The organism is Pararhodonellum marinum (genome assembly GCF_015354735.1).
Taxonomy (GTDB): Bacteria; Bacteroidota; Bacteroidia; order Cytophagales; family Cyclobacteriaceae; genus Pararhodonellum; species Pararhodonellum marinum.
In genome coordinates this window covers 346,029-461,371 of the sequence record NZ_JACEFJ010000001.1, presented here as the reverse complement: position 1 = coordinate 461,371, position 115,343 = coordinate 346,029, and the positions used below count along the sequence as shown (strand labels likewise).

Annotated in this window: 88 protein-coding genes, 1 tRNA gene, 1 pseudogene and 1 riboswitch (1 of these 91 only partly in view); of the genes and pseudogenes, 45 read left to right on the top strand and 45 right to left on the bottom strand. The window is 42.1% G+C overall.

Translation table 11 applies throughout. The features are described 5' to 3' along the window. Nucleotides 1–284: 284 nt before the first annotated feature. Genes H1A14_RS01940 through H1A14_RS01925 form a run of 4 tightly spaced genes read right to left on the bottom strand, consistent with a single transcriptional unit; the run spans nucleotide 285 to nucleotide 6,865 of the window. Nucleotides 285–3,692 carry an efflux RND transporter permease subunit gene (locus tag H1A14_RS01940; protein ID WP_194774510.1) on the bottom strand — a complete coding sequence of 1,136 codons (3,408 nt, stop codon included), beginning with the start codon at nucleotides 3,690–3,692 and terminating at the stop codon, nucleotides 285–287. Nucleotides 3,693–3,698: 6 nt separating this feature from the next. Next, a complete protein-coding gene (locus H1A14_RS01935; RefSeq protein WP_194774509.1) occupies nucleotides 3,699–4,826 on the bottom strand; it encodes an efflux RND transporter periplasmic adaptor subunit in 1,128 nt (375 codons plus the stop codon). A 36-nt stretch (nucleotides 4,827–4,862) separates the two neighbouring features. Further along, complete coding sequence (locus H1A14_RS01930; protein WP_194774508.1) at nucleotides 4,863–6,245, bottom strand: TolC family protein; 1,383 nt, start codon at nucleotides 6,243–6,245, stop codon at nucleotides 4,863–4,865. Nucleotides 6,246–6,253: 8 nt separating this feature from the next. Next, nucleotides 6,254–6,865 (bottom strand): TetR/AcrR family transcriptional regulator, encoded by a 612-nt coding sequence (locus H1A14_RS01925; RefSeq protein ID WP_194774507.1) that lies wholly within the window; start codon nucleotides 6,863–6,865, stop codon nucleotides 6,254–6,256. Nucleotides 6,866–7,097: 232 nt separating this feature from the next. Here H1A14_RS01925 and H1A14_RS01920 point away from each other — a divergent pair, with 232 nt between their 5' ends. The 4 genes from H1A14_RS01920 to H1A14_RS01905 all read left to right on the top strand — a co-directional run bounded on the left by H1A14_RS01920 (nucleotide 7,098) and on the right by H1A14_RS01905 (nucleotide 14,912). Next, nucleotides 7,098–7,895, top strand: a complete 798-nt coding sequence (locus tag H1A14_RS01920) for an alpha/beta fold hydrolase (RefSeq protein ID WP_194774506.1) — start codon at nucleotides 7,098–7,100, stop codon at nucleotides 7,893–7,895. Nucleotides 7,896–7,977: 82 nt separating this feature from the next. Continuing rightward, nucleotides 7,978–11,664 (top strand): phosphoribosylformylglycinamidine synthase, encoded by a 3,687-nt coding sequence (purL, locus tag H1A14_RS01915; RefSeq protein WP_194774505.1) that lies wholly within the window; start codon nucleotides 7,978–7,980, stop codon nucleotides 11,662–11,664. 141 nt (nucleotides 11,665–11,805) lie between these two features. Continuing rightward, nucleotides 11,806–11,878: transfer RNA gene (locus tag H1A14_RS01910), tRNA-Gln, on the top strand. Nucleotides 11,879–12,392: 514 nt separating this feature from the next. Further along, the gene (locus H1A14_RS01905; protein ID WP_228527497.1) at nucleotides 12,393–14,912 is read left to right on the top strand and encodes a mechanosensitive ion channel domain-containing protein; all 2,520 of its coding nucleotides are present in this window, start codon (nucleotides 12,393–12,395) and stop codon (nucleotides 14,910–14,912) included. Between the two features lie 16 nt (nucleotides 14,913–14,928). Here H1A14_RS01905 and H1A14_RS01900 read toward each other — a convergent pair whose 3' ends face one another. Then, a complete protein-coding gene (locus H1A14_RS01900) occupies nucleotides 14,929–15,864 on the bottom strand; it encodes a DUF481 domain-containing protein (RefSeq protein WP_228527495.1) in 936 nt (311 codons plus the stop codon). A 406-nt stretch (nucleotides 15,865–16,270) separates the two neighbouring features. Between H1A14_RS01900 and H1A14_RS01895 the strand changes: the two genes are divergently transcribed. The 4 genes from H1A14_RS01895 (at nucleotide 16,271) to H1A14_RS01880 (ending at nucleotide 18,806) form a co-directional block, all read left to right on the top strand. Next, complete coding sequence (locus tag H1A14_RS01895; protein WP_194774502.1) at nucleotides 16,271–17,200, top strand: ribose-phosphate pyrophosphokinase; 930 nt, start codon at nucleotides 16,271–16,273, stop codon at nucleotides 17,198–17,200. Between the two features lie 39 nt (nucleotides 17,201–17,239). Further along, nucleotides 17,240–17,821: a 50S ribosomal protein L25/general stress protein Ctc gene (locus tag H1A14_RS01890; protein WP_194774501.1), complete on the top strand. Its 582-nt coding sequence runs from the start codon at nucleotides 17,240–17,242 to the stop codon at nucleotides 17,819–17,821. Nucleotides 17,822–17,899: 78 nt separating this feature from the next. Beyond that, nucleotides 17,900–18,460, top strand: coding sequence for an aminoacyl-tRNA hydrolase (gene pth, locus H1A14_RS01885; RefSeq protein ID WP_194774500.1), 561 nt, complete (start codon nucleotides 17,900–17,902; stop codon nucleotides 18,458–18,460). Nucleotides 18,461–18,512: 52 nt separating this feature from the next. After that, nucleotides 18,513–18,806: a thiamine-binding protein gene (locus H1A14_RS01880; protein WP_194774499.1), complete on the top strand. Its 294-nt coding sequence runs from the start codon at nucleotides 18,513–18,515 to the stop codon at nucleotides 18,804–18,806. Here H1A14_RS01880 and H1A14_RS01875 read toward each other — a convergent pair whose 3' ends face one another. The 5 genes from H1A14_RS01875 to H1A14_RS01855 form a co-directional block, all read right to left on the bottom strand. Beyond that, nucleotides 18,807–20,252 (bottom strand): hypothetical protein, encoded by a 1,446-nt coding sequence (locus H1A14_RS01875; protein WP_194774498.1) that lies wholly within the window; start codon nucleotides 20,250–20,252, stop codon nucleotides 18,807–18,809. Between the two features lie 212 nt (nucleotides 20,253–20,464). Next, nucleotides 20,465–21,379: a glutaminase gene (locus H1A14_RS01870; protein ID WP_194774860.1), complete on the bottom strand. Its 915-nt coding sequence runs from the start codon at nucleotides 21,377–21,379 to the stop codon at nucleotides 20,465–20,467. 138 nt (nucleotides 21,380–21,517) lie between these two features. Beyond that, the gene (locus H1A14_RS01865) at nucleotides 21,518–21,898 is read right to left on the bottom strand and encodes a DUF983 domain-containing protein (RefSeq protein ID WP_194774497.1); all 381 of its coding nucleotides are present in this window, start codon (nucleotides 21,896–21,898) and stop codon (nucleotides 21,518–21,520) included. Between the two features lie 85 nt (nucleotides 21,899–21,983). Beyond that, a complete protein-coding gene (locus tag H1A14_RS01860; protein ID WP_194774496.1) occupies nucleotides 21,984–22,193 on the bottom strand; it encodes a hypothetical protein in 210 nt (69 codons plus the stop codon). A 12-nt stretch (nucleotides 22,194–22,205) separates the two neighbouring features. Further along, complete coding sequence (locus H1A14_RS01855; protein WP_194774495.1) at nucleotides 22,206–22,700, bottom strand: DUF4920 domain-containing protein; 495 nt, start codon at nucleotides 22,698–22,700, stop codon at nucleotides 22,206–22,208. 230 nt (nucleotides 22,701–22,930) lie between these two features. Here H1A14_RS01855 and serA point away from each other — a divergent pair, with 230 nt between their 5' ends. Then, complete coding sequence (gene serA, locus H1A14_RS01850) at nucleotides 22,931–24,823, top strand: phosphoglycerate dehydrogenase (RefSeq protein ID WP_194774494.1); 1,893 nt, start codon at nucleotides 22,931–22,933, stop codon at nucleotides 24,821–24,823. A 455-nt stretch (nucleotides 24,824–25,278) separates the two neighbouring features. Here serA and H1A14_RS01845 read toward each other — a convergent pair whose 3' ends face one another. Together H1A14_RS01845 and H1A14_RS01840 are read right to left on the bottom strand one after the other, a co-directional pair. Then, complete coding sequence (locus H1A14_RS01845; RefSeq protein ID WP_194774493.1) at nucleotides 25,279–28,428, bottom strand: AsmA family protein; 3,150 nt, start codon at nucleotides 28,426–28,428, stop codon at nucleotides 25,279–25,281. Nucleotides 28,429–28,917: 489 nt separating this feature from the next. Beyond that, nucleotides 28,918–29,376 carry a hypothetical protein gene (locus H1A14_RS01840; protein ID WP_194774492.1) on the bottom strand — a complete coding sequence of 153 codons (459 nt, stop codon included), beginning with the start codon at nucleotides 29,374–29,376 and terminating at the stop codon, nucleotides 28,918–28,920. A gap of 513 nt (nucleotides 29,377–29,889) precedes the next feature. On the opposite strand from H1A14_RS01840, the gene H1A14_RS01835 reads away from it, so the two are divergent. Further along, on the top strand, nucleotides 29,890–30,708 hold the full coding sequence (locus H1A14_RS01835; RefSeq protein ID WP_194774491.1) for a hypothetical protein: 819 nt from the start codon (nucleotides 29,890–29,892) through the stop codon (nucleotides 30,706–30,708). A 928-nt stretch (nucleotides 30,709–31,636) separates the two neighbouring features. On the opposite strand, the gene H1A14_RS01830 is transcribed toward H1A14_RS01835, so the two are convergent. Continuing rightward, nucleotides 31,637–35,053: a HEAT repeat domain-containing protein gene (locus H1A14_RS01830; RefSeq protein ID WP_194774490.1), complete on the bottom strand. Its 3,417-nt coding sequence runs from the start codon at nucleotides 35,051–35,053 to the stop codon at nucleotides 31,637–31,639. Nucleotides 35,054–35,334: 281 nt separating this feature from the next. Here H1A14_RS01830 and H1A14_RS01825 point away from each other — a divergent pair, with 281 nt between their 5' ends. After that, nucleotides 35,335–36,453, top strand: a complete 1,119-nt coding sequence (locus tag H1A14_RS01825; protein ID WP_194774489.1) for an alanine racemase — start codon at nucleotides 35,335–35,337, stop codon at nucleotides 36,451–36,453. Nucleotides 36,454–36,469: 16 nt separating this feature from the next. Here H1A14_RS01825 and H1A14_RS01820 read toward each other — a convergent pair whose 3' ends face one another. From H1A14_RS01820 to H1A14_RS01760, 13 genes are all read right to left on the bottom strand, one after another. Then, nucleotides 36,470–36,958 carry a hypothetical protein gene (locus tag H1A14_RS01820; RefSeq protein ID WP_194774488.1) on the bottom strand — a complete coding sequence of 163 codons (489 nt, stop codon included), beginning with the start codon at nucleotides 36,956–36,958 and terminating at the stop codon, nucleotides 36,470–36,472. 10 nt (nucleotides 36,959–36,968) lie between these two features. Beyond that, nucleotides 36,969–37,727, bottom strand: coding sequence for a DUF2490 domain-containing protein (locus H1A14_RS01815; RefSeq protein WP_228527493.1), 759 nt, complete (start codon nucleotides 37,725–37,727; stop codon nucleotides 36,969–36,971). An 85-nt stretch (nucleotides 37,728–37,812) separates the two neighbouring features. Next, complete coding sequence (locus tag H1A14_RS01810) at nucleotides 37,813–39,762, bottom strand: hypothetical protein (RefSeq protein WP_194774486.1); 1,950 nt, start codon at nucleotides 39,760–39,762, stop codon at nucleotides 37,813–37,815. A gap of 260 nt (nucleotides 39,763–40,022) precedes the next feature. Beyond that, on the bottom strand, nucleotides 40,023–40,826 hold the full coding sequence (locus H1A14_RS01805) for a DUF2490 domain-containing protein (protein ID WP_228527491.1): 804 nt from the start codon (nucleotides 40,824–40,826) through the stop codon (nucleotides 40,023–40,025). Between the two features lie 2 nt (nucleotides 40,827–40,828). Further along, nucleotides 40,829–42,820 carry a hypothetical protein gene (locus H1A14_RS01800; protein WP_194774485.1) on the bottom strand — a complete coding sequence of 664 codons (1,992 nt, stop codon included), beginning with the start codon at nucleotides 42,818–42,820 and terminating at the stop codon, nucleotides 40,829–40,831. Between the two features lie 3 nt (nucleotides 42,821–42,823). Continuing rightward, nucleotides 42,824–43,495, bottom strand: coding sequence for an outer membrane beta-barrel protein (locus tag H1A14_RS01795; RefSeq protein WP_194774484.1), 672 nt, complete (start codon nucleotides 43,493–43,495; stop codon nucleotides 42,824–42,826). An 81-nt stretch (nucleotides 43,496–43,576) separates the two neighbouring features. Beyond that, nucleotides 43,577–44,965, bottom strand: coding sequence for an arginine decarboxylase (locus H1A14_RS01790; RefSeq protein WP_194774483.1), 1,389 nt, complete (start codon nucleotides 44,963–44,965; stop codon nucleotides 43,577–43,579). A 129-nt stretch (nucleotides 44,966–45,094) separates the two neighbouring features. Further along, nucleotides 45,095–45,577 (bottom strand): hypothetical protein, encoded by a 483-nt coding sequence (locus H1A14_RS01785; RefSeq protein ID WP_194774482.1) that lies wholly within the window; start codon nucleotides 45,575–45,577, stop codon nucleotides 45,095–45,097. 107 nt (nucleotides 45,578–45,684) lie between these two features. Continuing rightward, nucleotides 45,685–45,794: riboswitch (SAM riboswitch) on the bottom strand. Between the two features lie 130 nt (nucleotides 45,795–45,924). Next, nucleotides 45,925–46,338 carry an RrF2 family transcriptional regulator gene (locus H1A14_RS01780; RefSeq protein ID WP_194774481.1) on the bottom strand — a complete coding sequence of 138 codons (414 nt, stop codon included), beginning with the start codon at nucleotides 46,336–46,338 and terminating at the stop codon, nucleotides 45,925–45,927. A gap of 72 nt (nucleotides 46,339–46,410) precedes the next feature. Then, complete coding sequence (locus tag H1A14_RS01775; RefSeq protein ID WP_194774480.1) at nucleotides 46,411–47,280, bottom strand: sulfite exporter TauE/SafE family protein; 870 nt, start codon at nucleotides 47,278–47,280, stop codon at nucleotides 46,411–46,413. A gap of 216 nt (nucleotides 47,281–47,496) precedes the next feature. Then, nucleotides 47,497–50,052, bottom strand: a complete 2,556-nt coding sequence (locus H1A14_RS01770) for a TonB-dependent receptor (RefSeq protein WP_194774479.1) — start codon at nucleotides 50,050–50,052, stop codon at nucleotides 47,497–47,499. A gap of 381 nt (nucleotides 50,053–50,433) precedes the next feature. Then, nucleotides 50,434–51,861 (bottom strand): phytoene desaturase family protein, encoded by a 1,428-nt coding sequence (locus H1A14_RS01765; protein ID WP_194774478.1) that lies wholly within the window; start codon nucleotides 51,859–51,861, stop codon nucleotides 50,434–50,436. A gap of 154 nt (nucleotides 51,862–52,015) precedes the next feature. Continuing rightward, the gene (locus H1A14_RS01760; RefSeq protein ID WP_194774477.1) at nucleotides 52,016–53,164 is read right to left on the bottom strand and encodes a methionine aminotransferase; all 1,149 of its coding nucleotides are present in this window, start codon (nucleotides 53,162–53,164) and stop codon (nucleotides 52,016–52,018) included. Nucleotides 53,165–53,357: 193 nt separating this feature from the next. Between H1A14_RS01760 and H1A14_RS01755 the strand changes: the two genes are divergently transcribed. The 6 genes from H1A14_RS01755 (at nucleotide 53,358) to H1A14_RS01730 (ending at nucleotide 59,030) form a co-directional block, all read left to right on the top strand. Next, complete coding sequence (locus H1A14_RS01755) at nucleotides 53,358–54,311, top strand: arginase (RefSeq protein WP_194774476.1); 954 nt, start codon at nucleotides 53,358–53,360, stop codon at nucleotides 54,309–54,311. Between the two features lie 57 nt (nucleotides 54,312–54,368). Next, entirely contained in the window at nucleotides 54,369–56,159 is a 1,791-nt protein-coding gene (argS, locus tag H1A14_RS01750) for an arginine--tRNA ligase (RefSeq protein WP_194774475.1), read from the top strand. Between the two features lie 19 nt (nucleotides 56,160–56,178). Continuing rightward, a complete protein-coding gene (locus H1A14_RS01745) occupies nucleotides 56,179–56,757 on the top strand; it encodes a glutathione peroxidase (RefSeq protein WP_194774858.1) in 579 nt (192 codons plus the stop codon). Nucleotides 56,758–56,829: 72 nt separating this feature from the next. Further along, nucleotides 56,830–57,741 (top strand): 1,4-dihydroxy-2-naphthoate polyprenyltransferase, encoded by a 912-nt coding sequence (locus H1A14_RS01740; protein WP_194774857.1) that lies wholly within the window; start codon nucleotides 56,830–56,832, stop codon nucleotides 57,739–57,741. A 78-nt stretch (nucleotides 57,742–57,819) separates the two neighbouring features. Continuing rightward, nucleotides 57,820–58,668: a universal stress protein gene (locus tag H1A14_RS01735; protein WP_194774474.1), complete on the top strand. Its 849-nt coding sequence runs from the start codon at nucleotides 57,820–57,822 to the stop codon at nucleotides 58,666–58,668. A gap of 5 nt (nucleotides 58,669–58,673) precedes the next feature. After that, nucleotides 58,674–59,030: a translation initiation factor gene (locus H1A14_RS01730; protein ID WP_194774473.1), complete on the top strand. Its 357-nt coding sequence runs from the start codon at nucleotides 58,674–58,676 to the stop codon at nucleotides 59,028–59,030. 1 nt (nucleotide 59,031) lies between these two features. Here the strand turns inward: H1A14_RS01730 and H1A14_RS01725 are convergent, their stop codons facing one another. Next, the gene (locus tag H1A14_RS01725; protein WP_194774472.1) at nucleotides 59,032–59,535 is read right to left on the bottom strand and encodes a hypothetical protein; all 504 of its coding nucleotides are present in this window, start codon (nucleotides 59,533–59,535) and stop codon (nucleotides 59,032–59,034) included. Nucleotides 59,536–59,984: 449 nt separating this feature from the next. Here H1A14_RS01725 and hisG point away from each other — a divergent pair, with 449 nt between their 5' ends. The 7 genes from hisG to H1A14_RS01690 all read left to right on the top strand — a co-directional run bounded on the left by hisG (nucleotide 59,985) and on the right by H1A14_RS01690 (nucleotide 67,230). Continuing rightward, the gene (gene hisG, locus H1A14_RS01720; RefSeq protein ID WP_194774471.1) at nucleotides 59,985–60,845 is read left to right on the top strand and encodes an ATP phosphoribosyltransferase; all 861 of its coding nucleotides are present in this window, start codon (nucleotides 59,985–59,987) and stop codon (nucleotides 60,843–60,845) included. Between the two features lie 48 nt (nucleotides 60,846–60,893). Continuing rightward, nucleotides 60,894–62,186: a histidinol dehydrogenase gene (gene hisD / locus H1A14_RS01715; RefSeq protein ID WP_194774470.1), complete on the top strand. Its 1,293-nt coding sequence runs from the start codon at nucleotides 60,894–60,896 to the stop codon at nucleotides 62,184–62,186. Next, nucleotides 62,186–63,253: a histidinol-phosphate transaminase gene (gene hisC, locus H1A14_RS01710; RefSeq protein WP_194774469.1), complete on the top strand. Its 1,068-nt coding sequence runs from the start codon at nucleotides 62,186–62,188 to the stop codon at nucleotides 63,251–63,253. Before hisD ends, hisC begins: the two co-directional genes overlap by 1 nt. 16 nt (nucleotides 63,254–63,269) lie before the next feature. Beyond that, on the top strand, nucleotides 63,270–64,364 hold the full coding sequence (hisB, locus tag H1A14_RS01705) for a bifunctional histidinol-phosphatase/imidazoleglycerol-phosphate dehydratase HisB (protein WP_194774468.1): 1,095 nt from the start codon (nucleotides 63,270–63,272) through the stop codon (nucleotides 64,362–64,364). A 27-nt stretch (nucleotides 64,365–64,391) separates the two neighbouring features. Next, entirely contained in the window at nucleotides 64,392–65,579 is a 1,188-nt protein-coding gene (locus H1A14_RS01700) for a hypothetical protein (RefSeq protein WP_194774467.1), read from the top strand. Between the two features lie 168 nt (nucleotides 65,580–65,747). Further along, nucleotides 65,748–66,539, top strand: coding sequence for a tetratricopeptide repeat protein (locus H1A14_RS01695; RefSeq protein ID WP_194774466.1), 792 nt, complete (start codon nucleotides 65,748–65,750; stop codon nucleotides 66,537–66,539). A 184-nt stretch (nucleotides 66,540–66,723) separates the two neighbouring features. Continuing rightward, entirely contained in the window at nucleotides 66,724–67,230 is a 507-nt protein-coding gene (locus tag H1A14_RS01690) for a PEGA domain-containing protein (protein ID WP_194774465.1), read from the top strand. Nucleotides 67,231–68,029: 799 nt separating this feature from the next. Here the strand turns inward: H1A14_RS01690 and H1A14_RS01685 are convergent. Beyond that, complete coding sequence (locus H1A14_RS01685; RefSeq protein ID WP_194774464.1) at nucleotides 68,030–69,397, bottom strand: flavin monoamine oxidase family protein; 1,368 nt, start codon at nucleotides 69,395–69,397, stop codon at nucleotides 68,030–68,032. Between the two features lie 93 nt (nucleotides 69,398–69,490). Beyond that, nucleotides 69,491–70,609, bottom strand: coding sequence for a Gfo/Idh/MocA family protein (locus tag H1A14_RS01680; protein ID WP_194774463.1), 1,119 nt, complete (start codon nucleotides 70,607–70,609; stop codon nucleotides 69,491–69,493). A gap of 222 nt (nucleotides 70,610–70,831) precedes the next feature. Here H1A14_RS01680 and H1A14_RS01675 point away from each other — a divergent pair, with 222 nt between their 5' ends. Next, the gene (locus H1A14_RS01675; protein ID WP_194774462.1) at nucleotides 70,832–71,260 is read left to right on the top strand and encodes a DUF2141 domain-containing protein; all 429 of its coding nucleotides are present in this window, start codon (nucleotides 70,832–70,834) and stop codon (nucleotides 71,258–71,260) included. A 29-nt stretch (nucleotides 71,261–71,289) separates the two neighbouring features. Here H1A14_RS01675 and H1A14_RS01670 read toward each other — a convergent pair whose 3' ends face one another. Continuing rightward, the gene (locus H1A14_RS01670; protein ID WP_194774461.1) at nucleotides 71,290–71,721 is read right to left on the bottom strand and encodes a hypothetical protein; all 432 of its coding nucleotides are present in this window, start codon (nucleotides 71,719–71,721) and stop codon (nucleotides 71,290–71,292) included. 243 nt (nucleotides 71,722–71,964) lie between these two features. Between H1A14_RS01670 and rluF the strand changes: the two genes are divergently transcribed. Then, on the top strand, nucleotides 71,965–72,705 hold the full coding sequence (gene rluF, locus H1A14_RS01665; RefSeq protein ID WP_194774856.1) for a 23S rRNA pseudouridine(2604) synthase RluF: 741 nt from the start codon (nucleotides 71,965–71,967) through the stop codon (nucleotides 72,703–72,705). Between the two features lie 37 nt (nucleotides 72,706–72,742). Here rluF and H1A14_RS01660 read toward each other — a convergent pair whose 3' ends face one another. Continuing rightward, the gene (locus H1A14_RS01660) at nucleotides 72,743–73,822 is read right to left on the bottom strand and encodes a fatty acid desaturase family protein (protein WP_194774460.1); all 1,080 of its coding nucleotides are present in this window, start codon (nucleotides 73,820–73,822) and stop codon (nucleotides 72,743–72,745) included. Nucleotides 73,823–74,398: 576 nt separating this feature from the next. Here H1A14_RS01660 and H1A14_RS01655 point away from each other — a divergent pair. After that, nucleotides 74,399–75,142 carry a polyprenol monophosphomannose synthase gene (locus H1A14_RS01655; protein WP_194774459.1) on the top strand — a complete coding sequence of 248 codons (744 nt, stop codon included), beginning with the start codon at nucleotides 74,399–74,401 and terminating at the stop codon, nucleotides 75,140–75,142. On the opposite strand, the gene H1A14_RS01650 is transcribed toward H1A14_RS01655, so the two are convergent. Continuing rightward, nucleotides 75,129–76,346, bottom strand: coding sequence for an ABC transporter permease (locus H1A14_RS01650; protein WP_194774458.1), 1,218 nt, complete (start codon nucleotides 76,344–76,346; stop codon nucleotides 75,129–75,131). The two genes, H1A14_RS01655 and H1A14_RS01650, sit on opposite strands and share 14 nt — an antisense overlap. Nucleotides 76,347–76,386: 40 nt before the next feature. Here H1A14_RS01650 and H1A14_RS01645 point away from each other — a divergent pair, with 40 nt between their 5' ends. The 7 genes from H1A14_RS01645 to H1A14_RS01615 all read left to right on the top strand — a co-directional run bounded on the left by H1A14_RS01645 (nucleotide 76,387) and on the right by H1A14_RS01615 (nucleotide 83,943). Then, complete coding sequence (locus H1A14_RS01645) at nucleotides 76,387–77,577, top strand: exo-beta-N-acetylmuramidase NamZ family protein (protein ID WP_194774457.1); 1,191 nt, start codon at nucleotides 76,387–76,389, stop codon at nucleotides 77,575–77,577. Nucleotides 77,578–77,617: 40 nt separating this feature from the next. Continuing rightward, nucleotides 77,618–78,541: a methionyl-tRNA formyltransferase gene (fmt, locus tag H1A14_RS01640; protein ID WP_194774456.1), complete on the top strand. Its 924-nt coding sequence runs from the start codon at nucleotides 77,618–77,620 to the stop codon at nucleotides 78,539–78,541. 222 nt (nucleotides 78,542–78,763) lie between these two features. Then, complete coding sequence (locus tag H1A14_RS01635; RefSeq protein WP_194774455.1) at nucleotides 78,764–79,723, top strand: hypothetical protein; 960 nt, start codon at nucleotides 78,764–78,766, stop codon at nucleotides 79,721–79,723. A 164-nt stretch (nucleotides 79,724–79,887) separates the two neighbouring features. Further along, complete coding sequence (locus H1A14_RS01630; protein ID WP_228527490.1) at nucleotides 79,888–80,412, top strand: dihydrofolate reductase; 525 nt, start codon at nucleotides 79,888–79,890, stop codon at nucleotides 80,410–80,412. Further along, entirely contained in the window at nucleotides 80,409–81,206 is a 798-nt protein-coding gene (locus H1A14_RS01625) for an SDR family oxidoreductase (protein WP_194774454.1), read from the top strand. Before H1A14_RS01630 ends, H1A14_RS01625 begins: the two co-directional genes overlap by 4 nt. A 94-nt stretch (nucleotides 81,207–81,300) precedes the next feature. Next, a complete protein-coding gene (locus H1A14_RS01620) occupies nucleotides 81,301–82,548 on the top strand; it encodes a competence/damage-inducible protein A (RefSeq protein ID WP_194774453.1) in 1,248 nt (415 codons plus the stop codon). Between the two features lie 93 nt (nucleotides 82,549–82,641). After that, nucleotides 82,642–83,943, top strand: a complete 1,302-nt coding sequence (locus tag H1A14_RS01615; RefSeq protein WP_194774452.1) for a dihydrolipoamide acetyltransferase family protein — start codon at nucleotides 82,642–82,644, stop codon at nucleotides 83,941–83,943. A gap of 48 nt (nucleotides 83,944–83,991) precedes the next feature. Here H1A14_RS01615 and H1A14_RS01610 read toward each other — a convergent pair whose 3' ends face one another. From H1A14_RS01610 to H1A14_RS01590, 5 genes are read right to left on the bottom strand one after another with little or no spacing between them, the layout of a single operon-like run. After that, nucleotides 83,992–86,892, bottom strand: coding sequence for a PAS domain-containing hybrid sensor histidine kinase/response regulator (locus H1A14_RS01610; RefSeq protein ID WP_194774451.1), 2,901 nt, complete (start codon nucleotides 86,890–86,892; stop codon nucleotides 83,992–83,994). Next, a complete protein-coding gene (locus H1A14_RS01605) occupies nucleotides 86,889–87,890 on the bottom strand; it encodes a Cache sensor protein (RefSeq protein WP_228527489.1) in 1,002 nt (333 codons plus the stop codon). Before H1A14_RS01605 ends, H1A14_RS01610 begins: the two co-directional genes overlap by 4 nt. 24 nt (nucleotides 87,891–87,914) lie before the next feature. Beyond that, nucleotides 87,915–88,154: a hypothetical protein gene (locus H1A14_RS01600; protein ID WP_194774450.1), complete on the bottom strand. Its 240-nt coding sequence runs from the start codon at nucleotides 88,152–88,154 to the stop codon at nucleotides 87,915–87,917. Beyond that, nucleotides 88,151–88,567 carry an OsmC family protein gene (locus H1A14_RS01595; protein ID WP_194774449.1) on the bottom strand — a complete coding sequence of 139 codons (417 nt, stop codon included), beginning with the start codon at nucleotides 88,565–88,567 and terminating at the stop codon, nucleotides 88,151–88,153. The genes H1A14_RS01600 and H1A14_RS01595 overlap by 4 nt, the downstream gene beginning before the upstream one ends. Nucleotides 88,568–88,623: 56 nt before the next feature. Next, nucleotides 88,624–92,004: a methylmalonyl-CoA mutase family protein gene (locus H1A14_RS01590; RefSeq protein WP_194774448.1), complete on the bottom strand. Its 3,381-nt coding sequence runs from the start codon at nucleotides 92,002–92,004 to the stop codon at nucleotides 88,624–88,626. A gap of 515 nt (nucleotides 92,005–92,519) precedes the next feature. Here H1A14_RS01590 and H1A14_RS01585 point away from each other — a divergent pair. The 3 genes from H1A14_RS01585 to H1A14_RS01575 all read left to right on the top strand — a co-directional run bounded on the left by H1A14_RS01585 (nucleotide 92,520) and on the right by H1A14_RS01575 (nucleotide 97,209). Beyond that, nucleotides 92,520–93,599 (top strand): site-2 protease family protein, encoded by a 1,080-nt coding sequence (locus H1A14_RS01585; protein ID WP_194774447.1) that lies wholly within the window; start codon nucleotides 92,520–92,522, stop codon nucleotides 93,597–93,599. Further along, a complete protein-coding gene (locus tag H1A14_RS01580; protein ID WP_194774446.1) occupies nucleotides 93,596–96,241 on the top strand; it encodes a cation-translocating P-type ATPase in 2,646 nt (881 codons plus the stop codon). The genes H1A14_RS01585 and H1A14_RS01580 overlap by 4 nt, the downstream gene beginning before the upstream one ends. Nucleotides 96,242–96,582: 341 nt before the next feature. Next, a complete protein-coding gene (locus H1A14_RS01575) occupies nucleotides 96,583–97,209 on the top strand; it encodes a nitrogen regulation protein NR(II) (protein WP_194774445.1) in 627 nt (208 codons plus the stop codon). Nucleotides 97,210–97,282: 73 nt separating this feature from the next. Here H1A14_RS01575 and H1A14_RS01570 read toward each other — a convergent pair whose 3' ends face one another. From H1A14_RS01570 to H1A14_RS01550, 5 genes are all read right to left on the bottom strand, one after another. After that, nucleotides 97,283–99,037: an efflux RND transporter periplasmic adaptor subunit gene (locus H1A14_RS01570; RefSeq protein WP_194774444.1), complete on the bottom strand. Its 1,755-nt coding sequence runs from the start codon at nucleotides 99,035–99,037 to the stop codon at nucleotides 97,283–97,285. A 170-nt stretch (nucleotides 99,038–99,207) separates the two neighbouring features. After that, nucleotides 99,208–100,704: a TolC family protein gene (locus H1A14_RS01565; protein WP_194774443.1), complete on the bottom strand. Its 1,497-nt coding sequence runs from the start codon at nucleotides 100,702–100,704 to the stop codon at nucleotides 99,208–99,210. Then, nucleotides 100,691–101,095: a four helix bundle protein gene (locus H1A14_RS01560; RefSeq protein WP_194774442.1), complete on the bottom strand. Its 405-nt coding sequence runs from the start codon at nucleotides 101,093–101,095 to the stop codon at nucleotides 100,691–100,693. Before H1A14_RS01560 ends, H1A14_RS01565 begins: the two co-directional genes overlap by 14 nt. A gap of 139 nt (nucleotides 101,096–101,234) precedes the next feature. Next, nucleotides 101,235–105,110 carry an efflux RND transporter permease subunit gene (locus H1A14_RS01555; protein ID WP_194774441.1) on the bottom strand — a complete coding sequence of 1,292 codons (3,876 nt, stop codon included), beginning with the start codon at nucleotides 105,108–105,110 and terminating at the stop codon, nucleotides 101,235–101,237. 276 nt (nucleotides 105,111–105,386) lie between these two features. Beyond that, nucleotides 105,387–105,767, bottom strand: coding sequence for a hypothetical protein (locus H1A14_RS01550; protein ID WP_194774440.1), 381 nt, complete (start codon nucleotides 105,765–105,767; stop codon nucleotides 105,387–105,389). A 405-nt stretch (nucleotides 105,768–106,172) separates the two neighbouring features. On the opposite strand from H1A14_RS01550, the pseudogene H1A14_RS01545 reads away from it, so the two are divergent. The 4 genes and pseudogenes from H1A14_RS01545 (at nucleotide 106,173) to H1A14_RS01535 (ending at nucleotide 108,332) form a co-directional block, all read left to right on the top strand. Then, nucleotides 106,173–107,026: pseudogene (locus tag H1A14_RS01545) on the top strand (ATP-binding protein). A 33-nt stretch (nucleotides 107,027–107,059) separates the two neighbouring features. After that, nucleotides 107,060–107,365: a hypothetical protein gene (locus H1A14_RS23120; RefSeq protein ID WP_228527488.1), complete on the top strand. Its 306-nt coding sequence runs from the start codon at nucleotides 107,060–107,062 to the stop codon at nucleotides 107,363–107,365. A gap of 121 nt (nucleotides 107,366–107,486) precedes the next feature. Then, entirely contained in the window at nucleotides 107,487–107,714 is a 228-nt protein-coding gene (locus H1A14_RS01540) for a DUF2905 domain-containing protein (RefSeq protein ID WP_194774439.1), read from the top strand. Between the two features lie 99 nt (nucleotides 107,715–107,813). Then, on the top strand, nucleotides 107,814–108,332 hold the full coding sequence (locus tag H1A14_RS01535; protein ID WP_194774438.1) for a hypothetical protein: 519 nt from the start codon (nucleotides 107,814–107,816) through the stop codon (nucleotides 108,330–108,332). Nucleotides 108,333–108,390: 58 nt separating this feature from the next. On the opposite strand, the gene H1A14_RS01530 is transcribed toward H1A14_RS01535, so the two are convergent. From H1A14_RS01530 to H1A14_RS01520, 3 genes are all read right to left on the bottom strand, one after another. Then, on the bottom strand, nucleotides 108,391–109,263 hold the full coding sequence (locus H1A14_RS01530) for an SDR family oxidoreductase (RefSeq protein ID WP_194774437.1): 873 nt from the start codon (nucleotides 109,261–109,263) through the stop codon (nucleotides 108,391–108,393). 84 nt (nucleotides 109,264–109,347) lie between these two features. Next, nucleotides 109,348–110,667 carry an adenosylhomocysteinase gene (gene ahcY, locus H1A14_RS01525; protein WP_194774436.1) on the bottom strand — a complete coding sequence of 440 codons (1,320 nt, stop codon included), beginning with the start codon at nucleotides 110,665–110,667 and terminating at the stop codon, nucleotides 109,348–109,350. Between the two features lie 65 nt (nucleotides 110,668–110,732). Continuing rightward, nucleotides 110,733–111,488 (bottom strand): biotin--[acetyl-CoA-carboxylase] ligase, encoded by a 756-nt coding sequence (locus H1A14_RS01520; RefSeq protein ID WP_194774435.1) that lies wholly within the window; start codon nucleotides 111,486–111,488, stop codon nucleotides 110,733–110,735. An 87-nt stretch (nucleotides 111,489–111,575) separates the two neighbouring features. Between H1A14_RS01520 and rsfS the strand changes: the two genes are divergently transcribed. The 4 genes from rsfS to H1A14_RS01500 form a co-directional block, all read left to right on the top strand. Then, nucleotides 111,576–111,923, top strand: coding sequence for a ribosome silencing factor (gene rsfS, locus H1A14_RS01515; RefSeq protein ID WP_194774434.1), 348 nt, complete (start codon nucleotides 111,576–111,578; stop codon nucleotides 111,921–111,923). A gap of 64 nt (nucleotides 111,924–111,987) precedes the next feature. Next, nucleotides 111,988–114,030, top strand: a complete 2,043-nt coding sequence (gene ftsH, locus H1A14_RS01510) for an ATP-dependent zinc metalloprotease FtsH (RefSeq protein WP_194774433.1) — start codon at nucleotides 111,988–111,990, stop codon at nucleotides 114,028–114,030. A 110-nt stretch (nucleotides 114,031–114,140) separates the two neighbouring features. After that, nucleotides 114,141–114,905 carry a UDP-2,3-diacylglucosamine diphosphatase gene (locus H1A14_RS01505; protein WP_194774432.1) on the top strand — a complete coding sequence of 255 codons (765 nt, stop codon included), beginning with the start codon at nucleotides 114,141–114,143 and terminating at the stop codon, nucleotides 114,903–114,905. Continuing rightward, nucleotides 114,902–115,343, top strand: partial view of a hypothetical protein gene (locus H1A14_RS01500; RefSeq protein WP_194774431.1) — the 5' portion only. Its footprint extends 389 nt past the window's final position; the window shows 442 of its 831 coding nt (coding positions 1–442); the start codon lies at nucleotides 114,902–114,904; its stop codon lies off the right edge, out of view. Before H1A14_RS01505 ends, H1A14_RS01500 begins: the two co-directional genes overlap by 4 nt.

The window sequence follows — 115,343 nt, the reverse complement described above, 5'->3', positions numbered from 1 at the left end:
AAAGCTTCGTAAATCGTAACTCGAAATTCGACATTCGACGTTCATCATTCAAAATTCTTAATTTTTTAACTTGATGAAAGTCTCAGATAGCAAATTTTAAGGAAAATCCGAAATCCGGTCTGAAGGACTTGTAGACTGCGAAATCAATATGCCCAAAGCCGAAAACTTCGTAAATCGAAATTCTCCATTTCTTAATGGTGAATTTTAACAAAAAAAAACCTCCGGAGCAAGACTCCGGAGGTTTGAACACTTAAAAAACCACCAACCTTTAATTAAAATCTATATCAGCTGATTCTTCGAACAGCCATATTGACTTTGTCTGCCAATAAATACATGACAGGTACAATTACTAACGTCAAAAAGGTAGCAAAGGTTAACCCAAATATTACAGTCCAAGCCATTGGACCCCAGAAATCTGCATTGTCCCCTCCAACAAAAAACTGCGGGTCAAAAGAGGAAAGCAAAGTTCCAAAATTGATGTTCATCCCTATGGCCAAAGGAATCAATCCAAGTACGGTAGTAATGGCCGTAAGCAACACCGGACGTAACCTGACCTTGCCCCCTTGGATGATGCTGTTCAAAAGATCATCATAGGACAGAAATTCATCTTCACCGATCCCCAGCTCTTTTCGTTTTCTTTCCCTTACTAAATTCGTATAATCAATCAATACAATGGCGTTGTTCACCACTACCCCAGCTAAAGAAATGATACCAATACCGGTCATGATGATCACAAATTCCATGTTGAAGATGGTCAAACCAAGAAACACACCTATCGTACTCAAGACCACGGAAGCCATGATGATAAAAGGCGTAGTGACTGAATTGAACTGCGCCACAATCACCAGAAAGATTACTGAAATGGCAATCATCAAAGCCTGCATCAGAAAAGCTGCTGATTTTTCCTGCTCTTCCTGTTCCCCGGTAAACTTAACAGAAATGCCTTCAGGCAATTCATAATTATTAAGCAAATCCTTGATTTGATCATTGATGGCAGTTGCATTGAAGCCATCGTTGACATTGGAAGAAATGGTGATGACCCTTTCCATGTCTTTTCGCTTTACCGACCCGTAGGTAGAACCATATTGCAGATCAGCGACAGCTGAAATTGGGACTTCCTTTTTATTTCCCAGTTTATCTCTGAAACTGATTTTTTTATTGATCAAAGATCCTACATCATAGCGATATTCATCCGCTAATCTAAGCTGAATGGGATAGTCATCCTCTCCTTCCTTGAATTTTGACACTTCAAGACCAAAGAGTGCGGTCCTCAATTCATTGGCAATGGTAGAAGTGGATAAACCGAACCTTCTGGCACTTTCACGGTCGATATTGACCATCAACTCAGGATTACCCAATACAAGGTCTGTCTTCAGTTCTTCAATGCCTTCGATATTGGACTCAGCAATAAATTCACGGATCCTGTTGACTTCTGTAATAAGATCTTCGAACACTTCCCCGGCTACCTCTATATTGATCGGCTTTCCAACCGGAGGCCCATTGGTTTGTTTATCCACTGTGATAACCACCCCAGGATATTGTTCAGCCATTTGGCGGATTTCCTCCATGATTTCATTGGTATTGATTCCCTGTCTGTATTGATATTCTACAAACCCAATCGTAACCTTGGCCTTATGGGGTGTACTTTCCTGAGAAGGTCCTTCCATAGGGTCTCCTGTGCCTTCACCTATCTGAGTGATGACAGATTCTATAATATCAGAATAAGGATCCAAAACAGCACTGATATCATCTTCCATTCTACTCAAGAAAGTATTGGACGCTTCAATGTCTGTACCTATGGGATTTTCCACAAAGATATTGACCAAACTAGGTTGGTTATCCGGAAAGAACACAATTTGAGGGGAACGAACAAAAAGAAGTGAAATTGAAAGAATCAATAGCAAAACAGTCCCAAAGAAAAAGAAATAGGGATTTTTCCCTTTCAGGGCAAAGCCCAATGTCCCTTCGTAGAGATTTTCAAGTTTGACCAAAAAAACATTTTGGAACCACCTGATTGCCCTTCTTATGAAGAACACATTGATCAAAGTAAAGATGGCGGCTATCATAAGGATGTTGCCAAAGGCAATCCATCCAACCAGATAAGATATAATGGCCATGGAAGAAAACACCAAAGCTACCATAAGAGGTTTTCTTTTTGGTTTATTTGGATTGACTTCTTGTACTTTCATAAACATGGCTGTGAGTACCGGATTGACCACAAGGGCTACAAATAGGGATGAGGACAGCACAATGATCAAAGTGATGGGTAGGTATTTCATGAACTCCCCAATGATACCATCCCAAAAGGCAAGGGGAAGAAACGCCGCTAAGGTAGTGGCCGTGGAGGTGATGATAGGCCAAGCTACCTCTCCCACCCCTTCTTTGGCTGCTCTGACAGAGCTTTTTCCTTCCTGCATCAATCGGTAGATGTTTTCTACCACCACAATCCCGTTGTCCACCAACATCCCCAAAGCCAAGATCAGGGAAAACAAAACCATCAGATTGAGCGTCACCCCAAAGGCATTGAGAATCAAAAAGGAGATGAACATGGAAAGCGGTATAGCAATCCCCACAAACAATGCATTTCTAAAGCCCAGGAAAAACATCAAAACCAAAATCACCAAAATCACACCTGAAATAATGGAATTTTCAAGGTCATTGACCTGAGTCCGGGTTTCTTTGGATTGGTCATTGGTGATGCTGATTTCCAGATCTTGGGGAAAACGGTTGGCTTTGGCATCATCAATCAATGCTTTGATTTTATCAGAGGCGTCAAGCAGGTTTTCCCCACTTCTTTTGACCACATTAATTGTGACTACAGGTAACTTATTGCTTCTGGCATAACTTTCCCGCTCCTTGTAGGTATCATTGACACTGGCCACATCCCTAAGATAAACGATCTTGTTTTCTTCAGTATTGACGATGATGTCTTCCAATTCTCTGGGATCCTTGAATTCTCCTGAGATCCGTAGCGTCCTCCTAAAATCCCCGCTGAGCAGGTTCCCTCCTGAAATGGCCACGTTTTCAGATTGGACAGCTTCGGAAATATCCGAAAAACTTACACCCAAGGCTTCCATTTTATAGATATCCGCATCGATCCGAATTTCTCTCTCCAGGATTCCTCTGAGTTCTGCTTTGGAAATTTCAGGCAATTTTTCAATCTCGTCTTCCAGATATTCTCCAAATTTTTTCAGCTCTTCAGGGGTATAATTGCCCGAAATGTTGACGTTCATGATCGGAATATCGGAGGTGTTGATCTCAAGGACGTCAGGATCTCTGTCCAAGTCAGAAGGCAATTCGCTTTTCGACTTGTCCACAGCATCCTTTACTTCCTGTACCGCCTTTGAAATCTCTACATTGGGGTTGAACTCAATCACAATGGATGAAAAATCCTGTATGGAGGTAGACTTGATGTTTTTGACGTTGTTTAGGGATTTCAGTTCTTTTTCTATGGGCCTGGTAATCAGGTTTTCCATATCAAGCGGTGAATTCCCCGGGTAAGTGGTACCGACATAAACGGTAGGAATGACGATCTCAGGAAAACTTTCTTTGGGCATCGTGCGGTAAGCAAAAATTCCCAAAAAAGTGATGATGAGTGACAAAATGACTACAGAAGTTCTATTGTCCACGGACAAAGAGGACAAACCAAACTCCCTAATGACTTCCTTATTGGATTCTTTTATCTGTGACATATCAAATTATCCAGCAATGTTGACTTTAAAGTTTTCTCCAACTTCTCTGAAACCTTTGTCAACCAAGGTTTCATTTCCTTCTAAGCCTTCCAGTACTTCTGTATTTTCCTGGTAGGTTTTGCCTCTTTTGATGTATTTTCTTTTGGCGACATTGTCCTCTACTACATATAGGTAATCCCCCTTATTGTCTTGAAGGATCAGGTAGTTGGGAACAATGACCGATTTTTCCCGCTCATAATCCTTGATCCGCATCACAGCGATCATATTGGGTTTGACATCAGCCATAGCAGGTAATGCCACTTCAGCTTTAAATGTTCTGTTATTGGGATTGATCACAGCACCTATTGCCGTTACCTTGGTTGTAATGCGCTTATCAAGAGAAGGGAAGTACACTTCCACGGAATCCCCCTTTTTTAAAATCCCAACATATCGTTCGGATACATCACCTTCGATAAAGAGGTCTCTTTCGCCTATAAATTGAAACATGGGTAAACCTGGCTGCACCAGTTCGCCCAATCGAACCATGACTTGTTCTACCGTTCCATCGAAAGGTGCCCTTATCGTGGTTCTATCCGATTGCGTTTTCAAAGAGGCCAGATTTTTTTCCAAAATTTCCTTTCGGTTTTTGGCTTCCAGGAATTGGATCTCTGTACCGATTTGTTGGTCCCAGAGGCGTTCTTGCTTTTCAAAGACAATGGTCGCGAGTTCAAGCTGTTTTTCCAGTTCTTCTCTGTTCCTGTCAAGGGTTTCTGCATCTACACGAGCCAGAATTTCCCCTTTTCTTACCCTCATTCCTTCGATTGCAGCTACCTGCTGTACCCTGCCGGATACCTCTGCACTGATGTTGACATTCTTTTTGGACACCACGGAACCGGTGACCTCTACGAAATGTCTGAAATCATCCACCTTGGAATCTACAGTTGTGATAAGAATCGACTTTCTCTGTTCCTGTCCAAATTGGGGATCGAGGGCAGTGATTTCCTTTTCCAAAGCATCAATTTCTGATTTCAGTTGGGAATACTCCTTTTTCTTGGATTCCAGTTCTGCTTTTTTGATATCCACCTCCTCTTTCTTGGCGCAGGATGCAGCTAGGAGGATCATGATCAGGGCTAAAAATCGGCTGTATGTTTTCATATTGTTTTTTGTAGGATCTTTTTTTACTTAAGAAAATTATAGAATTCCCAAAGCCTTTTCAAGGTCAACTTTGGCAATCAGGGCATCATACAATGCCGAAAAGAAATTGATTTCAGCTTCTTTCAATGCCGTATCGGCTTCCACAACCTCAAGGTTGGAGCCCACTCCTTCTGAATACTTGATTTGTGTCATTTGAAACACTTCAAGTGCCAATTCCCTGTTTTCCTGCTGCACCCTCAAGGCACTTAGGTTATTCCTAAGGTTGGTCTTCGCCTGAAAGATTTCGCTTTCTATATTGTCCTGCAGGAAGACTTTCTGGTTTTCCAGCTGTTGGATCTGCACCCTATTCTGCTGGATTCGTGAGCTTTTGGTGAGTCCATCAAAAATCGGAATTGCCATCCTAACACCTACAAAAGAGGTAGAGAACCATCTGTCTGCACTAAAAAAATCGCCGAATCTTTGAGAACCGGTTAACCTTTGGTAGGAAGCGACTGCATTGATAGTTGGGATGTACTGCACTTGGTTGTTTTTAAGATCCAAAGTGGCTAGTTTGAGATTGGTCGTCAACTGATCCATTTCTACCCTTCTATATCCTGGATTTTGAAGAAGCTGTTCCAATTCTTCGTCGGTATTGAGATCAGCAAGTTTTTCGGTAGCTACCAATCTATAATTCAAAGGCATACCCATTTGTAGCTTAAGCAATTCCATGCTGACTTCAGAGGCGGCTTCGATCCTATCAAGCTCAGCTTTGATGTTGTTTCGCTGAACCTTTACCCTGGAAACCTCCAGTTTCTCGGCAAAACCCGCTTCGAAGAGCGCTTCTGTTTCTCTCAGTAGGACATCAATTCTTTCTAAGTTGGCAGTTGCCAAGGTTTTGCGTTCCTTGTTTACCAAAACTGTAAAATAGGCCTTTTTAACACTTTCAATGACATCATTCTCTGTCTTTTCTTTATCAAATTCCGTTAAGGATTTGAGGGTCTTTGCTGCCCGAAGACCTACAAAGTAGGAGCCATTGAAAATCATCTGTTCCAGATTGATTCCAGCGGTTCCTTGGTAGTTTACCGCAAAAGGAATCAATTGCACATCACCTAAATTAGTGCCAGGCGGCGGACCGTCACCACCTCCTCCAGGTAAGTTTTCACCGGCTTCAGCTGGAATGATAAAAAAAGGTGGCTGCAGGTTCTTGGTCCATTCCAAAATCCCATTGATTTGAGGAAGTCCTGTTGCCAGGTTCTCATTGATAATGCCCTTGGATGCAAGGATTTCCAACTGAGCATTTTTGGCATCCACATTGTTCTCCAAAGCGTATTTGATACTTTCATCCAGGGTGACATAGATCACTTCCTGGGAAAATGCATTTCCTATTCCTAAACCCATTAGAAATAAGGTGGTAAAAATGGCTTTTTTTATGCTATTCATGACCAAAATTATAATTCCTGATTGATTAGTTTTTTATCATATGCCTTCCGGCCTTTATCGGTAAGGATACCATGCAGAAAGTGGTTGAATATCTGCAGCTGAACTTCCATCATGTTGTATTCGCCTGGAGGGAAAACCCTTGAATCCATGCTCATGGTAATTTGTTGTAGTCGCATTTGCGCCAAAATCCGGGTATCGATCTCAGGTCGGAAAAGCCCATCCTCTTTTCCCTTATTTAGCACCATCATGATGTCGTTGATCATGTGGTTGGTCTTGAAATCCTCAATTCTCTGCCAGCACTGAGGATAGTACCTTTGAATTTCATGCAAAAGCATGGGATTCATTTGTGCAAAACGCTTCCTCAAATATTTGGTCATGGCAAAAAAATGGTTGATGATCCCGTCCTCTTCTTCAAACAAAGCCTTAAGCTGACACTCATCTTTTTCCATTTCGTTGGCAAAAACTTCATTGACCAATTGATTTTTGTCCTCAAACTCCTGATAAATTGTTTTTTTGGATATGCCTGCCATCCTGGCAATATCATCCATCGTCACTGCACGCACGCCGTAACGCATAAACTGTTCCACAGCTACTTCTATGATTTTTTCTTTGGTACTCAATTTGAAACGGAGGTTAATTTTTTACAAAACTCAGGAAACTTTTGGAATATTAAAAGTTTCTAACGTTTTTTATTTTCAGATTGTTTTGAAAAAAGGCCGATTAATTACAATTCAAAAAATATTATTGACTTTATTTTAAAAAAAATGCCATAAATTGATCACATCTCCACTTTCCCTCAAATATTAAAATCCCATTGCTTCTTTCACATAAATTAAATTTTTATTATTGAACATGCAGTATTTGGAGACTGATTTTGGGAAACTTGCTTATAAGAAGTACGGAAACGGACAGTGCGTACACCTGTTGTTTCACGGATTCGGACAATCCATGAAATCCATGTCCGAATTTTTAAAGTTAAAAAGACCGGGTGACAGTTTTTATTTTTTTGACATATACTTTCATGGCAATAGCAATTGGAAGAATTCCAAAGGCAAACTGGATAAAAACAAATGGAAGTCAGTCATTGAAGCCTTAAAGGAAAAGGAGGCCTTTGACCAGTTCCATCTGATTGGGTATAGTATGGGTGGAAAATTTTCCTTGATTACTTTCGAGTTGTATCCAGAACATGTCCTTTCCTTAACCCTTATGGCTCCTGACGGCATCAGGACGGGATTATGGTACAGTTTGGCTACTTATCCTGGCATATTCAACCGCTTGTTCAAATACATAATCTTCCATCCAAAGATTTTTTTCAAATGGATAGGTAGGCTTAAAAAAATGGGACTCATAGAAAAAAGCCTTGAAAAATTTGTGCAACAGCAAATGGCCACCCGAACCATGCGGGCACAGATTTACTTTACCTGGAATGCCTTTAAACCCTTTCAGCCAGACCTGAAACATATCATAAACGAATGGAACAGACTTGAAACTCCGGGCAGGCTTTTCCTCGGCACATACGACCAAATGGTAACCACCCAAAACCTGTCCTCTTTTTACCAAAAAATAAGGCCCCTTAAAATGGTGGAACTGCCCTGTGGACACAATGCACTCATTGGAGCCACCGTCCAATACCTTCAAAAAAATAGCTAAGCAATGGGGCATTTCATTTATTCTTTTGAGGCAATTGCTTACCTTTGCTCCTTCTTAAAAAAGTCATAGCCAATCCCCAGACATGATTCGATTTTTCCAATCCCCTCAAGATAAAATCTACGCTTTATCGACCTCAAGCCCCTTGACTTCCGAAGACCTATCCAAGCTTTCATGGCTTTTCGGCGAAGCCACCATTTTGTCGGATACAGTCATCAAAGGGGTTTTTGCCGGACCCAGGAAGGAAATGATCACGCCATGGTCTACCAATGCGGTGGAGATTACCGTGAATATGGGCATCGAGGGCATCGTGAGGATCGAGGAGTTTTTTCCGATTACAGAAAAATCCGTAATAGATCCCATGTTACAGGCCCGGTATGAAGGTTTGGATCAGGATATTTTCTATGTGGCCGTAACACCTGAGACCATTCAGGAAATTACAGACATCCATGCTTACAACCAAAAAGAGGGATTGGCGCTGAGCGAAGAAGAGGTGCATTACCTGGAAAAGGTAAGCCATCAACTGGAAAGACCCCTAACCGACAGTGAGGTGTTTGGATTCAGCCAAGTAAATTCCGAGCATTGCAGACACAAAATCTTCAACGGGACCTTTATCCTTGATGGTGTGGAACAGGAAGAAACGCTGTTTCAATTGATCAAAAAAACCGCCAAAAGGCATCCCAATAAAATTGTATCTGCCTACAAAGACAACGTGGCCTTTGTCCTAGGCCCTAAAGCACAACAGTTTGCCCCAAAAACACAGGATAAGCCTGATTTCTTTGATTTTGAGGTCATCGACACTGTAATCTCACTCAAGGCAGAAACCCATAATTTCCCTACCACGGTAGAACCCTTCAATGGGGCCGCCACCGGTTCGGGAGGAGAAATAAGAGATCGGTTGGCCGGAGGCACGGCTTCCATACCCTTAGCAGGCACCGCAGTCTACATGACCTCCTACCCACGCAGTGAGGCGGGTAGAAGCTGGGAAAAAGACTTAGCAGAAAGAAAATGGCTCTATCAAACCCCCATGGATATCCTGATCAAGGCTTCCAATGGTGCCAGTGACTTTGGAAACAAGTTTGGTCAGCCCCTTATTTCCGGAAGTGTTCTCACCTTCGAACATGAGGAGGGAGACAAACATTATGGGTTTGACAAGGTCATCATGCTGGCAGGAGGCATTGGGTTTACCAAAGAAAAATACAGTCTGAAAAATACCCCTCAAAAAGGGGATAAGGTCATCATTATGGGCGGTGACAATTACCGCATTGGCATGGGTGGTGGAGCGGTTTCGTCCGTCAATACCGGGGAGTTCAGTAATGCCATCGAGTTGAATGCCATCCAAAGATCCAATCCAGAGATGCAGAAAAGGGTGGCCAATGTCATCCGAGCCATGGCTGAAAGTCATGAAAATCCAATTGTATCCATTCATGATCACGGTGCAGGAGGTCACCTGAACTGCCTTTCCGAATTGGTGGAAGAGACCGGGGGTGTGATCCACATTGACCAATTGCCGGTGGGTGACCCTACCCTATCGGCCAAGGAAATCATAGGCAACGAATCCCAGGAAAGAATGGGGTTGGTCATTAAGGAAAAAGACGTGGCCAAGTTGAGGAAGATTTCTGAAAGGGAAAGAGCTCCTTTCTATGTGGTAGGAGAAACCACGGGAGACATGCGCTTTACCTTTGAAAACAGGAAAAACGGAGAAAAACCCATCGATTGGGAATTGGCCCACATGTTTGGCAGCTCACCAAAAACAATACTGGAAGACAAGGGAGAGCTAAAGAAAATGGCGCCCTTTTCCCACGACAAGGGTCAGCTGATCCCCTACCTTAAAGCGGTACTCCAATTGGAAGCCGTGGCCTGCAAGGATTGGCTGACCAACAAAGTGGACCGCTCGGTAACCGGAAGGGTGGCCAAACAACAAAGTACCGGAGAAATCCAACTGCCCCTCAACAATGTGGCGGTCATGGCTCTGGATTATACCGGAACAAAGGGTATAGCCACTTCTATCGGCCATGCTCCTGTAGCGGCTTTGACTGATCCCGTGGCTGGATCCCGCCTAGCCATAGCAGAGGCCCTGACCAACTTGGTATGGGCACCTATAGAAGATGGACTACAAGGCATTTCCTTGAGTGCCAACTGGATGTGGCCTGCCAAAAACAAAGGAGAAAATGCCAGACTATACAAAGCAGTGAAAGCGGTCAGTGATTTTGCCATTGAATTGGGGATCAATATTCCTACAGGAAAAGATTCCTTATCCATGACCCAAAAATATCCGGATGGTAAGGTGGTCTACTCTCCTGGCACTGTTATTATTTCCAGTGTAGGAGGGTGCGGTGACATCCAAAAGGTGGTGTCTCCTGATTTGAAACCCATAGCTGGTAGCAAACTCTTCTACATTGATTTTTCAAAAGACCAACCTCAATTGGGTGGAAGTAGCTTGGCCCAAGTGCTCAATAAAGTCGGAGATCAAGCACCTACTGTGCGGGATGGGGCCTATTTTGCCAAGGCCTTTATGGTCATCCAAAAATTGATTGAAAGAAATGAGGTATTGGCGGGTCATGATATTTCTTCAGGGGGATTGATCACCACCCTCTTGGAAATGACTTTCCCGACCACTCTATGTGGTCTGAAAATCAAATCTGAAAGGCTAAAAGGTGGTGACTTGATTCAAAATCTTTTTGCTGAAAACCCGGGGGTTGTCATTCAGGTTAGGCATCCGGACAAAACCAGGGCTCTGCTGGAGAATTACGGCATCAGCTACATTTCCCTTGCTGAGGTCACCTTGGATGGAAATATCTCCTTTTCTGATATGGACCATCAGCTGTCTGTAGCCGAATACCGGGACATCTGGTTCAAGTCCTCCTACCTTTTGGACAAAAAGCAAAGTGGAGAAAAACTGGCTTTGGCCCGATTTGAAAATTACAAAAACCAGGCTTTGTCTTTCAGCTTTTCGGATCAGTGGGAAGGAAATTTTGATGCCTTTAACCTTGACCCTTATCGCAAAAACAAAAGTGGACTCACTGCCGCAATCATCAGGGAAAAAGGGGTCAATGGAGACCGAGAAATGGCTTATGCGCTTTGGTTGGCAGGATTTGACGTGAAGGATGTCCACATGACAGACTTGGTATCCGGGAGAGAAACCCTCGAAGAGGTGCAGATGATTGTCTTTGTAGGTGGTTTTTCCAATTCAGATGTGTTGGGTTCTGCCAAAGGTTGGGCTGGCGCATTTCTATACAATGAAAAAGCCAAAACAGCCCTAGACAAGTTCTATGCCCGCAAAGATACCTTGAGTTTAGGTGTTTGTAACGGTTGCCAGCTGATGGTCGAACTGGGATTGCTTACACCGGAACACAGTCAAAAGCCGAAAATGCTTCACAATGAAAGCCATAAATTCGAATCGGCTTTTGTCAACGTGAACCTTCCCGAAAACAACACGGTCATGTTCAAAAGTCTCGCTGGCCAGCGACTTGGAGTTTGGATAGCCCATGGAGAAGGTAAATTCCAACTGCCTATGGCCAAAAGTGACTACCACATCGGAATGACTTACAGTTATGAAGCCTACCCCGGTAATCCGAACGGTTCAGACCATGCTGTCGCTGGAATCGCATCCACCGATGGCCGTCATCTCGCCATCATGCCCCACATCGAACGTTCTCTCAAACCTTGGAACTGGCCCTGTTACCCCAGTGATCATCAGGAAAATGAAATCACCCCTTGGGTGGAAGCTTTTGTCAATGCAGCAAAATGGGTGAACAAACAGAAGGGATAACCAAAGAACCTTTTATTTGGTACTGAATGTTAATCCATTAGAAAATCAGATGAAAATTCTTCGAATTAGTATTTGCATAAAAAAGAAAGTACCCCTACATTTGTGACACCTTTCGAGAAGGGGTACTTTATTTTGAAATTTTGACCCATGGTGTAACTGGCAACACGTCTGATTTTGGTTCAGAAGAGTCTAGGTTCGAGCCCTAGTGGGTCAACAAATACCTTTATATATTGCAGAAAGTGGTGTCGAACACCACTTTCTGCATTTATACTCCTTACTGCTGAGAAGTGAAAATAAAGAGCGGTTTATAGCACCAAAGTAGGTTGGATCAACGCTTTTTTTTGCATTAAAGGATTTCGGGAAAAAAATTAATTCCTAAGCCAGCGTTTTCTTTACGGGTAAAAAGTTTTAAACCCAGCCTCCCATCACTTTTCCTCAAACCGAAATCATTGACCAATCCAAACTTGAATTTTCACATCAATAAAACTAATCTAAAGTAATCATTGTCAAAAGATTATATCTATTCTATTCGAGCAATAAATAGCCTTGGATATAGTAAATCTCCCAGGTAATTTAGAGCATGGGCAAGTACCAGTTTTATTCCGATTGATTTCAGGCTTTACGAAGTAAAGGTAAACGCAACAGCTTTTGGTAATTAGAAATTACAAATCAGCTTTTAAAGGCCAAAGTTGATATTACACCTCAATTTGCCTACTTTTAAAATGCCTATGAAAACAATATTTTTAAAATATATTTTAGTCCTTTTGATAGTTTCAGGGATATTTCCAAGTGCCTTTGGACAGACTTCTGAAGTTATTGGAAATATAGATAGTCTTTTCCATTCCATAGAGGAAGAACAGGTAGAGGAGACTCAAGTTACCAAACCATCTCTTGAAGGAAGCATCAGTAAAGTCCAGGAATACAACATCAACCTGAACCGTGTCCAACAAAAACTCCGGGTAGAATTGGACAGTACTGAAATCATGGAGGTGTTGCCTCGCGCGGAGACTTTTTTGACCGATATAGAAAGTCGATTGGATAATGCAAGCAATGCCATCAACCTCCGCTATTTGAGTGCCCTTGAAAACATTATTTCTTATGCTGCTTACCGGGTTTCCAGGGTAGAAGCACAGGTAGATGACAGACTAGAACAATTGTTGCAATTCAGAAATGTAGTGGACTCCATCCGCCGTGATGACTTGATGCGGTACTATTTAAGGGATACCACGATATTACCTGAATACCAGCAAAGTTTACTTCAATTACATCAAAACGTCAATTATACCGACAGCACATTGAACAGTCAGCGGATGCGGGTTATTGGCTACAAATCAAGAATTGCGCAGGTCAATACCCGTCAGACGGAAATGTTGGACCGGCTGGCCCAACAAAAAAATGTATTGGAGAATGCTTTGTTTCGAAAGGAAAACAATTTCATTTGGGAAAAAAGCGACTTTCCCAAAACAGAAAATTTAATTCAGGTCCTGCGTGAATCATTAAAATTCAACCTCACCATATTCTTTTTTTATTTTAACCGATACCTTAATCTTTCTTTGATGTTGGTAGGTTTTGCTTTTGTGTTTTACTATTTCCTGAAGAGGAGCCTAAAAAAAATTAGAGATGAAAAGGAATTTTCGGATATTATTTTTAGTCGGTCCAATTATGTGGTAAAACACCCTTTGCTTTCTTCCTTTTTGGCTGTTCTGGCCATCGCTCCATTTTTTTTCCCTAGCCCACCTGTTTCATTTTTTACTTTCATCATGGTCAGTATGGTGACTATTTCAGGGTTCTTATTGAAAACCCGATTTGATTCAAAAATTTTTAGGGTTTGGATGGCATTGTATGTCCTATTTCTATTTAATGCTATAAGCAACTTGTACTGGGAAGTGGCTTTCCAGGAAAGGTGGCACCTTCTTGGGTTTGGCTTATTGGCCATTTACCTGGTGTATACCATATACCGGAAAAGCCATGAAAGGGGTAGTCTTTTACCGCAATATGCAGGAACAATAGCTCTGGCGTTTATTGGTATTCAAGTACTATCCTTTTTTGCCAATTTTCTTGGCAGGTTTAGCCTGAGCAAATTGATATCCATAGCCGCCACCATTGGTCTTATGCATGCCATCAGTTTGATTATTTTTGTTCTGATTATCAAGGAATTTATTTATTTACAAATCGAGGTAAGCCGAAAGTCAGGGAGTGAATTTACATCGTACATTGATTTTGACAAAATCCAGAGTCGCATTACCCGGACCATTTCCTTTTTAGCTATTTTTATTTGGGCCTATAATTTCCTGGACAATATCTCCGCTTTGGAACCTGTACAAAACTATATTTCTGATTTTTTGGAGAAACCTAGAAATATACTTAATGCTTCTTTTACCTTTTCCCAGATTGCGGTATTCTTTGTGGTCATTTATATCGCCAACCTATTGGCCAATACCCTGGCCTATGCTGCTACTATCCGGGATGAGCAACATGCCGCTGTGAGAGGCAAAAAATTGGGCTCATCTATCCTATTGATAAGATTGGGGATTTTCACCGCTGGGTTTCTTTTTGCCATGGCGGCATCAGGAATCCCTCTCGACAAGGTGGCCATTGTTCTGGGAGCCTTATCGGTGGGCATAGGTTTCGGATTGCAGACTATAGTGAACAATTTGGTATCTGGGATTATATTGGCTTTTGAACGACCCGTTCAAATCGGCGACACCATTCAAGTGGGTACCATAGAAGGGATTGTAAAAGAAATAGGAATTCGGGCAAGTAAAATCAGAAACTGGGATGGTGCTGAAATCATCATCCCCAATGGAGATTTATTGGCCAATCATCTGACCAATTGGACACTTTCAGACAAAAACAGACGGGTCGAACTCATCATTGGGGTGGCCTACAAGTCTGACACCGAATTGGTTACCAATCTGATTTTTGGACAGCTCAAAGTAGAAGGCATCATTGATGTTCCCCCGCCTAGGGTATTTTTACAGGCTTTTGGTGACAATTCTGTCAATTTTAGGGTATTGTTCTGGGTGGCAGATGTAGATACGTGGGTGATGATACGGGACAAGGTCATGCGTGGGATTTTCAAAGCCTTCCATGAAAATGAAATTGAAATTCCGTTTCCACAGCGCGATCTATATGTCAAATCCTTCCCCGGTGTGATCAAGGAAAATGTGCAAACCGGTTTGGAAGTGGCACAAAGTGAGGAAGGAAAAACCGGAACAACTAAAAAATCAACCGAAAAGGAAAACTAAACGCTCAAAAAAATACCTACCAACTCCATCCAAAGGTAGTCTGCCAGACGTAATCCAATCGGCTAGCTGTCTGAAAAGGTTGGTTGTCAAAGTTGAGGGTCAGTCCGGTTTTGATGTAAAAATCCAGGGGAAGATCATATTTCAAATCCAACCGATAATCAATCCTGACCCGGTCTTTTTCCGTAATGCTGGGGAATACAAATATGTTTGTCAACAGACTGATGTCCCCCACATCAAACAAATTTAATTCAGAGGCCACCCAAGCTTCCGCACTTTGCCTGTCCATGTTTTCTCCAGAAAAATTCTCTTGGTTAAATGCCATTCCTCCAAAAACGCGCCAGTAATGGGCGTTGGTCCTTGAAAGGAATTTGCCAGCTCCCAACATGGTATTGAGCCGGAGGTCTAGCAATTGCTCGGTGTTGTACAGATACTCCATTCTGGCAAGTGTAAACCAATCTTTTTGCAAAAAGTGTATGGCAGTCAAGTTCCCGTCCCCTCTCACAATGTCTTCAATTTCATTTTGGGATGTTACCAACTTATTGAAGGCCGCATCAAAAGACCAGTGTTCCGCAATGTAACCAATCCTGCTTCTTGTAGTCAATTGTCGCTGATTTCTAGCCCTGGTAAAGGTGAAGCCAAAGTCAATCCCAGCGTTAAGCCTATCTAAAAAACCCTTATCGACTGATTTGATGTAAAGGATATCATTGACGGAATAAATGGCTTCATCTCCTTGGCTGGAGGTAATTTTCAACTGAGCTGTTTCAGGACTGCTGATCTTACCATAATACCTAATCCCATCATTGGTGGAGATCAGGAACAGTGATTCTGAATAAATGGCCCTGATCTCATTCCATTTGATCCTGAAATCTTCTTTGCTGTAGGCGGTTTTGATGACCAACACACCCTTTTCCATGGATTTTATCTCACCTAAAAGGTAGTGTGTGTTTTTCAAATTTAAGGAATCGGTTTGGCCATGCACTAAAATGGGAAATGAAAATAGGAGAATTACAAGAATGGTTTTTTGGTAAATACTCATTGGAAGGGGATTGTGGGGAAGACTTTGGTTTTAGGATCCAAAAGGATTGGAATCAATCAAGCTGTACAAAACAGCATTAAATTTCAATTTTAAAAGAAAAATACAAATAAATGTCAGTTCTTTCAAAGAAAATAGAAGGATTATCTCGCCCATTCCCTCCAAATGCCTTATCGTAAATCCATGGCTTTGGGAATTTGGGAAGAACAAACATTTAAATTACTATTTCATTAAAAGGAGGAGGGAAAATCCGGTATAAATCCATTTTTTGTTACCTTTGCAATTCATTCTAATCCTGAACCAACCCTACAAAAAACCATCCTTCATGACCGAGGTCAAAATTTTCTCCGGAACCAATTCCTTAAAGTTAGCCAAATCCATTGCCAGAAATTACGGAAAAGAACTAGGCAAACTCACCATTTCAAAATTCAGTGACGGAGAACTTTCTCCCAGTTTTGATGAATCAGTACGGGGTTGTACAGTATTTCTTATCCAATCCACCAATCCATCCGCGGATTACCTCATGGAGCTCTGTCTGATGATCGATGCAGCCAAGAGGGCAAGTGCTTACAAAGTAGTGGCGGTGGTTCCCTATTACGGTTATGCCAGGCAGGATAGGAAAGATAAACCCAGGGTTTCTATCGCTGCCAAACTCGTGGCCAATATCCTCACCTCCGCCGGAGCAGATCGTATCATGACCTGTGACTTACATGCGGGACAGATCCAAGGATTTTTTGACATTCCTTTGGATCATTTAAACGGTTCCGCTATCTTTGTGCCCTATTTGCAAAACCTCGAACTAAAGGATTTGATCTTTGCTTCCCCGGATGTGGGAGGTGTGACCAGAGCCAGGTCTTATGCCAAATATTTTGAGGTGGATATGGTGGTCTGTGATAAGTACAGAAAAAGAGCGAATGAAATCGCTTCCATGCAGGTAATCGGAGATGTGGAAGGAAAAGATGTGGTCTTGGTAGATGACTTGATCGATACGGCAGGCACCATGTGCAAAGCCGCTCAGATCATCATGGAAAAAGGCGCCAAATCTGTCAGAGCTGTGGTCACTCATGGGGTGCTTTCGGGCAATGCCTATGAAAATATTGAAAACTCGGTATTGACCGAGCTGGTGATCACGGATACCATCACCCCTTCCCAAAAATCCTCCAAAATCAAGGTGCTTACCGTGGCCGATCTCTTCGCCAAAGCGATCCATGCGGTGACGGGAAATACTTCCATCAGCTCCTTGTTTGTTCAGTAAAGCATTATCAATCAATTATCATACACTTAATAAACAATTATGAAATCGTTAGAGATTATAGGGTTTAAAAGAGCAAATCTCGACAAAAGAGAATTGGATCAGATCCGTGATGAAGGCAATGTACCCTGTGTGGTTTACGGCCCCGGTATCAAAGAGCAAATCCATTTTCATGCTCCTGCCATTTTGTTCAGAGACCTGATCTATACGCCTGAAGTCCACATGGTGGACCTCAACGTAGAGGGCACCAAAATCAAAGCCATCCTGAGAGATGCGCATTACCATCCAGTCAGTGAGGTGTTGCTACATGCTGATTTCTTAGCCTACAAAGAGGACAAAGCCATTAAGATGGATATTCCTGTTCATTTCGTTGGCTCAGCTCCAGGTATCATCAAAGGGGGTAGATTGGAAGTTAAGTCCAGAACATTGTCTGTGAAGGGCCTAGCAAACGATCTTCCTGACTCCATAGAGGTAAATATCTCTAAATTGGACCTGGGTAAATCCATCAAGGTGAATGAAATCAAAGTGAAAGGATTTGAGATCCTGACCAACCCTAATGTTTCTATCGCCACCATCGGCATCCCAAGAGCACTAAGAGGTAAAAAAGGAGAAGAGGAAGCTTAAAATATTCCTTCAATTACAACCTAAATCCTGCCAGCTTTGGCAGGATTTTTTATTTTTGTTCATTCAAACCCACCAAGAATGAAATATTTGATTGTAGGTCTGGGCAATATCGGGCCTGAATATGAATTGACCCGGCACAATGTGGGCTTCCTCACTTTGGACCGCTTGGCGGATCAAGTAGGCTGTACCTGGTCCAGCAACCGCCTGGCCTTTACCGCGGATTTTAAACTGAAAGGCAGGTCCATGTATTTGATCAAGCCCACCACCTACATGAACCTCAGTGGCAAAGCAGTCAATTATTGGATGAAAGAATTGCAGGTTAGCAAGGAAAACACCTTGGTCATAGTAGATGATGTGGCCTTGCCCTTTGGAACCCTCAGGATGCGGGCCAAAGGTTCCGCTGCCGGACACAATGGGTTAAAAAACATTGAGGATACGCTTGGTGGCCAAGACTATCCCCGTCTTAAATTCGGGATCGGCAATGACTTCCCAAAAGGAAGGCAAGTGGATTATGTACTTGGCAGGTGGAGCCAAAAAGAACTTGATGGTTTGCCCGCCTTTATGGACAAAGCCACAGAGATGATCAAAAGCTTCTGTTCCATAGGCATAGAACGGACGATGAACCAATTCAACGACTGACTGAAAGAATCCAAGGTTTATGGATTCGAAATTAAAACCAAAAAAAATAGTCATGAACACCATCAACCTGGGCCTACAGATCGTACCCAAAAGCAAAACCCTAGACACTTATGGCTTAGTAGACAAGGCCATCGCGGTCATACAGGCATCTGGAATCAAACATGTGGTCACCCCCTTTGAAACAGTCATGGAAGGTCCTCAGGATCAATTGATGCAAATCGCTTTGAAAGCTCAGGAAGCGGTCTTGGAAGCAGGGGCTGATGAGGTCTTGGTTTATTACCGTCTTCACATCAAGAACCAAAAAGATGTCAGCATGGCTGAAAAAACCGATAAATTCAAAAAATGATTAAGGCTGTTTTTTGAGGACTTTTAAAGGCAGGCGGTAAGCCATCTCAAATATAAAACCATCCAAACTGGATTCAGCCAAAAGCCTTCTCCTTACCCCATTGATGCTGTATTCACCGAATCTTCTTCCGGTGACTGGACTTCCAAAGTTTCGCGCCACCTGTAGGTTAAGGAAACTGGAATTGAAAATCGGTAATTCTAAAAACAGACCTGTTTTGTAAAATACCCCATCGAATCCTACATTGGGATCCGACACAAAAATGCCGTTGTAGTTGTACCGGTTGCCGTTGATGGTGGTGCTACCGTTAAACCTGGACACCAAAGACCTGGAAGTCGTATTGTCTACGATAAAATGGGCACCCAGTGATACCCCCATCCTTTTGGTTTGCTTTTCTCCTATGGGAAGATCATATTTTAAGGTGAGTGGGATATGATTGACTTGGTATGCATCTCTGTCCATGATCAAGGCAGTTACATCTTCAAAATCAATCTGGATATCATTGTTGGCATACATCACCCCATATCCCGTCTCCAAGGAGAATCCCCCAAATTTGTATCCCAAGGCACCCGCAAACGTCCCGGAGAGGTTGGTATAAAAATCAGGATTGGGCCGGGCATTGCTTTTGAGCCTTAGACCAGCGTACCCAATGACATAAAGCCCATTTTCTAAGGCAGCTTTTCTTTTGTTTTCTTTTTCCTCACTGTAGTAACGGGTTACAGTCTCCCGATTTTTTTTGGAGAGGTTGTCAAGGTTAAATCCATAGCCTACCACCATGCCGGAATGTGTCCCTCTGCTGACAGCGGTCATGTTGAAAGTCTGCTCATTTCCATCCGTGGTTTCGAAATTGATTTTATCCAAATCGGTAAATCCTTGGGTATGTTTAAAGGCCAACAAAAAATAATTTCTTTTTTCCGTATAAAGCTTAACCCCGATTTCTCCTCTTGCCACTATCCCCCATTCACTCAAGGACTGGAAAGTTCTGTTTTGGACGGGAATGGTATCACTTTGGTCTTGAAAACCCGAGCCTAGGCTACTTTTTACCAATCCAAATCCGGGTTGAAAATATAGGTCATAGTTTTGTTTCTGGATAATGTATCGGTACCCCAGTGAAAAATGGCTAAGCGTCTGGAAAGCACCACCCCTGGATTCCCTTGAAAAATTGGGACCAATTTCTGTGATTTGTACACCTAGCGGCCTTCTATGAAAATCTGCCTGGGCAGAGAGAAAGCCCCTTTCTGATATTTTGGTGAGCAAGTTGACCCCTCCCTGAAGATTGATGGGATTCCAAGGATTAATATTCCCTGTTGAAGGATTCTTGGTGGTTTGCAGGTAACTGTTGGAAAATCCCCCATACAACTCCAAATGAAACAATCCTTGTCCAAAAGTAGGGGGAAGCCAACCAAAGCCGATCAAAAATAGCAGAACAAATTTAACGCGGGGCGTCATCTATAGGTCATAAAAGTTATTTGGTCTATACTTTTTTTTTGGACCAAGTTTTCATGGGTGATCTGCTCTGTCCAAAAATCAATGCATTATAGAAAATAAATCCCGAATGGCCAACAAGTTAGGCTTCATTTAATTTGGCAAGAAAACCAGAATCAGCAGGTTCATTAAGGGGTTACCCCCTCGATGACAGCATATTCAAGGCATCGATCGGATCAAAACAATGAAAAATGCAATTTATCGGTTAAAAGCTCTAAAGCTTTGATGGATTTCAAAGAGTTTCCTTTTTCATTGAGTTGAGGGGACCAGACGGCAATACTGAATTTATTGGGCATGACGGCTGCCACCCCACCTCCCACGCCACTTTTGCCTGGCAAGCCTACCCGGAAGGCAAATTCACCCGACTCATCATAAAACCCACAGGTCAACATCAGGGCATTCATTCTTTTGTTGTGGCTTTCGTTAAGTATTTCCCTATCGGCGAAGATGGAATAGCCATTGTTGGCAAAAAAGGAGAATGACTTGGCCAAATCCACACAACACATTTCCATGGCACAATGGTAAACGTAGGTTTCCAAAACCTCCTGTATGGAATTTTCAATGTTGCCGTAGGCTTTTAGAAAATAGGCCATGGCGGTATTCCTTTCGGAATGATCCAATTCTGACTGATAAACACTTTCATTTACCTTGACGCATTGATGGCCTACCAGCTCATTGATAAAATCAATGATCTCCTCCTTGGGGTTCTCGAATTTTGAAATCAAAGCATCAGAGATGACCAATGCACCTGCATTGATAAAAGGGTTTCTGGGAATACCTTTTTCATATTCCAATTGGGCAATGGAATTGAAGGGATTTCCGCTGGGTTCCACATTGACCCTGGACCAAAGCTTGCTTTTGAATTTATGGAAAACCATAGCCAAAGTATGGACTTTGGAAATACTCTGAATCGAAAAAGCTTCCTCATAATCCCCTACCCCATACACGTTACCTTCCAGATCCACCAAGGCAATCCCGAACTTGTCTCCATCCACTTCTGCCAATTCAGGGATGTAATCGGCCACTTTTCCTTTTAAATTCAGGTCATTGACTTCCTTGTAGACTTCTTCAATAAGCGCTTGATAATCCATAAATTTCATGATTTAACTTAGAAAGTCATGAAGATACGAATTTGAAATTTTCATTCAGGTAAAAGATCTGATTTCTTAAAAATCAAAATGTCAAACACTTTGTAATAAATCCTTTGCTTCTATGATTTACCCATCGGGCTACTCTTCCTGAGGCTCATATTTGATTCTACCTACGGCATACAGGTAGAAAACCTTGGAGTACCTTAACATAAGCGGTAGCAACAATAAGTTGGCGATTATCACAGTAATCAAATAAACCATCAGGTCGGGGTCATTGAAGAAAAAATTGAGGACAATCATCACATTGATAAACAAGGCAACAGACAGGGCGTAGCTGATAAACATGGCCCCGTAATAAAAGTCAGGTTCCGGAACCAACTCTTTTTGGCAAACCGGACATTTGGATTGGATTTGGGTGAGTTTGGAATAACTGTAAACAGGAACAGAAAACAGATCACCCTTTCTACATTTTGGGCACTTGGCTTGAATGATGGCTTTTGCCAAACCGGTTCTTTCCATGGGTATGTTGCTTGAATTGATGGACCCAAAATTAGGTCAAACATATTGCTTCGTAGGTAACTTTTATCACCGGGATGGGAAACGGCTATTCGTCTCGTAGCTCATCCAGGTCATAATCTTTACCTATTCCCCATCTCAACAGTTCCTCCAGTTCATAAGTTTCGAGGGTATCCAAGTCTTTCACCTGAAAATTCTCTTTGCTGATCCTTTGGAGCACCTTGATTTTCCGGATCTCTCCGTAATTTACCAGCAAATAGGCCCTACCCACTCTCAAATTGTCCAATGCTAGAGGCATATGTATTAAAAATTAAGCCTTCTCCTTGATGATCACACCCCTGGCCTCAAAAACCATTTCTTCCTTAGCTTCTGTAATGGCAGCTACTTCTTCGGCAGATTTTCCTTCATCCTCTGCAAAATGCCTCAAAGTTTCCACATCGGTTACTTTTTTGGTGGCCACTCCTTCTATGATCACTGGGTAGCCTGCAGATTGCTTGGGTACAAAAAAACCATAATCCTTAAATGTAACTCGCATGGATTGGCCATTTGGCAATTCCATGGTCATCCAGCAGCCTTTTTTGGCACAGACTTCCTTGATTTCACCCACGATCTGTCCTTCAAATTGGTCATTCTCTTTCAAGTGGTCATACACTTGGTCTAGGCTGACCAATTGGTTTTCCTTTACCTCTTCTCCAAAAGTACCTGTTATAGTTTCTTCATTGTTGCTGTTTTCATCCTGTACAGACTTCTGACAGGCCACAATGGCAAAGGTCAACATGAGCAAAAGAAATCCTAATTTTTTCATCTTCTTGAGTTTTTATATGCTGCATTAAATATCGACGCAAAATTAACCCATTCTTAGCATCAATTTCAATGAATCGCTGAAATTTTAAAATCAAGTTTGTCACATGGAATACTCGCAAACGTTTTAATGGCAATATTTATCGATTTGAAAAGTAATTTCTTCAATAAAACTGAATACTTTTTGATAAACCATTAATTTTACATTCAGATTATTAAAATATTCCCATCAGAATGACCGACAAGAAAAAATTCATCATCGATTTTGACAGTACTTTCACCCAAGTAGAAGCCCTCGATATCCTCGGCGAGATCAGTTTGAAAAATGATCCTGAAAGAGACAGGAAACTTCAAGCCATCAAAGACATCACAGACCAAGGAATGGAAGGCAGCCTGACCTTCAGAGAAAGTCTGGAAAAAAGAGTGGAGCTTTTAGGTGCCAACAAAGCCCAGATCACTGATTTAATAGATGCGCTCAAACACAAGGTGTCCAAGTCTTTTCAACAAAACCGGGAGTTCCTACTGGAAAATGCCGAAGACATCTTTATCATTTCCAATGGTTTCAAGGACTTCATCACCCCTATCGTGTCAGATTACGGTGTCAAAGAAGAGAATGTCTTTGCCAATGAATTTGTCTATGACGAGGAGGGAAATATTGTGGATTTCAATCGGGAAAACCTGCTTTCCAAAAACAACGGTAAGGCAGAAACCATAAAATCCTTAAATTTGGATGGGAATATCTATGTGATCGGGGACGGCTATACAGATTATGAAATCAAGGCCTCGGGCCTGGCCAATAAGTTTTATGCCTTCACAGAAAACGTTTCCCGCCCAAAAGTAACTGCCAACGCGGATCACATCGCTCCCAGTCTGGATGAAATCTTATATGTCAACAAAATGAACAAAAAATTCTCTTATCCCAAAAGCAGGATCAATGTGCTTTTGCTGGAAAATGTCCACCCCATCGGTGTAGACCTGATGAAGCAGGAAGGCTATAATGTAGAAGTGGTCAGTTCTGCCCTTTCTGAGGAAGAGCTTGCCGAAAAAATCAAAAAGGTATCTATTTTGGGCATTCGGTCCAAAACCCAAGTGACTGCCAAAGTCCTGGAAAACGCCAACCGGCTCATTGCCATAGGCGCTTTCTGTATCGGTACCAACCAAATTGACTTGATTAAATGTCAGGAAAAAGGAATAGCCGTCTTCAATGCCCCTTTCAGCAATACCCGTTCAGTCGTTGAATTGGCCATAGCCGAAATCATCTTTCTGATGCGGAATATGTTTGACAAATCCGTCAGCATGCACAAAGGTATCTGGGATAAATCTGCTTCAGGAAGTTATGAAATCAGAGGCAAAAAGCTTGGCATCATCGGCTATGGCAATATAGGCGCACAATTGTCGGTATTGGCGGAAAACATGGGGATGGATGTGTATTATTTTGATGTGATCGAAAAGCTTGCCCTCGGCAATGCCACCAAGCTGGAATCTTTGGATGAACTGCTCAGCACATGCGATGTGGTCACCCTCCACGTGGATGGCAGGCCGGAAAATGAAAACATGCTGGACAAGAAGAAAATTGGCCTCATGAAAAAAGGAGGCATCCTGATCAACCTGAGCAGGGGACATGTGGTGGATGTAGCTGCGCTGAAGGAGGCTTTGGAGTCCAAACACCTCAGCGGAGCTGCAGTAGATGTGTTTCCCCATGAGCCCAAAAACAATTCAGAGCCTTTCGAATCAGAATTGATCGGCATGCCCAACACCATCCTGTCTCCCCATATAGGGGGCAGCACATCTGAAGCGCAGGTCAATATTGCACGTTTTGTTCCCGGAAAAATCATGGATTACATCAATACCGGAAACACCTACAACAGTGTCAATTTCCCCAACATCCAATTGCCCTTCCTACAGAATGCCCACAGGCTGATCCACATTCACCAAAATGAACCTGGGGTGCTGGCCAAAATCAATCAGATCCTGGCAGGCTATAAAATCAATATCGTGGGTCAGTATCTGAAGACCAATGAAAAAATCGGTTATGTGATCACAGACATTGACAAGGCTTATTCACCGGAGTTGATTGATGAAATGAAGAACATCGCAGGCACCATCCGGTTTAGGGTGTTGTATTGAAGTTGACAAGGCATTCCCCGTTGTCAGGTTGTCAAGGTTCTCAAGGCCCGCCCGCAGGGGCCTGTTGTCGGGGTTGCCGTGCCTTTATTTTCCGCCCAGGTTTTTTTTTCACCTACCGACTTCCAGCTTCCCTTGGTTGTACTGGGGTCTAGGCCCGCCTGCGGAGGCCTGTTGTCGGGGCTAATGCCCACCGGGTTGTCAACCGGGGCTAATAATCTTACGGTATTTAATCTCCACCTAGTCGGCCTCTGGGATTTTTTGATTTGAGGATATTCTCTGCCACCGGTTAAAACCGGTGGTTATTAAATCGGCCGTGCCTCTGGCACTTTGACTGTCACCGCTTACTTTCCACTTTTTACCTCCTACAATTTCCCTCTACTTTGAGCTTCAAGCTTTTCTTCTGTTCTCAGAAATCCTGTTTTTCCATTCTCTGATATCCTGGCTTGCAAACAACCTCAATTCTTCTTCCCCAGACTGATGTCATAATCATCCGGGGTACCCCGCATGTTGATGTTGACAAATCTGACCCTGCGGTTGCCATCCCGGTACACGATGGCATCTTCCTGGTCAGGATCCACTTCCCCTTGGTTTTTGCCTCCAAAAAGTGACCGGAAACCAACCTGTGTCACCAAGCCAAGGGGCACACGGATAAAGTAATCCATCTTCAGATCCAAGCCTTGCTTCCCGGACATCTCAATAAAACCAAGGCTGGAATTGATGGTCATGGTGGGAATAAATAGCGTACCATCTTTCAGGTTCAATGTGTTTTCCAAGGTATCAAATCGAACCCGATTGAGATTTCTGTCCTTAAAATAGGCCGACATGGCCTGCATGGGAGCAAAATTAACCAGGCTGCCCTCATAGATCCTGAGGTTCATCTGGGCCTCACTTTTTTCCAGAATGGGGGTAAAATCTGGATGCACCAGGAATTTGCTGGTGATGGTCCCACTGACCTTACCATGAAGGTTGTCATTGATCAATACATCCTGACCGAAATTATCAAACTTGATCAGCAGCTGATCGATGTCCAGTTGATTGGCTTTTAAGGTGCTGTGAAAATAGATATTGTCAGGATCTGAGCCGTTGAAATAGCCATTGATGCCCAAATCCCCATCAGCCACCCGAAGACCCAGGGTATCCAGATAAAGGTAATGGTCTTCTGTGATACGTCCTTTGGCCTTAAAATCCCGCAACACATGCTGGTGGTATTTCAAAGCCTTGATCTCTGCCTGAAAATTCATTTGGGTAAAGGGCACTTCAAAAATATTGAAAGCTGCTTCATGGTCCTTTTCCTCCTCCGGACCTTCATAATTCATTAAGGCATCCAGGTCAAGCAGGTTGGATACCATGCTAAAGCTGTTTGCTTTGGCCTTAAGTGCAGGATCATCCCCTAGGTAATGACTGAGATTGACCAAAAAATCACTTTCACCCATGCTCCCTGAGAAATTTTCAACCAATAGCTGATCATCCTCAAAATGAACCCGGCCCTTAAAATTCTCTAATTTCAGGGGGTGTACATTCAACTTCCCATCCAGGTCATCGATATAGAGATCAGCAGACCGGAAAGTGGTATCATAATGCAGGTCAATCCTTCCATTCAGATTCAAATCCCTCAATGCTTCATTCCGGTAATCTTCAGGAAGGTAATTTTCTCCCTTATAGGTCAATAGGTCATTGATTTTCAATTGGTTGGATACCATGTCAAATTCAAACCGGGTATCCCCCTTTTTGACATCCTGAAACCATTTTGGATAATTATACAGCTTTCCGGAAAAGTGAAAATCACTGCCGTCTATTTCACCTGTAAAATCACGGAGCTGTATGTCATTGGCTTCAATGTGCAGATCCGCATGGAAATCATGAAAGACATGGTGATAATGTTTCAGCTTGGCATATAGGTCTTCAATGTAGAAATTCCCAAGAGGCAGGTATTCAAACCCGGTCAGCTGATCTGCCTGGGTTTCAAATTTCAGTTTGATTTCAAAATTTTCTATCTCTTCGTCAGTTGCCTGCATCAGGGCACTGTCATAGGACAAGAGTTGGGGCAGGTTGATCTTTTTAGACTTGGCCAGTAAGCTGGCATGGATGGGGACCTTAAGGCCATGGAATATGGCCGGAAAATCATTGACTTCGCCCGAAAATTCAAAATCGGAATCCTCCACCCTGAATCTGAGATGATCCAAAACCAGGCGCCCATCCCGCATCACCGCACTGGCAAATGTCTGCGTAATGGGATGCGGATAATCAGGCAGCGTAAAACTCAGGTCACGTACCTTAAGTTCGCTGTCCACTCCTTCCTTCAGTCGGGCCACACCGGTACCATCTCCTGTCATGTCGACCAGTTCGTCAAAATCCATGTCCAGAATTACCTGTCCTTTCAAACCCTGTAAGCCTTCCACTTCAAAAAACTTCCCCAGAAACTCCAGATCAAGATCAGCATTCAGGTTCACCTTGATATAGGGGTCTTCGAAATTCTGAATGACCAGCCTTCCCTGAAAAATCCCTTCTTCAGGTCTGGCATAAAAATTCTGCAACTGAAGTTCAGAGGTTCTCAGATTCCGTTCTTTGCCGTTGGTGAAAAAACCGGTAAACCTCAGGTCATCCACTTTCTTGTCCATATTGGTGTTGAGAAAGTAGGCATTTTCACATCCAAACTCCACTGCCACGGAGGGTGTTTCCCCGCTCCCCGCTTTGCCTTTGATGCTGCCATTAAAAAACACCTTGCCGGCGTTTTGGTACCGCTTCAGTGCTTCTGCCACTTCCGCAGGTGCAAAGGCGGCGAAAATGTTAAAATCCGGTTTTTCTCCGGTCAGTTTCAGGTCCAGCTCGGGAATATCCAGGAATTTGACATCCCCGGAAAGACCAAACAAAGCTTCTTCCAATTGGACCTGGGAGCGCTGAATATCCAGCAGCCCGGTGTTTTCATCATAATCCATCAGCAGGTCCAGCTTGACCTGCTTGTCTGAAAAAAAGGATTTCTGTCCCTGGGTTTCCAGATCAAACACCAAATCTCCCAAAACCTTGGAGGCAATTTGGCCATCCTGGATCTGCAGGGATGCACTCAGTTTTCCAAGATGGAATTTGAGATTCTGGAATTTGGCCAGATCGGCATAATTGACCAATATATTTTCAAGCTGGATCACATTCAGATTCAAGGCGACGCCCATTTCCTCTTCATCCTCCACATCCGTTTGATTTTCTCCCAGGGCATTCATCAGGTTGATCTCCCCGTTTACAAAGCGGATGATGTCAAGATGACCATGGGATACTTTGATTTTTTTGACTTCATAATTGCCTTTGAGCAGGTTGAAGACATCAAATCCCAGGTATATGTCATCACTTTCAAATAGCGGCTTAAAATCCTTGTTCTTGGTTTCAAACACCCGTACCCGCTGCAGATCCACGGAGATATAGGGAAAATTGGCAAAGGGGGAAATGTGTGATTCTCCTATTTCCACTTCCCCGGCCAATTGTTCGTTCATTTCCGAAATCAACTTTTGGGTAATGGCATCCTGGTTTTGATACATCAAAAAAACCCCGCCCGCAAAAAGCAAAACAGGGATCAGAACAATTGATGCCAAAACAATAAGCGTACGTCTCTTCATCTGCTTTTTAAAACCACTCTAAAAGAAACGTGAAAATATGCAAAGTGATTGGATGTTTATCTTAAAAATTGATAAAAAACGCATGTTCCGGCTTCTCTGCCCCGTCTGCACCTTTTTGTCGGGCCTGTCTACCTTAGGTAGATTCTCAAGGTCCACCTTCGGGGATCTGATGTCTAGCCTCTCTACCTCAGGTAGGTTGTCGGAGCTACTGTGCCATGTGGTTTCGACTTGCTTGCCGGTTGTATTTGAGATTACCACCTCAGTTTGCTGTTCTCCATTTCCAGTTGTCGGGCCTGTCTACCTTAGGTAGATTTTCAAGGTCCACCTTCGGGGACCTGTTATCCAGCATACCTACCTTAGGAAGGTTGTCTGGCAATCCTTGGGTAGGTTGCGGTATTATACGCCCCTCCTTTTTTTGGTTCTAAAATGTTATCAGTTTTGGCTTACCATGTATTTCCTAGTGAGTGATTCTGGGAGCTATGTTAGGCTTTATATAAATTCAATTTTGATGTCATTATTCAGCAGTTCAATTGGAATGACTCCAAAACAGTAAACCGCGGATATCGCCGGGAAATCAGTAATCTCAACCTCAATCTCAAAAGTGAATTCATGAGAACCTATCTGAACCAATCTTTGGTTTCTTACTGCTGGAACATTTGTGGATTCATACCAGGTAACCAAAAGGAAAAAGTCATCAAAATTGATATCTGGAACCTCGTCGTATATAAAACATGGAATAATTTGCTCAAAGTCTTCATAATCGGTGATTCTGGTGGTTTCACCCATGGATAAACCCTGGAAAAAATCCTGAAAACACCCGTTTTCGTAAGCCCAAAAAGTATCTACTTCAATTTCGGTTTTTGGAAGCTCCTCTTCAGTCACCCTACAAGAGAACAACAGCATGAACAGTAAGTCTAAGCAGCAACAATTGATTGATCTGGTTTTCATTCAATGTAATTTATTATCCTTCACTAGTGCCTGAGTAAGTAAAGGTTGAACCGGAATATACATTGGCTCTTTTAGACTGCCACCCACAAGTTTTGCGAGCTTAAACTGAAGATCCCTGATTCCATTGATTAATGGTAAAACCCTTTAAATTCAAAACTGACACAAATCCCAATATGCAGTAATTTAAAAAATAGTTTTAGTTTAATCAAGATTTAGTTTTAAAACCTCAGTCCTTTTCCCATACAGGAATGGAAAACCTGTAGAACGGAAAACAGATAACACCAAACAGGTTTTGTATCGCCCGAAGCTTTAAAAGAAATGAAATTATACCAATAAAAATCAGGGCATGGCAGTTTTTAGCTCTCAGTTACTCTGTCCACCGATTCCTATTTCTAAATGTTGACGGGTCTGCCTACCTTTTTAGGTTGTCCAGCCCACTTGCAAGAGGCTGTTGCCGGATTTCCAGCTTGTAATTTAAAACTAAAAACCTTATTTTAGTTAAAACTTCTGCTGATGAAATTGCAAATAAAAATTTTGATTTTCTGTTTGGCTATTTTTACAATAGGTTGTTCGCTTGACAATGAATCCGACCAAAACATTGATTCGGACCAATTTAGTGTCTTCATTCAAAATGAATTAATGGAAGTATTGGCTTTACCGACCCATACGCCAATCGGTAAACTCCATATGGCAATTACCTATGGGGGTAGTTCGGATATGATGGTATCTTCCCGAGAAATTTTTTATCCGATCAATGGCCTTTCTACCTATCATATTTTCAGAAATGGTACTGGGGATACCACTGGTTTGGCCCTTAATTTATTAGAAGATGATGAAATTATCTCTTCTTCCTATTTTGCTTTTCGAGAGGGTAAAGTGGATTGGGAATTTACCCGGGAAATGGAATATAATAGTGACGGATTGATCGACAGAATGTATACTTCAAACTATTCAAGGAATAGGGAATTGGTTTCGATCTACCATTATGATTCGCAAAACAGGCTTTTGGAGATTGAATATCCTTATGAACAAGGCGCAGAGTTGCTTGTTTATGCTTACGATGAGGAGGGCAAAGTAATCAGTGAATGGAAAACTGCAAGAGGACAGGAAGATTATAAGTTGGAATATTTTATCTACAGATACGACAACGACCTTCTTGAGGCAAAGGAGACAGGTCACGGTGGCGTTTTCAGTGAGGAAAGAAAAGACGCTTTGCGTTATTTTTACGATCCAAGCGACAGGTTGATTTTGGAAAAAAGATTTGATCCTAACTTTGGTTTCCAGCAAATTGGAAGAGTTGAATATACCTACTTTGATTCTTTTAATAATTGAAATAAAGCGACAGTTTCTTGGATGAAATGTTTCATCATTCATAATTCAAACTCCATAAATCCTAAATCGTAAATCCAGATCTTCCCATTTTCTTCCCCCTAAATCCCACATATATCCGCTTTCAGCTTTTATCTGTTCATCTGTTCTTCTATTCCCCGACTTTCAGCTTTCAGCTTAAGGCTTCGAGCTTTACTTTCTTTCCTCTGATACCCTGTTTTCCAGTTCTCTGTTTATCTATTCCTCAACTTTCAGCTTTGAGCTTAAAGCTTTGAGCTCATCTACCTCTCCTCTGATATCCTGTTTTCCAGTTCTCCGTTTATCTATTCCCCAACTTTCAGCTTTGAGCTTCAGGCTTTGAGCTCTTTCTCCTTTCCTCTGATATCCTGTTTTCAGTTCTCTGTTTATCTATTCCCCAACTTTCAGCTTTGAGCTTCAGGCTTCGAGCTCTTTCTCCTTTCCTCTGATACCCTGTTTTCCAGTTCTCCGTTTATCTATTCCTCAACTTTCAGCTTTGAGCTTCAGGCTTTGAGCTCTTTCTCCTTTCTTCTGATACCCTGTTTTCCAGTTCTCAGTTTATCTATTCCTCAAATTTCAGCTTTGAGCTTCAGGCTTCGGGCTCTTTCTCCTTTCCTCTGATACCCTGTTTTCCAGTTCTCTGTTTATCTATCCCCCAACTTTCAGCTTTGAGCTTCAGGCTTCGAGCTTTTCTTCCTTTCCTCAAATATCCTGTTTTCCAGTTCTCCGTTTATCTATTCCTCAACTTTCAGCTTTGAGCTTCAGGCTTCGAGCTTTTCCTCCTTTCCTCTGATATCCTGTTTTTCAGTTCTCTGTTTATCTATTCCCCGGCTTTCAGCTTTCAGCTTAAGGCTTTGAGCTTTATTCAAAATCCGTAAATCCTAAATCGTAAGTCGTAAGTCGTAAGTTACTTTCACTCCTCCTTCAATGTCGCCAAAAAACTGACCAGGTCCCTGATTTCTCTTTTGGTAAGCAGTGGCTTCATGTCGGGCATACTGGAAGCGGCCATTTTTTGGGAGCTGATGTCCTTTTTGTGAACCAAAGTATCCGGTTGATTGCCCATTTTGATCAGCAGGGCATCCGCAGTCTCTTTCTCCAGGATGCCATTCAGATTTTTGCCGTTTTGCAGCTCCAGCATCACCATCCCGTACCCGGGGGCAATCCGCTTACTAGGAGCGATCAGGGACTCCAGTAATTCCTGTCTGCTCAGTTCAGCAGCAATGCCATTGAGTCTCGGCCCTGCATTGCCTCCCATGTCGTCATAGGCATGGCAGCGGATACACTGTCCTACCTGGGATTGAAAAAAGAGCGTGCGGCCTTTGATCACATTCCCCCCTTCCAGACTGGTCTGGTAAGCAGCCAATTCATCATCGCCAAAAAGTGTTTGCTCGGCCTGATTCAGTGTTGCCATCAGCAGGGTATCTCCGGTCGCCTCCACCGCCTCGGAAAGCTCCAGCAAAACCGGGGTGGGCATTTGGCCCGCGGCCATTTTATGGAGTAGGCCCGTCAAAGTCTCCTTGATGTCTTCTCTGGGAAGTTGGCCCAAGGTAACCAAGGCAGCTTGTTTTTCTTCCAAAGTGCGCTTTTCAATCACATCAGTCAATAAGGACACTTTGAGATCCGTGGCAATATCCAATTGCTGCAAAAGATCCAAACCAGCTACTCTGACTGCTTTTTCCCGGTCATTTAAGGCAATCTGAATGGCTTCAGAGGTGTTTTCAGCCTGCATCTGGGCTAGGGAACGGATGACTTCTGAACGCACTTCAGCTTCCCGGTCCATTTTCAGTAATGTCAATAAATCTTTTTCCCCTGTTTTCAGGTTCAACTCACCCATGGCCTTTACGGCACTGACCCGGATGGCAGGATCATTTTCTTTCAGAAGCTGAAGCATCGGGGCAAGTGCCGCCTCTCCGATCAGTGCACCCGGTCTGCTGACTTCCCCCCGGTATCGGCCATCCACTCGGTCCAATACGGAAGGCTGGGTCCAGGTACTCAGGGCGGCGATCGCTTCGTTTCTCAAATCAGCTGAAACACCCTTTTGCAACAGGTATTGGATCAGGTTGTTCATCGACTTTTCCGTTCCCAGGCGGAGGTTGGCACTGATGCTCCTTCTGATCAGGGCTTCATTCGTAAATGGCGTGGTCAACAGGACATCGGCTAGGGCTGGTAGCGCACCTTCGATGGAGAAATCATCATGGATGGCCCTTGCGGCTTCGGTGACAATGTACTCATTGGGATCCTGAAGGAAGGCAGAGATGCCCGCATGCTCCATTCTCCTCAGCGCCAAAACCGCTCCCATCCTGACCGCATCACTCGGATGATTGGCCAATGCCAATACGGGCTGGGCCTGACCGATCCTGGCCAAGGCAAGGCTTGCCGCATGCCGGACATAGGCATCTTCATCATTGTTGCGCTCCAAAAGCTGAATCAATGGCGCAACGGCAGGTGCATGGCTGATCCTGCCCAATGCCTCTGCCCCGAAAAAAGCGGTTCTCATATTGGCATCCTCCAGCAAGGGCAGCAAGGCATCCCCGGCAGGTGTATACCGGATATCCCCCAACCACTTGGCAGCCTGTGCCCTGATTTCGGGATCCTGATCTTTCAACAAAGGTACCAATGCCTCCGCATAATCTGATTTTTCCATTCTGGCCATTTGGCTGATGCCTACAATGGCATGGATTCGGGCAAGTTGGTTTTCCTGTTGATGGATCGTTTTTTCAAAAATCTCAAAGCCTTTTTCTTTTCTTTCGGCCAATTCAAACTGGCCTTTTCTTCTGACCCGCTGATCTTCATGGTATAGGAATTCTGAAAGTTTATTTTCATCTAATTTGCTTAGATTCTGGGTGAGCATCATCTGGGTGGACTTTCTCACCTCACTGTTTTTTCCATCGCGGTCATCAAGTTTCCATATCCTGCCATAATCCTTGGTCCTCCAGCCATTGATCCAGTCAGCCACATAAAGGGATCCGTCGGGACCAAAATCAAGGCCGGTAGGCAGCACACCTCCCAGAATTTTTTCTGTTGAAGCCAATTCAAAGCTTGCTCCTTTGGGTTCAAGTTTAAAGGCATGGATACCTGACTGTGCGGGATTGCCTACAAATTCCACCACAAAAAAATGGTCTTTCCACCTGGGGCTGAGGGCTGTTCCGGGGTTGTAAACCATGCCTGTGGGCCCGTTGACATAATTTTGGATGCAGGGGGTGATGTAAGCCGCCTGCCCCTCAAATCTCGGCAAATGCAAGCCTTCGTCCATCCATACTTTGTAGGTGTTGTTCAAAGGGTCCCGGTATTTGCCAAACTGCCAGTTGATCCGCCAGCCTGAATCAGATCCGTTGACCAAGTAGACCAGCCTTTCCCTTTCCCCGGCATGGTCGCCGTCATTGTCCACAGAGATGAGGTTATGGTAATCATCAAAGGTGAACTCATGGGTGTTTCTGACCCCCATGGCAAATACCTCAAAATCGCTTCCATCGGGATTGGCCCGCACCACGACACCCCGGTTGGGGTATTTCCATTCACGGCCGTCCGGCCCTACGCCATTGAAGCCTACGTCACCCACAGCCCAATAGATTCTGCCATCCGGACCTGTTTTCAAGCCTGACATACCATGGGCGCCAAAACCGATATGGATGACATAGCCATGGGAGATGGACGTCTTTTCATCCATCAGGCCGTCGCCGTTTTTATCTTTCAGGCGCCAAAGATCCGGTCCTACACCCACAAATAAGTCGTCTCCATGCTTCAACACCGCACCGGCCACATCGGTGACCTCCTCATGAAAGTCCTCCACCATGATCTGGGCAAAATCCGCCAAGCCGTCCCCATCTGTATCTTTGATGCGGTAAATCTGCTCCTTTTGTACCAGCAGATCCCTCCAGTCATGGGAACCGTCCTGATTGAGGTCTTTGAGCCATTGGTTTTGGTCACTTCTTTCCGGGGAAAGGGTTTCCCTTAAAAAAGCCCGCTTGTCTGCTATGGACTGTAGCTTGATGGAAGGGATCTCCCAATCCTGATGGCCACGGATGTCAAACTCCGAATTTTTCTGTCTATGTGTCCGGGAATAATATAAAATGCCCTCATCATCCACCTGAATGGAAATGGGGTCAAAAACCAGGGAATCCACAGCCCAAATGTCCAGCGTAAGCCCATCAGCCAACTCCGGATTGACCTGGGCCTGTATCTGTTGGGCTAAAGCCGAGACCTCTTCTCGGTCCATTTGTTTGATGCGGAGGTCCACAGGATCCTTTGGCGCACAGGCATTGAGCATAAAAATAAAAACGAGCGCCTTGAAAAAAGCCCTTCCAAGAGGAAACTTGTAAATATGATCCATTCTGTTAGGTATTTTAGGTTTGATCAATTAAACTGAAATATACTAAAAAATCGAAAGGAGGTAGATAAAATTTTGAAAGAGACCCAAATGGAGAAATCCTTCAGGAAGGATGCTGTTTGAGCCCACAAATTAAAATCAAGTGCCAAAAGAAAAAAACAATTAACTTAACCGGGTTTCTTTCCCTTAAACACCAAAAATTTACCCTCGCTCACTTTAAATACATTTTCCTTTTTAAATTGAGCTTAAAATAAAAATGACAACTAATTATTGCCCTCAAAACCATGAACCTGCCTTTTCCCATCACCAGCCCCACCTTATTGATCGATGAACAAATCTGCAGGGCCAATCTGAAAAGAATGGCGGACAAAGCCAAAAGAAACGGCCTAAGGCTGGTCCCTCACTTCAAGACCCCCCAATCCATCCAAATAGGGGAATGGGTCAAAGATTATGGGGTAAAGGAAATTACGGTTTCTTCTTTGAAAATGGCGGCTTACTTTGCAGAAAAAGGTTGGGAAAAGATCCATATCGCTTTTCCTTTCAATCCTTTGGAAATTCCTTCTCTACATGAACTGGCTAAAAAACAGCCCCTATCCATCCAATTGGTCAATGAGGAAACTACCTTGATGCTGGTAGAAAAGCTGGAGTACCCAATATCTTTTTTCATAGAAATAGATGCAGGATATGGACGTACAGGAGTCAAGGTTTCGGATTTTGGGAAAATTGAAGCCATGCTACGCCTAGCAAATTCATCCGACAAACTCAGATTCAGAGGTTTTTATATCCATGCCGGTCACAGTTACCATGCAGCTGTAGAAGGCTTACGAGTCATTCATGAGCAAAACAAAGCTGCTTTACAAATGCTCAAAGACAAATACCGGACAGAATTTCCGGAATTGATCACAAGGACCGGCGATACGCCAACTTGCTCCATGTTTGATGAATTCGGGGATATTGATGAAATCGGGCCCGGGAATTTTATGTTTTATGACCTCACTCAAGCACGCATCGGAAGCTGCCGGAAAAAGGACATTGCCATTGCCTTGGCCGTGCCGGTGGTAGACATACAGAAGGAAAGGGGAGAAATCCTGGTTCATGGCGGTGGGGTGCATCTCTCCAAAGACGTGCTGATAGGTCCCGATGGGGGGAGGTGTTATGGAGAAGTGGTCCATTTGGCCGAAAAAGGATGGGAAATAGCAGGGGATCCCTCTTTTCTGAAAAGCATATCCCAAGAACATGGCATCATCAAGGCCAATGATGAATTGATGAAAAAAGTCAAGGTGGGAGATGTGCTTGGAATTTTACCCATACATAGCTGCATGACCGCGGATTGTATGGGAGAATATTTTGATTTATCAGGTAATTCCTTGGATCATTTGAAAGGTAGGTATTTCCAATATTGACCGACTTCAATTGTTATTAATTGATAAAGTAAAGCAGGCCAATTTTAATCAAAAACTCACCGTTGTTTTGGGGTTGAAATTTGAATTCAGGGTTCAATCCCAATTCATCAATCAAGCGGATGATGACCCCGGTACCCACATTCACAGAACTTACTCTTAGCAGTGGATTCTCCGGATTGAACTCAAACCTTCTTCGGAAATATCCATAACCAACCAAACCATACCATTGAATATTTTCCTCAGTGAAATAGTACTTGGCATCAAGGTGCAGCATACTGGCTTTGCCGGTGGCAGGTGTGTATATGGAGAAATTGGGAGAGAAAGAGATTTTATCAAGCGGAAAATATTCTCCTGTCAGGTTATTGCCAAACAAAACATTATTCACTGTTGTAAATTCAGCAGCGTATTGTAACCTAAACTGACCCTGGTACTGGGCTTGAGCAGCGTTAAAGCCCAAGAACATCATGAAAAGTATGGAAACTAGTTTTAAATTTTTGGTTTTCATTTTCTTCAGTTTATAGGGATGGTAAACTTCTTGTAACCGGCAAACGCTTGTTTCTGAAATCAATGGTGTACATCACATTGAGTCTGATGATGTGTCTGTTTCTATAAGTGCCGGGTATAGCAGTTGGGCCATAAGTCCACATATGCCCGCCAAAAAACATAAAGTTATTGTACGTATAACCTATGGCTGTATATACCCTGTTTTCCTCCAGAATATTTACGATGTGTTTTCCGGTTTCAAAAAATATCTCATTGGATGGGGCCAGGAAAAAGGTTTTGTTTTCCATCCTAGGCTTGTTGATAGGGATGTATGCAGTGATTTTATACCGATAACGATCAGTATATAGGTATTCCGCACCAATTAAATTGTCTCTTTTCCATCTGTGCTCAAACCTGAACTGATGGAGTATTTTGACACTTCCAATACCTTGAGTCAAAAGCCATTGGTGCCATATCCTAGGTTCCAGAGTTGAATTAACATAATCAGGGTTGTCAGGATTTGGAGTAAAATTCCAAACCAAGGTAGGTCCTACAGTTACCTCAAATTGGTCCGTGAAAAGAAAGGTAAATCCAAATCGATTGTAAATCTGACTCATTCTTCCGACGAAATCACTCCGGTTATTTATTCCATTTCTCCTCCTGTAATGATTCTCCTGGTACCAGAATACCCTGTCTGAAAGTCTTAATTTTAGATAAAGACCATTCCAGGATTCTGTAGTTGGGGCAAGGTTAGTTCTTTCAGTCGGAATAAAGGGTTCTTCTTGAGCCATTGCGTTCCAAATCGATACTATGAAAAAGAACAGTAATATACCTGCTCTTTTTATTAATTTACACAAATTCATAAATCTAAATACTTTACAAATCAAAAAGCGACTCTACCTTATCCGGAGAAACCCTTCCTCTAAGCCTTCTTTCTAAACGTCTTGTATCTTCTGTTCTTAATTCGATCATCCTTTCATCCAGTTTTTCAAGTTTCCTAACCCATTCTTTGATTTGGGTATAGTCGTTTTCATTTCTCAATTGATCTACATAGTAGCCAAATAATACTTCAGCTCCATTAATATAAATCCGTTCTTTGGTCCTCTGATCGTAACGGGTATAAGTGAATGGATTAAAGGTCTCTTCTTGATATAAATCATCCAGATCTTCATTGTTTGGATAAATGGCACCTATTCTTTCATGTAATCTTTCCATCTCATTGAGCAAATCCAACATCTTTTCAGCAGCAGGTAACCTATCAGCATACCCTTCTTTTTGCGCATAGTTTTCACTCAATCGATTAAATTCATTGTTAAGGATATTTTGGTAAAGGCTCCTCATCATCGCCACTTCCTCTGTCCTATTGGATTGATAATTTACGTACAAGGAATCAACACTGGCTTTTTTGCCGGCAATTCCGGCTTCAAGTTCCTGCAATTGTTCATCCTGTTCTATCAAAGAAACCTGAGATTCCACGTAGGTTCCTATTTGATCGACATAGGCCTTGTTCATCTGAAGATAAGCATACACTATTTCAAAGAGTCCTTTTTCGTCACCCATTTCATAGGTTAGAATTCTTTCCAACTCCTCCCCACCATACTCATATTGTATGGCATCGGTAGGTGTGATGAATTCCAGACCTTCTCTGATATAGTATTCTGTATCGATGTATTCTGCTTCTCCTGTTTTGAAAATATCCAACAACTCCTCCAATTGGTCGAGTTTTTCATCATAGTACTGAAAAAACTGATAGGCAAAAGCCAAAGAATCAGTTTTGCCGCGGTTTAGGTACAGCGCATTTTTTGTGGCATAAAACTCTACTTTATCTTCAAGTTCCCCGAAGAAATCAGGAAGTTCAGCAACTATTCTTTCTTCTTCTTTGGTGAGGTCATGTTTAAACCTTTTGGTATTGAAAGGATATTTGATAATTTCTCCATCGGAATTGATGTAATCATTTTCAAATCGGAGGATTTTTTTGGTGAATTCGACCATCATTTCATTACCGTCCACTTGGGCTTGGTATTCTTGAAAGCTTTGTTTGAACCCATCATTGAAAACAAAACTGAAGGTCTTGTCAGCAACCTCAAAACCTTCATTTTGGTTGTTGTTGATCAAGTTCAACTTATCTATCGTTGGAAAATAAACCAACTCCTCAATCAAATCGCCATTGCCAAGGTCTCTTTTCACCAATCCCAAAAGGTAACCCATTTCATAGTTCCGAACCTCACTGATTAGTTTATCATCCTTTTCATACACGAAAGTCCATTCCCCTACCATGATCCCGTCCTCATCCACCTCTCCTATGATGTAATGGGTGTTGGCCTCTTCATAGGTTTTGTACTGGAATTTGCCTATGATTTTCCCCTCGTCGAACTGAACCTCTGTTGCACTAGCTTTTGCCTCAAGCCTTTTCCTAGTAAATACATTTTCTTTGTAATCCCATAATCCGTGCGGCAATCCTCGTTCATAATGTGCCGTCAGGTTGGCTTCTTCACTTTCCAAATCAGTGACCACTTCAAAATCGACTACATCTTCCAAAAAAACTTTATGTTTTTCGACATCATATACCCATCTGCCTGTTTTAATGTCATTGGAATACCTACCCTTGATCTCAGTTCTGTAGATGGTGGTTTGGTCTACCGAATCAACATACTTTCTAAAAAATTCAAAAAATCCATCTTTAATCAATTTGTCATCCTGTCCTCTTCTAAACTGAAATTCAGCATCCCCCTCTTCCCCATTGAACACGTATTTTCCCTTATATGTTGTTTGGCTAATACATACTAATGGGAGAAAAAAAACAATTACAAAGTATAATTTTTTCATACTTAAGCAGAAAATTTTTAGGAGATTTTATAGATAAAGCAAATTTAAAATTACTTATTGGTTTTGACACCACTAATCCCGCTTTTTTGAAAAAATGACTTAATTTTCTTAGAAAAATTTAAATTAAATAAACGTTTTAAAAGAATAATCCCAAAAAAATTGAATTAATTAAACTAATAATACTATAGTATAATTTTATAATGTTATTTATGAAGGAGGATAAGGCATTTTATTTTACAAATTAACCTTTGTGTTTTAAATTAAAAACTATAATTATACCTTCTTTTGTTCCGACTTAAAATATCCATAAACAAATAGAACATTGGCCCTCGGGATAAATCTATTTCCCTGTTGTTGCCTCTGGTATTGAATTGGACAATGTAACCCAATTCAATCCTTGTCCATTCCCAGAACCGGTAACCTAATCCGATATAATTTCTGTTTTGGGAAAAATAATTGGTTCCATAATCTCTACCAAACTCAATATGGGCTTCAGAATATTGAGAGATGTAATAGGTATTATTGGTGTAAAAATAGTCTGTATTAATAGGTATCCGAGTTCTGATCCTGTACCTAAAACGAAAATTATGGTTGGGACCATTTTCATTGTCGATGCCCCTCCATCGGGATTCAAACCTAAGCCTGTGCGTAAAATTAACTCTGCCATAATAGACATAATTATTGATTTGGAGCGTAGTTCTTACCTCTCTTTCAAATGGCCGATCGAGATCTGTTTCCAAGGGATATCTGGGTGCCGAATAAAACACCCCTATCGGATTCAAACTTACCCTTGTTAATTTGGTAAACTGATAAGCAATCCATGGTCTGATACTCACTCTTAATGGTGCATCCCAAATATCATTTTCTCCCAATTGACTCTGTCTTCGATACACAACATCTGCTTCCCATGCCCATTTGGTCGTATCATTGAAAAAATCGGAAATATAGTATTTGGTATACATGATACGGTTATCCAAAAACTCCCTATCACTTTGAGCATGGAGTTCTTCAAAACAACAAATCATTATGCTTGACAAAATAAAAATGAAAATGAATGCTTTCATGTTTACAGGTTCAATAATCTTGCAATTCTAGTTGGGACATTTTCTCTTCTTAAGGCCCGATCGAGCCGTTGAACTTCTTGTTCATCACTTCTTGAAGAAAGATCTAACAATCTCGAATTCAAAATTCCAAACCTATTAAATCTTCTTTTTATTTCCTCGCAGCTTCTGGATCCGAACATTCTATCCAAATAATGTTCATACAATCTTACGGCACCCTTTTGGTAAATAGCTGGAAGAATTTTAGTTTCTATATCCCGTTCAAAGAAAGGGTTGGGACTATACCTCGTGAATTTTCTATCCAGTTCATCCGGCATATTTTCAATTTCTTTGATATTGTTCAAATTGTCCTCAAAAAACTCCAATACACATACTATCTCTTCGCCTAAGCTGACTTTAGTGTCAAAATTTTCCTCATCCAAATATTCAGCCTGTAGATCCTGAATCAGATTATTGGTGATGATCCTATACAATCGATAATCCAAAGGCATGTCCTCAATTTTTTTTCCCTCAGGAATGATACTGAAATAAGAGTAAAGTGCATCTGTTTTGGCTTTCTTTTGAACAATTTGTAAATCCAAGGTATCAATGGTAGCCTGTTGGTCAAATATTCTGATTTCTTTACTGAGGTAGGACAACATGTCGTCAGTTTTAGCCTGAAGGGTTTTGGTGTAGACCACCATCTGTTCCAATAAGGCATCAGGAGAATCTATAAAGACACCTATGTCAAAAGGTGCTTCAACTTCTCCTCCATTGCTTTCATAGATAAAGTTTCTCTGCCTATTTAAACCGGGGATCCCATTTGGAAAATAATTCGGTCTGTAAAGAAAATCAAAATAGCCCTCCTTCATCAAATCCACCACGTCGATCAGCCTATCTACATTTCTTCTGGATTGGTCGATAAAACCGAAAATGTAATCCAAGGAATCTATCCTTTGCCTGTTCAGTATGATCCTTGGATTGGATAAAAAATCATTGTATTCCTCTACCATGGAATTCAAGACCGGCTGCAATACATTGGTCAGACTATCGTCAGTTTCTGGATAGACGAATTTGAACCTTCTGGTAAAGTTGTAGATGGGTGGTTTACTCTCTAAGGTATCGGTTCTATCCGAATACCGCTCAAATCTGCTGATCAAATCAAACAAAATCGAATTCCCGTTTTTTTGTGTAGTCAATTTTGGGTCTTCTTCATTGTATCCATTTTGAAACAGTATGCCAAACCCCTCCTCACTAATTGTAAAGTCAATACCCTCAAATTTTCCGTTTTTCTTTTCCAACTGATCCATCACATCATCATAAATCAGCTCTTCAAGCAACACATTGTCCTCTTGGGAATACTTAATGATTTTCAGCAAAAACCCATCGCTATATTCTCTGATTTCTTTAATTGCATGGCCATCCTCGATATATTCGAAGGTAATCTGCCCCTCTAAAAATCCTTCCTCATTCAAATCTCCAGTAACCTTGCCTGTGCCTGAAAAACTATCAAAACCAAAATTTCCGACAGCAAGACCCTGATCAAAAGAAAGAAAGCATTCTCTTTGTTCATTTAACCTTCTATTGCTTTCTATTTTCCTATTTTCAACGAACCATAAACCATTCGCTAAACCTTCGTTAAAATTGAACTTGGTGGAACTTTCAAAACCATTGATTTCGTAAGAAAGAGTTACATTTCTCAATAAATTCAATTTTTCAATTTCCAGTTGAAGTTCCAGCAGCTTATAATCCCAAACGCCATCGAATTTACCGTTTCTGAAACGGCCATCTACGCTCAGTTGGTTTATTTCACCTGTAAATGCCTCTGTGATTAATCTAGATTCAAAAGTGTAAAAGCCATTTTTTATTTTAACGGTATCATCAAAAACAAATTCATAGTGTTCGTCACCTATATATTTTCCCAAATACACGGTACTTCCTTGGTATACTTCTGTAGCTTGGCCAAGAACAGCAGTACTTGTGATAATTAATCCCCATATGGAAAACCAAAATTTCATTGTTCAATATTTTCTATATCTTCTAAATATAAAATAACCCATTTCTATGGAAAATGCACTGTAAGCACCCTGCTCTTGACTGTAAAAATTGTTAGCACCTACATATCCTCGGAGCCTACCATAAAAATCCCCAACTTCTCCACTCAAACCGAAGGTCATTCCAAAATCAAAATTTTTAAACTGAGAGGGAATGTAATAGAACATTTCAGGATCATTGAGAACATAAGGTTTAGATTGTCTTGTTCCAAGCCGGGAACTAAATTGTGCACCCAATAAAAGCCTCAAATCAATAGACCTTAACTCAGGTAAACTAAAAGAAACGTAAATGGGTAAATCCAAGAAATAACTTTCAAACAATATATCTTGTGGATTATGAATAAAATTTCTATTTGAGAAATGAATCCCGTAATCAAAAAATGTAATATTTCCCAGTGGTAGAAATCCTTCAACACCAATTTGGTAGCCTGATGCAAAACTAAGGTCTTTAAATTCATTGCTGAAATGAATTCCTCCCCTATTTAACCCCACTATTAACATCAGGTCATCCATAAAGTAAGGAAGATTATTCCAATTCTTTACTTTTATTTCATCCTTTACAGTTAATGTATCCGTTTGAGAAAAAGCATTTTGTACAATAATCAGGAATGAAAATATTGTTAGAAAATAATTTTTCACCTTAAGCAAATTAATTTTACAAAAGAATACTGTTCACATTAAAGTAAATCTATTGATTGATATATATAAAGTATCAAATTTTCAATACCCCAAAGTCTTCATCATACTTTCACTGCTTTGCTCCGGTGCAAAGAGCCAGTGCTTGATCGAGCCGTCGGTTTCCCGGTCTATGATGACATGTTTGGGTGCAGGGATCAGACAGTGCTGAATGCCTCCATAGCCCCCTAGCGACTCCTGATAGGCTCCAGTGTGGAAAAATCCCACATATTGGGTACGCCCTTTTTCAATTTTGGGGAGATAGATGTTGAATTGATGGGCTTCAGAATTGTAATAATCCATGCTGTCACAGGTAAGCCCTCCCAGCGATATGTTATGGTATTCTTCATCCCAGCGGTTGATTGCCAGCATGATATACTTTTGATTCAGACCCCAGCTGTCGGGCAATTGGGTGATAAAACTCCCATCTATCATGTACCATAGTTCTTTATCATTCTGCAATTTCTCGTCCAAAATGGAATAAAGGACCGCACCGCTTTCACCTACGGTATAACTGCCAAATTCGGTAAAGATATGGGGCTCATCGGTATGGTTCTTGGCACACATCCATTTGATGTTCTTCACGATCTGATCCGCCATGTACTGATAGTCATAATCGAAGAATACATTGGTCTTGATGGGCCAACCACCGCCGATATCCATGGTATCCAATTCGGGACAGACTTTTTTCAGGTCCACATACTTTTGGATAAATCGGGTCAGTTCTGACCAATAATATGCCGTATCTCTAATGCCTGAATTGATAAAAAAATGCAGCATTTTTAGGCTCACCTTGGGGTTGCCTTTGATTTTTTCTTCATAAAGCTTGATGATGTCATTGTACCGCACGCCCAGTCTTGAGGTATAAAAACCAAACTTGGGCTCTTCGTCTGCCGCGATCCTGATGCCTACCTGAAAGGGCACCTTGACATGCTCTAGGTAATAATCGATTTCGGCCAGGTTGTCCAAAATCGGAATGCAATTGACAAATCCGTCATTGAGCAGTTCTGTAATGTAGCGTTTGTAGAGTTCCCGTTTGAAACCATTGCAGACGATGTAGGTTTCTTTGCTGATTTTACCTTTTTCATACAAGCTTCTCACCAGAGGAATGTCAAAGGTGGAAGAGGTCTCAATATGGATGTCATTTTTCAATGCTTCATCCAAGACAAAGCTGAAATGGGAGGACTTGGTACAATAGCAATAGGTATACTTGCCCTTGTAATCATGGGTCTGCATCGCATTGTTGAAATAAGTCTTGGCATTTTGGATGCTTTCCGAAATTTTGGGTAGATAGGTCAGCTTTAGCGGTGTGCCATAAGTCTTGATGATCTCCATTAGATTCACCCCGTTAAAAAACAGCTCATTCTTTTCGACATGAAATTCTTTGGTCGGAAAATCAAACGTCTGTTGGATCAGATCCTGGTATTTGTTCATTGCGATGCCTGCATTAGAAATGGAAAAACCAATGCAAAAATTGCTTTTATTATTGGGAAATCAAATGAAAGAGGGATAAAATCCCCATAGACTCTATCCCTCTCGACATGCGAATTAAACGCAAAACTTTTAGCTGGCAAGCAGTTCTTTTTGCAATAAAGCCTCTTCGTTTCGGAATTTCTCCTGATTGATGATGATTTTTTTCAGCAAGGACTTGAACCTTTGTTCTCCCTCCACCAATGAAAAAATTCCAGATAAATATGTTCTTACTACTTGGGCATCTGACTCATAGTATTTTACCACAAATTGATCCTTCTCTTTGATTTCTTCCAATATGACTCCCTTGGGTTTTCCAAGACTAAACAAGCCGCGGAACAACCCTTTCAATTCCTTGGAAGCATCGCTCAGCTCAAAATAAATGACTTTGAAGATTTTATTGGATTCCGGGAAATTCGGGAAATCAAATGCTGTGTTTTCTATGACTGTAACTTGGGCACTTTCCAACAAATAATCCAGAACTACAGGCTGAGGATTTTCGCTGGTTTTTCTGCTGACTTTCTGAAATGAAAAAATTCGCTCAGATGATGAAGGGTAACTTGATAATGATGACATGGCATTGAAATTTAAATGTTTAAAATTGGTTTAAAAATCCCTGTATTTCTCTGAATTACAACAAGGTAGGTTTCGGATGGAGGTTCGATTTTGAATCATTTTAGCCGTATTTATAGTTCCTTTATAGATTTAGGCGGGATGTAGCACCGTACTGTAACTTTTCAGTGGGTTGCTATAGGTTCGTGGAGCCCGTTCTCTCCCCTATTCTTTATAAACCGGTTATTTTCCATTGGACCATAACCAATTATGCTTCAAATGTAAGGAGTGGATTTTTATTATCCTAATTTCCCTATAATATTTATAGGGTTTTCTGAAAAAAAATTCTTGTTGCCCAAAAAAACGATCTTCTACTTCATTTCAGCGAGGTCTACGACAGACTTTTCCAATATGGGGAGCATTTCGTTGCGCAAGCCAGCAAAAAATTTTCGAATCCTACAGGTTTCTTCATCTGTACATTCTTGACAAGACTCATAGAACCGCTCTGAAACACAGGGAATCAAGGCAATGGGGCCATCTATGACCCGCATGATGTGGGCGATGGAGATATCATGCGGATCTTTGCCCAGAGAATAGCCCCCTTCTGCTCCCCTAAGACTTTTGACGATTTGATGGGTTTTCAATTCTCGAAGGATATTTTCCAGAAACTTATAAGGTATGTTTTCCTTTTCGGAAATGATTTTAGCAGAAATCGGCTTGCCTTGATAGTTCTCATACAGGTACAGAATGGTCTTGATGGCGTACTTTGTTCTTTTGGATAACATACAGATCTTTAAATTTCATTTCGAAAGTACAAAAACCTAGCATGCCAACCAGCTATTTCTAAAATTTTACACCTAAAGTGTAAGATAAAATGTCCGAATACTCAAGCCTATAATCAAAAGACCAACCATCACCAGAAGAATTCTTGGGTTTAGTTTTTTGCAGATGATGGCTGCAAAAGGGGCCGCTACAATCCCTCCCAAAATCAAACCCATAACCGGAGCCAAACTCAATTCCTTAATAAAAAACAAAAAAGTGGAAGCACTGGCCAAAGAAACAAAGATTTCTACAAAATTTCCAGTACCTATGGCAAACCTAGGGATTTGCCCTCTGCCCATCAACGTGGAATTGACGATGGGACCCCAGCCTCCTCCGCCGATGGCATCAGCAAAACCCCCGACTCCCGCAAGGTAGGGAAGCGATTTGGCTTCACTGTCAAACTCTCTTTCATTCTTTTTGAAAACCTTACTCAATATGATCAACCCCATGACAAAAAGGTAGGCAGCAATAAACGGTTTGATGACATTGCCATCAATGTTTGACAAAAAATACGCGCCAGTTACCGCCCCTATAACACCAGGAATCATTAACCGTTTGGCCAAGTCCCACTTTACATTACCCAGCTTTAAATGAGAAAAGCCTGAAGCCAAGCTGGTAAAAACCTGAGCAAAATGAACCCATGCACTGGCCATTGCAGGTGGAATACCTATGCCCAAAAGTATAGAATTGGAGCTCACTCCGTAGGCCATACCTAAAGCCCCATCGATGGTCTGCGCCACAAAGCCTACCAGTAAAAACCAAAAAAACATTTCATAATCCAAGTTTTCAAAGGAAACAATGTTTGAAAAAGATTTGATGGTAATCAGCACCAAAAGAATCGTGCTCACCCCAAAAAATACCAACCAAAATGGTTCCTCTTTAAGCCTCAACATCGTTTTTTCCATGTTTTCGATTCTTCTTGAACTTAGATTTTTTCAAAAGTATGGTCAAAAAACTTAATATCCAACAAATCCTATTGATATTGTAGGATATTTACGTATCCTTATGGTCAGCTTCCCAAATAAATGTTCCATTCTATAAAAATCAAAAAGGGCCTACTTTCTTTTAAATAAACCCCTTTTGATAAATGAAAGAAATACTCCTCTTTTGATTGTCAGACATTAAGGATTTGATTGGAAATTGATCCTTAAGGTGATCCCTATAGTCCTCGGATCTCCAAGTACCCCTGCATAATGACCTGAATTGCCGGCACCTGGAAGAAGCAGTTCATAATAATCTTTATTCAGGATATTTCTACCCCAAATGAATACCGAAAAACCCGCATCCGTTCTGAAACCCAATCTGGCATTGGCCAAGCCATATCCATCGATATTCAAAAATTGAGAAGGAGAGGGACTGGAAGAAAACTCTGACCTGAAGAATGAATCGATGGCCAAGAAGGTTTTTCCTGATTTGCCCAAGAAATTGGCGTTTTTGGAATATTCCGCACTAAATGAACCCGCCCATTTGGAAATACCCGGAAGTCTTCCCCCTGAAATGTCCTTGAAGGATTCTCCGCCCACTTCTTCCAGAGGTACTGGGGCATTGGTGAAAGAAACATAAATCCCTTCTGTATAGGCCAATGCACTGGAAATCGAAAAGTTTCTGCTAAGCTTGTAATTAAGGTCGACCTCCACTCCCTGAACACGAACCTGTTCAGCATTCGCCAAGTAGCCTCTGTTTACCCCCAGGTCTGGGGTTTGGACCAATGTCTGGAAATTATTGATGTTGGTATGGTGGTAGACTAGGTTCAGGGTAGATCTGGTATTGGGATTGGTTTTCACACCTAACTCATAATGGGTCACATATTCCGGTTCTACCCTGGCCAGTTCAATCATGGTTTCTCCCTGTTCTCTGGGTAAACCTCCCAGATTGATACCTACTGGCTTGAAGCTGGCAGAATAGGTAGCAAACGTATTGATCTTTTCGTTGATTTGGTAAGCCAGGGTCAATTGACCGGAAAAATTGGATTCATCCACCTCAGCATCAAATGCCTGATTGTTATAAACTGAATTTTTCAAAGCAATCAGTTCAGGATCATCGGTTTCCAAGCCTCCATAGGTTTCTCTGTCAAAATTCACCTTTTTGGTGTCATAATTATATCGAAGTCCTGGTAAGATTCTGAATTTCTCAGTCACCGCCCAGTCCAATTGGCCAAAAACAGCGCCACTGAAGCTTTGGAGTCTATTGGTGGTGCGTATTCCATAACCTTCCAATAACCCAGGGGTCTGCCACAATGGATTTTGGTTGTTTTGTGCAAAACGCCATTGGTGAATCCCGGATTCCTCTGTGTGGTAAGGGGTGGATTTCAAATCCTGTCCAAGTATAAATACCCCAACTACCCCATTCAGCTTGGAGGAAAAATCACCGGCATATCGGAATTCCTGCGACCATTGATCGTGTCGGGATGGGGCTTGGGAAAGTGAAAGCACCTGAAGTCCAGTAAAATCCCTGTCGTTGGACGGTCCCCATTTCCAATATCGCCAAGCTGATGTGGAAGTAAAAGTTCCTTGCCCTACTTGCGCATCCACATTGACTGACAAGCCTCCTAAGTCATTGTCGGATCTCCATGGTGTATCATGGTCAATCAGCCGATCAAACGCATTATTGGATGGCAAGGTATAATCAAGGTCAGCAATGATCTGATTGAATTGTCTAAATGGCGCCCTTCTGGTTTCCACCACCCCGGCAACTACCTGCGCGAAACCTGTCGGCCTTTGCTGAGAAATATCTCCTGCCACAAGCACCTCTACCTTATCGCTGGGCAAATAAAGAAGCTGACCTCTGAAACCAATGTTATTCAGATCGTTTTCTCCTCTTTGGGTGACCACGTTCGTCAACACACCATCCCTTTGGGTTCCGGAAAAAGACAACCTTGCGGCAAGTTTATTATTTAAGGGACCTGTGATTGAGCCTTTGGCTTGGATAAATCCAAAATTGCCATAGCTGTTTTCAAACGCCACGCCTGGTGTGAATTGGGGTCTTCTCGTGGTAATGTTAAAGGCTCCTGCAGTGGTGTTCTTTCCAAACAGGGTTCCTTGTGGTCCCCTTAATACCTCCACTTGGTCAATATCGATAAAGTCCAAAGTAGTAGCCGCAGGTCGAGCAAAATAGACCCCATCCACATAAAAGCCCACACCTGGGTCAATGCCATCATTGGTCAAGCCAAAAGTAGAACCCAAGCCTCTGATATTCAGGGTGGTATTTCGAGGATTGGATGAATACAGCTGTACAGTTGGCACTAATTCCTTGAGCCTGTTGACATTGAATGCCCCAGCATCCTCAATTTTTGCCCCACTGACCACAGAGATAGGGATGGGTACCGATTGAATCTCTTCCTGTCTCCTTCGGGCAGTAATGACCACCTCCACCAGCAGATCTTCTTCTTTAAGAGAAACCTCCACTGGCTGTGCAGGAATTTGGTCAAATTTCAATTCCTTGGATTCTAAGCCAACAAAACTAATGGCAAGTGTTAATGGGGGTTGCTTTATTACCTGCAAAGAAAAATTGCCGTCTCCATCAGAAATGGCGTAGGCGTTGGTTCCCTTGATAACAACCGTGGCACCTGATACAGGTAAACCCAGGTTATCCTTTACAGAACCTCTGATTGTTTCTTGGGAAAAGCCCCGGCTGGTGAAAATCAAAGCCAGAATGATGGTCACATAGAAGTTTTTCATAAGATTTTTTTAATAATTGGTGGTTTGTATTTCCCGAAATTATAATTGATCATTCTATTCCTACCAGTTTAATATGATTTAATCGGAAAAAAAATCCAATTCACTGAAAAACCGGTTTTGTTGGAGTAAATTTAAAAACAAATTACTTATTTCCTATATTTCCTATGTTTTTGATAGGATTTATTTTTCGTTAAAATATTCAATGTTTAAAACGTCTTTCAAAGTAAAGTTTTTCCAGAGATGGTAAGGTGATTTTTTCCTGAATTTGTCAGGGGGTCTCAAAAGGAAATGTGACTATATGCAGACACTTTCCCATGTAAACACAGAAGGGAACTTTCAGAAGCCATGTTAAATATTTTGTATGGGATAGCATGCCTAAGTTTAAATAAAAAAATCCTTGATTACCCTTTCCGCAGCATAGAACCCACACATGCCATGCACACCGCCCCCGGGAGGAGTTGAGGAAGAACAGAGGTAAATGCCTTTGGCGGAAGTTCGGTAAGGAGACATTCGCAGGGCAGGCCTTGTATATAGCTGCCCAAGATCCAATACTCCCCCATTGATGTCCCCGCCAATATAGTTGGGATTGTAGGCTTGCATCTCCTGGGCATTGAAGGTACTTTTGGCCAGAATCAAATCCTTGAAGCCCGGCGCATACCTTTCCACCTGATTTTCGATGGCCTCCGTCATGTCTCGGGTGGAGCCATTGGGTACATGGCAATAGGCCCAGGCAGTATGCTGGCCTTTCGGGGCGCGAGTAGGATCGAAAAGGCTTTGCTGGGCCAATAAAACATAGGGTTTTTCGGGATGCTTTCCCTGCCAGGTTTGGGCTTCGGCATCGGCAATATCCTGCAATTTTCCACCCAAGTGAACCGTTCCGGCTTTTCTGGTTTCCATATTGAGAAATGGAATCGGCGCCTTCAAAGCCCAATCCATTTTAAAAACACCCATGCCATAGCGGTATCTGTTGAGCTGCCACTTGTAAAGTCGCGAGAATTGATCCCCGGCTATGTCCATCAGCTGCCTGGGAGTAAGGTCGAAAACCACTGCTTTATGGGTCGGTAGCTGATCCATTTTGCTGATAAATTGACCGGTTTGAACTTCCCCTCCCAAATTTTTGAAATGATCCAACAAGGCATTGGCCAGGGATTGGGAACCGCCTTTGGGAATGGGCCAACCTTTGTGGTGGCCTGACGACATCAAGACGAGGGCAATGGCAGCAGTGGTCATTTTATTCAAGGGCATCATGCCATGGGCCGCCATTCCTGCCCATAATCCCTTGGCTTTTTCAGTTTGAAAGACCGATTTTCCCAGTCCTTCTGCAGACCTCAGGGCTTTCAGGCCAAATTTTGCCAACAAGATGGGGTGATTGGGGATTTTAAGCGGGGCCAAAAAATCCCCCAACAACTTTTCCCAATCCTCCACCATAGGTCCAAATGTATTCAGGTATGCTTCCTTGTCCTTACCCAATCTGTTGGCGGTATCTTGGAGTGATGTCAGTAAAAGCGCAGCTTCTCCCTCCTCCAATGGGTGTGAAGCCAAAATCGGTGGGTGTATCCATTCAAGCCCTAATTTTTCCAAGGGAAGCTTTTTAAAAAACGGAGAAGATACCGCCAAGGGATGGATGGCCGAGCAAATGTCATGGGCAAAACCCGGTAAGGTAAGTTCAAGGGTCCTCATGCCCCCTCCTATGGTCGGCTTACCTTCCATCAAAAGCACCCCAAGCCCCTGCTGCTGCAGCCGGATGGCTGCTGCCAGGCCATTGGGCCCCGAACCCACTACTACCGCGTCATACTTTTTATTGGCCAAGGTTTTCTTTATTTAATCTTTCAAACTGAGAATATATCCAGGACGTGCAAAATATCCAGAAATATCTACGAGCGTTTGCCGGGAAATATCCAGCAATATCAGTTATTAATATCCACAAGTATCGTCCAAATCTTCATCGAAAGATGGTATTTCATTATTCAAATTTTAGTCTCCTCAACCGCTCCAAAGCCTGTTCAAGTTCGTCCTCTTCCTTTGCAAAACAAAACCGGATCAATTTATGGTCGGTTTTTTCCTTGTAAAATACCGAAACCGGGATGCAGGCCACACCAAGTTGCTGCGTCATCCTGACCGCCAAGTCAAAATCACTTTCATCGCTCAGGTGCCCGTAGCCCACGGTTTGGAAAAAACTCCCCTGAGCAGGTGTAAACTTAAAAGGCGTGGATTGAAGTCCCGCACAGAAAAAATCCCGCTTTATCTGATAAAACTTAGGTAAATCCAAGTAATGTGCCGGCTCTTTCAGGTACTCTGCCAAAGCATATTGCAATGGAGTAGCCGAGCTGAAGGTGATGAACTGATGGACTTTTCTAAATTCCCGAGTCAACTCTTTTGGGGCAAGACAGTAACCGATCTTCCAGCCTGTCACATGGTAGGTTTTGCCAAAAGAACCACAAACAAAGGTCCTGGCCTTCAGCACCGGATGGGTCATGAGCGAGTGGTGCTGATTTCCGTCAAATACAATGTGTTCGTACACTTCATCACTGATGACAAAAATCTCCTCGTCCTGAATTAAAGCTGCCAAATTATCCAAATCCGCCTTGGTCCAAACATACCCTCCGGGATTGTGCGGGGTATTGACCATGATGGCTTTGGTCCTTTCGGTGATGGCCTCCTCTACTTTATTCCAGTCTATGGAAAAATCAGGCAGGTTTAAGGACACATAAATCGGCATACCTCCATTCAATTCCACTGCCGGGGCGTAACTGTCGTAGTTGGGTTCCAATAAAATGACCTCATCCCCAGGCCTGACCACCGCCGTAACAGCCGCATACAAAGCCTCTGTAGCACCTGACACAATGGTCACTTCCTCCTCCGGGTCATACTGAACTCCGTAAACCGAACTGGTTTTTTCAGCCAATATCTCCCGGAAAACCGGAACTCCGCTCATAGGCGCATATTGGTTGTGGCCCGTTTTCATGTATTTATTGACAAGTGCAACCAAATGCGGATCGCAGTCAAAGCCAGGGAACCCCTGAGAGAGATTGATGGCTCCATAATCAGAAGCCATTTTGGACATGACAGTGAAAATGGTGGTGCCTACCTGTGGCAGCTTGGACTCAATCATGGTGTAAGTATCTGATTTTAACAAAAAGATAAGAACTAAAGATAACAAAAGTCTTCGGTCTTAAGTCTTCCAACCACAACACAAAAGAAAACCTTTTCCTAATTCCATCCTGAAAATGGACTTTTGAGTTAAATTAGCTACTTTTGCGAACTCAAAACCCCTAGCATTTAACCAGGGAAAACCCAAACATGACATGACAAGAGACATTGTACTCGTAGAAGTGAGGTCGGAGATCGCCGCCGGAACCAGAGGCGCCAGTTTAGGCATAGATGCCCTTAAAATCGCCAGTCTGGACAAGAAGTCAAATTTCTTCACCAAATTCGATCCCATCAATGTTCCAGATGCCAACAATTACCTATGGAAAGGCAACCGTTTTAGACATGCCAAATACATAGATGGCGTTTACCAGGTACTCAAAAACGTTTACAGCACCATAGAATCACAACGGCTTGAAAAAAAATTCCTTATTGTGTTGGCTGGAGACCACTCCACTGCGGCGGGAACCATTATGGGCATTAAGGCTGCCCAGCCAGATCAAAGGCTAGGCGTCATCTGGATAGATGCCCATGCGGATCTTCACACACCCTTCACGACGCCCTCCGGAAACATGCACGGAATGCCCTTGGCCATGTGTCTTCAGGAGGATAACTTAGCCTGTCAGATCAATGAACCTGATGAAGATACCCAGGCTTATTGGAACAAAATCAAGAAAATCGGCGGGGATTTTCCGAAAATAAATCCCGAAGATATTGTCTTCATCTCTGTAAGGGATACAGAAGAACCGGAAAACCACCTGATGCAAAAACATGGCATCCGTAATTTTACCACGGATGAAGTGCGGGAAAAAGGCATTTCAGCCATTGCCAAGGCGGCTTTGGATACGCTGAAATCATGCGATCAGATTTACATCTCCTTTGATGTGGACAGCTTAGACAGCTCTATTTCTGTTGGCACGGGCACACCCGTGGCCCATGGTCTTACCGTAGAAGAAGCCATCGCCTTAAATACGGAATTGATCAAAGACAAGAGGGTGTGTTGTTGGGAGATTGTGGAAGTTAACCCTACCTTGGATACAGAGAACTTTATGGCTGAAAATGCCTTTGAAGTGCTTGAAGCCACTACTGCCTCTTTGGTGGAGAATTTCTAATCCAACCCGTTTAAATTCCTGCCAATTGAAGTTATCGCACGGATTACCCTCTTAAACATGAATATAGAAAACCAGATATTAGTTGATATACAAAAGGCCTTTGAGGTACTTTTTAACCATCCCGTTTCCCTGGATGAACTGGCCTTGCAACCTACCCGGAAAGAATTTGAGGGAAACTATACTTTTGTGATGTTTCCTTATTCCAAGATGACCAAGAAAGCCCCGGAAGCAGGCGCCGAGGCTTTGGGAGCCTACCTTTTGACTCATTCGGACATCATTTCAGGGTACAACGTGGTCAAAGGTTTTCTAAACTTAAGCGTCTCCGATTCCCAATGGCTGGATATCTTCAGGTCCTTGCTGGAAAATACAGATCCGCTAAAGCTTCCCTCCAATGGACAACGGGTAATGGTGGAATACAGCTCTCCAAACACCAACAAACCCCTTCACCTGGGTCACATGCGCAATATCTTTTTGGGATATGCGCTGGCTGAAATCATGAAAGCCGCCGGCTATGAAGTCATCAAAGCCAATCTGATCAACGACCGAGGCATCCACATCTGTAAATCCATGGTGGCCTACCTCCATCATGGCCAAGAGGAAACTCCAGAGACTGCCGGTATCAAAGGAGATCATTTGGTTGGGAAGTATTATGTGATCTTTGATAAGGCTTACAAAAAGGAAATCCAGCAACTGATGGATCAGGGAATCTCCGAGGAACAAGCCAAGAAAGAGGCCCCTTTAATCCTGGAAGCACAGCAAATGCTCCGAAAATGGGAAGCCAACGATGCCGAAACGGTCTCTTTATGGAAAACCATGAACGGTTGGGTATATGCAGGTTTTGAATCTACCTATAGAAAAATGGGGGTGGACTTTGACCGGTATTATTATGAATCTGACACCTACCTACTCGGCAAAGACATCGTAGAAGAAGGCCTTCAGAAAGGCGTGTTTTTCAAGAAAGAAAACGGATCTGTGTGGGTGGACTTGAGTGATGAAGGACTGGACGAAAAACTGGTTTTGCGCGGTGATGGCACATCGGTATACATCACCCAGGACATGGGAACCTGCGACCTCAAATACGCTGACTATAAAATCAACAAATCGGTTTATGTGGTAGGCAATGAGCAGGATTACCACTTTGATGTGCTCTTTAAGATCATGCGGAAACTGGGCAGACCTTATGGAGACGGCCTCTTTCACCTCTCTTACGGGATGGTGGATTTGCCGAGTGGCAAGATGAAATCCAGGGAAGGCACTGTGGTGGATGCCGATGAACTTATGGCTGAAATGGTAGCTACTGCTGAAGCGCACACCAAAGAATTGGGCAAAATAGATGGCTTTTCCGAAAAAGAAGCTCACCTACTTTATGAGCAACTGGGCATGGGGGCACTCAAGTATTTCCTGTTAAAGGTAGACCCTAAAAAGCGCATGTTGTTTAACCCACAGGAATCCATCGAATTCCAGGGAAACACGGGGCCATTTATCCAATATTCCCATGCAAGAATTTCAGCTATCCTCAGAAAAGCGGATCAGATCGGAGTAGATTATACCCAATCGGGATTCGGGCAGTTGACAGGCATGGCAGATGTAGAACAGAGCTTGGTGAAAATGCTCTTTGAATACGAAAAGAAAATTGTACAGGCTGCGGATGAAATGACACCTTCGATCTTGGCCCAGTACCTTTACGATGTGGCAAAAGAATACAACCGCTTTTATGCGGAATTACCCATATTCTCAGAAAAAGACAGCTCCCAACAGGCATTTAGGGTAGCGCTTTCCTTCCAGGTGGCCAAAACAATCCGCTGGGGAATGCAGTTACTTGGCATAGATGTCCCAGAGCGGATGTAACCCTAACTCCCTACTTATGATGAAAACCTCAATCCTTGTTTTTGCTTTTATTGCTTTGGCCTGTGGACAGTCCAAAAGCTCGGAACCTGAATCAAATTTTAACCCTGACGAAATGCAATTGGAAAAATCATTTTACGATTTCAAAGTAAACGATATTGATGGCAATGAGGTAGACCTCAGCCAATTCAAAGGTAAAAAAGTCCTGGTAGTAAACGTGGCATCAAAATGCGGGTATACCCCACAGTATGCTGACCTACAGGAGTTGAATGAAAAACATGGAGATAAAGTGGCGATTTTGGGCTTTCCTGCCAATAATTTTGGCGGGCAGGAACCCGGCACCAATGAGAACATCAAACAGTTTTGTACGGAAAACTATGGAGTCACTTTCCAGATGTTTGACAAGATCTCTGTCAAAGGGGTGGACAAGCATCCGCTTTACAGATGGTTGTCTGACAAAAACATGAATGGATGGAATGATAAGGAACCCACTTGGAATTTCTGCAAATATTTGATCGATGAAAATGGTAACCTGAAGAAATTTTTCCCTTCTGCCATCAACCCCATGGATGAAGAAATCATTTCGGCCATCAATGCCTAAAATAAAAAACAGTCAAAAGACCTGTTTTCTGTGAGAAAACAGGTCTTTTTGTTAGGTTTGGAAAAAATTCAAGTGGACGCAGTACTCAACGGAAAAAAGCAAGCCTGGATACATGCCATTAGACCCAGGACTTTGCCGCTGGCCCTATCCAGCATATTGATGGCCAGTTTTATTGCCGCTTACAATGGTATTTTTCGTTGGGAAATTTTTCTCCTTTCTGCTTTGACCACCATTCTTTTACAGATCCTGTCCAATTTGTCCAATGATTATGGGGACAGTGTGCACGGTGCCGACAGTGCTTCACGAAAAGGTCCAATCAGAGCCGTACAATCAGGCATCATCAGTCCAACTGAGATGAAGCAAGCCATGTATTTGTTGGGTGGAATGGCATTTGTCAGTGGTCTAACTTTACTTTATTTGGCCTTGCAGGATTTTTGGGTTTTTATGCTTTTTCTATTTTTAGGACTGCTTGCCATCTATGCTGCAATAACCTACACTTCGGGTACCAAACCCTATGGATACCTAGGTTTTGGAGATGTTTCTGTGTTTGCGTTTTTTGGGTTATTGGGGGTTTTGGGAACATATTATCTGCACGGACTGAGTTTTTCCAATCTGCTCTTGCTGCCTGCGGTTTCTCTGGGCTGTTTCAGTACCAGTGTGTTGAATATCAACAACATCCGAGACATTGATTCCGATCGGGAAGCCGGAAAAAAATCCATCCCGGTAAGGATAGGAAGAAAAGCTGCTGTCAGATACAATTGGGCATTGGTGCTCGTTGGAAACTTAGCGCTTTTGGTATTTGTACTGTATACCCAATCGTACGGTGCTTTATTGGCTTTGCTGGCAACCCTGCTTATGGTAAAAACTGGTCAGGCTGTACAAAACCTGAAAGACCCAATTGCGCTCGATCCCTACCTGAAAAAAATGGCCATTGCCACTTTGGTTTGGGTCTTACTTTTCGGAACAGGGCTGCTTTATTTCTAAATAAGCAATTTGCTAGGCCAAAATTCGTTTATTTTTTTGTATTTTACTGCCTGATATTTTAACCTAAAAACCCCCGTTATGAAAACCATTTTAGTACCCTTTGATTTTTCCGAAGAAGCTCAAAATGCCCTCGAATTTGCTGAAGGCCTCGCCTCCAAAATAAATGCACACTTACAATTGGTCCATGTGATAGAACTCCCGGGTTCCCAAAGTTTCAATACCATGGGAGAAGCTAGTCTAGGAGGAGATCAGATCAATCAAATCTACATGATCGAGTTGATGGATAAGCGAAAAAAACAAATGGCCGAATTGAGGGAAAATTATGCTGACCGACCATTTAAATTCAGTACCAAGTTGCTTTTCGGCAATCCCTACGCAGGTATCTCCAAAGAAATTGCAGAAGAGAAAGCCGACATAGTGGTCATGGGTTCCAAAGGATCAAGTGGGCTCGAAGAGTTTTTGATAGGCTCCAATACAGAAAAAGTAGTTCGGTATGCTGATTGTCCGGTCATTACGATAAAAAAGGCCATCACGGTGGATAAAATCAGTAAAATAGTCTTTGCCAGTGATTTTAAGGAAAAAAGCAACTCTGTCATGAAACAGCTGAAAAAAATTCAGGAAATGTTGGACGCAGACCTATATCTGGTAAAAATCAACACACCCAGTCTCTTTGAAAGCAGCCGTACGTCCAAAAAAACCATCGCTGAATTCGCCAAAAAACATAATTTGGATAATACGCATGTGGAAATTTACAACAGCTCCTCCGAAGAAGAAGGCATCATAGAGTATGCGGAAGACATCGATGCGGATATGATTGCCATGGCAACCCACGGTCGTACCGGGTTTTTACACCTTCTGAGCGGAAGCATAGCAGAAGACGTCGTCAATCATGCCAAAAGGCCTGTTTGGACGATGAAAGTCAAATAAAAGTAATGAGTAAGCAGAAGAAAAACGATTGGAAAAACCGGGAAGGAATGGTCTATTCCACACGAAATGATTTTGAATTTGATTCAGGGGAAGGTTTCAACGAAGAAACCCTCCCTCCTTCCAAACAAATACTCAAAATCCTGCTGGACAGAAAGTCGCGCGGTGGTAAACAAGTCACTTTAATCGAAGGGTTTGTAGGATCCGATGATGATTTGAAGGACCTCGCCAAATCCCTGAAAAACAAATGTGGGGTAGGCGGAAGTGCCAAGGAAGGGGAAATCCTCATACAAGGTGATCATCGGGATAAAATCCTGGTTTATCTTCAGGAAATGGGTTACAAAGCCAAAAAGTCAGGAGGTTAAATCAATCAATTAAATCCGCCTTGAAGGTAATCAAAGGTTGGGTGTACAACACCTTGTTTGGCAACACCTGACTTGTAATTTCGGTAGATAAAATGAGCACTTTGGCCAGTTTGCCTTCGTTGGTCACCAAAGTATAAATCTGATTAGGGGCTACACCTGGAGCATATGCTTCAAGCTGACTTTCTTTTTTGTTTTTCAGACCTTTAAAATATGCCAAGGCTTCCTCCTGATTCTCGAAACTTTGGTGCAACTGAAATACTTCTTTGAAGTCCGGTTGGTACAACATGATGCTTTTTGGATCTCCATTTGGGTCCGTTTCCAACATCACCGCAAAATCAGCTTGCGCTTCTTCGCTGAAAATGGATACGTTTTTCATGGATTTAAAGGAAAATCCTTCATCGCTCAAGGCATCAAGGGAATGAATCTGCTGTGCGTTGACAAAGCAGACAAAAATTACCAAAAAAGGCAAATAGAGGAGGTTTTTTTTACTTTTTATCAATCTCATTTGCTAACACAATTTAGGTGAAACATGGGGTTAAGCATGCAGGAAGGCATTTGAAAAATATATGATCCAACCTGTTTTGTTGTCATTGTTGTGTATAACGACCAAATATAACATTAATATATATTAAAATGAATCTTATATATATATTTTTGTGTTTAGATCAACTTTCTTGCCAACATTTCATAAATTATGAATTTGCACTAGGGGCACCAAAAACAATGTGGTATTTTTGGATGTTATAAATTCTGACTTAAATTTGTCAACTGTGATGAACAAGGCTGTTTTAAATACTTCCAACCATTCTTTTTTTAAGACCTATCCGGTCATGCATCATCATTTCCATCATTCCTGATCAATCATTTACATTGATCATTCTCTACTTCGGGACCCTTCAATCGGTCCTTAGCAAAAATCAAATCGTTATCTTTTCATATTTGTATATTTAACCCATGAAAAACATCATTCGCATCGCAGTTCAGAAAAGCGGCCGATTAAGTGAGGATTCGCTTTCGCTGATCAAGGAATGTGGTATCAAATTTTACAACGGGACTGGCAAATTAAAATCCACCTCCACCAACTTCCCCATCGAATTCCTATTTCTGAGAGATGATGATATTCCGGGATATGTGGCTGATGGGGTAGCTGATCTGGGCATCGTGGGCGAAAACGAGCTGGTAGAAAAGGACAAAACAGTTGAGGTGCTCAAAAAACTCGGTTTTTCCAAGTGCCGACTTTCCCTGGCCATTCCAAAAGGCGAAAACTATCCGGGCCTGTCATATTTTGAAGGCAAAAACATCGCCACCTCCTACCCCAAAATCCTAAGTGATTTTCTACAGGCCAACCAGATAAAAGCAGCGATCCATGAAATCAGTGGTTCAGTGGAGATTGCCCCCAGCATCGGACTCGCGGAAGGCATCTGCGATATCGTAAGTTCCGGATCCACCTTGATGATGAATGGTCTCAAAGAAGTGGAGACCATTTTCAAATCAGAAGCTGTACTGATCAGCCACCTGAATCTTTCCGATGAAAAAAAGGAAATCGTAGACAAGCTGCTTTTCCGGATGAATGCAGTTCAAAAAGGAAAAAGCAACAAATATGTCCTGATGAATGCGCCAAACGAATCCCTGGACAAAATCGCCAAGCTAATTCCGGGCATGAGAAGCCCAACCATCCTTCCCCTTGCCCAAAAAGGCTGGTCCTCGGTTCATTCTGTGATCAGTGAGGATCAATTTTGGGAAAACATTGAAGGATTACGGGCAGCAGGGGCTGAGGGAATCCTTGTAGTACCCATAGAGAAAATGATCCTATAAACCAGAAGCTTCTCTACCATCAGTATTGATCTTAGACACAACCACCGCATGAAAATCATTTTAAACCCCACCCCTTCCGAATGGAAAAAAGCACTGGACAGACCTGTGCATAAAATGAAGGACATCAAAAAAATCATCAAGCCAATCATGGCCAAAGTCAAAAGGCAAGGTGATAAGGCGTTGAAAAAATTTGCCTTGGAATACGACCATGTGGAAATCAAAAAACTCTTGGTCACCAGGGAAGAAATCCAAGAGGCCAAAGACCACTTGGATGCTGAGTTGAAAGCCGCAATCCATGTCGCTAAAGAAAACATTGAGAAATTTCATTTGGCTCAGGAAAGCCCAACCCTTGAGGTTGAGGTGATGGAAGGGGTCACCTGCATGCGAAAAAGCATTCCCATCCAAAAGGTTGGATTGTACATCCCCGGAGGGACCGCCCCATTGTTCTCTACGGTTTTGATGCTGGGCATACCGGCCAACCTTGCCGGATGTGAGGAGATTGTACTTTGCACCCCACCCAACAAGGAGGGTAAAATTCATCCGGCAATCCTTTACACCGCAGATTTGATAGGGATAGACAAAATTGTCAAAGCAGGTGGTGCGCAAGCCGTCGCAGCCATGACTTATGGGACAGAATCAGTGCCTAAAGTGGATAAGATTTTTGGTCCGGGGAACCAGTATGTCACAGCAGCCAAGCAGTTGGCTACCAACTTAGGCGTGGCCATAGACATGCCTGCAGGTCCATCGGAGGTTTTGGTCTATGCCGATGACACCGCCATCCCTGAATTTGTGGCTTCGGATTTACTTTCCCAAGCTGAACATGGTGCTGACAGTCAGGTAGTCTTGGTGGCATCTACAGAAAAAGTGGCCAAAAAAGTCCTGAAGTCCGTTGATGAACAACTGGAAAAATTACCGCGAAAGGAAATGGCCCGCAAGGCCCTCTCCCATAGCGTGGCCATAGTCATGTCCAATGAAACCAAGGCACTGGAATTGATCAACTATTACGCTCCTGAACACCTCATCATCGCAGTGGCCAATGAGGAAGAAGTGGTAAATGGTATTGTCAATGCAGGATCTGTATTTATAGGGAATTTTACCCCAGAAGCGGCTGGAGATTATGCCTCCGGAACCAACCATACCCTTCCGACCAATGGATATGCACGCAATTACAGTGGGGTTTCTTTGGACAGCTTTGTCAAAAAAATAACCTATCAGAAAATTACTGCCAAAGGATTGCAGCAATTGGGTCCAACCGTCGAAATCATGGCAAAAAATGAGCTTTTGGAAGCCCATAAGCAGGCTGTAAGTATCCGTTTGGCCTATATAAAAAATCACCATTAATGGCTTTCCAATTAGACAAATTACTTAGGCCCCATATCCTTAAATTGAAGCCTTATTCCTCTGCCAGAGACGAATACAGTGGCAAAGAAGGGGTCTTTCTGGATGCCAATGAAAACCCATTTGGGTCTATCACCGCTGCCGCATACAACCGATATCCCGACCCTTATCAACGGGACTTGAAGGTCAAAATAGGCTTGGTCAAAAACATCGATTCGGAACAGATTTTCGTTGGAAACGGAAGCGATGAAGCCATTGACTTGCTTTTCAGGGCTTTTTGTCAGCCAGGAAAAGACAATGTGATTCTGCTGCCTCCCACTTATGGAATGTATGAGGTGAGTGCAGGAATCAATGATGTGGCCACCAAAAAAGTCAATTTGAGCCCCGATTTTCAAATGGATCCTAATGCCGTATTGTCTGCCGTGGATGCTGAGACGAAGATGATATTCATTTGTTCTCCGAACAATCCCAGTGGCAATAAGCTGGAAAGGTCAGCCATCAGACAAGTGGTGGAAGGATTTGAGGGTTTGGTGGTCATAGATGAAGCCTACATTGACTTCAGTGATGAGCCTAGCTTTATTGAAGAGTTGAACCGATATCCCAATCTGGTCATTATGCAAACTTTCTCCAAAGCCTGGGGTTTGGCAGGTTTGAGATTGGGATTGGCCTTCGCAAGTCCTGAATTGATTCATATTCTGAACCTGATCAAACCCCCTTACAACATCAATCAGCTGAGTCAGGAATTGGTGGCTGAAGCCTTGCAGGACGTTGCCAAAAAAGAAAAGATGGTCAAGGATATTCTCGAGGAAAGGGACTATCTTTTGAAAGCGCTAACCAAATTGCCACTTGTGCAAAAAATTTATCCCAGCCATGCCAATTTCTTATTGGTTAAACTGCCTGAGCCCAAAGCCATGTATGCGTATTTGATTTCAAAAAAAGTAATCGTAAGGGACCGGTCCAAGGTAGTACATGGTGAAGGTTGCTTGAGAATTTCCGTAGGCACCCGATCAGAAAATGAGCTGCTTCTACAGGCCATGGCTGCTTTTCCAAACCCTATTGCAAACAAATAGACTTTAATCCAATACCATGAAAAAAGTGCTTTTTATAGACAGGGATGGTACCATCATCAAAGAACCTCCAGTGGATTTTCAGGTAGATAGCCTTGAAAAACTGGAGTTTCTGCCCAAGGCCATATCAAACCTAAGAAAAATCGCTGAGGAAACAGATTTTGAATTGGTTCTGGTCACCAATCAGGATGGTTTGGGTACGGATTCCTTCCCCGAAAAGGATTTTTGGCCCGCTCAATATAAAATGCTGAAAACTTTGGAGCAAGAGGGGGTCATTTTTACCGCCATACACATAGACAAATCCTTTGAGCATGAAAACGCCCCAACAAGGAAGCCCCGGACAGGCATGCTTACGGCTTACTTAAACGGGGATTATGATTTGAAGAATTCTTTTGTCATTGGAGACCGGGCCACAGATATTCAATTGGCCCAAAACATGGGTGCCCAATCAATATTCATTGGTGAGCCTCATCCCGATGCGAGCTTTTCTACCTGGGATTGGGATGAAATATTTACTTACCTGAAATTGCCTGCCAGGTCTGCTACCATCAGTAGGAAAACATCAGAAACAGACATTCAGATCTCATTGAACCTTGACGGAAGCGGGAAATGTGACATTTCCACCGGACTGCCCTTTTTTGATCACATGCTGGAACAGTTGGGTAAACATGGCAGCACGGATTTGACCATTAAAGTCAAAGGCGACCTTCATATTGACGAACACCATACCATTGAAGATACCGCTTTGGCTCTGGGTGAAGCTTACCTGAAAGCCCTTGGGGACAAAAAAGGCATTTATCGGTATGGATTTCTCCTACCAATGGATGATGTGTTGGCACAGGTAGCCATCGATTTTGGGGGGCGCCCGTGGATGGTGTGGGACGCCGAATTCAAACGAGAAAAGATTGGAGACATGCCGACCGAAATGTTTTTTCATTTCTTTAAATCATTCAGCGATACCGCCAAATGCAACCTGAACATCAAGGCAGAAGGTCAGAACGAGCACCATAAAATCGAGGCCATTTTCAAAGGTCTGGCAAGAGCCATCAAAATGGCGGTCAAGAGAGACCTCCAGAATATCCACCAATTGCCGAGCACGAAGGGTGTTTTATAGGTATCACCCGTTAGTTACCGCCAATGAATGAAACAGGTCATATTCTTTTTTATCCTTTCATTATTTTCCTATTCAGGAAACAGTCAAACAATCTCAAAGCTCTATAAAACATGGATGCCGATTGGAAGTATTAACGAAAATGGGGAAACATCAATCACCGACTTTCAGCAGATTATAACCTTTAAGAAGGATTCTATTGAAGCAATACTCTTTGGATGGGAAAAGGACACACTAGTTTCTTATTCAATAAAGGGGGACAGTATGTTTTATTCCGGAGTCGAGACAAAGTATTCTTTACAAAATGATTCAATATTAAAAATTGATATATACGGAGAAACCGTAATTTTTAAAACTTTTAATGAAGGCAATAACCGCTATTCGGCACAACAACTGTTCTCAGCTTTGAAAGGCACGGAATGGGAATTTAAAGACGATAGTAGCGGGGAAAGATATTTCTCATTTGATTCTATTGACAGAGAGGCTTACACAATGAGAGAATATATGGAAAACGTTTATTCTTTTGATAGATTCGACATGTATAATGAGAAAATTTTTCAGGAATTGGGATTTTGGACCGTAAAGGCTGTCAATGGACAAATTCTTTTAAACCTAAATGTATCGTATGGAAGAAATGATTACATAATACTTCAGTTAGAAGAAATAAAAAACAATGAGATTATATTTAAGGGTTGGATTCGTGGAATCGAGAAAAAAGTCAGATTCATAAAAGTGCCAAAGTTAGGTGAGGACGAGATTGAAATTTTTAATTCTAAACTTACAGGGTCAGAGTGGTTATTGAAAAGGATAAAAGTGGTTCCAAATGAATTTAGCGCTTTTTCGTTCTCAACTGAAAGTTATTTCCAATCGATTGATACTACCTTGTTAATAAAAAAAGAGGACCTTAAATTAAACCGAGTATCCTATCAATTTGATCAAGATTTAACATTCTCTATTTTCATAGACAATAGAAAAGCTTATTCAGGCACTTGGAGTATCTTGCTAGGTGGTAAAATTCTAAAGTTAGAGGAAAAATGGCATGGAGAGGAAAATTGGTACCCTCAAATTGAATCAAATATCAGAATTTATGAGAGATTTTTGAAAATTAAAAGCCTAAAAGATGAAGAATTTATTTTCATCCGAGAAGAAAATCTTTATTCGGGTTTCGGTTCCTATGAGATGGAATATATAGAGCAAAAATATAAAAAAAGGCGGTAACGCTGTTTATAGCTTACACCTGGTGAAGCGTTAAATGTAAATTCAGTACACATAAATATATATGGTATCAAGTGGTTAATACACAAATTTTTAACCACTTATAAAAAAAAGAGCTGAAAATTTTCATTTAAAAAACTAATCTGATAGTTTTATGGTTTCGTTACAGGCATGAATAAGAACAGACTATTTTACATCCTACCCTTTTTGCTTTTAAGTTCTTGTTTCGGGACTTTCAGTGAAGGTGAGCGTCTTTTTAGAAATCAGGAATATCAAAAAGCCATTTCGGAATTCAGCAAAGTGCTGTTTATCAGTTCCACTGACCTGAAATCGTTGCATCTAAGGGCTAGGGCCCATGAGGAACTTGAGGAATACGATGAAGCCATAGCGGATTATAAAACGATCACCAAGCTCAAACCGAATTATGCACAGGCTTACGCTGGCATCGGGAAAATCAGGTGGAAACAGGAGAACTACGTGGAAGCGGAAAAATTTCTTCTGATCGCTGCCATGCATGACAGCGAAGATTATGAAATTCTTTTTTTATTGGGCAGGGCCATGATCATGAATAAAAATTATCGCTCAGCGGATGAGTTTCTTGAGATCGCCAAGAAAATCAAGCCCAAAGAAGCCAACCTTCATTTCTACCAAGGCATCGCAAGAGCGCATTCCGGGGATCCCTTGGGTTGTGCGGCATCATTCAATACCTACCTTAAGTATGCATCCGACAACCTCACCGCAAGATACAACCGAGGTTGGGCATTGATGCGGATCGGTTACCTAGAGTGGGCCATTGAAGATTTTGATGAAGTATTAAAAGCCAAACCCAAGCACTATGAAGCCATGGCCAGAAGGGCATATTGCTATATGGAACAAGATCAGGCCAAAGCTTGCCGTGAACTTCAAACCGCAGCCCAGGGAGGTAGCCAATTTGCGTTGAAGCACCTGGCTGACTGTAATTGATTACTTTTCAATACATTAAAAAATATGTTTGAACTATTTCAACATATTTATCACTAATCCACTTTTTTTTATTGTATAACAGAAACTTAAACTTAGTTTTGCGTTGAATTTGGGTCACTAAGTTATATTTGAAAATCAAATTGTACCCATATTTATCATTCAAAACCTAAGATTAAAAGTGATTATGATTAAGAAAAAAATGATACAGGTCATCTCTGTATTTTGCATCGGTTTGATCCTGTTTTCAAGCTGTTCCAGTACCACAATGATTAATTCTAGACCTGATGGAGCCAAGCTATACCTTAACGGGGAATATGTGGGTGAAACTCCATATCGGCACAGTGACACCAAAATTGTAGGTTCTTCAACCGACGTAAAATTAGAAAAAGAAGGTTACGAAACTTTTTTTGGGGGATTTTCAAGAGATGAAAAAGCAGATGCTGGAGCCATCATTGGCGGACTTTTTTTGTTGTTCCCCTTTCTTTGGACCATGAAGTACAAAGAGTCGAGGACCTATGAAATGATTCCATTGAGTGGATATACAAGCCCTATCAAAGAGGATAATACTAAAAACCTTTCCCAATCCAAAACAGAAAAATTGAGAGAATTGAAGCAGCTTTTGGATGATGGCATCATTACCCAAGAGGAGTTTGAAAGAGAAAAGAAAAAAGTACTGGAACAGGAAGATTGAGTTAACTTTTACGTTGTTCCTATAAAACACGCCTAGAACTTATCTTTGATATAAACAAAAAGAAAGCGTCATGCTGAAATAGGATGACGCTTTCCTCTTGTTTTAGTTATTTTGAACCTGCCGAAGCTCACCGAGAATACTAAGATTGTTCATTCTGCTTATAAACTTGTTCTACAACGTCATGCTGAGCCTGCCGAAGCCCGCCTGACTTTCGGGAAGGCCCGCTTGACTTTCGGGCAGGCCAGCCTGACTTTCGGGCAGGCCCGCCTGACTTTCGGGCAGGCCCGCCTGACTTTCGGGCAGGCATCTCTCCGGAATTTCGAAGACTCTTCCTTCCGCTCAGAGTGAGGGTAAAATGAACTGCAATTTTTTCAAATCAGGATCAATACTAATCGGATCAATCACCGGATTTTTAATAGCTTGGTTAAGTTGGTTTCTGATACCCTATTTCCTCCTACTTTTTTGCCCCGTGGTCACGGGAAAGGCTTTGACCAAAAAAGTCAAGCCGGGATAAAACCTTCAGCCTCCAAAGCCCAACTTACCCTCGGTTTTCCGGCACCCCCCGCGCAATCTATGGATCGTTTTGACCTCTTTGAGAATCCAGTTTTTCATTAAAGCTTATCATGACGCAGTTTTACAGTTTATCATAAATATTTTCCAAAGGTTTTCGTTATTTGGAATTGAATGATCTCCTTTTTTGCGGAGCATTACCTGCCTTTCGAAAAGAGGTCTATGATGGGTCCGAAATAAATAGAAAAAAGGCTGAAGGACGAACAAAAAAAATACTAGATTCACTTTTTCACCCTCTCACTACCGCATCTGCCGCCTCTTCCCCGGAATTGATCGCTCCTTCCATAAAACCCTGCCAATCTGCCAAATGCTCCCCTGCGAAGTGTACCCTGCCGTGGTTTTTCTTCAAGATGGGCATGACATCAAACCACTGTCCCACCCCATACTTGGCATAGGCACCCATAGAATAAGGGTCTTTGCCCCAATAATACTTGGTGTCTCCTTTGACATAGGCACTGACATCGCCAAAGGCAGGTTTCAGCGAATCAAGAATCAATTGAAGTCGGCGTTCCGGTGTTTGGGCATTCAGCACATCCGCCTTATCCCCTGTTGCATAGGAAATCAAAACCCCCTCTTTACCGGGCTGATCTTTGGTCCCATGGTAAAAATAGTGGGCCGGTCCATCTGTAACGCAATCAAAGTTTTCAACTCCCCAGAAACGTTCCGTGAAGGTAACCGGAAACTTCCCTATCCTCGCATATTGAAGGGCATGGAGGGCTTCCAGGCTTGAATTGGGCAATGCAGGCTGCCAATCAATCTTTAACAAAGAGGCGGTCGGGGTGGTACAGATCAACTTATCAGCAGAAAAAGACTGCCCATCCTCACAGGTCAAGGTCACCCCTTTTTTGTTTTGCTCTACACGAGCTACTTTGTGACTGAGATGGATGTTATTTCTCCCGACGGCATCTGCCAGCTTTTCGGCCAATGTGCTGTTTCCTCCTTTGATTTTGAAATCCATCTCATTTTTTTCGCTGCTTTCGGCATATTCTGCCAAAGCTGAAAAAGCAGAAACGTTTCGAATGGATTCCCCAAAATCAGTGCTGTCAAGGAGTTCCCTAAGATCCATATCCCTTTCTCCAAATCCCTTTAGTGACAGGTACCGCCACCAATCCATCTTATCCAGCCTGATTTTTTCTTTGTCTGACACCTTGGCCCACCAATCCGGAAGCTGCTTCCAAAAAGCATCCATATCCTCAGAGAAATCCCATGAACCAGCTTTTTGGTATTGGCCACCATAGATCATGTGGGAATCAAACTGATTGTTGAAGAGTTCGAGGTTAAATTCTTCACAGAGTGCGATCACCCTTTCGTGTGAGGCCCCCACCCACTCGGCACCCAGCTCAATGACCAGGTCCTCGGTGTCTTTTGGGTGATGAGAAAAGACTCGTCCACCCACTCTGTTTCTGGCTTCCAATAAGGTCACTTGGACTCCTTTTTGTCGAAGTTGATAGGCAGCAGCCAATCCTGACAATCCGGCACCAATGACCAATACACTTTTTGTTTTTGCGCCCGGTAAGACCGCAGCAAGGGAGTCTGTAGGCAGGGCCAATGCACTTCCAGCCAACACAGTGGCTTGAAGAAAATCTCTTCTATTCATAGGGTTGAAAATTAAGGATAAAAGCCTTTTCCTTTCCCCACAAGCCCAAAGGGTAATCAGGCTGATCTTACCCCCGTTGTACTGATGTTTTGTTTATAAAGACAATCCGATTTTTCCTCCAGTTTTGACAGCTTCAAAAATGGCATCGATGATGACCATATCTTTGACCCCATCAGCCCCACCTACTGGCATGACGGGCTCCTTTCCTTCCAAAATTATACCTGCCATCTCATCCATTTGTACAGTTTGGTGCGTCACATGTGGTAATTCCAATGTACCCTTGTGGGTACGTCCTTTTATGGGGCCATACCCCGTGGCAGGTTGGAGTTCTGCAAAGCCTTTGTCTCCATTGAGAAAAAACCTATCTAGGTTATTCATGGTGTAGGTTGAAAGACAGGAAGCTACAGCTCCACTGGGAAAGCCTAATTGAAACTGAATGGTTTCATCTACTCCTTCCTTGAATTTGATAGGATCCGTTTTGGTTTCCTGTGCAGTTACCCAAATGGGTTCCTCTCCTACCATATACCTGGCTCCATTAATGGCGTAGATGCCAATATCCATCATGGCTCCCCCACCCGCCAAATCTTTGTCCAATCTCCACTGATTGGGATCACCTATCCTAAATCCACTCAATCCTTGAAAAAAAAGCACCTTACCCAACTCTCCTTCTTTCCTCATCCGAATGATTTCCAATGTATTGGCTTCAAAGCGCATGCGGTATCCAATCAGTAACTTAACATTGGCTGCTCGGCAAGCATCTACCATTTCCCGGCCTTCTTTGGCATTGATGGCCATGGGTTTCTCGCAGATGACATGTTTGCCGGCTTTGGCTACCCTTAAAGTCTGTCCGTGGTGTAAGGCATTGGGAGTGATGATGTACACGGCATCAATGTCAGGGTTGTCTTTGATTTGATCAAAATTTTCGTAATTGTAACAGTTTTTGTCCGGTATGTTGTATTTGGCTTGCCAGGTTTTGATTTTGGAAGGGGTACCACTGATCACACCGGTAATTTTTGCTTTCTTGCAATCCTGCATGGCTTCTGCCACTCTATTGCCATAACTTCCCAGACCCATAATGGCCACTTTCAGCATAGGACCTTGGTAAGGTGGGTTATGCATATAAACCGTTTTCGAAAAAACATCATTGGCGACCAAGGGAAGTACCATGGTGGAGAGGGTAATTTTGTGGAGAAAGTTTCGTCTGGAACTCATAGTATCGTAGGTTTGATGAATGTTCAATTTATTATATTTTGCTGGGTTTCTTATTCCTAAAATCGTTTATTTCATATTCTTAATTAGCATTCCATCAGTTTTGAAACGATGGTTTGATTTAATTTTGAACCAATACCACCTGTACAAAGCAACATTTCCCACCACAAATCAGTTGGAATGGTTTATGTATAGGTTCTACTCAATAAACTAACCACCATATCCATGAAAAATATATTGATCATCTTTTTGCCCTTGCTTATGGTTTTGACAAACTTACCCTTAGCTGATGGAGAGCTGACATTGACCGTTGCTGATGTAAAAAGCAGTGATGGTGTAATCAGAGTCCTGCTATTTAAGAGTTCGGACGGTTTTCCTGATGAACCTGACAAAGCCGTAAAATCGGCTTCAGTCAAAATAGAGGGAAACAAGGCCGTCGTCACTTTTAAAGACCTACCGCAGGGCACCTATGCATTGTCTGTTTTCCATGACAGCCGCAATGTGGGGAAATTAAGAACAAATGCCCTCGGAATTCCACGGGATGGTTACGGATTTTCAAATAATGCCTCAGGTACCTTCGGGCCTCCTTCGTTTGAAAAAGCTGCTTTCCAAGTCAAGGCTGGCCAAAACAAGCATGAGATTAATTTGAAGTAAAAAGAAAATTCCTTTTGTAGTAAATCTTCCTATTGCTGGTAAAAGTTTCTTACAAAAGCCAGCAGTTGATTGTCGGTCATTTTATCACTGTTCTGAACCGATAACCATTTTCCATCGAAGGATTTGTTTCCCCTCAACCTGTTTCTGAGTTTTTCTTTTGCCGTACTGGGCCCAAAGAGCATGATGTCTTCAAATCTGTTCAGTTTGCCTTCGAGCATTTTAAAATATTCATTCAACTCATTTTGGGCTATTTGGTGTTTTCGATGTTCGTTGTTTGATGCATGTTCCGGATTAGGAGAAAAACGGGTCTTGTCATTGGTTTCCCCTTCTTCCCTTTTGATTTTCTCATATGGGGAGTCAATGGTCTCTATCAGGCAAGCTTTACCTTTTTCATGACCGATCAATAATGCCTTGGAATGATCAATCCAGACACCGACTTGTTTAAATGAATTGTTGCTCATGATACTTTGGGGGTTATTGTTTTAAAGGATAACAAATCTTTTCAAAAATGCGGAAGTTTAATTTAGCTTTTTTAGGCCAATCTCCCATAAAATTTCGGGCCTTTTACATCAACGGATTTTTGCCTGTTCATAAAATGTCATCTGTTTCAGGTTATATTTTGATTCTAAATGCCCTTAAGCACACTTTTATTCATTTTACCCAAAAAGGATTTAACTTGCGACTGGATGCCATTGTCACTTTGTATGGAAGAAAAAACTTCAATTAGAATCAATAAATACCTCAGTGAAGTAGGATTTTGTTCCCGCAGAGCTGCGGATAAATTGATAGCGGAAGGGAGAGTTACGATCAATGGACTAGTACCCGAAGTAGGAACCAAAATCAATCCTGGAGATGTGGTCAGGGTGAATGGCAAATTGATATCACCACCAAAAACGGAACACATTTACATTGCCTTTTACAAGCCAGTGGGTATCGTAAGTACCACAGACACCAAGGCTGAAAAAAACAACATCATAGATTACATCAAACATCCCAAGCGGATATTTCCCATCGGTAGGCTAGATAAAGCCAGCGAAGGATTGATATTTCTGACCAGTGATGGAGACATTGTCAATAAAATCCTCCGAGCCAGAAACAACCATGAAAAGGAATATGTAGTAAAAGTCAACAAGCCCATTACTCGGGAATTTGTTCGTAAAATGAGTGATGGGGTACCCATTTTAGATACGATAACCCGAAAATGTGAGGTGAAAGCCCTGGACAGATATACCTTCAACATAATCCTGACGCAGGGACTAAACCGTCAGATCAGAAGAATGTGCGAATACCTTGGCTACGAGGTGACCCGGTTGAAAAGAGTCCGGATCATGAACGTGAAACTGGACCTGGATACGGGAAAATGGCGGGATTTAACCGATCAGGAACTGGCCGAAATCAACCGCCTCATAGCGGATTCTGCCAAAACCCATGATGAGGACTTCTAGATTAAATCCAACCATTAGAAATGGCAGTTTGATCGATTCAAACTGCAGTTCCGGCTTTTTTCAAAAACATGTAATGGGATTTTAAGGCAGTGAAGAATGTCGCGTTTTCATGATAAGGCAGATCAAATTCCTCTGCGGTTTCCTTCACGATTTCCGAGATAGCAGGATAATGGATGTGACAGATTTTTGGGAAAAGGTGGTGCTCCACCTGATAATTCAATCCACCACATAAAAAAGTAGCCAATCTGCTGTTTCTGGAAAAATTGGCAGTGGTCCTCATTTGATGTTGCGCCCAGGCCTCTTCAATGTTTTCATGGGGTTCTGGCTCTGGAAGAACCGGACCCTCCACCAAATGGGCCAATTGGAACACCAATCCCAAGACCAAACCTTCCGCAAGATTCATAGCCAAAAACCCAATCAAAAATTGCCACCATGTAATGTCCATCAACACCAGAGGCAATACAATATAGAGCACATAATAAAGGATTTTATAGAAGAACAGGTTGAAATATTCAATTTTAGGATGATTGTTCTCGTGCTGTCCGATTTTTTTCTGGAAGAATTTCATGTAATCTTTTCTAAAAAACCAAGAAATGGAAGCCAGAGAATAAAGAAAAAAAGCATAGATCTGCTGGTACTTATGGAAACTCCTTTTGGGTTGGTCACTGGTAATCCTAACCAAACCCGGAGCAACTTCTAAATCCCCATCATGACCGACTATGTTGGTATAAGTATGGTGGATTTTATTATGGGTGATGTTCCATACATAGACATTGGCCCCAATGAAATTGAAAAGAAACCCCAATGTCTTATTGACCCATGCCCGGGAAGAATAGGCCCCATGCAATGCATCGTGACATATGTTAAACCCTATAAACGCCATGGTCATCCCAAGAGCAATTGCAAGGAAAAGACTAACCATCAATGGAAACACTTCCAGGATGATCAAAGCGTACAAGCCTACGAATGAAGTAAGATAGACCACGGTTTTGGTCACCATGGACAAATTGGCTTTCTTTGATAATTCATTGGTCCGAAAATATTCATCTACGCGCTTTCTGGCAGTAGAAAAAAACTGAGAATTTTGATTGTCAACAAATTTGAGGGATTGATTCATTTTTTTTGGGTGATTGATAACTAGGCTGTTTCAAAGGTAGTCATTGAAGAAACAAATATTCTTTCATTTAAATTTAAAAAATTTATACAAATCATTGTTTTCAGAATATAAATGGGTAATAAATGGGAGAAAATATTAAACAAATCCCATTGACTTTCAATAACATACCCCGGGAAAAGGGTCAAAACGTCCGACTTAACCATTGATTTTATTTTACCATGAATGCGCCTTTGCATTTTTAGGTTTGCAAAAGTTTGAATTTGAAACTTTGGATGATAAGCTAAAGAAATGTGTGCTGCAGTCGATTTTCAATTGAAAATTTCCCGAACACCACTTCGAATTTCTTAATACAGTGGCAATTTAATTCTATTTTGGATCGATAACACCAAGTTCGAAAGGAATGTTTTGATCTTTTTCCCTTAAAAATGAATTACAAAGCTGTTTTATGCCTACTGAAACAGAATTTCCCCATTACGTTTAGGCCAATAATTGGTTTAATTACCAGTAAATATGTCGGGATTTTGAATTTTCGACCATAAAATTCCCTAATTCCTTCTAATTTTGGGTTTCGATCCTATGAAAAAAGAAAAATTAGTCATTGTACCGACCTACAATGAAAAAGAAAATATTCCAGAACTGATCACAGCCATCATGGATTTACCGGGAGCATTTGAGCTTTTAGTGGTAGATGATGGATCCCCGGATGGTACGGGGCATTTGGTCAAAGAGGCTCAAACAAACTTTCCTGAAAGGTTACATTTAATTGAACGCCAAGAAAAGTCCGGTTTGGGAACTGCCTACTTGGAGGGATTTAAATATGCCTTGGAAAATGGGTATGGTTTTGTTTTTGAAATGGATGCTGATTTTTCCCATGATCCCAAGGACCTCATACGGCTTTACGAAGCCTGTGCTGTAGAGGGATATGACTTGGCAATAGGTTCTCGGTATGTCAAAGGGGTCAATGTAGTCAACTGGCCCATGGGACGGGTGCTGATGTCTTATTTTGCCAGTATATATGTGCAATTCATTACCGGTATGCCATTCAAAGACAGTACTGCCGGTTTTAAGTGTTACAAACGACAGGTTCTGGAAGGGATAGGGTTAGATAAGATCACCTTTATCGGATATGCTTTCCAGATTGAAATGAAATTCAAAGCTTGGAAGCAAGGGTATAAAATTGTAGAAATCCCGATCATATTTACAGACCGCACCAAAGGCACCTCCAAAATGTCAACCAATATTTTTAAAGAAGCCGTATTTGGAGTTCTCAGCATGAAATTAAAAAGTTTTTTCACACGCTATCCCGTCAGTCAAACCTAATGGATTTGATGGGGTGGATGTTGCTGATTACCACTGCTGGTATGAACAATACCAATGTAGTGGCCAACAGAATCAAAACATTCATTCCCAAAATAGCCTCCCAATTCCAATAGACAGGGACATAATCCATATAATAATTTTCGGGACTCAGCCGAATAAGCTTAAATTGATCTTGAAGCCATCCCAAACCAATTCCAATTAGGTTTCCGATCAAAAGCCCCCTTCCTATTATCCTCAAACCATTCCAGAAAAATATCTTTCTAATCTGCTTGTTGCTGGCGCCTAAAGCTTTCAAAATCCCGATCATCTGCGTCCTTTCCATGATCAGGATAAAGAGGATTGAAACCATGTTAAAACCTGCAACAAATAAGATCAATCCCATAAAAACATACACATTGTTGTTCAATAGGTGCAGCCAATCAAAGATCTGTATGTATTTGTCTGTTACTTTTACCAATTTCAGATCATAATCCAACGCATCATACAGAAATCCCTGATAGCTGTCTATGTCTTTGCTATCCGTCAAAAACACTTCAAAACCTCCTACCTGATCCTGCTCCCATCCATTGAGGTTTCTGATGGTTTGAATGTCTCCCAAAATAACCTTATCATCAAAATCCTCCAAATAGGTCTCATAAATACCGACAATTTCAAAACGCCGATACCTAGGCGGATCCTGGACAAAATACATGAGTACCCTATCACCCAAATTCAACAGCAATTTATCTGCAATTTTTTTGCTGAGTAGGATTTCATTGGAGGCTTGGTCTTTCTGGAATTGAATGAATCGGCCTTCCACGATATGGGGAAGGAAAAACAAAGAATCGAATCTTGGTCCGATGCCTTTCATGATCACCCCCTCTACTTCCTCCTCTCCTTTCAGCAAGCCTGGTTTATGTGCGTATTCCTGAATGTGCCGAATGAGTTCGTGATCTTGAAATATCTGAAAAAAATTGGAATTGAATGAGGTGGGAGATTCTTCAAAGGCATTACTGGAAGTAAAGCGCTGCACCTGATAATGTCCAGTGAAAGAAAATACTTTATCGGAAATCACCCTCTGGAAACCTCCCAAAATAATAAAAGCAATGATCATCACTGCAAGACCAATGGATACACTTGCCACCGCTATTCGATGGATGGTTCCGGTAAAGCCGCCGGAACGTTTGAAGCTTATTCTTTTGGCAATGAAATAGGAAAGGTTCAAGGAAATATATTATTTTGGAGTAAATCTAGCATAAATAAATATGAAGCCCCTAAAATTAATACTTCTATTGGTCTTTTTTAGTATCCACATGGCCCACTGCCAGCAGAAACCTGTAGAATCACCTCAAATTTCCTCATCCCCCATCCTGCCTGGAGCGGATCAACCTGAAATTTATCTACCACTTCTTACCGGCAAAAAAGTAGGACTGGTAGTCAATCAGACCAGTATCCTTACGCAACAGGACAACCTTCATTTGGTGGATTATCTAATGAAAGAAGGCGTAAAGGTCCAAAAGGTATTTGTACCCGAACATGGATTTAGGGGAGATGCCGATGCGGGTGAAGTCATAAAAAACGACACAGACAAAAGAACTGGCCTGCCAGTAATTTCCTTATATGGGGACAATAAAAAACCCACTGCTACTTCATTGGCCGATGTGGATTTGATCATCTACGATTTGCAGGATGTGGGCGTTCGTTTTTACACCTACATCAGTACCTTACATTATGTGATGGAAGCCTGTGCTGAAATCGGAAAACCCATCCTGCTATTGGATCGGCCTAATCCAAATGGGGATTACATTGATGGCCCTGTCTTGGATCCCAAATTCACCAGTTTTGTAGGAATGCATCCTATACCTGTGGTGCATGGGCTAACAGTGGCAGAATTGGCACAAATGATCAATGGGGAAGGTTGGCTAAAAAACAAAGTCAAAGCGGATGTACAAATCATCAAAATCCAAAACTGGGACCATGGCATGCCGTATTCCTTGCCCGTCAAGCCTTCTCCTAATTTGCCTAACGACCTATCCATTAGGCTTTATCCAAGCCTCTGTTATTTTGAAGGCACAGATGTGAGCTTGGGAAGGGGCACCTATTACCCTTTTCAGGTATATGGTTATCCGGATCCTAAGTTTGGAAGTTTCAGCTTCACCCCCGTCAGCATACAGGGCATGTCAAAAAACCCACCTCAAATGGACAAAAAGTGTTATGGAGAGGACCTCAGAAATGAACCCCTTGACCATCAGTTTACTTTAAAATACTTGCTGAAGGCTTATGAACTTTCTGGCAAAAAAGAAGCTTTCTTTAATAACTTCTTTGATAAACTTGCCGGTACAGATCAACTCAGAAAAGACATCTTGTCTGGAAAAACAGAGTCGGAAATCCAAGCAAAGTGGAAACCTTCACTTGAAGCCTACAAGCAAATGAGAGCCAAATACGTGCTTTATTGAGGTTGAAACCTATATTTTGAAAACCTCGTTTCTGAGAAAAATGGACAAAAATCTACGTATTGTTTACTTGGGCACCCCCGAATTTGCGGTGCCCTCCTTGGAAATGTTGATCAATCATGGCTGGAATGTCGTTGCGGTAATTACTGCACCGGACCGGCCTAAAGGAAGAGGGCTGAAACTCATCCCCTCTCCTGTAAAAGAAGCAGCGTTACGTCATCAGATTCCTGTCATTCAGCCTACCAACCTGAAAGACCCCATTTTCTTGAAAGAACTCGAAAGTTTGAAAGCAGATCTTCAGATTGTGGTTGCTTTCAGGATGCTGCCTGAGGCAGTATGGAACATGCCTCCCAAGGGTACCTTTAATTTACACGCATCTTTATTGCCTAACTACCGTGGTGCAGCCCCAATCAATTGGGCCATTATCAATGGGGAAAAGGAAACCGGTATCACTACTTTTTTCCTCAAGCACGCCATAGATACCGGAAACGTCATTTACCAGGAAAAAGAACCAATTTACCCTGAAGACAATGTAGGGACACTATACCATAGGCTGATGGAAAAAGGCGCAAAATTGGTATTGAAAACAGTGGAAGCCATTGCCAAGGACGAGGTAGTACCAAAGTCACAGGATGAAGGACTTTTTACCCACCATGCACCTAAAATCTTCAAAGAAACGACAGAGATCAATTGGGTTAAAACCGCTGAAGAGGTCCATAACCTGGTTCGAGGCCTTTCCCCGTACCCTGCCGCATGGACCAAAATCGGGGGAAAAATCTGTAAAATTTTTAAAACAGCGCTATTCCAGGAAGAATTGGCTGATCTCCAGCCTGGAGAATTTAAAACAGACAACAAAACATTCCTGCATTTTAAATGCGCAGATTCTGGAATTGCAGTTTTGGAACTTCAGTTGGAAGGGAAAAAGCGAATGAAAATTGATGAAGTTTTGAGGGGACATTCTTTTTAATAATGAAGAAATCATTCTTTGAATAATACTACACTTTTAATTTTGTTTAAAGACCTGTTTATGAGCTCCTTCAAAATTAGATTTGGGCCTTAAGAGATTTTTGAATCTTTATTGTGATTTATAAATGTATTTTAAATTGTATTTCACATTGTCATTTTTGTATTTTAACTTTAGGAATTGAATTCAATTTTGTAATCCTTTTCTTTAAAAAAATCCAAAGCCATGAAAAAAAACCCACTACTTTTATTAATGTCATGTTTGTTGCTTGCCCCTATCATCACAGAAGGGCAGATTCTCAGGCAAATCAGAAGAGCTGCCGAACAAGGTGCCAGCAGAGCAGTTGAACGCCAAGTCAGCAAAGAGGTTGAAAAGGCCACCCAAAGGCAACTGGAAAAAATGTTTAAAGGCTTACCAGGCCCCGAAGGATCAATGGAAGGTGGCGTTAACTGGGGGAAAGTTTTCGGAAGCATGGAATTTGATGCACCTACGGAAGATTCCTACTCTTTTGATGGATATACCATTCTGGAGATCACTGGGAAAGAAGCCAATGGAAAAGATACAGATCCATCCACTATGAAAAGTTTTCTCTCCACCAATCCTAATTTCACAGGATTGGAGTTCTCAGAAACCAAGGAAAAAAGAAAGAGCTCTAAGGAAGAGAATCTGATCATGATCTATGACCTCAAAAACAATGCATGGGTCATGCTTACAAACAATGATGGTGAAAAATCGAGCATTGCCATGAAAATCGATATGGATAAACTGATGGAGGTGGCCGAAGACATGGACATTGATGATGGGGATACAGAGGAATACGACCTCAGCCAATACTCCTATAAGAAAACCGGAAATACCAGAACCATTCACGGTCTCTCCTGCGAAGAATACCAGGCAGATGGTCCGGATTTTTCTGCCAATTACTGGATCACCCAAAAACCCATCAATGCTTGGGGGAGCTTTTATGGCCAAAACAGTCCTTTCATTACAGATAAAATGAGAAAAAAGAACAACATGGAATTTGATGAACTTCCTCTCGGGAATGTCATGGAAATGGTCTATCGAAGTAAAACCGACCAGACTGTAATGGAGATGAAAGTGATAGAGATCAATGAATCCGCACCCATCACATTCAACATGTCGGAATACCCCAACATGATGGCTGGGGCACAGGCTCAGAAATAATTTAACCTTCATTAACGGACCACTGAAAAGTTTTTTTCAGTGGTTTTTTTTATTCAAACCTTGGCCATGGATTTATTTGGATCAATGGGTTAGGAACCTGCTATTTCTTTGGATCCTCATTTTTCTCATTTCTTGATTTTTTCTGTCAAAAAATCATTGGTATCTTGTCCATTGGTAAAAAAAAAGAATTGAAAGTATCCATCATCGTAGCAAAAGCCAAAAACAATGTAATTGGTAAAGACAACCAGTTAATTTGGAGGCTCCCGGCAGATCTGCAACATTTTAAACAAACCACCTTAGGGCATCATATTCTGATGGGAAGAAAAACCTTCGAATCCATGGGAAAACCGCTGCCAAAAAGGACGTCGATCGTAATTTCAAGAAATCCTGACTATCCTGTTCCCGATGGCCATCATTTGGTACATGGCATGGAAGAGGCTTTGGATTTGGCTCGGCAAAAAGGGCTGGAAAAAATCTTTGTCATTGGAGGTGCGCAAATTTACAAGCAGGCTTTGCCCCTTACTGATGAATTGATAGTGACAGAGGTGGAGGCAAGTCCCGAAGGTGATGTGTTTTTTCCTGAGATGGATCCAGAGGAATGGAAGGTCAACGAAAGGGTAATCCATAGCAAAGATGAAAAGAATGAATTTGATTTCACCATTGTAACCTATTTGAGAAAAACAACATGAACGGCCCTGACCATAACAAAGTCATGTGGATCACGGGAGCGTCTTCTGGTATTGGGGCAGCGCTAAGTATTCATTGTTCCAGATTAGGTTACCGTTTGATCCTTTCTTCCAGAGATGAACCCAAGCTAGAAGAAGTCAAAGACAAATGCCTTCATCCTGATAAGGTCAGGGTATTGCCTTTGGACCTTGCCGAGGCTGAAACCCTTCAGGAGAAAGTGTCGAAGGCTGTAGATTTTTTTGGAATCGTGGATATTTTGGTCAACAACGGAGGAATTAGTCAGCGCTCTTTAGTCAAACACACCCAGCTTTCCGTAGACCGTAGGCTTATGGAAATCAATTATTTTGGAACCGTAGCCTTAACGAAAGCTTTGCTGCCACATTTTATCCAACAAAAATCAGGTCACTTTGCCGTTGTAAGCAGTTTGGTGGGAAAATTCGGTTCTCCATACCGTAGCTCCTATGCCGCTTCTAAGCATGCCCTGCACGGATTTTTTGACAGTCTTCGGGCTGAACACCATCAAGATGCCATCTTGGTCACCATGATCTGCCCCGGTTTTGTCAAAACAGATGTATCTGTAAACGCGCTCACAGGAGATGGGAGCCCACTGAATCAAATGGATGATGCACAAGCCAAAGGCTTGCCTCCTGAAGAATGTGCTAAGGCCATGGAGAAGGCGATTCGTTTGAAAAGGCAAGAGGTGTATATCGGAAGGAAGGAAGTTTTTGGGGTATACCTCAAAAGATTTTTCCCAAGTGCATTCTCCAATTTTATCAAAAAAGCCAAGGTGCGGTAAGGACAGCCTATGGCTTAACCATGTCAGTTTGAACAATTGGCTCTCAGTTTTCATTATTTAGGGCAATAGCAACACAAACCTATCTCAAATTTGTATGAATCCAGTAACAGCAGAAATTCTAGCCATAGGAGATGAGCTTCTTTACGGTCAAACCATAGACACCAACAGCCATTGGATCAGCCAGGAACTGGATAAAATCGGGGTGAGGGTGGTTAGGAGAACTACCATAGGAGACAACAGGCTTGATATGCTCAAGGCATTTAAGGATGCTGAGACAAGGGCTGATATCGTCCTGATCACGGGAGGACTAGGGCCTACCCAAGACGACCTGACCAAACCTTTGTTGGCAGAGTACTTTGGATGTGAAGTAGCCATGGTTCCTGAGGCACTGGAAGCGGTGAGAACATTTTTTGAAAAAAGAGGTAGAGAATTGACCCCATTGAATGTGCTACAGGCACATTTGCCTACCAAATGTACCTATGTACCCAACGAAGTGGGCACTGCTCCAGGAATGTGGTTTGAGGAAAACGATACGGTATGGATGTCTATGCCAGGAGTACCTCATGAAATGAAAAAATTAATGCAGGATTTTGTAATCCCTAAAATCAAAAGTATTTTTCCTTTGCCAAAGATCTACCACAAATTGATCAAAACGGTGGGCATAGGAGAAAGTTGGTTGGCGGATTTGGTCAAAGATTGGGAAAATAACTTACCAGATCACATCAAATTGGCTTATCTTCCTTCTTTGGGACAGGTAAAGCTAAGGCTGACGGCCTTTGGAGAAGACATTTCCGAACTCATCAATGAGGTAGACCGAGAAATAGATAAAGTCAAGCCACTGATACAAAAATACATTTACGGCTATGATGGAGACGAATTGGAAGATGTCATTGGAAGACTTTTGACCGATAAAAAGAAAACAGTAGCTTTGGCGGAAAGCTGTTCCGGAGGCTACATTTCCCATCTCATTACCAGCAAGCCGGGAAGCAGTCAATACTACAATGGTTCCATCATTCCCTACCACAATCAATTTAAATCCCAACTTCTCGGGGTAAATATGGAAACCTTGGAAAAGTATGGGGCAGTAAGTGAAGAAACCGTTTTCGAAATGGCGTCAAAAGTCCGAAAGATGTTCGGGGCGGATTTTGGTCTGGCCATCAGCGGAATAGCGGGCCCTTCCGGAGGCACTGACCATAAACCCGTTGGGACAGTTTGGTTAGCCTGCGCTTTTGGTGAGGAGGTTCAGACCAAAAAACTTCAGCTGACTCAAGATAGGATGATCAATATCCAGCTGACGGGGGTGGCTACCTTGAGTATGCTCTACAAATGTATTTTGAAATAAAACGAATCAAAATTTTATCAGAAGGATTTTGTATCCATTAAAATAAAATTTAATTTTAAATCTCAGAAATAAACCCAATTAAATAATTATCACATGGCAACTATAGAAATGGTAATGCCCAAGATGGGTGAAAGCATAATTGAAGGTACGATACTGACTTGGTTAAAAAAGGAAGGGGATCCGATTGAGCAGGATGAGTCTGTTTTGGAAGTGGCCACAGACAAAGTGGATACTGAGGTGCCTTCCACCCATGCCGGTACCCTTCAAAAAATATTAGCCAAGGAGGGGGACGTTGTACCCGTGGGAACGCCAATTGCCATCATAGAGATAGTAGGAGAATCCAATGGACAAGAACCTACCTCCACCTCTGCCCAGACTTCCACTAAAAAAGAAGAGCTAATTTCAGCCTCTCCAGCACTTACCCAAACTTTGATTCAAGATGCAAAGGCGGCAGAAGTTGAAAGTTCAGACGAACGTTTTTATTCCCCTTTGGTATTGAGCATATCTAAAGAGGAAGGTATCAGCAGATCAGAACTTTCCTTGATCAAGGGTAGTGGCAAAGAAGGAAGGGTAACAAAAAATGACATGTTGGCCTACCTTAAGGAAAAGAAAGAAAAATCCAGTCAGGCTTTACATACTACTCCACCTGCTTATGCATCCCAAAAAGTGGAAGTAAGTATCTCTGCAGCGGATGAGATCATCGAAATGGATCGCATGCGGAAAATGATTGCACAGCGGATGGTTGATTCCAAGAGGATATCTGCCCACGTAACTTCATTTGTTGAGGCTGATGTTACCAATATTGTGCTTTGGCGCAATAAAGTCAAGGATGATTTCAAGAAGAAAGAGGGAGAACCCATTACATTTACGCCTTTTTTTATCCATGCAGTTGCTAGAGCCATCAAAGATTTCCCCATGATCAATATTTCAGTGGATGGAGAAAAAATCATTGTGAAAAAGGATATCAACATTGGGGTTGCCGTGGCTTTGCCAAGCGGAAACCTGATTGTCCCAGTGATCAGAAATGCTGACCGTTTGAATTTGGTGGGATTGTCCAAAAAAATCAATGATTTAGCCAACAGGGCTAGAAACAACAAACTTTCACCTGATGAACTTGCGGGTGGTACCTACACGGTTTCCAATGTAGGATCCTTCGGCAATGTGATGGGTACGCCCATCATTCCTCAACCTCAGGTGGCCATCCTGGCTGTGGGTGCCATTACCAAAAAACCAGCTGTAGTTGAAACTCCCACAGGAGATGTGATTGCCATCCGTCACAAAATGTTCCTTTCCCATTCCTATGACCATAGAGTAGTGGACGGTTCTTTAGGAGGACAATTTGTAAGAAGGGTTGCTGATTACCTGGAGGCATTTGATCTGGAAAGTGTCATCTGAGCCAAATCGTAGTACACACTAAGGGCCTTTACAGAGATGTTAAGGCCTTTATTTTTTAGCCAAAGCCTCAGCACAGGTTTTGATTTGATGGATGATAGAGGTGATTTGAACTGGCTTGGTAAGATAATCATCCATGCCAGCAATTTTTGCCCTTTCAATATCTTCTTTGAAAACGCTTGCCGAAAGCCCTACGATTTTGGGAATATGACCGTTAGGAAGGTCTCTAATCATCTCTACTGCTTTGATCCCATCAAGCTTGGGCATGTGGTAATCCATGAAAATCAGATCAAAATGTTGCTTTTTTACCATTTTTACGGCTTCTTCTCCATCCTTGGCGATGGATGGGACATAGCCCAATTGATGAAACAACATTTCCATAAACTGAAGGTTGATGTCATTGTCCTCAACCAACAAAATATCGATAGGATAAAGCCCATTGAGCTTATTCAAGTCTTCTTGAACTTCCCCATTTTCCTGATCAACCCTCGAAGAGGAGTATTCCTCATGAAACGCTACGTTTTCAAAACCTGAGAATATATTGAAAGCAAAAGTTGACCCTTTTCCTAATTCGCTCTCTATTTGCATACTGCCTCCCATCAATTCTATAAGTCTATGGGCAATAGCCAAACCAAGCCCTGTACCGGTGTGTTCTCTGGTATTGGTGCTGTCCACTTGGGTAAAGGGATCTGTCAAAATGGAAATTTTTTCTTTGGGTATGCCAATCCCATAATCTTTGATTTTAAAGTTCAGCATAAAGCTGTTGTCCATGATAGATTCTCCTGAAATATCAATGTCTATTTCACTGTTGTTTTTACTGAATTTGACAGCATTGCCCATAACATTGAATAAAATCTGACCTATTTTATCTTTGTCAGAAATGATCATTTCAGGGATTTTCGAATGGATACTGAGGTTTAATTTAAGGTTCTTCTGAGCCAATAGACCTGAAAAAATACTGATAATTTTCTTGATTTCTTTTCTGAAATGGAAAGATTCCCATTTGAGTTCAAATTTTCCAGCCTCAATTTTTGAATAATCAAGGATATCATTGATGATTCCCAAAAGGGATTCTCCTGAGTCTTTGGTAATCTGAATGTATTTCTTTTGTCGTTCATTTAAGGGCGTATTTTCCAACAGGCTGATCATGCCAAGCAAACCATTCATCGGTGTTCTGATTTCGTGGCTCATGTTGGCCAAAAACTCCGATTTAGCTTTATTGGCTGATTCTGCAGCCTCTTTGGCTTCTTGCAATCCATTTTCCCAAAGCTTTTGACTGGTCACCTCCCTGGCGATGGAAATGACCTTTGCCTCGTCGAGTTTAAAAAACCGAACCTCATAAAAGTGACTTCCACTGGCAAGCTTGAGTTCCAACTCATAAGTCTGAATCTTCCCTGTTTTTACGGCTTTTTTCAAGGTATCAAAAGCCTCTTCATTGGCCGGTGAAGGTAGAACTTCCAAAATATTTTTCCCAAGAGAATCATTGGGTGGCATCAACAATAAACTGATATCCTGCACATAGTAATCCAGGAACACACCCGAATGATCATAAATGAAAATTATGTCTGGCAAACTTTTCAATACAGCCCGTAATCTATTTTCACTTTTGATAATTTCCTGCTGGGCCAAATAATGCTCATTGATATCCGTACAAATACCTACATTCCCCATAAAAATACCAAGGTCATCATACAGCAATTTTTCGAAAAATTTAACTCTGATGTACTCTCCGTTTGATTGCTGAAAGCGGAATTCATGGGATATGACCTCCTTCTTGTCTGCTTTGGCTTGGTCAAGTAAAGATTTGACGGAATCCATGTCCTCAGGATGAATGTATTTCTTGAAATTTTTGGAAAAATCTTCCCGAGAAAAACCCAATACCTCTTCCACTTCCTTTCCGACGCTGGACATACTCCCATCGGCCTCTTGAAAATAAATGAATCCCTTGGTTTCATGCAACAAAAGTGCCTGCCTCCTGAACAACTCATTGATTTCATCAGAATTCTTAGCCAAGATGGCATTTGACAAATGGACGTTTTTGAGGAATTTATACAAGATGAGCAATACGATAACCAATAAAAGCAAAAGTCCCATCAACAAATAAAAGTAGGTTTCAAAAATTCCGGAGGAAATACTCTTTTTGTCCTGAAGGTAAACGATAGCAAAGGTTTGATCTAAAGGGTATAGATTAAAAGGGTATTGGTGAATGATGGCCTGATGATTTTTCTGCTGAACAGAGTCTGCGAAATAACCTTCATATCCACCTCTAAGGCCAATTTTAACATCTTCTGCAAGTACTTTTAAGGTCCTTTCATCCAAATGGTCTCCCTTTGAAAAAGCATACTCAGAGAGTTTGAAGAGCGTTTCGTTCTGATAGAAAAACTTCTCAGAGGAACTTCCCAAATAATGGTTGTTCAATTCATCTGCAAAAAACTTTTTGATGTCAATAAAAAAACCCAGTGCCACCTGTTTATTGTTGTTCTCTAACCACAAAAATCCAGGATGTTCTATCTTTGATCCATCCCATTCCGGATAAGTTTTTTTTATGAAGTTGTTTTGCTCATCAAAATAAAAGGAAACTGCCAAATTCGGAAATCTAACAAATACGGTATCCAATACATTCCTGTGGTTATTAAAAATCCTTCTTGCTCTTTTTTCAAATGCAAGCTGTTCGTTTCCAGTTCTTTCATAGGTCCACGGCTCCAGGTTATTGATGAAAAAGACCATGTCCTCGTACGTTTTGGCAAAGTTCATTTGAATGTCTTTTGCGGTTTGCTCAGTCTGTTTTGCTAAAAACTGCTTTCTGGTATTTATCTGATTATCAGAAAGGGCGACGAAGAAACTGTAAGCCAAAAATAAAATCAATAAAACCACAATGATTCCTAATACCACAAACCACCTGTGTGATTCCCTGATTTTGGAATAGAGGTTGTTGTTGATTTCCTGATTCATAAGTCCAAGTCAAGAATATACCAATTAAATTTGTTCATCTTTCTGCCAGTGATGTGGATTTTCTCTGTGCCCTCATCAAGCAAATAATATTTTCCTTTAGATAAAATAAAATGGGAGGCCATTTTCCGTACCTCCTGACTTTTACTTTTAAACAAGTTGAAATCTTCAATTCTAAAACTGTCAGCGGTGATGGTTTGAAGGTAGGTATGGTTTTTTAAAGGAGGAAGGGACAAAGCTTCAATGGCTTTAGACTTACCTGCCACCAAGGTACCTTCACCATCTATAATGACCAGTTGCTCGGTGGTTTTGTCCAGATAAAACTGAATGATATCATTGACTGTAATGTCAAAACCTAAGACCATTTCAAGTTTGTCCTCTACATAAACAGGATGAAGAAGTGACATCATCCAGCCTTTGCCCACAGGATCTATATAGATCTCATCTACCCAAACTGATCCTCTGCCAGGATTGTTTTTTTCATCAGCTTGATAAAAAAAATTGAAGGAGGTCAAATCAAGGTCAGGCTCAAGCATAGCAGCGACATCATACGGAGGATAGAGCCGATTGACCTGCAATACGCTGTTGTAATACACCTGGGTGACCACGTCATGGTCATTTACAATCGCTTTAAATTTTTCGTCGAGTGGATGGGTGAATTTCACCAGTTCCCTGATCGCTTTAGGATTGGTGCTTAAAGTGGAGATGTATATTGAACTGAATTCCGGATCCTGATTAGGTGCCGTATTGGCCATGTTGTTCTCGATCAAAAACCGATCAGGATCGGCTTTGGCAAGCCACTTCTCTTTCTCTTTGAATAATGATTCAGTAAAGACGGCAAGTTCTTGAATCTCCTCTTCCAGAGATTCAAGATCATATTCCAGAAGTGAAACAAAGGCATTGACCTGTATGGGATCAGTTATTGCCTTTTCTTTGCCGGGCGATTGACAACAAAATAAAAAACAACAGAATGAACACAAAGTCCAACTATATCTGCTCATAATCAATCAGCTATTTTTCTAAAGCTAAAGATTTTCCAGATGTTTTTGAAGGTTTTGCCCCATTTCTTTAAATCTTTTCTTTACATTATTCAAAAAATCCCCGGAAAAAAAAGTTTCGAGATCAACTTCATCCAATATGTCAATTTCTGAGACCTTGTAGGTTTGTTCCAACGGACCAGTTTCAAATTTGATCAAATACTTATTGTTCCAGGCAAAAATGCTTACCCGGATATCTTCCACAAAAATTTCTTTGACTACTCTCATGACGGTCTTCTCACCTCCGATTTGAATGTGATGGTTGATTTGATGGAAGAGGCTACAGAGCAATACTTTTCTACGGAAAGGGCGACTACTTTAGCAAACTCCTCTTCTTTGGCATCAGGTGAAACCAAAACGAATTTCAGGTCAATGTGAACATAGTAAGCGGGGATGCCATCGTTTCGAGTACCCTCAAGCTCCACAAAAAAGTCATCGATCTGGCGCCTTTTTTTCCTCATCATCAAGACTGCATCTACAGAGGCGCATCCGCCCAAAGCGGACAAAAGCAAATCCATGGGAGATTGAGCCCTCTTCTGTGGGGCGTCATACATATCAATCGCCACAGTATTTCCCTGAAGGTTTTTTGCCTCGTATTCGTAATCTCCCTGCATGCGGACGGTTACATTTCTTTTGGACATGATTTTAAGGTTTTGGATTCAAGAAAATTTTTATTGATAAATTCATTTTCACTTTCTTACATATTTCTACGGTATTGACCCCCTACTTCATACAAGGCATGGGTAATTTGCCCGAGCGAACATGCTTTTGAAGCATCCATCAATTTCTCAAATATATTTTGGTTTTGAACAGCCGCTTCCTGAAGTTCGTTCAGCAACAGCCTGGCTTTCTCTTCGTTTCTCCTGTGCAATTGATTTAGGGTTTGTATCTGCACCTCTTTTTCTTCAGGTCTTGCTCTAATTACTTCTCCAGGTGTCACCGTAGGCGATCCTTCCGATGATAAAAAGGTATTTACGCCAACAATAGGGTACTCTCCACTGTGCTTGAGCATTTCATAATGCAAGCTTTCTTCTTGGATTTTCCCTCTTTGATACATGGTCTCCATGGCACCTAAGACCCCACCCCGCTCAGTAATGCGATCAAATTCCAGGTAAACAGCCTCTTCCACAAGATCTGTCAGTTCCTCTATGATAAAGGCCCCTTGGGTGGGGTTTTCGTTTTTGGCCAGCCCCAGTTCTTTGTTGATGATCAGCTGAATGGCCATTGCCCTTCTCACAGAAGCTTCAGTGGGCGTAGTGATGGCCTCATCATAGGCATTGGTGTGGAGAGAATTGCAATTGTCATAAATCGCATACAAAGCCTGCAGTGTAGTCCGGATATCATTGAAGTCTATTTCCTGTGCATGTAGAGACCTACCTGATGTCTGAATGTGGTATTTTAGCATCTGCGACCTTTCATTGGCCTGGTATTTCAGTTTCATCGCCTTGGCCCAAATCCTTCTTGCCACCCTTCCTATAACAGCATATTCCGGATCGATGCCATTTGAAAAAAAGAAAGATAAATTGGGAGCAAACTCGTTGATATTCATACCTCTGGAAACATAGTATTCCACATAGGTGAATCCATTGGAAAGCGTAAGGGCCAACTGGGTGATCGGATTGGCACCGGCCTCGGCAATGTGGTATCCTGAGATAGACACCGAATAAAAATTCCTGACTTTATGATCGATAAAATATTGCTGTACATCTCCCATCAGCCGAAGTGAAAATTCAGTAGAGAAAATGCAGGTATTTTGGGCCTGATCTTCTTTTAAAATGTCAGCCTGTACAGTACCGCGTACTTTAGAAAGGGTATCCTCTTTGATTCTTTCATAGATCTCTATAGGCAAAACCTGATCTCCAGTGACTCCGAGTAGCATCAATCCCAATCCATCATTGCCTTCGGGAACATCGGCTTGGTACTCTGGTTGGATGGAGCCGTTGTTTTGATAAATTTCTTGGATCTTGGCTTTGACAGTGTCCACCAATCCTTCTTTCCTGATGTACAATTCACATTGCTGGTCAATGGCCGCATTCATGAAAAAAGCTGTCATGGTGGCAGCCGGTCCATTGATGGTCATTGAGACTGAGGTCATAGGATCTGCAAGGTTGAAGCCGGAATACAGCTTTTTGGCATCATCGAGGCAACAGATATTCACCCCTGAATTCCCGATTTTACCAAAGATATCCGGTCGGTAATCGGGATCCTCTCCATACAAGGTCACTGAATCGAAAGCAGTCGATAGCCGCTTGGCCGGCATCCCTTTTGACACATAATGAAATCGCTTGTTGGTCCTTTCTGGTCCTCCTTCCCCCGCAAACATCCGAGTGGGATCTTCACCCTCTCGCTTGAATGGGAAGACTCCCGCGGTGTAAGGGAATTCTCCGGGCACATTTTCCCTCAGCCCCCATTTGAGCAGGTCGCCCCAGGCCTCATATTTGGGTAATGCTACCTTTGGAATCTGGGAGTTTGATAAAGAAGTATAATGGTTTTTGATCTTTATTTCCTTTTCTCTTACTTTGAAAGTAAAGAATTCCTCTTTGTATTTTTCCGCTTTTAGAGGCCATTCCTCCAACCATTTTTTGTTTTTGGGATCCAAATCCAAAGCTACTTGGGCACTTAGTGCTGTCAATCCTTCAGCGATGAACTCCTTATTTTCTAGGGAAGAATCTTCTAAGGTATGAATGGCCTGTTCAATGCCATATAATTTTTGGGCAATTGCCTTTTGTTCTTCCACCCATTGATCATATGCCCGGTTGTTTTCCGCTATTTCAGAGAGGTAACGGGTTCTCGCCGGCGGAATGATGAATATTTTCTCAGACATTTCACTGCCTGTATCAAGGTTGGTTTTAAGGTCCACCCCTGTTTTTTCCACAAGCTTCTTGATGATGGCCGAATACAATCTGTTCATCCCGGGATCATTGAATTGTGAGGCAATGGTACCAAAAACCGGAAGATCCTCTTCTTGTACTTCCCAAAGGTTGTGGTTGCGTTTGTATTGCTTTTTGACATCTCTCAAAGCATCCTGAGCGCCTCTTTTGTCGAATTTATTGAGCGCAATAATATCTGCAAAATCCAGCATGTCAATTTTCTCCAGCTGTGTGGCCGCACCGTATTCCGGTGTCATCACATAGAGAGACAGGTCAGAATGCTCCACGATCTCGGTGTCGGATTGACCGATTCCGGAAGTTTCCAAGATAATTAGATCAAATTGTGCAGCTTTCACAATGTCGACCGCATCCTGTACATACTTGGAAAGTGCCAGGTTGGATTGTCGAGTAGCAAGAGAACGCATATATACTTGAGGATGATGGATGGCATTCATCCTTATCCTATCTCCTAGAAGTGCCCCTCCTGTTTTTCTTTTGGATGGATCCACCGAAATGATGGCGATGGATTTGTCTCCAAAATCTGCCAAAAACCTTCTGACCAATTCATCCACAAGAGAAGATTTACCAGCTCCCCCAGTACCTGTGATGCCGAGAACTGGAATTTTAAGTTCAGCAGCATTTATTTTCATGGTTTCCAGGAAATTTTTGCTTTCCTCAGGGTAATTCTCCGCTGCTGAAATCATCCTGGCGATAGCCTGCCTATCTGATTTTTTTAAGGTCCCATTGGCCTTCACATTTTGTCCAACAGGAAAATCGGATTGCTGAACCAAATCGTTGATCATGCCCTGTAAACCCATGGACCTACCATCATCTGGAGAATATATGCGGGCAATACCATACTCATGCAGCTCTTTGATTTCTTCAGGAAGTATTGTTCCTCCTCCACCTCCAAAAATCTTGATATGTCCTGCCTCTTTTTCCTGGAGTAGATCATACATGTATTTGAAAAATTCCACGTGTCCCCCTTGGTATGAGGTGATGGCAATGGCCTGCACATCTTCCTGAATGGCGCAATCCACTATTTCCTGGACGTTTCGGTTGTGTCCTAGATGAATCACCTCACAGCCTGTAGCTTGGATAATCCTTCGCATGATGTTGATGGCAGCATCGTGTCCATCAAACAAAGAGGCTGCGGTAACTAACCTGATGTGGTGCTTGGGTTTATAAATAGTTTGGATATCTGACATGATATTTGGGTTTTAGTGCAGTCAATTAGATGTAACTACAAAACAGGAGGTTTCAAATTGAATTTTCTTGAACTTCGAATGCGAATATAAGAAATTTACAGAAAAAGCGTTTGCAAGTCTTGTCCAGAATTCAAAATTTTATTTTGCCAAAATTCATAAATCGTTTAATTTTTAGATTCTAAGAAAAAATAAAAGACTCCATTCCAAATTATATGGGAGCAATTACTTTTAGCCATTATTTCTCTGCTAAATGATAAATGTCATGGTTTTCGGAAGAGATTAAGCTTTACTTTAGATCTGTAAAGAAAAGACCAAAAGGCTTTTCATGATTCCTTGGTGGACCATAGCCGAAATCAACCGAAATCAGCTGCTATGAACTTCATAAAAGCCAGATGGTTTTTTGCTATCAGTGGCAATTTTTGATTAAATTCAAAATGGTTGGCAGTCGTTGGTCAAGAGTACCAAAATCTGATAACCGATTAATTGGCAACATTTTAATCCTAATTTCCATTGCTATGAAATTCTCCCTTTATCTCGGTACTTTTCGTCAAGTCAAAGTATTTATCCACTGGACCTTTTCCTTGTTGCTCCTTTGGATCATCATCTCCAACTTAAGAGCGGGGGCTCCTACCGAAGACATTCTCTGGACCATTTTATTTGTTTTGGCTTTGTTTTTTTGTGTGATTCTTCATGAATTTGGACATGCTTTGGCCGCGCAGCGGTATGGAATTGGTACAAAAGACATCACCCTATTGCCAATTGGTGGACTGGCCAGGCTGGAGAAAATGCCGGAAGATCCTAAGCAAGAACTATGGGTAGCCCTAGCGGGGCCTCTGGTCAACGTGGTGATTTTCATTTTCCTTTCCATTGCCCTATCCATAACTGGATTTAATTTGGAAAACCTGGAGGAATTGAAAATCAATGGAAATACCATTATCCTTTTTCTGGCTTCAGCCAATTTAATATTGGCGCTTTTCAACATGCTCCCGGCTTTCCCCATGGATGGTGGAAGGGTGCTTAGGGCATTTTTAGCCATTAAGTTGCCCAGACACAAAGCCACCCAGATAGCAGGCAGTATTGGTCAGATGCTGGCCATTGTATTCGTTTTTTATGGTTTGTTCAACAACCCTATTTTGGTATTGATTGGAATTTTCATCTTTCTGGGCGCAGGTGCAGAAGTATCTCACACCCAACAGGAAAGCTTTCTAAAAGGCTATAAAGTAAAGGATGCTATGATGATGAAATTCCAGTTGCTGAGTTATGATGCCCCCTTGTCCAAGGCAGTGGAAAAACTATTAAACAGCCAAGCTACCCATTTTGTCGTAGTCAAGGATGATGTGGCAGTGGGTACACTTAGCAGAAATGAGATCATCAAAGGCCTAAAAGACCACAATGAAAATGCCGCGGTGGAATTGGTTGCCGATTTTTCACCTTTAAAAATTGAAGCGGAACAAAACCTGGATCAGGCTTGGCGAAGCATGATGAGTAAAAATCGAAAAGTTGCATTTGTGGTAGAAAATGGACACTTTTTGTGCATTCTGGATCAAGAAAATGTTTCTGAATTTATCATGGTCAAGTCTGCGCTTCAAAAATGATCTACGATAATTTACATCCCTCCCAAATTTCAGCAAAAAAGTTGTTAAGTCAACTTGAAAGCTCAGAGGAGGGTTTACGGGAAGAGGTTGTAAAGCAGAGGCTGGTTAAGTTTGGCCCAAATTCAATCCCGGATCCAGGGAGAATTCCAATATGGAAAATTATCCTCAAGCAGTTTACCAATCTGATGGTATATATTCTTTTGGTAGCCGCAGGAATTTCATTCCTTACTGGCCACTATGTGGATGTTTGGGTCATCTTGGCCATCATCTGGATCAATGCAATCATCGGATTTATTCAGGAATACAAAGCTGAAGGAGCCGTTGCGGCCTTAAAGGGGCTTTTGGTCACCAAGTGCAAGGTGATCCGGTCAGGAAATCTTCAAACCATAGATCCCAAAAAATTGGTACCCGGAGATATAATTGTCCTGGAGGAAGGAGATATGATTCCCGCCGATGCCCGAATCATCACATGTAAAAATGCCAGATGTACTGAGGCTTCACTGACCGGTGAAGCTTTGCCTGTGGAGAAACAGCCAAATGAATTGCTTGGGACTGTGCCCTTGGCCGAGATGAGGAATATGGTATGGAAAAGTACTTTCCTGGCAAGTGGGTCCGTCACAGCTGTGGTCACTGCCACAGGTTTAAAAAGCCAAATTGGAGAGATTGCTTTTACCCTCACCACCATCAAATCTCCGAAAACCAATTTTCAGATCAAAACGGATAAACTTGCCAGGCAAATGGCTTTCATCGCCATAGCAAGTGCTGTTTCTCTATTTTCGGTAGCCTATTTTTTCCAAGAATTGCCTATCAGTGAAATCCTACTGATTTCAATTGCCGCACTTGTCTCCTCCATTCCTGAAGGATTACCTGCTGTCCTTTCTATCGTTTTGGCGATTGGGGCATTTAGAATGTCAAAAAAAAACGCCATCATCAGGGAATTTTCAGCCACTGAGAGCCTAGGATCGGTCAGTACCATCGTGACAGACAAAACAGGTACACTGACGCAAAATACCATGACCATCAAAAAAATCTGGATACCTGAAAGTGAGGATGTCGAAGTCACAGGTGAAGGTTGGGAAGCTGATGGGGATTTATTGAGAAAAGAAAACACCACAGCCTCATTGGAAAACTTGTTGGAAGTGGCGGCACATTGCCACCATGCTGCCATAAAAAAGGATGAAAATGGAAAAATCCAAATCACTGGAGATCCTACTGAAGCAGCCTTTTTGGTATTGGCAAAAAAAGCAGGCAAATCAAAAACACTGGAAATCAAAGCAGATTTCGCCTTTAGTTCAGAGACCAAATACCGGTCCACTTGGGTGAAAAAGCAAGGAAGAGACATTCAATTCTTTATTGGTGCCCCCGAGCATCTTTTGGAAATATGTGATCGCTTTCAAAGTGGGTCCGGTGGTAGTCAAAACTTGGATAAGGAAGCTCGGGAATCCATTAAGGAACACATTAGTAAATGGTCGAAGGAAAGCCTGCGCGTCTTGGCCCTGGCGGTAAAAGAAGGTGAACCAACGGAAGATTTTCCTATTAACTTGGAATTCGTTGGTTTAGCGGGGATGATGGACCCACCAAGGCCTGGAGTGTTGGAAGCCATAGCGTCTTGCCACAAAGCAGGAATCCGGGTTATCATGGCCACGGGGGACCATTCAGAAACGGCCCTTGCCATTGGAAAAAAGGTAGGTATCGTGCTGCCTGGGAGAGACCTTGCCTATTCAGATGCCCAGCTTCAATCTATGGATGAAGCGGAATTTGATCAGGCAGTTCAAAAAGCAGACATTTTTTCCAGATTGACCCCATTAATGAAACTGCGGATTGCCCAGTCCCTACAAAAAAAAGGGGAATTGGTAGCGATGACTGGAGATGGTGTCAATGACGCACCTGCCTTGAAACAAGCTAATGTAGGTGTCTCGATGGGGATCATGGGAACGGATGTAGCAAGAGATGCATCCATGATGGTTCTGGCGGATGATAATTTTGCCACTATAGTGCATGCGGTGGAACAAGGGAGAATTGTATTTAACAATGCAAGGAGGACAAGTTTCTTTTTGGTAACTACCAATTTTGCGGAAATTTTGACCTTAATCAGTGCTGTAGCTTTGGGTATGGCCATGCCGCTTACCGCCACCCAAATCCTTTGGATAAATTTGGTGACAGATGGATTCTGTGACAAAGCATTGGCTACAGAAAAAGGTCAAGGCAATGAACTGAATTCCAAACCTTTACACCCTAGTGAAAACATTCTTAGCCAAAATATTTTGCCGTATTTATTGATCAACTGCGTCATCATGACCGGATTGGCCATCACTGCTTTTTTGGTCTATCAACCTTATGGGATAGAAAAGGCCAGAACCATGGTTTTCCTGGTCATTGCTTTCACCCAGCTGTTTAATGCCTTCAATATGCGGAATCTGAGAGGATCTACTTTTAAAATAGGGATTTTTAGTAACAAATGGCTTAATTATGCTCTTTTGGTATCTGTTCTGATACAAGTGATCATTATAGAAATTCCTTTTTTTGCCAATCTCTTTGAATTTAAACAGGTATCCTTTTGGGAGTATTTGAGTTGGATAGCTTTGTCTTCACTAGTTTTCTGGATCATTGAATTGTACAAGCGCATTTTTCCACCGAATTGAATGACTAAATTACTCCCTTTGACTTTTACCGAATGAAGTACAATTTAAAACAGCGCATTAAATAGTAACATTTATGTTTTTAGATTCATTTACTTAAATGAGAAGACAACTTAAAATTAAATTTTTTATTGAAATAATTACTTAATTACAAACTCTTGTTGTTGAATAATCAACGTATTTACCTGATTTAATGTGCTTTATTTACAAAAGAGTTGACTTCATGGATTTTTTTTATTTTCAACACAATAAAATTTTACAAGATCATTTTTTTGCATTTTAAATATTTTATTTTGTTGTTTAAATTTTTTCCTTATTTTAGCATAATATCTCACCCAAGAAATATGACAACCCAACAATTGACTTATCCAATATCACAAGACTTGATGAATTCAAGTCAGTTTTTTGTTGTGATATTAGATTTAGATGGTAAAATCACTTACAAAAATGGTTTATTTGACACCCATTTTTCAAACGATCACCACAAACAAGATTTTGAACAATACCTTCACCCAGATCTTCAAGAAGCTTTTCACAAACTCTTCAGAGCCTGTCAAAAAAATTCTTCGGGGCATTTCAAAATATTATTGAACCGAACTGATTCCGAAAAAAAGGAGCTGGTATGGAACAAATGGGAATTCTCTACCATTCCCAATGACAAGGGCGGAAGCAGGTCTGTTTTAGGGATTGGTTTTGATTTGGATGATTCCAAAAACTCAAGCAATGAAAGTGACCTTTTGACCCGTCAAAGTGAATTTTTAAGGCAATTGACTTTCAATCAATCCCATTTGATGCGGTCTAGACTTGCGAATATCATTGGCCTGCTTAATATTATGGACAATAAATTTGTCGATTCAGAAACCACCTCCTTTCTCAAAATGATCAAAGATGAGGCTCAAAAGCTTGATGAAGTCATTAAAGACAGCATCTACCACTCCAGCATCCTGGATTTCAATTCCTTAGAGAAATAAATTTCAAAGTGACGAAAGGCTAAATGTAACTATTGAATTTTGGTAACCACAGCTACAATGGCTTACCAATTAGTCAGTGTGCGTGCGTTTTGGCTCTGCTGTTTTCTTCCCTTGCCATAACCCGCTGCCCTGCTGAGTAAACCTCTTTTACTTCACCACAAGTCAACATTTGGTCACCGAAATAGGGATTTCTGACCTCTTTTTCGAAACTTAACCAATAGGCTCCATTGTCCCTGAAAGCCATTGGGCAGTATTGGCGGTATACAGCATCTCCAGTGATACCAAAATATTCAACTGCTTCAATCACCTGATTTGAAAGTACTTCAAAATGTTTCCTTTGCTCTTCTATTTCCATGGTCTTTCCCAAGTCATCCATACTGCTTTTCATTGGCCTTAAAAGCGCCATCCATGTATCATGGGCTTGACCTTCCAATAGACCCATATCCACTTTTTCCAATGCGCTCATGGTCTTAGATAGGTGACTATTGACTGCTTGAGCATCAGATTTTACCAAAGCATCTTTGATCTCAGTATAATGTATGACAAGCTGGGTCAATTGATTCGAAAATGCCTCAGGCACCTCTAAAGATTTGACCTTAGCCTGGCTCATCATACTATAGTTGCCTGAAAGCTGGGCAGCGGCATCAATGGAAAAAAGGCCATTGCTCACCACTTCCTCACCATCTCTCAAACCGGACTCCAGAAGATAATTGTCTCCCACCCTATTGCCGAGTATAACTTCCCGCATTTCAAAAGCCGGTGCATTTTTATCTCCAACCTGAACGTAAACAACGGCTCGAGGCCCTGTCCATAAAACGGCAGATTTGGGAATGAGTAAACCTTTTTCCTGATCGGCCCTGGTTTGAATGGTGGCAGACACAAACATTTCCGGTTTCAATTGCAATCCGGGATTAGGTGCTTCAGCCCGGATGGCTACTGTCCGGGTACCTACGTTTAAAATGGGGTCAATATAGGTAATGGTTGCCTTGTACTCCTTCCCCGGATAGGCGGCCACTTGAAAAGTAAGGGAATCTCCTCTTTTCAAAGCCGACAAGTCTGATTCGTAAGCATCAAGAACCACCCAAACTTGGTTCAAATCAATGATTTCAAACAAGACGGATCCCCTATTGATGAAATCTCCTACCGCCACATTTCGGCCTGTTACAACACCTGAAACATCGGCGTAGATGTCGAATTGTGTTCTCACTTCTCCCTTGGCCTCTATGGCGGCAATTTGTTCTTCTGAGATATTCCATAACCTCAGTTTTTCTTTGGCAGCCCGATATAGAGAAGGTTGACGTTCTTTGATCTTGGCAGTTTCTAAAAGCTCCTTCTGGGCATTGACCAATTCCGGGGAATACAAGGTGGCCAGTTTCTGACCTTTTCTAACCTCCTCGCCTGTAAAACTAACAAACAGAGCGTCTATCCTGCCTGAAAAATTGGCCGTTAGGCTCTTGATTCTTTTTTCATTGGGCTGAATTTTACCGCTAAGTTGAACTTTTGAACCCGTTTCGCCTGATTTTACCTGAGTGGTCATTACATTGGATAGGGCGACTGCTTCAGGACTCATTTCCAGTACATAGGGGCTTGAATCTGTCTTTTTTTGGCTTGCCGGCGTAAGGGCCATTCCACAGAGGGGACATTGCCCTGGCTCATTTTGTCGGATTTGGGGATGCATAGAACAGGTGTATTCTACTCCGTCCTCGTCAATATGGGTGTGTTCGCGATCAGGATGTTTTCCCCCCCCACCTCGAACCAACCAGCCCATGACTCCTCCAAAAAACAGGCAGCCGATAATTATGATAAGTATATTCCTCTTTGTGCTCATTGTTTCAAAATCAATTGTTTAATTAATTATATCAAATTTAGCTATTCGGGGATACTGTGTATTGGTGGTACACAGGCCCAATAATTAAGATACAGTTTCAATTTCGTCTCCATTTGTTTCATATTAGTTTGAATCCAATGGATCCTCCTAGTTCCTAAAGCCATCTAAGGTCATAGCCCCACCAAGGTTTCTAATCTAGCAAATGCAATTTCCCTTTCGATGCTAGTATTCAGCGCATTGAGCCTGAAGTCCAGAAGTTCTCGTTGAATAATTAAAATTTCCTCGAAGGAGCTACCTTCAGTGGCATATGAAGTGACGGAGAGCTCCAAAGTCTGTTCGGTCAACTCAATCTGTTCTTCCAAAAGCCTGATTTTTCTATCAGCATCTTTGATGGATGCCAATAGGGTTTCGAACTCGGTTATCAATGACAGCTGCAAATCTTCTTTTTGACTTTCGTTGGCTTCCATATAAAATTTGGATTCGGCCTCAGCAGCTTTATACCTTTTCCGGTAAATCGGCAGGGTAACAGTGGCCATCGGCATAAACATGTTGTTGCCCATACCGGCAGGCATATAGTCCATGCCATTCAATCCCCCCGGCACACCCATTTCTGGCCTGGGCGAAAACATCATGTAGTTCAAGCCCAACCCAAACATCGGTTTGCCCTCCAGTTTGGCCATCTCCCCTTGTTTTTGGTAAGCCAATCCTTCTTTTTCCAGCATCAGCATCATGGGATTGGTATTTAAGATTTCTTCCAGCAAAGCTACTTCCCAGCCCAATTCTTTCTGCGTGGAAATTGCGGTTTCGAATACAACCGTTTCGTCTTTATCTCTGCCCATCAACTGATTAAATCGAGCCAATAATGGCTTTTTGTCCACTTCCATCTGGCCTAAATCACTCTCAAGGGCCTTGATCTGCACCTGTAGCCGAAGTACATCAGTCAATTTTCCCGAACCGACACCTGAACCCATACCAGTCATGGTTGACGCACCCCCTGTAGATGGATTCATTCCAGGTGATCTATTTTGACTGTTACTCCCCATTCCCATTCCATCTGAAGTATTGGCCTGACCATTTCTAGCCTGACTCCTTACGGCATTCGATACCGAAGACACTGCCTCAGAAGTATTCCCTCCCTGATAACGGATGATGGCCAATTCCTCTAAGGACTTCATAATCTCCAGGTTATCTTTGGTAACTTCAATGGTATTCTGCAATTGCTGCAGCTGGAAATAGGTCTCCTTAACCTGAAAAAGGATCAAATTTCTTTGTTGTCGGAAATCCTCATACCTTGCCTCTGCCATTAAGGTAGCTTCATCCTTCTGAGCCTTCAACATCCCAAACCAAGGAAACATTTGCATCACGGAGGCCTCCGCCCGCTGATTTCCCATCAAAAGCTCCATGGGTCGTGTGAACACACCAATATTCAACTGAGGATTCTCTAAACTTACCTGATTAACTTTTTCTAGGTTAGCTCGATAGCTATTAAAGGAGGATTGAAGTGAAGGGTTGTTGTCAATGGCTATTTCGAGGTAGTTGTTTAGGGTTTGGGTGTTTGAATGAAATATGGTAGAAATAAATAGAAATAGGGTTGATATAATTTTTAGCACCAGTCTTTTATTCGCATAGGTGGCTTTTCGGAATGCGGTGAGATTAACCCTTTTCATTTGAACCTCCTTTCTTGGATTGGTAAGTTTTAGTAATCGTGTTGTTCAGTTTAATTTGTAGAGGTTTGTGGATGGCACAGATTTCTTTCCATTCTTCAGAAACGACAATCCCTCTTTCAAAGCCTAAATCCAACCAGTGCTCTTTCCTTTCAGACAATGAAGCTCTTGCTATAAAATAAAAACGGGCCTTTTCTAAATAATGATACCGACCATATCCCTCCGCAATATTCGCCCCAACTGAGTCTACGGATTCCAGCATCTGATCACCCCAAACTTTCTTCTCTTGGTATGAAAGTCGTGTATATATTTTCCAAGCAAATGATGAGAGCTTTCTTGCCAACTGGTAAATTTCCAAATTCACAAGTGGAATAAATTTCTTTTTCTCTTCCATATCATTTTTTTTAAATTACTTCTCGTTACCGCCAAAAGCATTATTCAACTTTATTTCTCGAATTATATTTCACTGAGGGTATATTTCAACCCTATTTCGCGAAGCATATTTCAACTATATTTCACCCAACACATATCAACTAATATCTATGTTTTCTTACCTGAAATTCTTTATACTTTCCATACAGCACCGGGACTATAAATAAAGATATAAGCGCTACGGTCATCCCCCCAAATGCAGGAATGGCCATAGGAATCATGATATCGGAACCGCGACCGGAACTGGTCAATATCGGCAGTAAGGCCAATAAAGTGGTCGCTGAGGTCATCAGGCAAGGTCTCACTCTTTTAAGTCCGGCTTCCAATACAGCATTACGTACTTCCTGCACATTACCAGGTTGGATTCGTTCAAAACTTTGCTTCAAATAGGTGCCCATCACCACCCCATCATCCGTGGCTATGCCGAATAAGGCTATAAAACCTACCCAAACAGCGACAGAAAGATTGAACGTGCGCATTTGAAAGAGCTCCCGCATATTGGTTCCCATCAAGCTGAAATCAAAAAACCAACCCTGACCGTAGAGCCAAAGCATTAAGAAACCTCCTGAAAAGGCCATGGCTATGGCAGTGAATATCATCAATACCATGGCTGTAGATCGGAACTGAAAATACAGTATCAGAAAGATCAAAGCCAAAGAGAGCGGAATCACGATGGCCAACCGCTTCTCTGCACGGATTTGGTTTTCGTAGCTGCCTGAGAAGGTGAAGGAAACACCCTGAGGCACTTGCAGGTTGCCGGAATTGATTTGATTTTGGATATAGGCCCGTGCTTCATCTACTACGTTGCCCTCAGCAAAACCTTCTCTTTTATCAAAAAGGACATATCCGACCAAGAAAGTATTTTCCCCTCGGATCATCATGGGGCCAGGTCGATAGTTGATCTCAGCAAGTTGTCCCAATGGGATTTGTGTCCCCTCTGGCGTGCTGACCAATATGCGGCTTAAAGCCTCAGGATCATCCCTATACTCACGAGCATATCTGGCACGGATGGCATAGCGTTCACGGCCCTCCACCGTGGTGCTTAGTGTCATTCCCCCTACTGCCACTTCAATCAATTCCTGTACATCAGCCACATTCAGTCCGTATCTTCCGAGCCTAGTCCTGTCCAGGTCTATCTCCAGGTAGGGTTTGCCCAATGAACGGTCTGCAAATACCGCCTCCGCTTTCACCGACGGTACTTCCTTAAGCAAAGCTTCCAGTTTTAGGCTGAAATTCTCTATGGTCTCCAAATCGGGCCCAAAAACTTTCATTCCCATAGGGGCACGCATCCCGGTCTGTAACATGACCAAGCGGGTCTCTATGGGCTGGAGTTTTGGGGCTGAAGTTACTCCTGGAATGTTGGAGGTACGCAGTTGGATCTCATCCCAGATATCGTCCGGGGTGCGAATTTCATCCCGCCATTGACGGAAGTATTGCCCTCTTCTTTCATCGCGAACCAAATACTTGGCAACATTTCTTTCCACTGCCTTCCTTTGGGATTCTTCCATAAGTTGGTCATCCTCATCCCAGACAGCTCCATCCCTGCGGTCATACCACCAATATTTACCGATTAACTGAATCTGATAATTACCATCACCATCCACCTTGAAGCGAAGTTTTTGGGCATTTTCATCTTGCAGGTATTCAGACTTGTAATTGATGATGTTTTCATACATCGACATTGGCGCAGGATCCAATGGGCTTTCGGCCCTCCCTGCTTTTCCTACCACCATTTCTACTTCTGGAATCGCCTGTACCAACATGTCCAATTGCTTTACAATCTGCATATTTGCTTCTACCCCGGAATGGGGCATGGAAGTGGGCATCAAAAGAAAAGAACCTTCATTCAGAGCAGGCATAAATTCTTTGCCCAATCCTGGAAGGGCATGGGTAAGTCCGGACCAAACTGAAGTGGTACGGATATTCCAACCTACCTGATCAAAGCCTTTGGCCACAAAGCCAAATACACTATGGAAGCCCAACCAGATGTTAAGAGCGAAAAGGATAATTAAGGCAGGAATAAGTAGAAAAACCCTGGCATGTTCCAGACACCATTTCAGCATCTGGGCATAGAACCGAATAAAAAGTAAGAAAAGTCCCAACACCAACCCGAGGACCAATCCAATAAACAGGAAGTTAACCAGTACCGATTGGGTAAGGCCCAAAGGCCGCCATTCGCCGGCCAAAAGGACCGAAACTGTTACCACAGCAATCCACATAGCAACTTGGTTTTTATACCGTCCCTCTTGTGTTTGCTTTGGGAAGAAATGATGGATCAGGTAGTTGGCAGCAAATAGTAGCAACACCCAGCCAGCCCATGGGAAATAGAAGAGCAGGATCAAACCAGCTATTGCCATCAGCCCGTTGAGGATGGTTTTATAGTTTTTGGATTTGACTTTGACCCCAAAAACCCAATGGGCAAATGCTGGCATAAATACCAAGGTGAAAATCAATGCCGCCACCAAGGCAAATGTCTTGGTATAGGCCAAAGGCCCAAAGAGCTTACCTTCTGCGGCCTGAAGGGTAAATACTGGTAAAAAGCTGACGATGGTGGTCATCACCGCAGTAAGGATGGCCGATCCTACCTCGGTGGTTGCGTCATAAATGACCTGGAGTTTGGTCTTTTTTTCATCCGATTCCTCCAAATGCCTCAGGATATTCTCGTTCAGAATGATCCCTAAATCCACCATTGTCCCGATGGCAATGGCAATTCCTGATAAGGCCACTATGTTGGCATCAACACCAACATACTTCATCATGATGAAGCACATCAGTACGGCCAGTGGCAAAAGCGCCGAAATCAACAAGGAAGCCCTTAAATTATACACCATCACCATGATCACAATAATGGTGATCAGGATTTGCAAGCTGATGGCTTCATTCAGGGTATTTAGTGTTTCTTTAATCAGGCCTGAACGGTCATAGAAAGGAACAATGGTTACCTTGGAAACCGTACCGTCTTCAAGGGTCTTACTTGGCAGTCCCGGAGAAATTTCGTCTATTTTGGCTTTGATGGCATCAATAACCTGAAGTGGATTGTCCCCATATCTGGCCACAACCACACCCCCTACCGCTTCAGCACCTCCTTTGTCCAGAATGGCGCGCTCAGCCCGACTGGCTGGTCCGATGTTTACCTTGGCAATATCCCTGATCCTGAGAGGAACATTCTCGGTCATCTTGACCACTGCCAGTTCTATATCAGTCAGGTTTTTTACATACCCTAATCCCCTGACAATATATTCCACTTGGTTGATTTCAATGGTATTGGCCCCCACGTCGAGATTGGATTGCTTGATGGCATTCATCACTTCCATCATGGACACACTGTGGGCCCGCATGGCCACCGGATCCAAATCAACTTGGTACTCTTTTACATGGCCTCCAATACTGGCCACCTCTGCTACCCCCTCAGTACCCGCCAACCCGTATTTCACATAATAATCCTGTACACTTCTCAATTCATGCAAGTCCCAGCCACCTGCTGGCTGACCCGCTTCATCCCTTCCCTCAAGCGTATAAAAATAAACCTGACCGAGTCCGGTGGCATCAGGACCTAACTTGGGTTGGACCCCTTCCGGAAGCAGGTTTGATGGAAGTGAGCTCAACTTCTCCAGAACCCTTGATCGGCTCCAATAAAATTCCACATCCTCATCAAATATGAGGTAAATGGAGGAGAAGCCAAACATGGAGGTACTTCTGATGGATTTCACTCCCGGCATACCCAATAATGAAGCCGTCAAAGGATAAGTGATCTGATCTTCCACATCCTGTGGAGAGCGTCCCATCCATTCTGTAAAAACAATCTGTTGATTTTCACCAATGTCAGGAATGGCATCTACCGGAACAGGATCATTGGGCAGGAAGCCTGTGTTCCAGTTGAAGGGTGCAGTCACGATCCCCCATCCAACGACGAGCAGCAGGAGGATGACGGTCACCAGTTTGTTTTCAAGGAAAAACTTGATAATATTATTTAACATAGAATAAGCTGTTAAATCTGTATGAAGTGATACTCATTGATATGAGTAAATATTAGGATATTGAGGCTGTTTTCAATGACAATGGTTCAATAGTGCAAAAACCACCTGAGACTGGGATGCTCTTAGAAATTGGGAAAGGAACCTGTCAGGGTTTGAAAACCTAAAGAGGTTCAATCTGAAAATCTCTGTAGAACATTATGAGTCATAGAATTGAATCCACTATGTTTTTGCGCCTTTGCATGAAATGCTAGCAGCCTTTTGGGGAGCAACAAAAAATCATATCAGGAATACCTGACAAAAAATATAGATCGGAGTATTGTGAATTATTGGGGGTGAGGTATCTGCAAATGATGTTTTTTCAATTGCTTCAAGGATACCTGATGTGTAAGCCACATAAGAAGACGGTACTATGTTATCCAAATTTAAAGGCTGAAAATCCAATATATGGAATGCCTGCTGATCGGTGTTGGGCAGGTCAAAACTGGATACATCATCACAACAACCGGGCATTGGCACTTCGGAACCACAGCAGGTTTTGCTTTCGGCATACAGGTTGATCCTTTCAAAACCACCTTCACAAAAATGCATGGAATAGCTTAACCCTGCGTTAAAAAACACATAGAAAACAAGGAGTGCTATTTTGATAAATTGCTTCACGATAAATGGTTACGCAACAAAAGTAATAAAGTTCAACGACTTAAATGTACAGAATTTTTGGAAGAGTTTGTAACAAAGGCAATTTTTAGCCGCTAAAACACCAATGACACTGGATGTTTTTACCACGAAATATCTCTCAGATTTACCTAAACTTGAGTATTTCAAGTTACGACAAAGTGTTTGTGGGTTTTAAAAAAAGTTGTTTGGCTCAAAGTGGTACAATGGCTTATTCATACATCAAATTTACAATCCCAATTAATCTACTATCTATGCTCTCACATTTTCGCTTATTGAAATAAGCATTTTAATTTATTTTTTACTTATTTCAATAAGCTATTAAACTTATTTTTTGCTTGTTAAAACAAGTAATCTAATAAAAATTTGCTTATTCAAACAAGCATAAATATGGAATCCATTGATGAAAAATTTCTGAAGAAAATTGATTCCACTTCCCTGGATTTTGTCCGAAGTATAATCGATAAAATCCGCTGGGAGGCAAGGTTGATCGGTATCAAAGGGCCAAGGGGGGTTGGAAAGACCACCCTGCTGCTTCAATACATCAAGAAAAACTTACCCATTGACCATACCACTTTATTTGTAAGTTTGGACAATATCTGGTTTTCCCAAAACAGCTTGGTGGATCTCGTGGATTATTTTGTAAAAGAGGTGGCAAATACCTTTTCCTTGACGAGGTGCACAAATACTCCAATTGGTCTATAGAGATCAAAAACATCTACGATGATTACCCAGAGCTAAAGGTCGTATTCACAGGCTCCTCCATGCTGGAAATCTTCAACACAAGGACAGACCTCAGCAGAAGGGCGGTAATCTACCACATGCAGGGTTTGTTTTTCAGGGAGTTTCTGGCCATCAAGACCGGACATGAATTTCCAATACTTATATTGGAAGACCTGCTTCAAAACCACGTCGCCCTGTCAAGAGAGGTACTCAAGAAGGTAAAACCTTTGGAGCATTTTGCCGCTTACCTGAACCACGGCTACTTTCCTTTTTTCCAGGAGGTGCCTGCCCTGTACCATCAACGCCTGGAAGAGGTGGTGAACATGACCTTGGAGATTGAATTGCCTCTGCTGAGGAATGTTGACATTTCCTACATTTCCAAACTGAAGCATTTGCTCCATATCATTTCAGAATCAGTACCCTTTATACCTAACGTGAGCAAACTCAGTGAGCGCATCGGCATCAATAGGAATACTTTGGTGAGTTACCTCTTTTTCCTGCAAGAGGCCCATCTGACATAGAACCTTTATAAGGACATCAGGGGCATCACACAGATGCAGAAGCCTGAGAAAATCTACCTGGAAAACACCAATTTCCAATTTGCCTTCACGCCGAAAAATGCAAACTTAGGCAATCTGAGAGAAACCTTCTTCATCAATCAGCTTGCTTACGCCCATACGGTAGAGTATGTCAAGGATGGGGATTTTAGGATCAATGGAAAATACCATTTCGAGGTGGGTGGCAAAAATAAAACTTCTGAGCAGATCCAAGGTGTCAAAAACAGCTTTATTGCAGCAGATGACATCGAATATGGAAATCCAAAAAAAATTCCGCTTTGGTTGTTTGGGTTTTTGTATTGAGTTGGGCCGTTTGCCATTTTTAAAGGGAGGATGGATTAAAATTGATTAAATTCACTCTTAAAGACTTCCATCCTCCCTTTTTTATTTTGAAATTTGATTTATTGACATCGAATGACTCTTTATGGAAAACCAACTCGCAAAAGGTTTGATGACATTGGGATTGATACTCTTGATAATAGGAGCCCTATTTTATTTTTTCCAAGGAAAGAGCATTGGTTTAGGCAGGCTACCTGGAGATTTCCGTATCGAAAAGGAAAACTTCAGCATGTATATCCCCATCACCTCCATGTTGCTGCTTTCTCTCTTGGTCACCCTTATTCTTTTCATTATTAGGAAATTAGGTATTTGATTGATCAAGGCTGGGAAAATGATTTTCTATTTTTATGAAAAAAATGGATTTTTCTAAAATTTAGCACTTAATTCACACTTTGTTTAATACCCATTTTTGATGAAAAAGATAATTTGTTTGGCAGGCCTGTTTTTGGGTCTGGCCTGGAATGTGGCGATGGCACAGGACAAAGTAGAAATTTTGGAAGCTTCCCTGGATTATGCTTTGGCCCAATTGAACGAGGATTATGAAATGCTTTTGGATTTTACCTATCCAGGCATCATCTCCAGTGTAGGAGGGAGGAATGCCATGGAAAAGACACTGATCCAAGTGAACCAAACCCAGAAAACCAAAGGGAAATTTCTGATTGATTATCGGGTAAAAGAAGCCACGGTCACCAAACTCGTGGGCGAAGAATTTCATGCACTGATCCCGATCACTACCGTCACGCAGGTACCGGGTGGCAAAATTACTACAGAATCAGTCTTGATTGGTGTGCTGTCTATTCCTGACCATAGATGGTATTTTATAGAAACGGCCACACTCACAGAAAGAAACATACCCAAAGTCTTGCCGCAATGGGATTTTACCCTAAACCTCCCATTGAAAAAAGCGCCGGTGTTTAAGGAAGAAAGATAAATTCAAAGATTCCTAATCTTCCATTTGGCTTTCAGATAGCCCCAAATGACCTTGGGGCTCATCCCTTTTTTCCTCTGCTCGCTTCCAGCATGTCCCACATTTCCTGGGGTATGGCGTCGAGGTTGTTGAATTCTCCGGCACCCATCAGCCATTCTCCACCGTCTATGGTCATGACCTCCCCGTTGACATAAGCAGAAAAATCCGAGACCAGATAGGCAGCCAGATTCGCCAATTCCTGGTGGTCTCCTACCCTTCCCACGGGTACTTTTTTGGCCGGGTCAAACTTCTTTACCAAATCCCCGGGAAGCAATCTGCTCCATGCCCCTTCGGTGGGAAACGGGCCCGGTGCGATGGCATTGGACCTGATGTTGTACTTGGCCCACTCCACAGCGAGTGATCGGGTCATAGCCAACACGCCTGCTTTGGCTGCGGCACTAGGTACCACATATCCAGATCCTGTCCATGCGTAAGTAGTCACCACATTCAGGAAGGTACCGGCTTGTTTCTCTTTGATCCAATGCTTCCCTGCGGTAAGGGTCACATTGGCAGATCCCTTAAGGACGATATCCAAGACTGTGCTGAAAGCATTGGCGGATAATCGTTCTGTTGGACTGATGAAATTACCTGCTGCATTGTTGAGCACCACATCTACTTTACCAAAGTGGGCCACAGCTTGGTCAAACATTTTTTCCACCTGATCGATTTCCCTGACATCACAGGTCAAGGGCAAAACCTCCCCACCAAAACTTCCTTCCATTTCTTTGGCGGTCTGCTCCAGAACGTCCAATTTTCTGCTGGTAATGACCAATTTGGCCCCTAATTTCAAAAAGTAGGAACCCATTGATTTGCCCAGTCCAGTTCCTCCCCCTGTAATCAAGATGACTTTGCCATTTAAAGCTCCATCCCGGAGCATGCCTTCTGTATAGCTCATGTAGATATATTTTGGATCTGTTTTATATTTACCCAATAAACAAAAAAACCGCTGAAAAGCGGTTCTTTATGATGGTTAATTTTATTAGTATCTGTAATACTCCGGTTTGAACGGTCCTTCTTTGGGCACCCCGATGTAGCTCGCCTGATCTTCTGAGAGCTCATCAAGTTCCACACCCAATTTCGCTAAATGAAGCGCTGCCACTTTTTCATCCAAGTGTTTTGGCAACACAAAAACTCCGGGCTCATATTGATCAGTGTTTGTCCATAGCTCAATCTGGGCCAAAGTCTGATTGGTAAAGGAGTTGGACATCACAAAAGACGGATGGCCTGTCGCACAGCCCAAATTGACCAACCTGCCCTCTGCCAGTACGACTACATCCTTGCCGTCAATGTTGTATAGGTCCACTTGGGGTTTGATGACATCTTTAGTCTGGCCATAGTTTTTATTGAGCCAAGCCATGTCAATTTCATTGTCAAAGTGGCCGATGTTACATACAATGGCTTTATCTTTCAATGACCTGAAATGGGCTTCTTTGATGATGTCTTTGTTGCCAGTGGCAGTCACTACAATGTCAGCTTCTTTTACTGCATCCAGCATCTTCTTGACAGCAAAACCATCCATGGCGGCTTGAAGCGCACAGATAGGGTCAATTTCAGAAACAATCACCCGAGCTCCGGCACCTCTTAAAGAGGCTGCAGAACCTTTTCCTACGTCACCATATCCAGCTACTACGGCTACTTTTCCAGCCATCATCACATCAGTAGCTCTTCTGATTGCATCTACCAGCGATTCTTTACAGCCATATTTGTTATCAAATTTCGATTTGGTCACCGAGTCATTCACATTGATGGCAGGCATGGGTAGCGTTCCGTTCTTCATCCTTTCGTAAAGGCGGTGAACACCGGTTGTGGTTTCTTCAGAAAGCCCCTTAATTCCTCCAACCAATTCTGGATAATTATCGAAAACCATATTGGTCAGGTCTCCCCCATCGTCAAGAATCATGTTCAGTGGTTTTTGCTCTTCTCCAAAAAACAAAGTTTGTTCAATGCACCAATCAAATTCCTCGGCAGTCATCCCTTTCCAGGCATACACAGAGATACCTGCTGCTGCGATGGCGGCGGCGGCATGGTCCTGAGTAGAAAATATATTACAAGATGACCAAGTCACCTCTGCCCCTAAAGCAATCAGGGTTTCTATCAAAACAGCAGTTTGAATGGTCATGTGTAGGCAGCCAGCTATCCTGGCACCTTTTAGGGGCTGACTTGGACCATATTCTTCCCTTAAAGCCATCAAACCAGGCATTTCAGCTTCGGCCAAACGAATCTCTTTGCGTCCCCATTCGGCCAAAGAAATGTCCTTTACCTTAAATTCGATGAATTTTTTTGATTTTGTTTCTGACATGTTTTTAAATTAAATAGTAAAAGTACAAATATATTGATTCCCTTAACTAATTGAAAATTATCGTTCTACAAAAACTTAACTTCTTTGAAGGCATAGTGTTTCACCTCTTTGTTTCTGTGTTCAACCATAAGTTTGCCTTGTGCGGTCACACCCGTGATTTTTCCTTCAAAAACCTTCCCGTCATCAAACATGCGCCATTTCTCATGATCCAAAAGATGGTGCAGGTACCGTCTTCTCATTGCCCCCACATCCTGTTTTTTAAGGCGGATATAATATTGCTCTATCCGGCTGATCAACACCTTAAAGAGTTCCCATAAATCCCATTCACTTCCCGTCAATTTAGCAACCGATGTTGGGCCTTCAAAATCAAAATCCCTTTGGTTCACGTTTAATCCTATGCCCACCACTGCAGATTCAATTCCTTTGTTGCTTATTGAGTTTTCAATTAGAATACCTCCCAGTTTGTAGCCCGTCTCATGCACAATATCATTGGGCCATTTCAGTCTCACTCCGGAGCAATAATCATCCAAAGCATCCTTAATGGCCAGGGAAATAGCAATGTTTAGGTCAAATTGTTCGGTAGCATCCATAAACAAAGGAGTCAATACCAAAGAAAAAGTCAGATTCTTTCCAGCTTGGCTGTGCCATTCAGTTCCCCTTTGCCCTCGACCTCCTGTCTGATGATCGGTATAGATGATCGTACCCTCTTTGGCCTCTTTGCGTTTATATAAATCAACGGCAAAGTCATTGGTAGAATGACACTCTGGCAGACAAATGATATCTTTCCCCAAAAAAATGGTATTGGCAAGGATTTTATACATTTATAAATTGATAAATTGTTGCTCAATAAAGAAAATTAACATTTTATTGTAAATAGATCCAAATTGATTCAAAATTAAAGAATAAATATGACAGCAGAATCGCTGAGTAAAATAATCGTAGAAGGAATGGAAGAAAAAAAAGCTTCCGATATAGTGGTCATGGATCTAAGAAAAGTCAAAAATGCATTTACTGATTTTTTTGTGATTTGTTCCGGTAACTCTGACACCCAAATTGAAGCCATAGCTGACGCCATTGAAGAAAAGGTAATGAAAGTCAGTCAGGAAAAACCCTATAAAAGCGAAGGCAAAAACAACCTACAATGGATCCTAATCGATTATGTAAATGTGGTAGCCCATGTCTTCTTAAAAGAAAAACGGGCTTTTTACGGATTGGAGGAACTTTGGGGTGATGCTAAAGTGAATCATATTAGTTAATTTAGTGTGAACTTTCATGCATTGAATGCGTTGTTAATAAGCCTTTGGCATAAATAGAAATATAATGAGCGATAAAAATAAAAGCAAAAAATACATACCAAAACCTCCCCAAAAACCCAATTTTCAACTTTGGTTGATCATCACCGCAGTAGTGGTTCTGATAGGCGTGACCTGGTTCAATCAAAGAACCTCAGTCATCGATATTACTCAGAAGCGTTTTGAGGATATCTATCTGGCCAATGACGTCAGTAAAGTGGTGGTGGTTTATAACCAGAATTTTGTAGAAGTGACCTTGAATGAAGAGGCGCTCAAAAACCAACGGTACAAAGATGAGTTGGAAAGTTCCAATCCGTTCTTCAATCCAGGAGGACCCCATTATCAGGTACGAATTGCTTCTGTCGATAAATTCATCGAATATTTCAACTCCCTTGAGGATCGCAGGCCCAAAGAACAAAGAATAGGATACACTGCCAGAACAGAGGAAAGCTGGGGCAATTGGTTTGGAAGTTTCGGTTTCTTGATTTTGCTGTTTCTGTTCTTTTGGCTGATGATGAGGAGAATGGCAGGACCAAGTGGTCCGGGCGGGCAAATCTTCAATGTGGGCAAGTCAAAAGCCCAATTGTTTGATGCAGAAAATAAGGTAAAAATTACTTTTGATAACGTAGCTGGACTTGACGAAGCCAAGGAGGAAGTACAAGAGATCGTTGAGTTTTTGAAAAACCCTTCAAAATTCACGAAACTGGGTGGAAAAATCCCGAAGGGAGCCCTATTGGTAGGACCTCCAGGTACCGGTAAAACTTTGTTGGCCAAGGCGGTGGCAGGCGAGGCAGGTGTGCCTTTCTTCACCCTTTCAGGATCCGACTTTGTTGAAATGTTCGTAGGTGTAGGTGCTGCAAGGGTAAGGGATTTGTTTAAGCAAGCCAAAGAAAAAGCCCCTTGTATTATTTTTATTGATGAAATTGATGCCATAGGCAGGTCAAGAGGAAAAGGGCAGATGCCTGGATCCAACGACGAAAGAGAAAATACACTAAACTCACTTCTGGTAGAAATGGACGGTTTCGGCACCGACTCGGGTGTGATTGTGTTGGCTGCAACCAACAGACCGGATGTGTTGGATAGTGCTTTATTAAGAGCCGGGCGTTTTGACAGACAGATCAGTGTAGATAAGCCTGACATCCTTGGCAGAGAAGCAATTTTCAAAGTTCACCTTGAACCCATTAAAAGCGCAAGCGATGTAGATGCCAAGAAACTTGCCGCACAAACGCCTGGATTTGCAGGTGCTGAAATCGCCAATGTTTGTAATGAAGCCGCTTTGATTGCTGCAAGAAAAAATAAAACTGCAGTAGACATGCAGGATTTCCAAGATGCTGTGGACAGAGTTATAGGTGGACTGGAGAAAAAGAACAAAATCATTTCTCCTGAGGAGAAAACTATTGTAGCCTATCATGAGGCTGGTCATGCGGTGGCAGGATGGTTTTTGGAACATGCGGATCCATTGGTGAAAGTCAGCATCGTTCCCAGAGGACTTGCTGCTCTGGGATATGCCCAATATTTACCTAAGGAACAGTTCCTATATCAAACCGAACAATTGATAGATGGAATGTGTATGGCTCTGGGTGGTCGTGCTGCTGAGGAAATTATATTCAACAAGATATCTACTGGAGCCCTCAGTGACCTTGAAAGGGTGACCAAAATGGCCTACAGTATTGTATCTGTATACGGCATGAATGAAAAAATTGGCAATGTCTCCTTCTATGACAGCAAATCCAATGATTACAGGATGACCAAGCCTTATTCTGAGGCTACTGCTGAAACCATAGACCATGAAGTAAGAAAATTGATTCAGTTTGCTTATGACAAGACCAAAAAGTTATTGCTTGAGAAAAAAGAACAGCTAGAGATTCTCGCAAAGGAATTGTTGGAAAAAGAAATCATTTTCCAATCTGATCTGGAAAAACTTATTGGTAAGCGTCCTTTTGAGAAGGAAACCACATACGAAGCTTTTACCAAAAAAGTAGATGGCAAGAAGCCTCCACTTGAAAAAAAGACAGATGAAGAAAAAGATCTTCCTGAAGTAGCTGAAAAATTATCTGAAGATAAAAGCTGATAAAAAAGCCTCCGATTAACGGAGGCTTTTCTTTTGCCGGATTGATCAGCTTTTTTGGCACTTTTTCAAATTAAAAAGTTTGTTAACTTTGGCATGTTTTGCACCGTTTCATGAAAATAACTCTTAGAGACCAACAGAAAATCTATTTTGCCTCCGATTTTCACTTAGGGGCTCCCGACGAAGATTCCAGTAGAAAAAGGGAGGAAAAAATCATCCGATGGCTTTCGGAAATTGAAGTGGATGCGGCCGCTATTTTTTTGGTCGGGGATATTTTTGATTTTTGGTTTGAATATGATAAGGTGATTCCTAAAGGATTCATGCGTTTTTTGGGAAAGATTACCGCTTTAAGGACCAAAGGCATTCCCATTTTCTTTTTTACCGGTAACCATGATCTGTGGATGAAAGACTATTTTACCAAAGAATTGAGTATCCCTGTGTTTCAACAACCTTTGGAACTGGAAATCAATAGCAAAAAGTTTCTTGTGGGTCATGGGGATGGATTGGGTCCAGGAGATGAGCAATACAAACTGCTCAAGCAGGTATTTACAAATTCAGTAGCTCAATGGATATTTAAATGGTTACACCCTGATGTAGGCATGCGACTAGCGCACCTATGGTCAAAAAACAGTCGGATTGCCAACGATAAGAAAAAAGAAGCTGAATTCAAGGGAGATGAAGAATGGCTTTGGCAATATTGTCAGAAATTGGACCTTCAGTATGAATTCGATTATTACGTGTTTGGTCACAGACACCTGCCCTTGGAATTGAAGGTGGGTAAAAAAGCCACCTATGTCAATTTAGGCGAATGGGTCCATGCCTGTACATATGGGGTTTTTGATGGCAAATCGCTAACCCTAACCAAATACCACGGATGAAACTTCATATTTTGAAGGTACTATTGGTCGGCGTTGTTTTGGTTTCTGGAACCTTAAAGGGTCAGGATTTGACAACCACTCCCCTATTTTCCATTCCTTTTGAACGGTTGGATCAAGTTGCCCTAGACAATCAAAACCAAATTATTCTCGCAGATACTGAAGGGAACATTTATCAATTTAATTCAAAGGGACAATATGTCAATCACTTTTCTCCTGAAAGGCAAGCCCGGCTAGATCAAATTGAGGCCTCCTGGACGGTCAATATTTTTACTTTTTCCAGAGACCTTCAGAAAATTCAACTGTTAGACCGCTTCTTAAATCCACTTTCCACCAATGTTTTTGATTTTAGCCGGTTTGGACTGATTAAGGCTGCGACGCTAGGCAACAACAATGTCTTTTGGCTTTTTGATGAGACTAATTTCTCTTTAATTCAATTTG

Excerpts from the sequence above, each read along its gene's own strand:
- H1A14_RS01605 (WP_228527489.1), bottom strand. The coding sequence starts at position 87,890 with ATGAGCAGATATAGTTGGACTTTGTGTTCATTCTGTTGTTTTTTATTT.
- H1A14_RS01755 (WP_194774476.1), top strand. The coding sequence starts at position 53,358 with ATGACAAGAGACATTGTACTCGTAGAAGTGAGGTCGGAGATCGCCGCC.
- H1A14_RS01775 (WP_194774480.1), bottom strand. The coding sequence starts at position 47,280 with ATGGAAAAAACGATGTTGAGGCTTAAAGAGGAACCATTTTGGTTGGTA.
- H1A14_RS01535 (WP_194774438.1), top strand. The coding sequence starts at position 107,814 with ATGAAAAAGATAATTTGTTTGGCAGGCCTGTTTTTGGGTCTGGCCTGG.
- hisD (WP_194774470.1), top strand. The coding sequence starts at position 60,894 with ATGAAAATCATTTTAAACCCCACCCCTTCCGAATGGAAAAAAGCACTG.
- rluF (WP_194774856.1), top strand. The coding sequence starts at position 71,965 with ATGGAAGAAAAAACTTCAATTAGAATCAATAAATACCTCAGTGAAGTA.
- H1A14_RS01585 (WP_194774447.1), top strand. The coding sequence starts at position 92,520 with ATGAAATTCTCCCTTTATCTCGGTACTTTTCGTCAAGTCAAAGTATTT.
- H1A14_RS01600 (WP_194774450.1), bottom strand. The coding sequence starts at position 88,154 with ATGAGAGTAGTCAAAGAAATTTTTGTGGAAGATATCCGGGTAAGCATT.
- purL (WP_194774505.1), top strand. The coding sequence starts at position 7,978 with ATGATTCGATTTTTCCAATCCCCTCAAGATAAAATCTACGCTTTATCG.
- H1A14_RS01560 (WP_194774442.1), bottom strand. The coding sequence starts at position 101,095 with ATGGAAGAGAAAAAGAAATTTATTCCACTTGTGAATTTGGAAATTTAC.
- H1A14_RS01580 (WP_194774446.1), top strand. The coding sequence starts at position 93,596 with ATGATCTACGATAATTTACATCCCTCCCAAATTTCAGCAAAAAAGTTG.
- H1A14_RS01700 (WP_194774467.1), top strand. The coding sequence starts at position 64,392 with ATGAAACAGGTCATATTCTTTTTTATCCTTTCATTATTTTCCTATTCA.
- H1A14_RS01555 (WP_194774441.1), bottom strand. The coding sequence starts at position 105,110 with ATGTTAAATAATATTATCAAGTTTTTCCTTGAAAACAAACTGGTGACC.
- H1A14_RS01935 (WP_194774509.1), bottom strand. The coding sequence starts at position 4,826 with ATGAAAACATACAGCCGATTTTTAGCCCTGATCATGATCCTCCTAGCT.
- hisG (WP_194774471.1), top strand. The coding sequence starts at position 59,985 with ATGAAAAACATCATTCGCATCGCAGTTCAGAAAAGCGGCCGATTAAGT.
- hisB (WP_194774468.1), top strand. The coding sequence starts at position 63,270 with ATGAAAAAAGTGCTTTTTATAGACAGGGATGGTACCATCATCAAAGAA.
- H1A14_RS01505 (WP_194774432.1), top strand. The coding sequence starts at position 114,141 with ATGAAAATAACTCTTAGAGACCAACAGAAAATCTATTTTGCCTCCGAT.
- H1A14_RS01635 (WP_194774455.1), top strand. The coding sequence starts at position 78,764 with ATGAAAAAAAACCCACTACTTTTATTAATGTCATGTTTGTTGCTTGCC.
- ftsH (WP_194774433.1), top strand. The coding sequence starts at position 111,988 with ATGAGCGATAAAAATAAAAGCAAAAAATACATACCAAAACCTCCCCAA.
- H1A14_RS01695 (WP_194774466.1), top strand. The coding sequence starts at position 65,748 with ATGAATAAGAACAGACTATTTTACATCCTACCCTTTTTGCTTTTAAGT.
- H1A14_RS01825 (WP_194774489.1), top strand. The coding sequence starts at position 35,335 with ATGAACCTGCCTTTTCCCATCACCAGCCCCACCTTATTGATCGATGAA.
- H1A14_RS01725 (WP_194774472.1), bottom strand. The coding sequence starts at position 59,535 with ATGAGATTGATAAAAAGTAAAAAAAACCTCCTCTATTTGCCTTTTTTG.
- H1A14_RS01595 (WP_194774449.1), bottom strand. The coding sequence starts at position 88,567 with ATGTCCAAAAGAAATGTAACCGTCCGCATGCAGGGAGATTACGAATAC.
- H1A14_RS01565 (WP_194774443.1), bottom strand. The coding sequence starts at position 100,704 with ATGAAAAGGGTTAATCTCACCGCATTCCGAAAAGCCACCTATGCGAAT.
- H1A14_RS01590 (WP_194774448.1), bottom strand. The coding sequence starts at position 92,004 with ATGTCAGATATCCAAACTATTTATAAACCCAAGCACCACATCAGGTTA.
- H1A14_RS01930 (WP_194774508.1), bottom strand. The coding sequence starts at position 6,245 with ATGAATAGCATAAAAAAAGCCATTTTTACCACCTTATTTCTAATGGGT.
- H1A14_RS01745 (WP_194774858.1), top strand. The coding sequence starts at position 56,179 with ATGAAAACCTCAATCCTTGTTTTTGCTTTTATTGCTTTGGCCTGTGGA.
- H1A14_RS01770 (WP_194774479.1), bottom strand. The coding sequence starts at position 50,052 with ATGAAAAACTTCTATGTGACCATCATTCTGGCTTTGATTTTCACCAGC.
- H1A14_RS01645 (WP_194774457.1), top strand. The coding sequence starts at position 76,387 with ATGAAGCCCCTAAAATTAATACTTCTATTGGTCTTTTTTAGTATCCAC.
- H1A14_RS01780 (WP_194774481.1), bottom strand. The coding sequence starts at position 46,338 with ATGTTATCCAAAAGAACAAAGTACGCCATCAAGACCATTCTGTACCTG.
- H1A14_RS01840 (WP_194774492.1), bottom strand. The coding sequence starts at position 29,376 with ATGAAAACCAGATCAATCAATTGTTGCTGCTTAGACTTACTGTTCATG.
- H1A14_RS01860 (WP_194774496.1), bottom strand. The coding sequence starts at position 22,193 with ATGCCTCTAGCATTGGACAATTTGAGAGTGGGTAGGGCCTATTTGCTG.
- fmt (WP_194774456.1), top strand. The coding sequence starts at position 77,618 with ATGGACAAAAATCTACGTATTGTTTACTTGGGCACCCCCGAATTTGCG.
- rsfS (WP_194774434.1), top strand. The coding sequence starts at position 111,576 with ATGACAGCAGAATCGCTGAGTAAAATAATCGTAGAAGGAATGGAAGAA.
- H1A14_RS01815 (WP_228527493.1), bottom strand. The coding sequence starts at position 37,727 with ATGGCTCAAGAAGAACCCTTTATTCCGACTGAAAGAACTAACCTTGCC.
- ahcY (WP_194774436.1), bottom strand. The coding sequence starts at position 110,667 with ATGTCAGAAACAAAATCAAAAAAATTCATCGAATTTAAGGTAAAGGAC.
- H1A14_RS01570 (WP_194774444.1), bottom strand. The coding sequence starts at position 99,037 with ATGAGCACAAAGAGGAATATACTTATCATAATTATCGGCTGCCTGTTT.
- H1A14_RS01760 (WP_194774477.1), bottom strand. The coding sequence starts at position 53,164 with ATGATTGAGTCCAAGCTGCCACAGGTAGGCACCACCATTTTCACTGTC.
- argS (WP_194774475.1), top strand. The coding sequence starts at position 54,369 with ATGAATATAGAAAACCAGATATTAGTTGATATACAAAAGGCCTTTGAG.
- H1A14_RS01610 (WP_194774451.1), bottom strand. The coding sequence starts at position 86,892 with ATGAATCAGGAAATCAACAACAACCTCTATTCCAAAATCAGGGAATCA.
- H1A14_RS01785 (WP_194774482.1), bottom strand. The coding sequence starts at position 45,577 with ATGTCATCATTATCAAGTTACCCTTCATCATCTGAGCGAATTTTTTCA.
- H1A14_RS01890 (WP_194774501.1), top strand. The coding sequence starts at position 17,240 with ATGAAATCGTTAGAGATTATAGGGTTTAAAAGAGCAAATCTCGACAAA.
- H1A14_RS01895 (WP_194774502.1), top strand. The coding sequence starts at position 16,271 with ATGACCGAGGTCAAAATTTTCTCCGGAACCAATTCCTTAAAGTTAGCC.
- hisC (WP_194774469.1), top strand. The coding sequence starts at position 62,186 with ATGGCTTTCCAATTAGACAAATTACTTAGGCCCCATATCCTTAAATTG.
- H1A14_RS01625 (WP_194774454.1), top strand. The coding sequence starts at position 80,409 with ATGAACGGCCCTGACCATAACAAAGTCATGTGGATCACGGGAGCGTCT.
- H1A14_RS01670 (WP_194774461.1), bottom strand. The coding sequence starts at position 71,721 with ATGAGCAACAATTCATTTAAACAAGTCGGTGTCTGGATTGATCATTCC.
- H1A14_RS01830 (WP_194774490.1), bottom strand. The coding sequence starts at position 35,053 with ATGGATCATATTTACAAGTTTCCTCTTGGAAGGGCTTTTTTCAAGGCG.
- H1A14_RS01855 (WP_194774495.1), bottom strand. The coding sequence starts at position 22,700 with ATGAAAAAATTAGGATTTCTTTTGCTCATGTTGACCTTTGCCATTGTG.
- H1A14_RS01690 (WP_194774465.1), top strand. The coding sequence starts at position 66,724 with ATGATTAAGAAAAAAATGATACAGGTCATCTCTGTATTTTGCATCGGT.
- H1A14_RS01800 (WP_194774485.1), bottom strand. The coding sequence starts at position 42,820 with ATGAAATTTTGGTTTTCCATATGGGGATTAATTATCACAAGTACTGCT.
- H1A14_RS01920 (WP_194774506.1), top strand. The coding sequence starts at position 7,098 with ATGCAGTATTTGGAGACTGATTTTGGGAAACTTGCTTATAAGAAGTAC.
- H1A14_RS01530 (WP_194774437.1), bottom strand. The coding sequence starts at position 109,263 with ATGAGCTATACAGAAGGCATGCTCCGGGATGGAGCTTTAAATGGCAAA.
- serA (WP_194774494.1), top strand. The coding sequence starts at position 22,931 with ATGACCGACAAGAAAAAATTCATCATCGATTTTGACAGTACTTTCACC.
- H1A14_RS01835 (WP_194774491.1), top strand. The coding sequence starts at position 29,890 with ATGAAATTGCAAATAAAAATTTTGATTTTCTGTTTGGCTATTTTTACA.
- H1A14_RS01820 (WP_194774488.1), bottom strand. The coding sequence starts at position 36,958 with ATGAAAACCAAAAATTTAAAACTAGTTTCCATACTTTTCATGATGTTC.
- H1A14_RS01520 (WP_194774435.1), bottom strand. The coding sequence starts at position 111,488 with ATGTATAAAATCCTTGCCAATACCATTTTTTTGGGGAAAGATATCATT.
- H1A14_RS01865 (WP_194774497.1), bottom strand. The coding sequence starts at position 21,898 with ATGGAAAGAACCGGTTTGGCAAAAGCCATCATTCAAGCCAAGTGCCCA.
- H1A14_RS01880 (WP_194774499.1), top strand. The coding sequence starts at position 18,513 with ATGAACACCATCAACCTGGGCCTACAGATCGTACCCAAAAGCAAAACC.
- H1A14_RS01940 (WP_194774510.1), bottom strand. The coding sequence starts at position 3,692 with ATGTCACAGATAAAAGAATCCAATAAGGAAGTCATTAGGGAGTTTGGT.
- H1A14_RS01685 (WP_194774464.1), bottom strand. The coding sequence starts at position 69,397 with ATGAATAGAAGAGATTTTCTTCAAGCCACTGTGTTGGCTGGAAGTGCA.
- H1A14_RS01660 (WP_194774460.1), bottom strand. The coding sequence starts at position 73,822 with ATGAATCAATCCCTCAAATTTGTTGACAATCAAAATTCTCAGTTTTTT.
- H1A14_RS01540 (WP_194774439.1), top strand. The coding sequence starts at position 107,487 with ATGGAAAACCAACTCGCAAAAGGTTTGATGACATTGGGATTGATACTC.
- H1A14_RS01615 (WP_194774452.1), top strand. The coding sequence starts at position 82,642 with ATGGCAACTATAGAAATGGTAATGCCCAAGATGGGTGAAAGCATAATT.
- H1A14_RS01805 (WP_228527491.1), bottom strand. The coding sequence starts at position 40,826 with ATGAAAGCATTCATTTTCATTTTTATTTTGTCAAGCATAATGATTTGT.
- H1A14_RS01575 (WP_194774445.1), top strand. The coding sequence starts at position 96,583 with ATGACAACCCAACAATTGACTTATCCAATATCACAAGACTTGATGAAT.
- H1A14_RS01655 (WP_194774459.1), top strand. The coding sequence starts at position 74,399 with ATGAAAAAAGAAAAATTAGTCATTGTACCGACCTACAATGAAAAAGAA.
- H1A14_RS01870 (WP_194774860.1), bottom strand. The coding sequence starts at position 21,379 with ATGGATTATCAAGCGCTTATTGAAGAAGTCTACAAGGAAGTCAATGAC.
- H1A14_RS01810 (WP_194774486.1), bottom strand. The coding sequence starts at position 39,762 with ATGAAAAAATTATACTTTGTAATTGTTTTTTTTCTCCCATTAGTATGT.
- H1A14_RS01620 (WP_194774453.1), top strand. The coding sequence starts at position 81,301 with ATGAATCCAGTAACAGCAGAAATTCTAGCCATAGGAGATGAGCTTCTT.
- H1A14_RS23120 (WP_228527488.1), top strand. The coding sequence starts at position 107,060 with ATGCAGAAGCCTGAGAAAATCTACCTGGAAAACACCAATTTCCAATTT.
- H1A14_RS01875 (WP_194774498.1), bottom strand. The coding sequence starts at position 20,252 with ATGACGCCCCGCGTTAAATTTGTTCTGCTATTTTTGATCGGCTTTGGT.
- H1A14_RS01905 (WP_228527497.1), top strand. The coding sequence starts at position 12,393 with ATGAAAACAATATTTTTAAAATATATTTTAGTCCTTTTGATAGTTTCA.
- pth (WP_194774500.1), top strand. The coding sequence starts at position 17,900 with ATGAAATATTTGATTGTAGGTCTGGGCAATATCGGGCCTGAATATGAA.
- H1A14_RS01675 (WP_194774462.1), top strand. The coding sequence starts at position 70,832 with ATGAAAAATATATTGATCATCTTTTTGCCCTTGCTTATGGTTTTGACA.
- H1A14_RS01735 (WP_194774474.1), top strand. The coding sequence starts at position 57,820 with ATGAAAACCATTTTAGTACCCTTTGATTTTTCCGAAGAAGCTCAAAAT.
- H1A14_RS01680 (WP_194774463.1), bottom strand. The coding sequence starts at position 70,609 with ATGAGTTCCAGACGAAACTTTCTCCACAAAATTACCCTCTCCACCATG.
- H1A14_RS01730 (WP_194774473.1), top strand. The coding sequence starts at position 58,674 with ATGAGTAAGCAGAAGAAAAACGATTGGAAAAACCGGGAAGGAATGGTC.
- H1A14_RS01845 (WP_194774493.1), bottom strand. The coding sequence starts at position 28,428 with ATGAAGAGACGTACGCTTATTGTTTTGGCATCAATTGTTCTGATCCCT.
- H1A14_RS01790 (WP_194774483.1), bottom strand. The coding sequence starts at position 44,965 with ATGAACAAATACCAGGATCTGATCCAACAGACGTTTGATTTTCCGACC.